This window comes from Parabacteroides leei (assembly GCF_023369805.1).
Classification (GTDB): Bacteria; Bacteroidota; Bacteroidia; order Bacteroidales; family Tannerellaceae; genus Parabacteroides; species Parabacteroides leei.
Map to the genome: position 1 here is coordinate 57,672 of NZ_JAMBQG010000001.1, position 115,343 is coordinate 173,014.

Below are 115,343 nucleotides of genomic sequence, written 5' to 3' on the forward strand. Positions count from 1 at the left end.
GGACCCTGTCGAATTGGACGAACTGGCAACCCGGCTATACACGGCACCTAAAACCTTGTCGCAGGAAGAGTTCCTACGGATCGCAGCGATATACCGTCCGGGAACGGAGCAATACCGGGAAGTCTACGAATTGATGGCCTACCGTTTTCCCGATTGCCGGGTGGCGCAACTGAATGCGATGGCGGCAGCGTTGTCGTTGGGAGATAAAGAGTCGGCGCGTATTTTCGGGCAGCGTTGCGCAGACGATTCCCGTTCGTATATCAATCAGGGTGTTTTGCTCCTGATGGACGGCGATGCGAACGGCGCGTGCGATTATTTCCGGAAAGCCATGTCCGAAACCCCACGTCGGGCGAGGAAGAATCTGGAGGTGGCGCAGGAACTGATGGAACGGCGTTGAGCACAGGTTTGTAATGAATAAAAGGTGTATATAAATAAGGTATATATAAATAAAAGGAATAGGCTATGAATAAGACAGAACTCTCTCGCGCCATACGGAAGGCAAGAGGTTGCACAATGGCGGAAGCAAAAGGGTTGCTCGATACGTTTATGGAGGTCTTTACGGAGCAACTGGCCAATGACAAGTCCATAAACCTGCAAGGTTTCGGTGTCATAAAACCCTGGCATCAGACTCCCCGTCGTGCCCGTAATCCTAATACCGGCAAAATGGTCATCATCCAGGCACGTATCAGCGTCAAATTCCGTCCCGGAAAGCTGTTGTTAGATGCACTCAATAAACGTGGCCGGATGATGTGAATTTAGAAATGAAATAAAAAGATTAATCATAAATTAAACTGATATGATGGGGGAAGAAGATCGTAATCCGGAAATCATCCGGAGAGTGGACGAGCAACTGAGTAACGTCCGGAAAGAGCAACGGGTCATGAGACTTTGGGGCGGTGTGATACTGGGTGCCAACCTGTTGCTGCTGGGCGGCTTCCTGTGGATGTTGAGCCAGGGGGCAAAACAGCCTGTACCGGTGGAAACCGGCTTCCAATTCCCCACACCCGCCACGCCTGCCGAAGAGGACAGCAGCATCTGGGTAGCCGATATCGTCCCGAACGACAGGGGCAACACGGATAACGTGAGCAACATAGATAACACTGATAACGTGGATGACACAGAAAACGTAGATGACGTAGATAACGCAGACCGCGTGGATGATATGGATATGCATGACGACACCGCTGCCAACAATATGGACGAGGCGGTTGAGACAAACGATAAAGATTACGCAGAGGACGCAGAGGACGCAGAGGACACAAAGAACGTGGACGATGCGGACAACACGGAGGAATCCCCGTTGCCGCCCGTCCCTGTCGTTGTCGCTGTTGCCCCGGCAACTACTCGTCGTCCGGTAACCGTCCGGCCACCCGCTGCAAGGACTGTCAGAAAAGTCGTGCAGCCCCGTCGTCAAAAGACAGTGGCATCCATTCCGGCCTATATCATTACACGACCGGGAATGACGCTGCGTTCGCTGGCACGTCTTTATTATGGTAGCCAGGTGTTCTGGGTCTATATCTACGACCGGAATACGAGGGTTCTGTCCTCGCTCGATACATCCTCCTTCGATGCTCTTCCTACGGGTATCCGACTGGAACTGCCCCGTTCCGCCGACTACGGGATGGATGCCACCGAGCCCATATCGTTGCAGCGGGCCTGCAACCGGGCGAAAAGCCTGGCGAAACAATGAAAAGAAACAACAATTAATCAAATAACATACGGACATGAAACTACGTACACGATTCTCCGGACTGCTGGTCATACTCTGCCTGTTGGCCGTAACTGCTACCGGACAGAGTTACACCATCCATTTTATCAAAGGAACGGAACGCATCAACCACCAACGGCTGCAAACGGCCAATAACCTGGAGGAACTGACCACGCTGTTGTCGGACTGCCGCCACCAACTGGCTACGGGAAAATATACCGTCTCGTTAACCGCGCTTCAAAGTGTCTCGAAACGCTACGATCCTGCTGCCCGCGAACTGGCGATAAGACAGGCTACCTTTCTGCAGGAGTATCTGACAGGGAGCTGCTGCCTGGACGACCCCGACTTGTTCGAGCTTGATGTCGATGCCCGTACCGACCTGGATAACCGTGTGATCGTAGAACTGAGGAAACACCCGGCTGTAACCGATCGGCAGCCGGTCGTTTCACCGCCTTCAAAAAAGGGTACGGAGTCACTCCCCGGACAGAAGGCCGCGTCAGAGCAAGCCGGAGCGAAAGAGGCAAAGATGGTGAAGAAGGTAAAGGTGACGAAGGATACAAAGGATCCAAAGGTAAAGGTGACGAAGGTTAAGGATACAAAGGCTGAACCCGTGACTAAGACTACGCCGAAATCTGCACAGAAGCTTGCACCGAAGTCTGTGTCTGCAAAGACGACCGCAACGACCGTTTCGGCTACCGCACCTGCCAACCGTTTCCTCCTGGGATCTGTCGGGCTGGGGGTAAAGACGAATGCGCTGCTGTTTGCCGGGCTGCTGCCGGACGGGTCGATGTATTCTCCGGTGGCGAATGTAGCGGGGGAGGTGTATTTTATGGATCGTTTCTCAGCGCAGGTGTTGTTTGCCTATGCGATGCCTTACAAGAAGGGCGATCCGTATAATCTGTTCAGCATGACGTGTCTGATGGTGGAACCACGCTGGTGGTTGTGGGGCAATAGTCGTTTCCGCGGGTTGTATGCCGGAGTCTACGGGCAGTACGGTACCTTCGATGTGAGTATAAAGGAGAAGCTGGAGGATAACAGTACCGGTTCGTTCTATGGCGGCGGAGTCTCTGTGGGCTGGCTTCAACCGGTCTGGCGGGGCTTCTATGTCGAGGCGGGAGTGCAGGTAGGCTATCGTATCGATATCGTCGATGTCTACGAATTCACCCCCGGTAGCCCCTACAAGAAACTGGCAACCTATCCCCTTAACAGCTTTACGCTGCAAGGAATGAATTTGTCGGTAGGGTATCGGTTTTAGGTAGTCTTTTCTTCTTTTGATATGGAGGAAATGGAAATATTAGTTATCTTTGTGATTGACAAAAATAATCACCATTATGACAAGTATCGAGTTAAGAACATCCATATTGACAGAAATAGCCTCTATCATGGATAACGAAGAACTGATGAGGCAAACACTTGCTTATTTACGTAAAATAAGGCAAAAGAATATAGATACACCTTGTCGCTTTACAGTGGAAGAACTGAAAGAAGAGATTGAATTGTCGGAAGACGATGATCGTCACAATCGGTATTACACAACAGAAGAGTTGCGCAAAAAGCATCCATTATGCAACAGATGAAACTAAGATGGATGAAACGTGCCGTCAAACATCTTGATACAATCTATGATTTCTTGGCTAAGAAAAACGAACAGGCTGCAATAAAAGTGTATAATGAATTTCTTGATACTGCAGATACTTTATTAACTTTTCCTTTAGCAGGAAAAGAAGAAGATGCATTAAAAGACAATCCGATGATTTATCGTTCTTTAGTAGCTTGTAAGCATTATAAATTAATATATCGTGTAGAAAAGAATATTATAAAGATCCTTGCAGTCTGGGATTGTCGGCAAAATCCAAAGAAACTAAAAAGAGTTATTTAAAGACTTTTATCTATAATTATTCCCGTCCTGCCCGCTCCATTCAAAGGAGTCGGCAGGACGTTTTCGTTTCCGTCATGTCCAAAAAGGTTGTAAAAAGTATAATAACAATGTTTTTTAATATGCTGGCAACCTATCCCCTTAACAGCTTTACGCTGCAAGGGATGAATCTGTCGGTAGGGTATCGGTTTTAGGTAGTTAAAGCAATGCTACCAGTTCTTCAAATTGTTCTTTATTGAGAGCTTTGCTTCTGACCTTGCTTCGGTAGGAATAAACCGTAGCCAGCGAATATCCCAGGAAATGGGCGATATTGCTGCTGTCGTTTATTCCGAGCCGGATGAGGGCGAAGATACGCAGTTCGGTCGACAGGATCTCACCGGATTTTGGATATAGTTTTCCCTCTTCCGTCATCAAACCGTTGAAAGATTCGGTGAAGCGGGGGAAGAGCCGCAGGAATGATTTGTCAAACTCGTTGTAGAAGTTTTTCCGCTCGTCGCGTATGAACTGTTCGGACTTGATCGTCTTGAACAAATCATCCAGCTTGGAGGCCATTGCCAGTTTGGCGAGCGAACGGCGATACGTATCCAGTTTATCCAGATAGATGACACATTGGTTCAGGTAGAGTGCGATGTATTCCTCTTTTATTTTGCTGGCCTGGCTCAGTTCCTTGTTGATTTCCTGCAACTGCTCGTTGGCGGCACTTACTTTCTTACGCATAAGCGATAGCTTTTTCATCTGGCGGTAGAGGTAGAAGATAGTGATCAACAAGAGGAATGCCATCAGGCTGATACTGATAAGCAGGGTACGGGTGATCTGTTTCTCTTTCTGTATTTTCAGTTTATATACTTTATCCACGATCGGGAAAAACTCGGTCACTTCCACCGAACGGAGACGGGCGTTGCAGGCAACTGCATCTTCCATTGAACAGCTCAGGTATTTGTATGCCCGTTCGATATCCCCTTTTTCAAACATCAGTAATGCCAGTTTTTGCAGGGATATGTATTCACGTTTGGCTGCTTTCAGGTCACCGATCGCTGTTTGTGCCAGGTAATAGATTTGTTTTTCCGTATCTCCTTTTTGGGCGTATGCCTGTGACAGGTTATATAATATGTATATGACGGATTCTGTACCTTGGGCCTTTTCCAGTTCTTCGTTCATCAGGCGGATGGCTTCGTCGGGATTGCCGTTTACGATCAGCCGGTCTGCCAGAACGATATTATGGTCGGTACCGTCCGGGGTGACCGCCAGGATCGAGTCGCGGTAAGCGTTTGTCTGGGCGATATATTTATGACGGTCGTTCGTACGGGTGTAGTCGGCTATCCAGCCATAAAAGGTACGACAGGTATAGTAATAATAAAGTAATGACCTTTCGCTTAAATCTTCTTTTTGTATTTGTTCCAGTTGTTCGGGAACTTCGTTATAAAGTCCCATGATGCCGAGAACCTCCGCCCGGGCTATCCGCAGGTCGTTCTTATAGGATGAATTACGGAGCGAGTCGATCAATGTCTCTCTTCTTTCCAGACAACGCAGAGCCGAGTCTGCCTGAAAATGCAGATAGATACCGAACAAAGTTCCGTAAAGTTCATATTTACTTTCCAGCGAAGAGGTCGTTTTCAACAGACTTTTAATGCTATCGGCTTCCTGCTTTCTCTGCTGCTGAAAGAAAGGTTTCTGCGCAATCGTGCGATCCAGTTCTTTTAATAGGGATAGATTCGTTTTGTCTTTTTCAGAAGCATAAGACAGCTGAAAGCAGAACAGAAATAGGAGAATGGCTGATATCGTTTTAGTCATAGGAGTGTTTTTCATTTCATTCGTGACAAAGATAATAAATTACCGTTTCATTCTCTTTTCAAGAATAATTATTGTTTGTCAAAGAAAACATAGTCACTATTTTCTTTCTAATGCGTTTTGATTTTTGTCTTGTCTGTTTGTGTTTATGTATCTGTAAATCAGTTGTAAGTGTCTTTTATGCGTTTTGATTTTTTTTCTAGTGAAAGTTTTCGGTTGACTAACCCTCTACATTTGCTTCCGTTAACAAACAAATCATCCATGAAACAAATTATTATTACGATTGTATTATGTCTGACCTTCAATCTGCCCGGAATATCGGCTTTGAATGTGCAGAAAACAGAACCGGCATTCTGGTGGTCCGGCATGCAGAATACCGAATTACAGATTTTATTATACGGTAACGATATCTCCACAGATAATGTCTCTCTGTCGGCATCGGATATCCGTATCAAAGAAATTGTCCGGTTGGAAAATCCCAATTACTTATTAGTATATCTGGATTTGACGGAGACGGCTCCGCAACAATTCGATATCATTCTGAAGAAGAACGGTGAACAGGCTGTTATCCCTTATCAGATCAAAGATCGTAAAGACAGCCCTGCCGGTGCAAAAGGATTTGATGCCTCCGATGTATTATATCTGATCATGCCCGACCGCTTCGCGAATGGCAATCCCGACAACGACCGTGTTGCGGGAATGTTGGAAAACAAGGTAGACCGTTCCGATTCTTTTGCCCGTCATGGCGGTGATATTCAAGGAATAGAAAATCATCTGGATTATTTTACCGATCTGGGTGTGACAGCTATCTGGTTGAACCCCATTCTTGAAAACAATATGCGCGAAGGTTCTTACCACGGCTATGCAATCACCGATTATTATTCCGTCGACCCGCGTCTGGGTAACAACCAGGATTTCTGCCGGATGGTAGAAACAGCTCATAATAAGGGTTTGAAGATTGTGATGGATATGATCTTCAATCATTGCGGTAGTGAACATTTCTTCTTTAAAGATAAACCGTCCGATAACTGGTTCAACTTCCAGAATAATTTTACACAGACCTCTTACCAGACCATGCCGCAGATGGATATACACCGTTCGGATTACGACAAGACGAAAAGTGTGGACGGCTGGTTCACTGAATCCATGCCTGACCTGAACCAACGGAATCGTCATGTGGCTACCTATCTGATACAGAATAGTATCTGGTGGATCGAATATGCCGGGATAGACGGTATTCGTCAAGACACACATCCGTATGCAGACTTTGAGATGATGGCACGCTGGTGCCGGGCAGTCAAAGCGGAATATCCTGATTTCAATATTGTCGGCGAAACCTGGCTCGGCAGCAATGTCGGTGTTTCTTTCTGGCAGGAAGATAGTAAGGTAGCTTATCCCCGTAATTCTTATTTGCCTACCGTGATGGATTTCCCGTTGACCGGTCTGATGTCATACGTGTTCGATGAAGAAACGAACGAATGGGACAGGGGACTGGCGAAGATTTACGATTATCTGTCACAGGATATTGTGTATGCCAATCCGATGAACCTTTTGGTATTCCTGGATAACCACGATACCTCACGTTTCTATAAAACGAAACCGTCTTCCGACCTGAACCGTTACAAACAGGCGCTGGCTTTCCTGTTGACTGTCCGTGGAATCCCCCAGATCTATTACGGAATGGAAATATTGATGGCCGGTGATAAAGCGAACGGCGACGGTGTTTTGCGTAACGACTTTCCCGGAGGATGGAAAGGAGATAAAATCAATGCATTCATTCCGACAGGACGCGATTCGTTACAGACGGAAGCCTTCACCTATATGCAGAAACTCCTTCGGTGGCGTGCCGGGAATGAGGTGGTCGCCAAAGGTTCCTATAAACATTTCATTCCGCGCAACGGCGTTTATGTCTACGAAAGACGATTGGGAAACCGTTCCATTGTCGTTCTCCTGAACGGTACGGATGAAAAGAAAATGCTAGACCTTGCTCCCTACCGGGAAGTGCTTCCTGCCTCTTCGGCTAATGAGTTGTTGAGTGGCAAGAGTATCCGGTTGGATTCTTCCCTGTCTCTTTCCGCAAGAGATGTTGTGATCCTTGAATTTTAATGTTAATATAAATCATATAACACCATGAAACGTAGTATTTTGTTTTTGGCCGCATTGTTCGGCTGCTGTGCGGTGTCATACGCCCAACAATTACTCTCACCGGATGGAAATCTGAAAATGACTTTCAAGCTGGATGAAAAGGGCGCACCGGTTTATGACCTGAGTTATAAACAGAAAGAAGTGATCAAACCCAGTAAATTAGGACTGGAGTTGAAGAAGGAAGATGCGGATGCCGCTGTCGACTTCGAGTTCAAACAACGCAAAGATGTCGCAGCGTTGGATAAAAAGACGAACCTGTATGACGGATTCAAAATAACGGATACCCGCACGGCTGCTTTCAATGAAACTTGGCAACCGGTATGGGGAGAAGAAAAAGAGATTCGTAATCAGTATAACGAACTGGCTGTTACGTTGGATCAACCGGCAAACGACCGTTCTATCGTTATCCGTTTCCGCCTGTTCAACGACGGGTTGGGGTTCCGTTATGAATTTCCGCAGCAGAAGGAGCTGAATTATTTCGTGATCAAGGAAGAAAAGTCGCAGTTTGCCATGGCAGGCGACCATAAAGCGTTCTGGCTGCCGGGCGATTACGACACACAGGAGTACAGCACGATGACTTCCCGCCTGAGCGAGATCCGCGGGTTAATGAAAGAAGCCGTTACGCCTAACTCTTCACAAACTCCTTTCTCCCAGACCGGCGTTCAGACACCGTTGATGATGAAGTCGGAGGATGGTTTGTATATCAACCTACATGAGGCTGCTTTAGTGGATTATTCCTGTATGCACCTCAATCTGGATGACAAGAATATGGTCTTCGAATCATGGCTTACTCCGGATGCCAAAGGGGATAAAGGGTATTTGCAAACCCCGTGCCAGTCTCCGTGGAGAACAGTTATCGTAAGTGACGATGCGCGTGACATCCTGGCTTCACGCATTACCCTGAATCTGAACGAACCTTGTAAACTGGAAGATGTTTCCTGGATCAAGCCGGTTAAATATATCGGTATCTGGTGGGATATGATCACCAATAAAGGAACATGGGCTTATACGGATGAGTTGAGCAGTGTCAAATTGGGCGAAACGGATTACACAAAGGTAAAACCGAACGGTCGTCATTCTGCCAATACTGCTAATGTGAAACGTTATATCGACTTTGCAGCTGCCAATGGTTTCGACGCCGTCCTGGTGGAAGGATGGAATGAAGGTTGGGAAGACTGGTTCGGAAAGAGCAAAGACTATGTATTCGACTTCGTAACTCCTTATCCTGATTTCGATGTACAGGAAATCCATCGTTATGCGGCAAGCAAAGGTATCAAGATGATGATGCACCATGAAACTTCAGCTTCCGTACGTAATTATGAACGTCATATGGACAAAGCCTATCAGTTCATGGTAGACAATGGATACAACAGTGTGAAAAGCGGTTATGTAGGTGATATTATCCCTCGCGGCGAACATCATTACGGACAGTGGATGTGTAACCATTATCTGTATGCCGTAAAGAAAGCTGCCGATTATAAGATTATGGTAAACGCCCATGAAGCGACTCGTCCGACCGGCCTGTGCCGTACGTACCCGAACCTGATCGGGAACGAATCGGCTCGTGGAACCGAATATGAATCGTTCGGAGGTAATAACGTCGACCATACCACGATCCTCCCATTCACCCGTCTGATCGGTGGACCGATGGATTATACGCCGGGTATTTTCGAAACGCATTGTAGTGCGATGAATCCGTCGAACACCTCACAGGTACGTTCTACGCTGGCACGCCAATTGGCTCTTTACGTAACGATGTACAGTCCGCTTCAGATGGCTGCCGACATTCCCGAACATTACGAACAATATGCCGATGCCTTTCAGTTTATCAAGGATGTTGCTCTCGATTGGGACAAATCCCTTTATCTGGAAGCTGAGCCGGGCGATTATATCACGATTGCACGCAAGGCAAAAGGTACAGGTGACTGGTTTGTCGGTTGTACGGCAGACGAGGACGGACATGATTCACGTCTCTCTTTCGACTTCCTCGAACCGGGTAAGAAATACATCGCAACAGTATATGCAGATGCAAAAGATGCCGACTGGAAAAATAATCCGCAGGCCTATACTATTAAGAAAGGACTGTTGACAAACAAGAGCAAATTGAATTTGAAGGCTGTCTGCGGTGGTGGCTACGCTATCAGTATCTTCGAGGTGAAAGACCTGAAAGATATAAAAGGGTTAAAAAATCTATAAGGTAAAAGGATTGTTAAGGTTATTAAGTAAACTTGTAAAGAACTTAAATTTAAGCACATGAAACGTTTAAGGTTTAAAGCTTTGTTGATACTCATCGCAGGCTTGTGTATGTCCATCTCTGTGTTTGCCCAGCAAATAACAGTGAATGGAGTTGTGAAAGATCCTACAGGAGAACCGGTTATCGGGGCGAATGTCATTATAAAAGGGACAACGAACGGTACTGTCACGGATGTAGACGGTAAGTTCGTGTTGTCTGCATCCAAAGGTCAAATACTTTCCGTATCGTTTATCGGATATCAGGCAGTGGAACTACCGGCTGCGGCTAATATGAATATTCTCTTGGAAGAGGATTCCCAAATGCTGGAAGACGTAGTTGTGATCGGTTACGGTACGGTGAAGAAGAATGATGCCACCGGATCTGTAACAGCTATCAAACCGGACGAGAAAAACCGGGGATTGCAGGTGAGCCCGCAAGATATGTTGATGGGTAAAGTGGCAGGTGTATCGGTTGCTTCTTCTACCGGACAGCCCGGTTCATCGTCGACGATCCGTATTCGTGGAGGTTCTTCCTTATCGGCTAAGAATGACCCGTTGGTGGTTATCGACGGGGTGATTATGAGTAATAGTGCTCCCGACGGATTAAGTAATCCGTTGAGTACGATCAACCCGAATGATATCGAGTCTTTCACCGTATTGAAAGATGCTTCGGCTACGGCGATCTATGGCTCCCGTGCATCGAATGGGGTTATCATCATCACGACAAAGAAAGGAAAGAGCGGCAGTGTGAAGATTAATTATAGCGGAAATGTATCAATCAGCACCAAACGTAATAAAATGGATGTGATGAGTGCCGACGAATTCCGCGATTATATTACTAATTCACCGAATACGACGGAAGGTATGCTGACTGCGTTGAATCTCCACCCGGGTGTCAGTACTGATTGGCAGGATGAAGTGTTGCGCACGGCTGTTTCAACCGATCATAATATCAGTGCCTATGGCTCTGTGAAGGAATTTATGCCCTATCGTGTCTCTTTCGGATATACCGACCAGAACGGTATTCTGAAAACGTCCAACTTCCAGCGTTATACGGGAAGTGTTTCGCTGACTCCGACTTTCTTCAATGACCATCTGCATGTAAATCTGAACGGTAAAGGTGTTTATATCAAGAACCGTTTTGCCGATACCGGCGCTTTGGGCAGTGCCGTTTCTTTCGACCCGACCAAGCCGGTATATAATAATAGTAAGTATGGTGGTTACTTCACCTGGACAGGTGATTATACGCCTGACGGAACTAGATCGACTTCTGCCGGCGTCAATCCGGTCTCTATGTTGGAAATGAAAGACGATCGTTCGACAGCCAAGTCGTTTATCGGTAATGCACAGTTCGATTACAAACTGCACTTCCTGCCCGAACTGCGTTTCAATATGAATATGGGTATCGATTATGCAACTGTGGATGGTACGAATTATGTCGATCCGAACGCTCCCGGTTCTTACCAGCCGGATGATGATGCAACCGGAAGTAACCGTATTTATGGTAGTTCGCATACCAACAAACTGTTTGACTTCTATGCGCAGTACGCGAAAGAGTTACCGACGCTTGCCAGCCGCTTCGATATCATGGCTGGATATTCTTACCAAAGTTATCAGACTAAAACGGATAATGTGACTTATTACCTGTCCCGCAAGCCTGAAACATTCGGACAGAACACAACGGTAAGTAACGAATTTAAGGAAACAGATACTAAATATGTACTTGCTTCTTTCTACGGACGTATGAACTATACGCTGATGGAGAAATATCTATTGACTTTCACTCTGCGTGATGATGCCTCTTCCCGTTTTGCCAAAGACAAACGCTGGGGGTTATTCCCTTCACTGGCTTTGGGCTGGAAGATTAATGAAGAAGGTTTTATGAAAGATTTCAGCAACTTGGACGAACTGAAACTGCGTTTAGGCTGGGGTGTCACCGGACAACAGGACATCAATCAGGGAGACTATCCGTATCTCTCTTTCTACAGGGATGGAAAAGGAGGAGCGATGTATCCGACGTATGATGCCGCAGGAAATGTTACCTGGGTAAATGTAATGGCTCCGACTGCTGCCAATCCGAATTTAAAATGGGAAACAACGACTACTTACAACGTCGGTTTTGACTATGGTTTCCTCAACGGCCGGATCACCGGTTCTGTCGATGGTTATTATCGGAAGACGAAAGACCTGATCAATGCGGAGGTAAATGTTCCGGCAGGAACGGACTTTGCTGAGTATGTGGTTTCAAATATCGGTTCACTGGAGAATAAGGGAGTTGAGTTCTCTATCAATACACGACCGATCGTAAGCCGTGATTTCAGCTGGGATCTGGGATTTAATGTAGCTTACAACAAAACGAAGATCACGGAACTGACCTATAATGACAATTCGGACTCTCCGGGTAAACGTTACGAGTCGACAGGTGGTGATGGAGGTTTACGCCTTAAAATTCATAGCGTCGGATATGCTCCGGGCTCATTTTATGTATTCCAGCAGGTATATGATGCCGATGGAAATCCGATCGAAGGAGAATACGTAGACCGTAACGGTGACGGTGTGATAACCGACAATGACCTGTATCACTATAAGAACCCGGTGGCAGATGTCCTGATGGGCTTCAATTCGAAATTTACTTACAAGAGTTGGGACTTCGGTTTCAACGGACGTATCAGCTTGGGTAATTACAACTTTAACGCAACGGCCGCCAATGCTGCATTGGGCGTCAACGAATTGTTCGGTAACAATGCGTTGAGCAACAAACCTGTATCAGCGTTGAAGACTGGTTTCCAGTCACGTCAGCGTCTGTCCGACTACTTTATACAGAATGCCTCATTTCTGAAGATCGACAATATTACGTTAGGATATAATGTCGACAAGTTTATCAAAAGTAGCTGGAATGCCCGCTTCTATGCAACCGTACAGAATCCGATCATCATCACCAAATATGACGGTTTGGATCCTGAAGTAAACGATGGTATGGATAACAATGTCTATCCGCGTCCGCTGACTGTATTATTCGGAGTTAACATTAATTTCTAAAACGTATCGATCATGAAACTGAAAAAATATATATCGTTAGGCATTGCTTCTTTATGTTGCGTCTGGGCTACTTCCTGCCTGGGAGACCTCGACCAGGAGCCTATCCTGGATAAATCCAGCAATTCTATTCACAACGAAGCCGATTGCCAGTCGTTTCTGGCAAAGATATATTCCGGCTTCGGATTGTCGGGCAACTCGTCTGACGCAAGTGTCGAACCTGATTTACAGGGGGGAGACCAGGGTTCGCTGGTATTTCTCCGCGGGCTGCTCTCCTTGCAGTTGTTCCCTTCCGATGAGGCTATCTGGAACTGGGCGGACGAAGGTATCGTTGAATTATGCCAGATCGACTGGGATTATACGTTGCCTTATGCTTATTCTTTCTACCAGCGTGCAATGCTGAATATCCGTTATTGTAAAGAGTTCCTGGATGTGTATTCCGAGGATAGCAATATCCCTGATATCCGGAAATACCGGGATCAGGTACGTGGCTTGCGTGCCATGAACTATTACTACCTGATCGACCTTTACCGTAATCCGGGGCTTGTATGGGACGATAGCCCGACGGACGATAAATCATGGAAACCGTCACAAATAGGGACACAGGCTCTCTTTGATAAAATCGTTGCCGAACTGGTCGATCTTTCCGAGAACGGTAATCTGGACGAAACACCTTCTATGGCAACATACGGTCGTGTGACCAAACCGGTCGTTAATACGCTCCTTGCCAAAATGTACCTGAATGCGGAAGTGTATGTCGGTACACCGATGTACGACAAAGCTGCCGTTTATGCTAAGAAGGTGATCGATGCCGGTTTCGGTCTGGAAGATAATTATGCCAACCTGTTCTGTGGAGAAAACCACCTGACCGGTATGCATAAGAACGAGATCATCTATGCAATACCTTTCGACAATGTAAACGCCAAGAGCTTCGGTAGTACGATCATGCTGACTGCTGCTGCTTATGGCGGCGATATGGATCAAACCTGGTTCGGAATGTCTTCTTCATGGACTTGCCTGAAGCCGACGAAGCAAATGATTGAATTTTTCAGTGAAAGCCCGGATGCCGGAACCGATAGTCACGGCAGTCTTGTAAAGAAAGATAAGCGATATGCTTTCTTCGATGGTGCCGGTACACGTACTCCGGAGTCGAAAATGCAAGACTGGAACACCGGTTACCTCTGCTATAAGTTCACCAATTTGGGCTGGGATGGAGCTGCTGTAACGCCGACACCCGATCCGAATACCGATTTCCCGCTGTTCCGTCTGGCAGATATCTATCTGATCTATGCAGAATGTGCAGTTCGCAATGCCTCCGGAACCAATAAGGCGCAAGCCGTTGAGTATGTGAATCTACTACGCGAACGTGCGAATGGCGATAAGAGTGCCAACATCACTTCTTCCGACCTCTCCCTGGATTTCATCCTCGACGAACGTGCTCGCGAATTATACTGGGAAGGCCAGCGTCGTTCCGACCTTGTCCGCTTCGGTAAATTCACCAAAGATTATGCCTGGGCCTATAAAGGCGGAACGCTGGAAGGCGTAGCAAACATCGATAGTCGTTTCAACATCTATCCGATCAGCGACCGCGACCTGACAGCCAATCCGAATCTGGTTCAGAACCCGGGTTACGAATCATTGAAGTAATAACATCTAAATCTGTAAACAAATGAAGAAACTTAATATATTTATTCTTTTCCTCTCCGGTTCATTATTATGGACCGGTTGCGGAGACGACAGAGATGATAATCCGGTATTCCAGGAACCGACAGAGTTTAACCTGAACACTCCGGCCCAGGCTTCCGATGTATATGACCTGAAGAATCTTTCTACGATCGAACTGACTTGTTCGCAGCCCAACTATGGTTATGTGGCTTCGACTGATTATAAGGTACAGCTCTCTTTGGAAAATACCTTCAAGGATGCCGACGAAGCAGCGGGAACAAAAGCCAATTATGCCACGCTGTCCTCCACTTACATCCTACCCGACCTGAAAGTGGATGCCATGGAGTTTGCTATGGCTTTATTGGACTTATGGAAAGTATCGAACGGGAGTACAGAGTTGCCGGAAACACCGATGCCGGTCTATATCCGTTTGAATGCCGCTTTGTCGAACAACGGAATGGGACAGATTACTTCCAATGTAATCGAACTGCCGAAGGTCTTGGGGTATAACGTAGAACCTCCCGTATCTTTACCTGCTCAAATGTTTCTGGTAGGTGACTTTGCATCCGGAAGTAGCTGGGGCAAATGGGTAGAAATGATTCCGGTAACGGATACTCCGGGCAAATTCTGGTCCGTACAGTATTTCGGAGGTAATAATGTGATGAAGTTCAATGCCCAACCCGCATGGGATGGTAACCAGGTAGCTTATTCGGAAGGTCTTGTCCCTGACACATCTGCCTCTTATGCCGGTGTATCCGGTGTGGATGATGGCAGTGGCGGACAGAATATCGGAGTGAAGAATGCCGGCTGGTATATCATGGTCGTTACTTCTGCCCTGGATGGAAAAGCTTTGAGTTATACCCTCGAATTCCTTTCTCCCGATATCTATCTGACCGGTGATCCTTCCGGCGGTTGGGATACATTTGATGAGGCACGTAAGTTTATCGTTCCGAATGGAGAAGGTGAGTTTGTTTCACCTGCTTTTGTGGCTTCCGGTGCCTTGCGTATGTGTATCAAGTTGCCGTCGACCGATTGGTGGCGCTCCGAGTTTACCATTCTGAACAATAAGATTGAATACCGGAAAAATGGAGGAGATCAGGAAGCTGTCAACGTCTCTGCCGGCCAGAAGGCTTATCTGAATTTCCTGGATGGCACAGGGCGTATCAAGTAGTTTTCCCGTAATTTATCCGTCAGATTTTAATTTCTGGCTTACGATTTTATTCTTCGATTAGTTATCATTTGTCTGTCGACAATTGTGAGCAAGCCTGTTGATGATTATGAACAGGCTTGCCGACAATTGTCGACAGACTTGTTTATAATTATCGGCAGCCAGGTTTGTCGGGTCTGTTTTTTGCTTTGTTCGTATGGTTTTTAAGAAATGGACGTAATATTTCTCTCTTATCTTCGATAATATTATATCTTTGTATTATAAAAACGTAATACTATGATAGTCAAAATGCTTTGCTTGCTGGCATTTCCTTTGATTTTAAACTCATGTCACGGTCAGCAAGCGACAAAAACAGAAAATACGGATATAACACCGCGAACGTTTGAAATGGTATCTGTCCCCAGTATGATAACAGATCCGGGAGAACGTGCCAAATATTTAGTCGAACATTATTGGGATAAGTTTGATTTTACGGATACAGCTTATGTACATCTGCCGGAGATAACGGAGCAGGCTGTTTCCAATTATATCGACCTGATGAAATATGTAACTCCGGAGGTTGCTTCATCTTCTATTAAAAGTATGATGCATAAAGCGGAAACTGATAGTACTGTCTTTGCTTATATGGCCGACCTGTATGAAAAATATCTGTACGATCCTAATTCCCCGATGCGTGATGAATCTTTATATATTAATGTATTGGAATCGATCCTGTCAGCTTCTGTTTTTGATGGCGCGAATAAGATCCGTCCTGCCCATTTACTGGACCTGGCCTTGAAGAACAGGGTAGGGGAACCGGCAACGGATTTCACTTATACACTTGCCGATGGGAAAACGGGTACATTATATAATGTAAAAGCCCCTTATCTTTTATTGTTTTTCTATAATCCGGATTGTCATGCCTGCAAAGAAATAACCGGACAGATACAGGACTCTCCATTGATAGAAAAGTTGCAAAAAGATAAGATATTGAAGATACTTGCAGTTTATCCCGACGAAGATCTGGAAGCCTGGAAAAAGCATATACCGGATGTTCCGGCAAGCTGGATAAACTCCTATGACGAATCAGTCTCTTTAAAGAACGATGAAATATATGATCTGAAGGCCATACCCACACTTTATTTATTGGATAAGGACAAGAAGGTCATTTTGAAAGATGTCACATTTAACCAGCTGGAAGAATTTTTACAAATACAAACTAACTAAGTATGTACATTAACAAATTGAGTATGAGAACAACGTTATTATCTTTAGCTTTTCTGGCGGGTGTCGGCTTAACAGCATCCGCACAGTTAAAAATCGGAGGGAAAACCATTAACACCAAGAAAGTTGTAAGTGCAGCAACCGACGTAGCTAAGGCGGTCACTTTGAGTGATGCGGATATTGTAACTATGAGTCGCGAGTATATCGAGTGGATGGATACCCACAATGAAGTGGCAGGTCCCGATACCGAAATGGGACAGCGTCTGGAGAACCTGACAAAAGATATAAAGGTGGATGGCCTGAACTTGAACTTTAAAGTATACAATGTAATTGACGTAAATGCGTTTGCTTGTGGCGACGGAAGTGTACGTGTTTGTGGCGGTTTGATGGAGATTATGGACGACAATGAAGTAATGGCTGTTATTGGCCATGAAATCGGTCATGTACTTCACTCTGATTCGAAAGATGCGATGAAGAATGCCTATTTGACTTCGGCAGCCAAGAATGCGGCAGGGGCAACCAGCGATGTTGTTGCTAAGCTGTCTGATTCTCAGTTAGGCGATCTGGCTACAGCCTTGGCCGGTGCCCAGTATTCGCAAAAGCAGGAGAATGAAGCAGATGATTATGGCTTTGAATTCAGTGTGGCAAATGGTCTCGATCCGTACAGCATGCATAATTCATTGAATAAATTGATGAACCTGAGTGAGGAAGCCCCCAAGTCATCTAAATTTCGCCAGATGTTTTCAAGTCATCCTGAGACAGCTAAACGTGTCCAACGGATGAAGGAGAAAGCTGAGGCATATGAGAAAAATAAGAATTAAGTGTTAGCATTCTTTAATAAGAGGGATGTTTTATTGAAATATTACTAAAATGATTGCTTTTATGCTGAAAAACTATGCTGAATAACATAAAGTGTTTATATTTGCACTGTGTTTTTCATGGTATTAGATTTAAGGTTAGCAATGAAGATTGGTTGTCGGGAGACAACCTTTTCTTTTTTATACACCTAACTAATCATTTTCAAACTTTCCCTCTTTTAATTCCGAAATAATATTACTTTTGTATAGTTACTATAAATTTATATGGTGTGGATACAAAAATAAAATTACGGGTTCAGGGGCTGACTAATAGTCAGATCCAGTCGGGTGCGTATGCATTGATACTGGCTGAGGAAGACGGGGCTCGTCGTATACCTATTATAGTAGGAACATCAGAGGCACAATCTATTGCTATTGCATTGGAACATATTACGCCTCCCAGACCTCTTACTCACGACTTGTTTGTAACTTTTGCGCAGGCTTTCGGCATTCAGTTACGTGAAGTTTTTATTTATAAGTTTGAAGACGGGGTATTCTATTCCGAATTATTATTCGATGACGGAATTACCCAGGTGCGTCTTGACTCGCGAACCTCGGATGCGATAGCTATCGCTTTACGTGTAAAATGCGATATTTATACAACCGACCAGATCGTTACCGAATGCGGTGTCGTTTTGGAAGAAGCATCTTCTATGCGTGATAAGGATGATGATGAATATTCTTTATTGGACAAGGAACCGGAAGATATCGAAGACGAGGAAGAGTTGAAGAAATGGCTTTCTCTTCTGGATGAAGAAGAGTTGACCGAACGGCTGGATGAAGCTGTCTCTGATGAGAATTATGAATATGCGAAGATGTATAAAGACGAGATCCGTCGGCGTGAGGAGGAGGACGAAACAGAATGATAGAACAACAGAGCGGGATTAGCCTTGAATCGCTTTTACGTGGAATATTGGGTGTTGTATCGGTTTTGGCTGTGGCTTATGCCTTGAGCTATGACCGGAAGCGGATCGACTGGAAGTTGATAGGTGGAGGTCTTTTTATGCAGCTTGTATTTGCTTTGGCTGTTCTTTATGTTCCTTTTGTCGGAACGGCACTCGAGTTGGTGGGCAAAGCTTTCATTAAACTGATGGACTTTACTCAGGCCGGAGTGGGTTTTCTTCTTGGTCCGTATGCAACGAAAAGCAAGGGGTTTATATTTCTGATCCATTCTCTGCCGGTCGTTATTTTCTTTTCGGCTTTAGTCTCTCTTTTTTATCATTGGGGAATTATCCAGCGTGTAGTAGGTGCTTTTTCCTGGCTATTACGAAAATTCATGAATATTTCAGGTGCTGAAGGATTGGTTACTTCCGGTAATATATTTATGGGTATGACCGAGTCACCGGTATTGATCAAGAATTATCTGCCGGCTATGAACCGTTCCGAAATATTCCTGGTAATGGTTTCGGGAATGGGTACTATTGCCGGAACAGTAATGGCCACTTATATAGGTATGCTTTCCGGTGGTGATCCGGTAGCGAGAGTTCTGTTTGCCAAGCACTTGATATCAGCATCTTTAATGGCTGCTCCCGGGTCGATCGTCCTGGCTAAAATGCTCTGTCCGCAAACAGAAGTTACAGTCGATCATGCTGCCTGCCTGGAAAAGAAAAGTGCTCATCCGACAGCCTTGGATGCATTAGCGGCCGGGACTTCGACGGGTATCCGTTTGATGGTAAATATTGCAGCTATGCTATTGGTGTTTATTGCATTGGTTGCTTTGGCAAACTATTTGTTGGAAGGATTGATCGGACGATATACCGGCTTGAACGACTGGATTGTTTCGGTAACAGACGGAAAAGCACACGGATTGACATTCCAGTTTATACTAGGTGTGATCCTTGCCCCGTTCATGTGGCTGATAGGGATTCCTTCTTCCGATATTATGTTGGTTGGTTCGTTACTGGGACAAAAGACGATACTGAATGAGTTTGTCGCTTATTTTCAGTTGCAGGAATGGAAAGATGCCGGTATGTTTATGTACCAGAAATCTATATTGATGTCTACTTATATTTTATGTGGTTTTGCTAATATCTCTTCCATCGGGATTTTATTGGGTGGAATGGGTGTGTTGGCCCCGGAGAAGAAAGAAATGATTACCCGTTTCGGATTTCCGGCCATGATAGCAGGAGCATTAGTTTCTGTTCTATCGGCAACCATCATTGGTATGATACTTGGATAATTGAATATTGATAATCGAAAATTAAATAATTGTGCAGATATTTTATACTCCGGATATAGCTGTAAATCCGGAATTACCGGAAGAGGAAGCAGGTCATTGCATCCGTGTACTTCGCTTGACTGAGGGCGATGAAATTTTACTGACTGATGGTAAAGGTTCTTTTTATAAAGCGGCTATCAGCCGTGCTCATCATAAACATTGTGAGGTGTCTATCCTGGAAAGCTGGGAACAGCCGGCTTTGTGGAACTTCCGTCTTCATATAGCAGTTGCTCCTACAAAGAATATGGATCGGATGGAGTGGTTTGCTGAAAAGGCAACAGAGATAGGTATTGATATCATAACTTGTCTGAACTGCCGTTTCTCGGAACGCCGGGAAATAAAACCGGCCCGCCTGGAAAAGATACTGGTCAGTGCGATGAAACAATCGCAGAAAGCGACCTTGCCTCAATTGGCCGGAATGACAGATTTCAAAGCATTTGTAAGCCAACCGTTTGATGGCCGTAAGTTTATTGCCCATTGTGAGGATGGGGATAAATCATTACTGAAACAGACGTATCATCCGGGCGAGAATGCTTTAGTAATGATTGGCCCTGAAGGGGATTTCAGTCCTGACGAAATAGAACTGGCCTTACAGCAGGGATTTGAACCTATCTCATTAGGTGAGAGCCGACTGCGTACGGAAACGGCTGCACTGGTCGCTTGTCATACGATACATGTACTGAATCAGTGAGTTTTAAAAGATTTCTATCAAAGTGATAACCACTAATAAAACGAATATGACAGAAAAAGAAAAATGCCATCTGGGTCTATTGTATGATGCTAATTATGATAGAGAATTGCTACTGGATCGTGAGAAGGCAAAAGAATTACTTTATGATTATAATCGTTTGCGCCCTTCCCAACAGAAAGAAAAAACACAGTTATTGAAGTCTTTTTTGGGTAAGACCGGCGAAAATCTGATTATCGAACCTCCTTTTGCCTGCGATTATGGATATAATATAGAGATAGGAGAGAATTTTTATGCCAATGTAAACCTGGTAATACTGGATGGTGCCAAGGTTAGTATCGGTGCAAATGCATTTATTGCGCCTAATGTCGGTATCTACACAGCCGGTCATCCTTTGGATGCCGAACAGCGAAATCGAGGATTGGAATATGCCCGCCCTGTAACTATCGGCAATAATGTATGGATAGGTGCAGGCGTATGTATTCTTCCGGGTGTAACCATTGGCGACAATACAGTGATCGGTGCCGGCAGTGTAGTTACAAAAGATATACCATCGAATGTATTGGCAGTAGGTAATCCTTGTCGGGTAATAAAAGAAATAAAGTAATTATTGAATATCTGCTAATATTCGTTTGACTGTATCAAATAGAGGAGGCAGGTTGTTTTTGATTGTTTCGAAAACAACATCAGCATCACTCCGGGGGCGTAAAGTAAACTGTGTCATGCGCTTTTTTTCTTTCAAGCTCATCGGTCGGGGATCGGCCAGCGCCAAGGGGGTGCACCAGCACTCCCGACGAGCGTAAAATTACAACAACTTAAATCTATCTCCAAACTTTATCGCCAGTTGTTGGGCAATGGTGCCCCAATTAGCCAGTGGCATAGTCCATTTCTTGCGTATGTTACGATAAGCGAGGTAGACAAGCTTCTCAAGGGCGGTGTCATTAGGGAACACGCCCTTGTTTTTTGTAACTTTCCGTATTTGCCGGTGGTAGCCTTCAACGGTATTCGTCGTATAAATCATACGACGTATATCGGATGTGAACTGGAAGTATTCAGTGAGCTTTTCCCAGTTGTCCTGCCACGACTTGATGACGATAGGATATTTCTCTCCCCATTTCTGATCTAAATCAAGAAGCTCCGTTTCAGCGGCATCCTTGCTGACTGCACTGTAAACCCGTTTCAGATCTTTAAGAAACTCCTTCTGGTGTTTACTGCCGACGTATTTGATGGAGTTACGTATCTGATGGACGATACAAAGTTGCACTATGGTATCAGGGAATACGCTTTGGATGGCATCCGGGAAGCCCCTCAGACCATCGACACAAGCTATGAGAATGTCGTGTACACCGCGGTTCTGTAAATCGGTCAGCACATTCAACCAGAAGTTTGCCCCCTCATTCTTAGAGATGTACATCCCAAGCAAATCCTTACGACCGTCCTTATCTATAGCCAATACGTTGTAGATTGCACGGGTAACGGCACAGCCTCTCTCATCCATGACTTTATAATGAATGGCATCCATCCAGACTATCGGATAAATATAGTCCAGGCTACGCGAACGCCACGCTTTTATTTCCGGAAGTACCCGGTCAGTGATGGAACTGATTGTTTCGGCAGACACACGGTTACCAAGATTCTCTTCCATCCAATCGCTTATTTCACGTGTACTATTACCAAGGGCATAAAGGCCGATTATGCGGTCAGCAACACCTTCCGCAAGAATGGTCTCCCGCTTCTTTATAAACTGAGGATCGAAGGTGGAATTACGATCACGGGGGGTAGAAACGGTCACCTCACCCATAGAAGTTTGCACCTGCTTCTGCATCTTGCCATTACGACGGTTGCCACTCATGCGTTCATCCTCACAAAGATGGGCATCCATCTCACCTTCTAAAGCTGCATTTAAAATGCACTCCAATAACGGGGCAAAAGCTCCGTCCTTACCCAACAATGGCTTGCCAGCCTTGAGCTGCTCGATTGCCTTGTTCTTGATACTTTCAAAATCAAATTCTTCACTCATAAAAAAACTGTGTTAGCAAAGTTAATACTTTATTTGGTTGCTTTGCTGACACAGTTTAAATTACAGCCTCTCCACTCCGTCATAATGGTGAGATATGTAATCTCTCATTCGGATTACTCTTTTCCAGGGAATTTCTGGATATTGAGCCAATAGTTTTCCTTTTGATCTTTCATCGATGGTTTTGATGTTTTCACCAATAGTTTGTATAAGCATGCATGCTGCATCCAGCTTCTCCATTCCGTTCTCTGTCAAAAGATAATCTTGAACAGAATGGATTGATTGATTTCTTTGCTCAATAGTTTGTATTGTTTGTAGTACTCTTCGAAGCAAAAGAACGATCTCTTCTTTATACAAGTATACCATCTTTTTGAATGTTTTTGTAAAGTAGAGAATTTAGGTTATCACGTAATCTTAATAAATCGATTTTATATCCGGTCCGTTCTTCCAGGTCGTCATGAATGTCTCCCAAGATATAGGGGTTGGGAATTTGTATATCAATAAAAACATCCAAATCACTGGTCGGAGTCTGTTCTCCACGTGCTACGGAACCAAAAATTCCTAACTTCTTTATTCCATATTTGGCAGAAGCCTCTTGCTTATATGCATGAAGGATTTCTATAATTTCCTGAAGACTTTTCATAATCCAATTATTATCAGTGATCTATTTGTTTACAAATATAATGTTTTGATTTTAATACAAGTAAATATAATCATAAATATTATGAAGAAAAGGGGGAGCCGGAAAACTTTGTGTTGGTTAGTTTGGTTAACAAGGGTTAATGCGTGTGAAAAAAGAGGGCTAATTATGAAAAAAAGATTATCTTAACCATCAATTATCGTAGAATCATGGTGAGTTATGATTATCCTAATTATCTGAGATGGAATGATAAAAGCTGAGAAAGTACTTCAACAAAAAATATCCCATACCATTCAACCGCAGCGTAAGAATGGCGGTTTGGCAAAGATGATTGACAATCGTCCTATGATTCATACTCTCGATGCAATCCGACCGCTACTTCAGCGAGCTGCCATCGTTCAGTCAGAAACCCAGACATTCGATGCCACCGGAAAGCATATATCACGAGGTCAGACAAACCCGCCAAAAGTGGTAAATACACTCAATACCTATCATGAAGTGATTAAAGATATGTCTGATACTCCTTACCAGAATGCACATATGATGGCCGCCACTTTTGGTGGAGCAAATGCTGCAGATAATATAGCCGCATGGAATGAGACTATGGAAGACCATTGGGGAGAGAAGGAAAATGAAATTAGAAATGGTGATTTGACCACCCTTCCGGAAGCCAATGAAACAGGAACAGTCACCACCAACGTGAATATGCCGGAGACTTGGTCTGCCCAAACTCTCGGTGAGGAGATTTATGATACTGCCGCATCGGAAATCCATAAGCTAACCAATTGGACTCCTGTGCCAATGGGTGGAGGAAAAGTCGCTCCGGCTTTATTACCAACAGATATTATAGCCAAAGATGCAGATTTTAAGACACGTGTAGCTACACGTGTGAACAATGATATAGGTAATGCCATCACAAAGATGCCGGATCAGGCTACGATTTCATATAATTCTACCCATAGGACTACTCCACGGAGTTTAACGACTACTTTCGCTAATCAAGATGAAATAGCTCATCCATTGGTCTCTACTGATGCAGTTAAATGCGCCAAGTTTGTTTCAGGTTTAAAAGTTCTGGGAAGTGTGAAGGCACATAATTTGAATATCCCATAGTTCCCAACCTGTTTTTTAGTAAATTACCTCCCCTTTTGTAGCAAGGGTGATTTCGTTAAAAAGGGAGCTTTGAGACAGCTCTGGTAAATATGAAAGCTAATTTCAAAGTTAAACAACGACCTAAATTATGTAATTCTTGCATTATACGTGTCATCCGATGATTGTAGAAAAGCAGGAAAGGGACTCATTATACTTGTTAAATCTATGTTTATTGGGCTATTTATAAACCGCTACAAGTGGAAGATAGCAACTTGTTATGTTACCAAATGAATGAGAAAAAAGCAGCATAGGCAAAAGAAAATATAGCAGAACTGTAAAACATAAAAAAGGTTGTGCCAGCATTTTGACACAACCTCTTCTTTGAATATATGATAACTTATTCCCATTCAATAGTAGCATTGGGTTTCGGAGACATATCGTAGCAAACGCGGTTTACGTTTTTGACTTCTTTCAGGATACGATCTGTGATCTTCATGAGGATAGGCCAGTCTACCGGTTCGATTGTAGCAGTCATGGCATCTACTGTGTTGACGGCACGGATGATAACAGGCCAGTCGAAAGAGCGGGCATTGTCCCTTACACCGACTGATTTGAAATCAGGTACAACAGTAAAATATTGCCATACTTTCTTATCCAGTCCGGCTTTCTGGAATTCTTCGCGTAGAATAGCATCAGCTTCACGAACAGCTTCCAGTCTGTCGCGGGTGATAGCACCCAGACAACGTACACCCAGGCCAGGACCAGGGAACGGTTGACGGAAAACCATCTCATAAGGTAAACCGAGCTCCAAGCCACAAGCACGAACTTCGTCCTTGAATAATTGGCGCAAAGGCTCTACCAGTTCGAATTGTAAATCTTCAGGCAGACCACCTACATTGTGGTGAGACTTTACCATCTTGGCAGTCTTTGTTCCGCTTTCTACGATATCCGGATAAATAGTACCTTGAGCCAGGTAATCTATACCGTCCAGCTTGCGGGCCTCTTCTTCGAATACGCGAATGAATTCACCACCGATGATTTTACGTTTTTCTTCGGGATCGGCAACACCAGCCAATTTATCCAGGAAACGATCGGTTACATCTTTATAGATCAGGTTGGCTTTAAGCTGGTTTTTGAATACTTCGACCACATCTTCCGACTCACCTTTGCGCATCAGACCATGGTTTACATGAACGCAAACCAATTTGTCGCCAATCGCTTTCAAAAGTAATGCAGCAACAACCGAACTGTCGACGCCTCCCGATAGAGCCAGTAAGACTTTCTTGTCTCCAACCTGACGTCTGATAAGTTCGATCTGGTCGTTGACGAAGTTTGTCATGTTCCAGTTTGTTTCTGCTTTGCAGGTATCGAAAACGAATGATTTGACAGCATCTTTAATAGCTTCAACGTCATTGGTGAATTCAGCGAGTTTTACTTCACATTGCGCTTTATCATGACCGGCAGCCATAACAGGAAAACCTGCAGTATAGATGGCCGGATCGACGTCGATTGCAACACCATCGATAACATTGTTCGGTCCACCGTTAATAATAATACCTTTTACATTAGGCAACGCTTTTAATTCCGCAACGGTAATGTCGTGTGGATAAATTTCACTGTATACACCCAATGCACGGATTACTCTAGCCAATACCGTATTTTCATGACTTCCCAGGTCTAAAATAACGATCATATCCTGTTTCATCGTATTCCTCCTAAAATTATTAAGTTAATTAGATTATCCTTCTTGTATTCTTATTCCCACTCGATTGTTGCAGGCGGTTTGGAACTGATATCGTACACGACGCGGTTCACCCCTTTTACCTTATTGATGATCTCGTTGGATACTTTTGCCAGGAATTCGTAAGGCAGCTGTGCCCAGTCGGCAGTCATTGCATCGGTCGAAGTTACGGCACGTAAGGCAACCGTGTTTTCGTAGGTACGTTCATCACCCATTACACCGACAGACTGGATCGGAAGCAGGATCACTCCGGCTTGCCAGATTTTGTCATACAATCCCCATTCGCGCATCAGCGACATATAGATCTCGTCGGCATCCTGCAGGATACGAACTTTTTCCGGTGTAATATCGCCTAAAATGCGGATACCCAAACCCGGACCCGGGAACGGATGACGTTTGATCAGATGCGGCTGCATTCCCATTTCCATACCGACGCGGCGAACCTCGTCTTTGAAAAGAAGGCGAAGCGGTTCAACCAGCTTCAGCTTCATGGTATCGGGAAGACCTCCTACGTTATGGTGACTTTTAATTACTGTACCGGTGATAGACAGAGACTCGATCACATCCGGATAGATAGTTCCTTGTCCCAGCCATTTGATATCTTTCAGTTTGTGCGCTTCCTGGTCGAATACATCGATAAAGCCTTTACCGATAATCTTGCGTTTCTGTTCCGGATCGGAAACACCGGCCAGTTCACTGTAGAATTTATCTTTTGCATTTACCCCGATCACATTCAGTCCCAGATGTTCGTAATCTTTCATTACGTTTTCGAATTCATTCTTACGAAGCAATCCGTGGTCTACAAAGATACAGGTAAGGTTTTTACCGATAGCTTTGTTTAGAAGAACAGCTGTAACAGAAGAATCGACACCTCCCGATAACGCCAGGATCACTTTGTCGTCACCCAGTTGCTCTTTTAGTTCGGCTACAGTCGATTCGATAAATGAAGCAGGGGTCCAGTCTTTGGCACATCCGCAAATATTCAGGAAGTTATCGAGTAATTTTGTTCCGTCGGTGGAGTGGAATACTTCCGGGTGGAACTGTACACCCCAGGTTTGTTCGCCTTCAACATGATATGCAGCCGCCTTTACATCATCTGTGCTGGCGATTACTTTAAAGTTGTCAGGAAGCAGGGTTATTGTATCGCCATGCGACATCCAAATCTGAGAACCTGTGTTGATCCCTTTCAATAGTGGATCTTCGTTGTTAACGTACGACAGGTTGGCACGTCCATATTCCCGTGAGTTTGCAGATTCGACATTACCACCAGATGTGTAAGCCAGATACTGTGCCCCGTAGCAAATGCCGAGTACCGGATATTTTCCGCGAATTTCGCTTAGATCAGCTTTAAAAGCATCGGTGTCGTAAACAGAATACGGGCTACCGGAAAGAATCACTCCTTTTACGTCGGTTGCGTCATGCGGAAATTTGTTGTAGGGGATAATCTCGCAATACATGTTCAACTCTCTGACCCTGCGGCCAATCAATTGAGTTGTTTGCGAGCCGAAATCAAGAATAATAAGTTTCTCGTGCATGCAGTGTTATTATTTAATTGAGTGGGGCAAAGGTAGTAATTTTATTTCTAAAATATTGTAACGCGTCTCCCATATCTGACTATGCAAATGTTGAATGATATCCCTCTTTCTTAAAAAGTGTATAAATAGGCAGTATGTGTTTTAATACATCCGATTAAACATTACCTTTGTACGTTCATTTTATCAGGAACCGTATGGATACAGAAAAGAAAGAAACAAAGGAAATAAATAAGCTCTCATTATTAATCATGGCGATCATCGTGTTATTACTGATTATCGGTGGTGCCGGGTATTATATTTATCAGCAGAAACAGCAGATGACCGACTTGGTCCAGGCTTATGATTTGGATAAACAGACATTGGAAGACGAGTTTAATGAGTTGTCTATGCAATATGAGGGATATCAGTTCAATGTCGGTAATGATTCTTTAATGAATCTTTTGTCTACGGAACAGGCAAAAGTGCAGCGCCTGATGGAAGAGCTTCGTACAGTGAAGGCGACTAATACCAAAGAAATAGCCCGCTTGAAGAAAGAGTTGGAAACGCTTCGTAAGATTATGCGTAATTATGTTGTTCAGATCGACTCTTTGAATAGAGCGAACGAGCAATTGCAGGTAGAGAAAAAAGAAGCAGTTCAGAAATATCAGCGTGCCACTTCGCAGGCTGCGACATTGAAGAAAGAAAAAGAAAAGTTGTCCGAACGTGTTACACTGGCAAGCCGCCTGGATGCAACGGGTATCACAGTCACTCCGGTCAATTCCCGTGGAAAGCTGGCGAAGAAAATCAAAAAGATGGAACGTTTCGTAGTCGATTTCCGTATTGCAAAAAATATAACTGCTCCGGTTGGAGAAAAAACTGTATATGTACGTATTCTGAAACCTGACGACGATGTGCTTGTAAAGAGCCGTGCAGATGTTTTCCCCTTCGAAGGAAAAGATATTAATTATTCTATGAAGAAACTGATCGAGTACGATGGAGAAGAATATCCGGTTACGATGTATTGGGATATCGAAGAATTCCTTTCTCCGGGTTCCTATCGTGTAGATATTTTTATCGATGGAAATATGATCGGAAAGAGAAACTTCGTTCTGGAAGATTAATAATGGAGACAGATAACCATTTTGCAAAACTTTTAGCGGATCTCCCGGAATCCCTGGCACGCGATGACGTTTTTGTAAATGAATTGAAGAATATCTCACAGGTGGTATCTGTCGATAAGGGAGATTATCTGCTCCGTACAGGTGAACTATGCCAGGATGCCTATTTTATCAATAAAGGCTTATTCATTAATTTATATGTAAGTGAAAAGGGAGATGAATGTGTAACAGGTTTCTCCTCTGATTATTTATATCCTTTTCTGTCTGCCATCGGATATTTTACGCAGGCACCATCCGAATTCGAAATCAAAGCGTTGGAGTCGGGCGAACTGCTCCGTTTTTCGCGTGTACATATAGAAGAACTATCTTTGCGTTATCCGTTATTTGCATCCTATTATCAGAATGCGATGCTTACTATCATATCAAAACTTTATTCTATGTTTGCTATCCGGCAGTCGTGTACCGCCGAAGAATTTATCAAATATCTTTATAATCATTACATGTGGATCATGCAGCGTGTTCCCGATAAATATATTGCTCAATATATGGGAATCAGCAATGCGTGGTATTGTAAGCTGAAAAAGCGCATCTTTAATTGAATTAATTCAATTTTATATTTAAAGTAAACCAGTACTTTTGCATCGATAAATCGTACATTTGTCTGAGAACGGTGAATGTATATCTGTTTATGTGTAAACAATCGGTGATAACCTGTTGTTTTTTATTTAGGAATAAGGGTGATAAATTGTTTTATAATATAAAATCTCCGGATGAAAAAACAATAAAAAGATGAAACGGATTATCGTATTAGTAGGGTTATTGGTCTGGTCTGGTTATGCAAGTTCCCAACAGACGTTGACATTGGAAGAATGCCGGAATCTGGCTATCCAGAATAATAAGGAGTTACAGATCTCCGGGCAAAAAGTGAAAGCCGCCGACGAAGAGCGGAAGGCCGCTTTTACCAAATACTTTCCACAGCTCTCAGCCATGGGGGGATATATGTGGAATCAGAAAGATATCAATTTGTTGGATATGGATGCTTTGAGTGCTAAGCTCGGTTCGGCTTTGGGACCGATCGCTCAACTGCCTGTGTTCGGACAATTAATGGGAGGTATCGATGAGATGCAGCATTTGGATGTTCAGAACATCTGGGTAGGCGGTGTTTCATTGGTTCAACCTGTTTTTATGGGAGGAAAGATCGTCTCTTACAATCAAATTACCAAATATGCCCGTGAGTTGGCAGAATCTATGAATGACCTGCAGTTGCAGGAAGTCATTTATAAGACCGACGAGACTTACTGGCAGGTCATTTCGCTTGTCAACAAGAAAAAGTTGGCTGACGCTTATGTCAATCTATTACGGAAAATGGATAGTGATGTGACGGCCATGATTACGGAAGGTGTAGCTACACAAGCCGATGGTTTGTCGGTTAAGGTGAAACTGAATGAAGCAGAAATGGCGCAGACTAAAGTCGATAACGGATTGGCTCTTTCACGTATGCTTCTTGCCCAGATATGCGGACTTCCCCTGGATGATCCGATGGCTTTGGCCGATGAGAAAATTGAGGATTTTCCCGTAAAATCAAATGAGGTTTCGGCCAATGTCAATGAAGCGTTCGCTAATCGTGATGAATTGAGAAGTCTGGAACTGGCTGCCAGGATTTACCAGAAAAAAGAACGCATCGTGTTGGCTGATATGTTGCCCAATGTAGCCCTGTCTGCCAATTACCTGGTGACTAATCCAAATGCATTCAATGGTTTTAAAAACGAGTTTGCCGGAATGTTCAATGTAGGAGTGATGGTCAAAGTCCCGTTGTCCGGCTGGTGGGAAGGTACTCATAAGAGGAATGCCGCCCGTGCGGAAACACGTATCCAAAAACTTCAGTTGATGGAAGCACGTGAGAAAGTGGAGTTACAAGTGAACCAGTCTGTGTATAAGGTGAATGAAGCGAACAAGAAGTACATCGCCTCATCCCGTAATATGGAAAATGCAGAAGAAAATCTTCGTCATGCCAACCTGGGCTTTGAAGAAGGCGTAATTCCCGCATTGAACCTGATGGAAGCACAAACTGCCTGGGTATCCGCGCGTTCCTGCCTGATAGATGCTCAGATAGAAATGAAACTAACGGAAGTTTACCTGACCAAGGCGATGGGTAAGCTGTCTGTCAATGAACAGAAGTAATAACAATAAAAATATACAGAGATGAACGAGAATAAAAAGTTTTCGATCAGCAACATGATGTTGGCATTTATCACGGTATTAGTCGTGATCGGATTAGTCGCACTGACCGGTTTCTTTTTGCTGACTCCTCCCGATGATATTATAATGGGGCAAGCCGAAGCAAACCAGGTTCGAATTTCAGGAAAAGTACCCGGACGTGTAGAATCTTATCGATTCGATGAAGGTGATCGGGTAAAAGCCGGTGATACATTGGTCTATTTGAGTACTCCGGAAGTTTTAGCTAAGTTGCAACAGGCGGAAGCTGCCCAGAAGGCTGCTGAAGCACAAAGTGCCAAGGCGATTAAAGGAGCTCGTGTACAGGAAATAGCCGGAGCTTATGAAATGTGGCAGAAGGCACAGGCCGGCCTTGAAATAGCAAAGAAATCGTATACCCGGGTTCAGAACTTATATGAAAAAGGGGTAATGTCTGCCCAGAAAAGAGATGAGGCCGAAGCTAATTATAAAGCGATGGTTGCTACTGAGAAAGCTGCGAAGTCGCAATACGATATGGCGATGGATGGTGCCCGCTCGGAAGATAAAGCGGCTGCAGCAGCATTGGTGCAACAGGCAGGTGGTGCTGTTGCCGAAGTTGAATCGTATTTGAAAGAGTCGGCTTTGGTCTCACCGATCGATGGAGAAGTCTCCGAACGTTTTCCGCAGGTAGGAGAGCTGGTAGGGACCGGAGCTCCGATTATGAATATCACTGATTTGAATGATATGTGGGTTACTTTCAGTGTTCGCGAAGATTTACTGAAAGATATCAAGATCGGTTCCGAATTGAATGCTTTTATTCCTGCACTCGACAATAAGCCGGTTAAGCTGAAAGTCTATTATTTGAAGGATATGGGATCGTATGCAGCCTGGAAAGCAACTAAAACGACCGGTCAGTTTGATTCGAAAACGTTCGAAGTACGTGCCCGTCCGCAGGAAAAGATTGCTGACCTGCGTCCTGGAATGTCCGTTGTAATGAAGAAAAAAGGAAACGAAATATTATGACATTGAAGCAGGGTTTACATAGTATCTGGAAGGTTGCGAAGCGGGAGGTACAGCGGTTGACATCTAAACCGGTCTACTTCTTCTGCATGCTGATCGCTCCGGCTCTCTGTGTCATCTTCTTCCTGTCGTTGATGAAAGACGGACTGCCGACCAACCTGCCCATTGCAGTGGTCGATATGGACGGTTCTGCCACTTCCCGCAATCTGATCCGCCAGCTCGATGCTTTTGCACAGACGGAAGTTGTCTATAAGACCGCTTCTTTTGACGAGGCACGCCGGGAAATGCAAAAGGGAAATGTATATGGGATTTTCTATATACCCAAAGACTTTTCTGTTGAGGCAACAACGGGTAAACAGCCTACGCTTTCATTCTATACGAATGCAACCTATCTGATTGCCGCATCATTGCTTTTCAGGGATATGAAGACGATGTCCGTACTGGCCGGTGCATCGGTCGGATTGCAGACCGGACTGGCTAAAGGGTTTACCACCGACCAGATCATGGCACAGTTGCAGCCGATCGTAATCGACTCGCATGTCATCGGTAATCCCTGGCTGAACTATTCGGTTTATCTGAATAATACGGTTTTGCCCGGTGTATTGCAGCTGATGATCTTTCTGGTTACCGTTTTCAGTATTGGAACGGAGATCAAGTATTCAACTTCACGGCAATGGTTGCAGACCGGAGGAAACTCTTTGACTGTAAGTTTGCTAGGTAAGTTGCTGCCGCAGACGGTGATATTTATCGTGGTGGCCATGATGTGTTGTGCCGCTTTGTATGGTTTTAGCTCCTTCCCGCTAAACAGCGGCTGGATGCCTATGATATCGGCAATAATTCTGTTGGTATTGGCTTCACAGGCTGTCGGTGTGTTTATGATTGGGGTTTTGCCTACTTTGCGTCTGGGCTTGAGTTTTGCCAGTTTGTTCGGTATGATTGCGTTTTCTATTGTCGGTTTTTCTTTTCCTGTCCTGGGGATGGACCCGACTTTGCAGGCGCTGAGTAATCTGTTTCCGCTTCGTCACTATTTCCTGATCTATGTCGACCAGGCGTTGAACGGAAGGGATTTATTCTATACATGGACTGAATATGTCTGGTTGGCAGGTTTCCTGATCTTACCTTTCCTGATCGGAAGGAATCTGAAGAAGGCTTTGTTGTATTTTAAGTATATTCCGTAAATCAGAAAGTAATGAAAAGAGAACATCGTTTACGATATATAATAAGGGAGGGAATACAAGATACCTTTTTTATCTGGAAAGACGAACTGAAGAATGTATTCAAAGACTCGGGCGTTATGATCTTCTTCTTCCTGGTTCCGTTTATCTATCCTCTTCTATATGCTTTCATATATAATAACGAGGTAGTGCACGAAGCCAAAATGGTGGTAGTCGACCAGTCTGATACCTATCTGAGCCGTGAGTATATCAGGAAGGTTGATGCTACTGCCGATGTAAAGGTGGTTGCGGTCTGTACGGATATGGAAGAGGCGAAGCGAATGATGGATGAAAAGAAAGCCTATGGCATTCTGTATTTTCCCAGTGAGTTCAGTAAAGACATCCATAGAGGAAAGCAGGCTACTGTTTCATTGTATTGCGATATGAGCGCATTGTTATTTTATAAGGCGTTCCTGTTGGCTACAACAGAAGTTTCGCTTGAGATCGGAAAGGAGATACGTACGCAAAACCATCCTTCTTCGACAGAAGAGCAGGAGAAAATAACGGTTAATCCAATTCCTTATGAATCGGTTGCCATCTTTAACTCACAGAACGGTTTTGCCAGTTTTCTGGTACCGGCCATTCTGATATTGGTTATCCAGCAGACGCTGATCCTGGGTATCGGTATGCTGGGAGGGACAGCCCGCGAGAAGAACCGCTTCCATAGCCTTGTTCCGGTCTGTCGTCATTTTAACGGGACATTGCGTATCGTATTGGGTAAGTCGTTGACTTATATATTGCTATACATTATCGTTTGTATATGGGCGTTGGCGGTAGTACCGAAACTGTTCTCGTTGCCCCAGGTCGGGGAACCGTGGACGGTGATGTTGTTTGTTTTACCCTATTTATTCGCTTGTATATTCCTGTCGATGACTTTATCCGGGTTTATGACGAGCCGCGAATCTCCCATGCTCGTGTTTGTCTTTACTTCGGTAATTCTGTTGTTTATCTCCGGCGTATCCTGGCCGAAGGAAGCAATTCCGCCATTCTGGAAAGTGGTCGGTTATCTTTTCCCGTCTACACCGGGAATACAAGGGTTTATCCGGATCAATACGTCGGGAGCGACGTTGAGCGAAGTAGCCCATGAATACCGGACTCTTTGGATACAGGCCGGATTTTATTTCATAACTTCCTGTATGATTTACAGATATCAGATCATACGTAGTCGTAAATTGATAATAAAACAATACCGATATATGAAGATGCAACGGATGTTGCACCAGAAGGGGTAGTTTATTGACTACCCCCTTTTCTTTTTGCTGATTTTAACGAAATAATGTTAGAATCCTTCAAATATAGTCTTACTTTTGTACAAATTCTCAATCAAACTTAATTAATTTAGTACTATGCAAAACAGACGTGACTTTTTAAAGCGAGCCTCTATGATGCTTGCAGGAGGTATAGTTGCACCTCAGTTATTATCGGCTGGAAATGGGGCGGTTTCCGGATCGTCCAAACGTATCGGTTTACAGTTGTATTCTTTGAGAGACCTTGTAAAAGATGAAGGAATTCAGGCAGTATTGGAAGCAGCTTCTAAAATGGGATATACAAATCTGGAAACAGCGGGTTACGATAATGGTAAGATCTACGGTATGGCTCCTGCTGAATTCAAGAAAAGGTGTAATGACCTCGGTATGAAATGTACGAGTGCCCACCTGGGACAAGAGTTCACTAAAGAGAAAGAAGCAGAGGTGATGAGTTGGTGGGATCAGGCTATTGCCGCTCACAACGAGTTGGGTGTTAAATACATGGTTCAACCTTGGATGCCTGTAAACGATAAAACGACTCTTGACGACCTGAAGATGTATTGCGACTATTTCAATACGGTAGGTTATAAGACTGCTGCTGCCAGTATCGCATTCGGTTATCATAATCATGCTTTCGAATTCCGTAAGATAGGAGATCAGTTGATCTATGATTTTCTATTGGATAACGTAAGTCCTAACCATGTATTCTTCCAGATGGACGTTTACTGGGTGAAAGAAGGTGGTGCCGATCCTGTGGCTTATCTGAAAGCACGTCCGAGACAGTTCAAGACTATCCATATTAAAGATGACATGGAAATCGGAGCAAGCGGAAAGATCGACTTCAAACCGATCTTCGATCAGATGAATGCCAATCGGGTAAAAGACTGGTATGTTGAAGTGGAAGAATACACAAACAACGATCCGGTTGAAAGTTGCCAGCAAAGTTTCGACTTCCTGAACAAAGCGGATTATGTGAAATAAATGTATTGAATAGATAGTTATTCGTTATAAAGGCGATGCTTGTCGGATTGCAAACCGATAAACATCGCCTTTTCTTTTGATTAAAAGGTCAGATAGCCTTTATACACGCAATAATATTATTCCAGTCGTTAGCCAGGCTCGTCATATCCGGATATAATAAATCGGCGCCTGCATCCAGCAGTACTTTGTCGGGGAGGGGACCGGTGTTGACTGCAATGGTGAAGATACCGGCGGCAGTTCCTGCTTCGACACCCATAGGAGCATTCTCTACTACGAATGCTTCATTTGCTTTTACTCCGGCTTTTTCCAGTCCCATCAGGTAAGGTTCGGGATGAGGCTTACCGTACTTTACATCGAAAGCTGTAACCATTTTTTCGCGGGTAAAACAACCGGGATAAGTATGTTCCAGTTTATTGATCAGGCTGTGTTGCCCGGAACCGGTGACGACCAGTGTCTGTAATCCATGACTTTTAGCCTGCTTTAGTACTTCTCCGGCACCGGTCATTGCTTTACCGTCGTTGTATTTGTTGAAGAGCATTGCTTTTTCGTCATATATTTCCTGTTTCTCTTTATCTGTTGCGTCACGCTGAAATGTACGCTGGTATAACTCATTGATGGTACTTTCTCCGGTACGGCCTTCAAACATATAGAAATCTTCTTTTACGGCCTGAAGTTGATGGTTCATTGCTGTTTCGTACCAGGCTCGGGCGTGGAAGCGCATTGAATCGTAGAGTACACCATCCATATCGAAAAGTACAGCTTTGGGGGAAAGATTATTCTGCTTATGTTTTAGCAGATAACGGTTGATAGCTTCTTGTATCATTATGTTCATATTCTTAATAATCTTTACAAAGTTACGAAAATTCTTATACTTATTTCCTATCTTTGATGTGAACAACCTGTAAAGCCTATCGGGCTCGAGTTAGGAGGGCAGATTGCAGGTTTTGTAGAGGTCGGTTCCGGTCATATGGGAACGATAGAAAAGCGGGTGAATCCGGAATTAACCAGGTTCACCCGCTTTCTTTTATAATAGTTGAATATCCGATTTATAGTTTTGCACGGATAGCTTCACTTTCTTTTTCATATCCGGGCTTGTTCAACAGCGCGAACATGTTCTTCTTGTAAGCTTCAACACCCGGTTGGTCGAACGGATTAACGCCCAGCATATAACCGCTGATACCACAAGCTTTTTCAAAGAAGTAGAACAATTGACCGATGTAATAAGCATTTACTGCCGGCATCGTGATCTTGATGTTAGGAACGCCACCGTCAACATGTGCCAGCTGAGTACCCAGTTCTGCCATCTTATTTACTTCGTCCACGCGTTTGCCTGCCAGGAAATTCAATCCGTCCAGATTTGCTTCGTCTGTCGGAACGATCACTTTGTGTTCAGGCTCTTCTACGGATATTACTGTTTCGAAGATAATGCGTTCACCTTCCTGTATCCATTGACCCATAGAGTGCAGGTCGGTTGTCAGGTCGACAGAAGCCGGGAAAATACCTTTTCCGTCTTTGCCTTCGCTTTCACCGTATAACTGTTTCCACCATTCGCCGATGTAATGAAGTTTCGGGTGAAAGTTAGCAAGGATTTCAATCTTCTTACCACTCTTATATAATTCGTTGCGAGTTGCAGCGTAGATAGCCGACAGATTTTCTTTGAAAGGAACTTCGATACCTGTTGCTTTTTCCAGGGAAACAGCTCCGGCAACCAGATCGCGAATGCTAATACCTGCTACAGCGATAGGCAATAAACCAACCGGAGTCAGTACGGAGAAACGTCCGCCCACATTGTCAGGGATGATAAATGTCTTGTAACCTTCCTGGTCAGCCAGTGTACGAAGGGCACCTCTCTTGGCATCGGTGATAGCAACGATACGGTGTTTAGCCTCTTCTTTGCCAACAGCATCTTCCAATTGTTTTTTCAACATACGGAATGCAAGGGCAGGTTCCGTAGTCGTACCTGATTTAGATATATTGATCAGACCGAATTGTTTACCTTTCAGTACTTCACACAGTTCATACAGATAGTCTTCACCGATATTTTGTCCGGCATATAAAACAACCGGGTTCTTACGGTCGGACTGTAGCCAGTCAAAGCTGTTGTTCAGGGCTTCAACTACCGCTTTTGTTCCCAGGTAACTTCCTCCGATACCGATAGCTACGACAACTTCGCATTTGGAACGGAGCACATTAGCAGTATTTTCGATGTCAGTTAACTCTGCGTCTGTGATAGAAGAGGGAAGATGGAGCCAACCCAGAAAGTCGTTACCTGCTCCGTTTCCGTTATGTAAAGTGGCAATACATTCGTTTGCCTTGGCTTCCTGTGCGTACACCTGTTCCTTTGTAACAGCGCCCAGTGCCTTGTCGATGTTAAGACTGATGTTTTTCATACCTATTTAAATGTTTCTGTCAACTGCCGTATAACGGTAGTCGGCGATTTCTTTTCATATAATATATCGTATAAGGCATCCAGGATCGGCATGTTTACCTTATATTTCTCATTTATTTCATGAATACATTTTGTCCCGTAGTATCCTTCGGCTATCATTTCCATTTCAAGTTGGGCTATCTTGACAGAGTAGCCTTTCCCGATCATAGTTCCGAAAGTACGGTTACGGCTGAAACGTGAATAAGCTGTCACCAGCAAGTCTCCGAGATAAACAGAGTCGGTTACATCCCGTTCCAGGCTATGTACCGAATTCAGGAAATTCCGCATCTCTTCGATTGCATTACAGATGAAGACTGCCAAAAAGTTATCTCCGTATTTCATACCGTGGCAGATACCGGCAACGATAGCATATACATTTTTGAGGACGGATGCATATTCTATACCTCTAACATCTTTGCAACAGTAGTTGTTCAGATATGGATTTTGAAACACCGGAGCTACAGCCCGTGCATTTTCTATCTTGGAACAAGCCAGCGTGATATAGGAGAGGCGTTCGAGAGCAATTTCTTCTGCATGGCACGGACCACCGATCACTGCAATATTTTCTTGCGGAACATTATAATATTCCGTAAAGTAATCTGCGATCAGCATGTTTTCATCCGGAACAATACCTTTGATGGCTGAAATGATAAACTTATCGGTCAAAGGAGTAGTCACCTTCATCAAATGTTGTTTCAGGAACGGAGAAGGTGTTGCGAAAATCAAGGTGTCGGAATCCTCGATTGCGGTGTTGATGTCTGTATAAAAATTAATTTTGTCCGTATCGAACTTGACGGCAGAGAGATAACTGGGGTTATGCCCTGTTTTTATAAAATCATCCACCTGGTCCTGACGGCGCATGTACCAGTTAATGCTATCCTGTGTAGAAAGTACAATCTTGGCTAAGGCAGTAGCCCAGCTACCGCCTCCCATTATTGCAATTTTTCCGGGTAAATTCATGGTATATATTATTTAGCCGCATTTGCAATCCACGCTTCAACCTCTTCGGCCGCAGGGTTTTGCAGTTCCAACTTATACTTCTTGTTCATTTCGCAAAGCTCCTGACGTAACTTGTTAGGATTTAACTCTTTCAGAGTATCAACGGTTATATATCCGGCTTTTTGTAAAGCAGGAACCCAAGCCTCGTCGATACCTAATGCAGCATATTTATCAGCGGTGTCTTTCTTTACTGTTTTTTCCGGACGCATCTGCGGGAAGAATAATACTTCCTGAATAGTTGTCTGGCCTGTCATCAACATCACCAAACGGTCGATACCGATACCGATACCGGATGTCGGAGGCATACCGAATTGCAGTGCACGCAGGAAGTCCTGGTCGATGAACATCGCTTCGTCGTCCCCCTTTTCACTCAGTTTCAACTGATCTTTGAAACGTTCTTCTTGGTCGATCGGGTCGTTCAACTCGCTATAAGCGTTTGCCAGCTCTTTACCGTTCACCATCAATTCAAAACGTTCGGTCAGTCCCGGTTTGCTACGGTGCATTTTGGTCAACGGGCTCATTTCAACCGGATAGTCGATAATGAATGTCGGCTGGATGAATGTGCCTTCGCAGAATTCTCCGAAGATTTCATCGATCAGCTTACCTTTACCCATCGTATCGTCGATCTCCATCTTCAATTCTTTACAGATTGAACGGATTTCATCTTCACTCTTGCCTTCCAGGTCGTAACCGGTCTTTTCCTTGATGGCTTCCAGAATGGGCAGACGGCGGAAAGGAGCCTTGAAGCTGATGGTTTTGCCATCGACTACGGTTTCGCATGTACCGTTGACAGCCATACAAATCTTTTCCAGCAGTTGTTCCGTGAAACTCATCATCCAGTTGTAATCCTTATACTGCACATACAGTTCCACGCAGGTAAATTCAGGGTTGTGTGTCCGGTCCATACCTTCGTTACGGAAGTTTTTGCCGATTTCGTAAACCCCTTCGAAACCGCCTACGATCAGTCTTTTCAGATACAGTTCGGTAGCGATACGCAGATAGAGGTCGATATCTAATGAGTTATGATGCGTGATAAACGGACGTGCACTGGCACCTCCGGCGATAGACTGAAGGATCGGAGTTTCTACTTCCGTATATCCGGCTTCGTCGAGCACGGCGCGCATTGTTTTGATCACTTTTGCACGTTTCATGAAAATATCCTTTACGCCATCGTTTACGATCAGGTCGACATAACGCTGACGGTAACGCAGTTCGGGATCGTTGAAGCCGTCATAAGCTACACCGTCTTTGTATTTAACGACCGGCAGCGGTCTGAGTGATTTGGACAATACCGTTATCTCTTGTGCATGTACGGAGATTTCACCCATCTGTGTGCGGAATACAAAACCTTTGATACCGACAATGTCTCCGATATCGAGCAACTTTTTGAAAACGACATTATATAAATCTTTGTTTTCGTCCGGACAAATATCATCACGGGAGATATACACCTGTATTCTGCCTTCAGAATCCTGCAGTTCCATGAAAGAAGCCTTACCCATGATACGGCGGCTCATGATACGTCCGGCAATACTTACAGGACGGGGTTCGGCATCGTCTTTAAAGGATGCCTTTATTTCATTGGAAAATGCATTTGTTACGTACTCGGCAGCGGGATAAGGTTCTATCCCCATTTGGCGCAATTGCTCCATGCTATTGCGTCTTATGATTTCCTGTTCACTCAGTTCTAATAGATTCATTACGCTATTATTTTGTATAATACGGCGCAAAAATACAAAACTTTTCTCACTTATCGGTCAAAAGTGCGTGGTAGTTTGATCATTATGTATAATTATCCTCTTGAATTGCGGCAGGAAGAGTCTTTAATATTCGTTCTTTTTCTTTCAATTGTTTGCTACTATTTATTTATGATGTATCTTTGCAGAAAACCTTTGATAAATATGGTGTATCTAGTGTTGTTGGATGGTAAAGGAGAAAGAATATTCATTCATATTCTTTTATTTTTGTTCATATCATGCGCCGTTTCTTCGGCAAGTTTAAAGGATAAAGATTATATTCTTGTGTTGAATTCATATACTGAAGCATCACCTTGGTCGCGTAATATTATTACATCGATTTATGATCATTTGGTAAATGGCAGTGACGAAGTTGCTGTATATACAGAACACTTGAATATGTTGTCGCTCGATACGGAAGATGACTTGAAAACGTTTAAAAACGAGCTGTTTAAGAAATATGAACAGCCTCCTCTTGCAATTGTTATTATGGGAAATAGTGCATATGCTTTGTTGAAAGAGGAGTTGGACAAACAATGGGGGAACGAAATACAGACATTGCTTTTTGTAGAAAAAGATTATATAGGACCGGCAGATTGTTATCTGTCCAAGAAAGTAGTTTTGCCGACTGAACAATTGCCTATATCCCAGGTACTGAAGGAAAATAAAAAACTGACAGTTATCTACATTCCCGACAAAATACGTAAGACTATCGCGTTGATGAAACAGCTGATACCGGATATGAACCGTTTGCTGTTTCTTTCCGATAAACGGTATGTCAGCTATCAGAATCGGTTGGAGGTTGAGGAAATAATTAAAAAAGATTATCCGCATGTACAATTGGAGTTGCTGACGGCTGGTGAGATAGATACGGATAGCTTGATAAATGCGATGCAGCTGGCTGATAAGAGAACAGGTATTTTGTTCTTTTCCTGGTACAGGGTTAAGGAGCAATATGGGAATATCGTGGTAAGTACCGAAACTTATCGGATGTTGGGTGCATACACCTCTTTGCCGGTCTTTGTTCTTAATGACATTGATCTGAAATCGAGCGGTATGCTTGGAGGATACCTTTATCCGAGTTCGAGTATAAAGAGTATTGTCCAATATGCGGTAGCTAAAATATTGGAAGGAAATCCCCCTCATAGGATACTGGAACCTGATGGCCCATATCCGGTTATGAACTATTCCGTTTTTGAGAAGGTGGGGTTACCTTTTACGGCTGTACCGGCTGATACCGTTTTTTATATGAAACCGCTTGGTTTTTGGGAGCAGTATAAAATACATTTGATTTGCGCCTTGTTCTTTGTTGTTATTATTGTTTTTGTATTAATAGTCAGCTATCTGAATAAGAAGCACCAGTTTCAGAAAAAGGAATTGGGTTTGATGAAGAGTTATAGCCGGTTGGTCAATAATATGCCCATCTCTTATATGAAACAAAGGATTTTGTTTAACGAAGCGGGCATGCCGATCGACTATATAACGCTGGATGTGAATATGGCTTTTGAAAAACAGTTTGTAGCGAGGCATCAGGTTGTCGGTGTAAAGGGGAGTGAGATACGGAATGATCAAATGATGGAATACCTGAGTGTATGTAAACTTGTTCTCGGGGAGAACAAGATAGTCGATTCGCAGTATTATTCCCGGCATACGGATCGTTATTACAGTATGATCATAGTTTCTTCGTCCGAAAAAGATTGCATAGACTTGTTTCTTATTGATACGACCGACCTGTTGAAAACCCAACAGTTGCTTCGTACCTCTAATTATAAGCTGTCGATGTCGTTGGATGTGGCCAATCTGGTTCCCTGGAAATGGAATTTGAAGGAGAGGATTATCTATTGCGACGTGAATCATCCCGAAGAGGTGAAAAGTCCCGATTCAAGTGCTGAGTATTCTTTGGCTGTGCCGCAAGGGTTTTATTTTGACCGGATCTACAAGGAAGACCGTGGGCGGATCAGAAAAGCCTACCAGGATTTGATCGATGGTAAAGTCGAGCGGATAAAAGAAGAATACCGGGTATATCAACCACAGAGCAGTAGTCATTCATTTGACTGGTTGGAGGCGTATGCGACAGTGAGTGAGAGAGATGAAAACGGTTGTCCGGTGTCGTTGATAGGTTCGTCTCTAAAAATAACGGACCGTAAAAATATCGAACAAGAGTTGGTGTCTGCCCGGAATAAGGCGGAAGAATCCAACCAGTTGAAGTCGGCGTTTCTGGCAAATATGAGCCATGAGATACGGACTCCTCTTAATGCGATTGTTGGTTTTTCCAATATATTGGCTTCGACGGATGAAGTAGAGGAGAAAGAGGAATATATCAATATTATTGAAAGTAACAATGTGCTTCTTTTGCAGTTGATCAGCGATATCCTGGATTTGTCGAAGATCGAATCCAATACGTTGGATTTCGTAAATGTGGAGGTTGACATAAATGCTTTGCTCCATGAGTTGCAACAATCCATGCAACTGAGAGCTTCTGATAAAGTACAGGTCGTATTTGAGAAGACAGTCTCCGAATGTTATGTCCTGACACCTAAAAGCCGCCTGATGCAAGTGATTACTAATTTAATGACAAATGCAATCAAATTCACGAAAGAAGGATTTATCCGGTTCGGATATTCGATCGATGCGAATAAACAGCTTCGTTTTTACGTTTCCGATACTGGTAGCGGCATTCCGGAAGAGCAACAGAAAAAAGTATTCGAACGTTTTGTTAAGCTCAACAATTTTGTGCCGGGATCAGGTTTAGGACTTTCTATTTGCCAGATGATCGTTCATTATATGGGTGGAAAGATCTGGCTTGAGTCGGAAGTTGGAAAGGGTACCACTTTTTGGTTTACTTTCCCTTATACTCCGGTTGTAAAGAAAACTGTTTCCGTTCCGGTTTATGAGAGGAAAGAAGTGGAAAGCGATAAGATAGTGATCCTTATCGCTGAGGATAATGAGGGAAATTTCAAACTCTTTGATTCTATATTGAAACATGAGTATAATCTTTTGCATGCCTGGAACGGAAAAGAGGCGGTTGAACTTTACCGGAAACATCAGCCCCATCTCATCTTGATGGATATAAATATGCCGGAGATGAATGGATATGAAGCAACCGGCGAGATCCGTAAGTTGTCAAAAGATGTGCCGATTATTGCAGTTACGGCATACGCCTTTGCTTCCGACGAACAAAAGATTATGGATAGTGGTTTTGACGGTTATACCGCAAAACCGTTAAATGCGAAAGTGCTGAAAAAACAGATAGGAGATGTTTTGAAGATGAGGTTGTTAGTTTTGTAATATTTCGCGGATAGCTTCCGGCAGGAAAAAACGTATATCTTTGCCTGCCCGGAGCGATTGGCGGATAAAGGTGGAAGAAATCTCGATTTGCGGAGCCTCTACATAACGTATATGCGGCATACTGTTATCCAGCTTCACTTCATATCCTCTGCGAGGGTAGATCAGAATCGGATAATTGGCAATGATCGTTTCGGATTCTTTCCAACGGTTGATCAAAGTCCAGTTGTCCGCCCCCATAATAAAATGAAACTCCCGTTCGGGGTACAACCGTTCGAGGGCACGAAGCGTATCGATTGTATATGTAGGTTGAGGAAGTGAGAATTCGATGTCACTGACATGGAATTTCGGATAACCTGCGATGGAAGCCTCCACCAGTTTGTAGCGAAACCGGTCGTCCATTAATTCATCTTTGGCTTTCAGAGGGTTATGGGGGGTGATAACGAACCATACCTCATCCAATCCCGCAAATTCACACAGCCAGTTGGCCAGTGCCAAATGGCCGATGTGAACCGGATTGAACGAACCGGAAAAGATTCCGGTTTTCTGTTTCCTGTTATCTTTTACCGTTGTTTTTTCCACTTTATAAAGTTGAATGCCTGTACGCCGAATACAAGTCCGGTTGCGAATGCAATAAGATATTCTTTATAAATGAGACCGGCAATGCAGGTTCCCAATGCCACGATTCCGGTCAGTGCGAAAATATATCCCCATTTACGAGATAGTTGCCCCTTGTTATTCATTTTTTGACAGAAAATCTTTTATTACTTTCAATGCTTCGGCCTGTGCTGTCGCAAGGTCGTCGTTTATAATGCAGACATCGAAATGAGGAATGAACCCCAATTCAAATTCCGCTTTTGCGATACGGCTTTCGATCACTTCGGGAGCATCCGTTCCGCGACCTTCCAGGCGTTCACGCAGGTGATCGATACTGGGGGGCTGAATGAAAACCGACAAAGCACGGTCGCCATAGAACTTCTTGATATTGCAGCCGCCTACTACATCGACGTCGAATATCACGTTATTACCTTCGTTCAGGATGCGTTCCACCTCGCTTTTCAGAGTCCCATAATATTTATCGGTGTAGACTTCCTCATATTCCAGGAATTCATCGGCTGCGATGCGTGCCCGGAATTCGTCGGGAGTCAGGAAGTAATATTCCACACCGTTCTTTTCTGTCCCACGCGGCGCACGGCTTGTTGCCGAAATGGAAAAATGCAGGTTCAGGTTCTGTTTCAGCAGATAGTTGATAATGGTTGATTTACCTGAGCCTGACGGAGCAGAGAATATAATGAGTTTACCAGCCATATTATAAAACGTTTAGTACCTGTTCTTTGATCTGTTCCAATTCGTCTTTCATCTGAACGACGATCTTCTGCATTTCAGCATGGTTGCTTTTCGAACCGAGGGTATTGATTTCGCGTCCTATTTCCTGTGCGATGAAACCCAGTTTTTTGCCTTGTCCATGTCCGTCCTTTATTGTACTGATGAAATATTTCAGGTGGTTGTCGAGGCGGTTCTTTTCTTCGTTGACATCCAGTTTCTCGATGTAATAGATCATTTCCTGCTCGAAGCGGTTCTTATCGTAATCCTGGTTTGCCACCTTTTCAAGGTTGTCCATGATACGCGTTTTGATCTTTTCGATGCGTTCGCCTTCGTATTCTTCTACTTCGGTGAGCAGGCGGGCAATGTTGCCGATTTTTTCTTCAAACAGTTTCTGAAGCATGGCACCTTCCTGGATACGGAAGTCGCAAAGATGCTTGATGGCCCCTTTTACAGCAGTGAAAACAACTTCCCATTCGCTTTCGTCTACCTCTACAATTTCCGACTTGATAACATCCGGCATTTTCAGTAATGTCTGGAACCAGTCTGTAGGAAGTGCGATATTCAGTTTGTCAGCGATGTCTTTGATCTGGCTGTAATAACTTTCAAAAGCAGTGAGATTAATCTGTGTAGGAGTATCTTTTCCTATATATTCAATGTAAATGCTGAAATCGACCTTGCCCCGTTCGAGCGACTGAAGCAGCTGGCTACGGATTTGCATTTCTTTATCTTTGTAGATAGACGGAATGCGGGTTGATAAATCCAGTTGCTTGCTGTTGAGCGCTTTTATTTCTACGGTTACCTTTTTTGAAGGAAGTTCGGCTGTAACCTTACCGAATCCAGTCATTGATTGTATCATTGTTCTAAAAATTTGTGCAAAGATAGCTTATTCAGTTGATAGTTGACAGTTGACCGTTGACATTTATTCGTCGCGATAGAGAAAAAGTTTGTTTTTTTCGCTTTGTTACAGAGACGATTTTGTACTTTTGCGGCCAATTAATTCGGTTGATAACTGATAGAGTAGTTTTGAAAAATATCTGTCACTTGTCAACCGTCAACTGTCAATTATTATGTCTTGCATTTTAAATATTGAAACATCGACCTCTGTCTGCTCCGTTGCTCTGTCGGCCGGCGGTGAGGTGCTTTTTGAGAAAAGTTCGTTTGAAGGTCCTTCACATGCTGCCTTGCTGGGCGTTTATGCGGAAGAAGCCATTGCGGCAGTGAAAGCGAAAGGCTTGAAGCTGGAGGCTGTAGCTGTCAGCAGCGGTCCCGGTTCATATACCGGATTGCGTATCGGCGTATCGGTTGCCAAAGGATTATGTTTCGGATACGGCATTCCATTGATCGGCGTTCATACATTGGAAATACTGGCTGTTGCAGCTTTGAAACAGCAGCCTGCCGACAAGGATACTTTGTATTGTGCGATGCTGGATGCCCGCCGTATGGAAGTATACGCAGCTATTTACGATGCGGATTTGAAAGAAGTTCGCGGAACTTCGGCTGATATAGTAGACGCCGATACCTATGCTTCTTATCTGGAAAAAGGCAAAGTTTGCTTCTTCGGCAATGGTGCTGCCAAATGCCGTGAAGTGATCGCTTCCCCGAATGCCATCTTCCTGGATGATATTCATCCGTTGGCGGTTAATATGATTCCCCTGGCAGAAAAGGCATTCGCAGCCGGTCAGTTTGAAGATGTAGCTTACTTCGAACCGTTCTACCTGAAAGAGTTCCAGGCTACGATCGCTAAGAATAAAGTGCTGGGGTAGGTTATACCTCTTCGCACTTTACCATATCCCATCCCCGGAACTGCAATAGCAGCCGGTGTAGGGTTGTCCCTTCAGCCAATTCTTGTACTTTTTTGTCTTTACTATATTGGTATAATAGACTACGTCCTTCTTTTGCCTGTGCTTCAAGCTCCTTATCTGTTGCATTACGGGTTGCATATTTTAGTTCGAGGATGTAGCTGTGTTTTATATCGGGATAACGCTGTCTGTTTGGCAAAAGGAAAAAGTCACAATATCCGTAATTCATTTCCAGTGTCTTGAAGTCGGCATCATAGAAAGGGGCATATTCGTGTGCAAACTGATTAATGATAATACTGCAATACTCATTAAAGCTTGACATCATATCGCTTCCCGGTAATGAACATCCTGCTTTCGAGAAGTCGAAGTAAAGGACCTGATAGCGGTTACGTTGATCGGTCGGATGTTTTCCGATCCACAGATCTCCGAAATATTTGTCAAAATTCTTCTGTTGCAAAATGTCATAGTAGGTACGCATCATACTTAAGAACAGGCTTTTCCCGAAACGCCTCGGACGAATGAGGAAAAGATAGCTGGGCATCTTTTCAATAAGCGGCAAATACTCCGTCTTATCCACGAAATAAAAATTATCGTTCCTCATCCGGTTGAAATCGGATATTCCGTATGGTATACCTTTTACTTGATTCATAATGGCAACTTTTTAATAATGAATACAAAGTTAATTTATTCCGGTAAATAAAGCAATGATCGTGAAGATTCCACTATCATATTCCTATCATCTTATCTAAAGTAATTTTTGAAAATAACTATCATACTATCATTGTTTTGTTTAATATGTTGTTTATTAGTCTTTTATATTATGATGGTTGCTGTTTTAAACTATCATTCAACTATCATCAACCATCATTCATGATAAGTGTGTTGTAATGCTGAAATCTATAAATAGACAGGTCGGAAATATATCGTATAAAATGAAATAAACTATTGAAAAACATTGCTTATGTGCTGTCTTTTTATTATATTTGTAAGGAGGAAAAGGTGTTGACATCCGGGTCTGAATACCCCTGAGACCCGGGTGTGAGCATCGTTCAGATCCGGGTGTAAAATGGGGTGAAATGCCCATTTTGGTGAAGTTTTCTAGTATTATTATTAAAATAAAGTACTGACCTATGGCACATTTCTATGTAGTTCGCACTAAATCGGATAAGACAGGTCCGATAGAAAAGAAACTGTTTTATGGAGTACCCGTTACGACGGGGCGGATCACCACCGAGGAGTTGGCGGAAGAGATCGCTGATCGCTGCTCATTGACGCGCGGAGATGTGCTTGCCACAGTCTGCGAGATGAGCGACATTATTCTTGAACGTTTGAAAGAAGGCTATTCCGTCGAACTGAAGGATATGGGTGACCTGTATCTCTCGGCTGCGAGTAAAGGGTATGAAAAAGAGAAGGATTGCACGCCGCATCGGGTAAAAGCGAAACGCGTTTGTTTCAGGATGGGCGCGCGATTACGTAAAGAAATGCAGTTTTTTAAATTTGAAAGATACCCGTTCGAATGAAAGTAAGCCAATATCGTTATAAGAAAGACCGGCTTATGTTACAGATACGTAGCCTGGAACCAGTGGTGGAGATGTTACGCTCGGATAAAATGGGAGTACAGGTGTCTAATGTCCGTACCAGTTTACGCTTTTCATTGCCGGGGCGTACGAACGAGTGGATACGGAAATTGCCTGTGATCGTGTGGGGGGCAACATTTCTGCGAAAAGACGGGAAGGTACAGATGAAAAACTATACCGGGTATGTCGTTTTGGAAGTGAACGGTTTATCCGGCCCGGAAGAAGCCGCATCGATACGTGAGGAGGCGGCTGCCATGCCTCAGACCATGCTGGCTTTCATTGGATTGAGCGGCAAGTCCGTGAAGATTGTCGTGCCTTTTACGCTGCCCGATGGCAAACTGCCGCGTAGCCGGGAGAAAGCCGTTCTTTTTCATGCGGCGGCCTATCAGCTGGCAGTCAAGCATTTTCAGCCTCAGTTGAGCAGCATGGTCACGTTGAAAGAACCGTCGCCGGAACGGGGAACGCGTGTCAGCTATGATGCCGGACTGTATTATAATCCGACGGCTGTATCGATCCGGATGGAACAACCGTTACGGATGCCGGAGGAAAGCGAACTCCGTATCGTTCAGGAGGTTCCGCTTGATCCGATCGAACGCCTGTTGCCGGGTGTGAAACGTAACACTCAGATTGCAACCCTATTCAGTATCGTGCTGTTGGAGGCGGTCCGTAAGTTTGCCGGAAAGGAGAGTGACGATCTGCATGCATTGTTTACGGAGATGGCACACAATAGTTGCCGCCTTGGGATTCCCGAGGAAGAGGCGGTAGGGTGGATCTTACGGTATGAGGCTTTGAAGCCTCATGAATTGCTGGTGCGGCAGGTATTCCGGGGAGTTTATTTATTGAAGAAAGCGATCGGAGGTAAATTGCCTTTGCCGGAATGTCTTTCGATGGTGATGCAACTGGATGAATTCATGGCAAGACGTTATTTCTTCCGGATGAACGAGATGAGCGGGGAGGTGGAATATCTCGACCGTTCGGTCATACAGTTCGCGTACCGGCCTTATACCCAGAAAGTGCGTAACAGTATTTGCCTGGAGGCTCAGAAAGAGGGGTTGAATGTGTGGGATAAAGATATCGACCGGTATGTATATTCGGATCAGATACCATTGTTTCATCCGATCGATGCTTTTCTGGCGAATCTTCCGGTATGGGATGGCAAATCGCATATTCGCGAGATGGCTGCGCGGGTTCCTAACAATAACCCGTTATGGAGTGATTGCTTTTATCGTTGGTTTTTGAGTATGGTAGCTCATTGGATGCAGCTGGATAAAGAACACGGAAACAGTACGACACCATTGCTGGTAGGTGACCAGGGATGCGGCAAATCGACCTATTGCCTGAACTTGCTGCCTCCGTCGCTTCGTCCTTTTTATACCGATAGCATCGATTTCGGTAATAAGAAGGAGGCAGAGCTGGCTTTGCATCGCTATGCTTTGATCAATATCGACGAGTTCGATTCGGTAAAGGCTTCGCATCAAAGTTTTCTGAAGCATGTTTTGCAAAAGGCCGTGGTCAATGCCCGCTTACCTTATCAGAGTACGACGCGCAGCCTGCGACGTTATGCAACCTTTATCGCTACCAGCAATAATTTCGATCTGCTGACCGATCCGACCGGAAGCCGTCGTTTTATCTGTGTGGAGGTGGAAGGTCTGATAGATTATCTCCAGCCGGTCGATTACGAGCAGCTGTATGCCGAAGCAAAAGAGATGTTGCGCCGTGGCGAACGGTATTGGTTTACGCATGAGGAGGAGACGGCAATCGTTGAGAACAACTGGCGTTTCCAGCAAATTCCTGCGGAAGAGCAATTGTTCCTGCGTTATTTCTGTATTTCAGAGGATACGGAAGGGATAGAGCCTTTGCTGGCATCGGAGATATTGGATATAATTGCAGAGAAACAACCCGGTTTTGTTATTACGAAGAAGATGATACTCAACTTTGGTAAACTTTTGAAGCGAAATAATGTACCTAATAAGCGGATGACGCGAGGGACTTGTTATTATGTTGAATTGATAAGAGATTGATTATTAGTGTTATGGGCGAATTGTGAATGATGGTATGATAGGTGCTATGATAGTTGAAAAATAGAACTATCATAGTGCTAATAGCTTTGTAGTAAGTAGTTTGTGTTAGAGAATGAGAGTATGATAGTTAGATATGAGATATTTTACTATTTACCTAACAAAGGGGGTTTTAACCCCCTTTGTTATTATTGAAGATGATACTATCAATAGTGATGTGCATCAAGTTTTAGTTCATTCGGTGCCAGCGTCTTTCCATTTTCAGATGACAATAATTTCCAAAATACAGTTTTCTCGCTTTCGTTGTAGACCAGTGAACCTTTGTGTATTCCACCATCTTTAGTCGAATAGGTGATCATGACCGTGTTTCCTTCCAGCACAGCAGACTCCAGTTTCCCGTTTTCTCCCTTATTATCTTTCATGGAAATGGAAGCTACTTCTCCTTTTTTTATTTCTCCGTCTTTGACTTTCAGACTGACAGCAAAGGTTTTGCCTGTAGAAGGATCTGGTTCTTTGGCGTACCATGTTCCGTTAAAAGCTGACTTTTGTGCAGAGGCGAAGAACGTGACTAAAAGAAATAAAACAATCAGGGTTTGTTTCATCTTCCGGTTATGTTAGAATTTTAAACTGACACCCAGACTCGCATAAGCAATTCCGTATCCAACTTCGGCAAATGCTCCGAAATTGTCTGTAAAAAAGTAGCGGGCACCCACTTGGATGGCAAAACCTATTCCACTTCCGTCTGCACTACCGATTGCACTTTCATCATATCCTTCAGCAATCGCTTTTGCTTTTACAATTTCATAACCCAGCATTAACCCAGCGTAAGTATCCAGTTTGTCGACAAACTGATAATGTAGGTTTCCTCTTACACCGATCATAATATCATTATATTTCCAACCAACTTTTACCTTTTGAAAAGTTTGTTCGTCTTTATCCGAGTAATATCCCAGATAACCGCCAAGTCCGATGGAACCGTTTCCGTCAAACAGATTATCGACAATGCCACGTTCGTATGATACGGCAACCGGGATACCGCTACCGACTCCTACACTGGCACTTACCATATTATCTCCTTTTTTGAAAACGTCTTGCGCCTGAATAGTTAAGGCTGACATGATAAATGCGAAAAATAATAATACTTTTTTCATACAAGTTTGTTTTTTAAGTGTTTATAATTGAAAGTTATATTTTCCACAAAGGTAAATAGTTGTTTATTTGTAAATCTTGACTTAGATTAAGAAAATCAAAGTAAGAAAGGTCTGTTGACGGGTTTATTGTAATGGAACAATCTGTGGTATTTCATTTTTGTAATCAGGCATACATTGCCCGATATCGGCTTTGCGGTAACTGGGATCACATAGCAGATAGCGTTTTTTGTTAAATTGTATATAAGTACCGGGGATATTCCCGTTTAAGGCAACTCCTGCAACAACATGGTTGCTATATTTTAATAAAATAGTATCGAGTTTCAGTGTCTTGCGAACTATATAGGCAAATAAAACCGCCCGGTCTTCACAATCGGAGAAGGGATAGAAGAATGTTTCTTCGGGAAAGAACGTTTTCTCGTATCCGAATTGTTCTTCGTCTGTCTTATAAGTGAAAGTTGATTGGCAGAAATGGAGCAGATCATTTAATGTCTCCGGTACGTTTTCAAGATCATTGAATTGGTTCAGAAAGGAGAAAAGACTATCCTCGAATATAGGGTCAGCCACGGCATTTGTATAAATGGTTAAATCGGTAGAAGGGATATTTTGAAAGAAGCGGGTACGCTCTCTATTTATTGTTATGTTAAAGCTGGTATCCTGATAAGTATGGAAAATGTCGAATGAATCATTTCCCAGATCCATATTCTCTTTGATTTCCAATGAAAGGACTTTTTCGGTTTTGTTTTTAAATAGAGGAAGTGTCCTGACGATCGTAGAAGATTGGAGTGCCTTATCGGTAAACAAGAAATACTTTTTTTTATCTTCGTACAGAAAAGGTTGATTATAAACGATTTCCCGAAAAGGAACAAGTAGTACTATAGTCTGGTCGATGATGCCGAGACGTACGTTATACCCATAACTGAATAATATGAAATGCCTGAACAGAGTACATACATTTTCGTCAGAAAGTTGAGGCAGGTGGTTGCAGACTTCTTTGACAAGTAAAAATAATCCCCAGTCGTTGAGTTTATGCTTTATTTTGAATGAGAAGATATCAGCTATTAGCTGATCGGTTTCTTTGCATCCGAAACTTTTCCACAAATGTCCGATCTTATCTTTCCCGGTTCCATTAAGTACGGATGGGGGTGGGGTATGAGTTAGAGGAAAAGTGGTACCATAAAAAGGTATGATTGCCTGGTATGTCTGTTTTTCCTGTTGTTGTGAGTTGATTTCTATTGGAGGAATAAATGTGTTATCCGGCGTATCACCTATTTTGTATGAAGTTATTTCATCGGAGTAAATAGATTGGTTCGGTAATGCATCGGGTATTGTATCCGGCTTAGATTGGTTGAATCGGTTCAGTCCTTTGTAAAGCTGGAAATCAATCCATGTTTGTTGAAGATATTTTGCGTATTCCTGTTCTCTTTGTCTTCGGAAGTCTTTGTATTCCTGACGTAGTTGTTCCAATAACTCTCTGTCGGATTCGGATTGCTGTGCATGGATATAACTCGTACATAATATGAAACAGAGCAGTAGTCGTATTGGTCTCATGGCAATAGAAAGAATAAAAAGGTGTGTTACCTTCGCTATTGCAGGTAGCACACCTTCAGTTGATTATCTGTTTGTTTTTACTGCGTTTTTTCAGAAGTATAAATAGTTTCTACTTCGGCAGCTGTCAGTGGCCGGTCGTAGAGACGTACATTATCTATTTTCATATTCATGGCGTCTGTAGCCTGACCGTCAAGTGTACCGCCTATCTGTATTTTAGTGCTGGAATCATCATTACCGACGTTATATTTGGCGGTTAGGTTGTCCGCCAGGTTTCCGTCTATGTACAATAGTTTTTCCACTTTGTTATCCTTGTTGGCAGAAGCAGTGAAGACAATAGAATGCCATTTCCCGTTTTGTAATTGTTTCACCGGATAAGTAAATGGATCAGGTTCTATAGATCCCATGAGTGGCATACTGAAACCTTCGTGAGAAAATCCGAATTTGTTATCTTCCACGTAAATTCGCGGATAGCATTCTCCGATCCAACTTTTACTGACACCTCCGATGATGTATCCAAGTGATCCGAAATCTTTGATCCAAAAAGAGATAGAGTAACTGTACTTACCCTTTAGCGGATTGTATGGTATATTTACTAGTTGTTCCTTGGCTGCATTGAGGAAAAGGGCTTTTCCTTTTCCGGATGGTGAGTCGGTTGTAAACTCTGGTTCGTTCAGGGCTACCCCATTCATTTTGTTTCCACTGATATCGCTTGCATCACTGTTGTCGAAAGTGTAATAGGCCAGCAGGCCGGCTGTGATATTGATATCTTCGCCGGGAGTTTCCGGATCATCCGGATCGGGAGTCGTACTTTTACTTTCGGCAAGTACATTTATTTCTGCCGTTCCGGAATTGGAGGTAATGATGATTGTCGTTGCATTAGTTTTTCCGGCTTCCAGTTTGCTACGATCTATTGTGATGCTGACCGGACTTTTTTTGTCAGCGGCAGTAGTGCCGGATATAGGGTCTATATCTTTAATCCAACTGCAATCTTTTTTTATGTTCCACTGAATTTCTGTTTTTCCGGTGTTTACTACTTCGAAAGCAAGAATGGTATTGTCTTTTCCGAAATTGAGTTCTGTCTTACTGGTTGCCAGATTGCCGGTGCCAGGTTTTAATAAGATATCGCATTGTGCCGTTTGTCCTGCGATGATGGAAACTCCGGCCGTATTGGTTTGATAACCGTCTTTAGAAACCTGTAAGGTGTACTGTCCGGCTTCCAGGTCGTTGTATTCAAAACGTCCGTCACTGCCGGTTGCAGTTTTTTTACCTCCCGGATTTAGGGTGACGCTGGCTGTGCGGATTGGTTCACCGGTAGTTTCATCCGAAACGTATCCATGTACATTACCGTTTACTTCCGCTTCGTCTTCCGTACAGGAAGAGAGCACTCCGCAAAAAAGAATCGCAGAGCAAGTCAAAATCAAATACTTAAGTCTGTTCATGTTTATAGTTGTTTATTATGTGAATTAAAAATGATAGGATAAACCGACACCATTACAATCGGGAGAGGCTACCGGATAATAGGTTATTTTGTTTTTCCGGATAATTGTTCGTTTAGCTCCGTTTGCTACCAGAGCGTCGACCAGGTTATAGACATATAGAGCAGCGGCTCCTCCTATACAGATATTCCGGAATGTAGTGCAGTTATTGGCTTTGGTAGAGTAGTTACGAATATGATCGGCATTCTGCGTTTGCCGTATTTTCTTCCTGTAATTGCTTCTCATGCTTTCGAAAGAGATAATACCTCCGGCAAGAGCTACTTCTCCTCCCATGATACATAATCCTTTGGCTGTACTGCCTTTGTATAATTGTCCCCAGCCGGGTATGATCGAACGTGCAACGGCACTGATCCCGTATTTGCGCGTGAAGCGTATCTGGTCGAATACGGCCCGTTTGTTGCTTTCCTTCGCGATCATATATAAGGTATGTAAACTATATTTACAGGAACCGTCCGGATAGCAGATGTATTCCCAGTATTCGTCTACTTTGTTGTAAATGATTTTTTGAGGCTGGCTTTTTATATCATAATTATATTCGAAGTAAGACTGGATATCTTCTTTGTCGTTTACCATATCTGATGTGGTACGTATCCGTATTTCGCCGGAAATATCCATCTCCTTTTTAATATATTCGGACAAGTCTGTCAAGCTGTTATTGCGTGCCTGTTCCAGCGTCGATGATTGATTGACGATGGTGCGATAATAAAAAGTATTGTTTCCGGGGATAGGAGGATTGTCCATCCACGATGGACGGATCTTTTCGGAGTGCCCGGTTGTTTTTTGTGCCTGTATGTTGGTGAATATGGTTAACATGCAGATTAATAAGACTATTCGATAAGTAAAGTTATTCATGCTGTGAGCGTATTAGTTGAGTGCAAATATATTTCTGTTGTTTCAAATAAATCTTAATATAGATTAAGACTCTTATCTTATTATTTTCGCTTCTGTATTTTTTAATGCCGGCATAGCCATCCCTATTCCTGCATTAATATAGCTCGGATCACAGATCATATATCGTTTGCCATCTATCTCCAAATGATCCCCGGGTATATTTTCATCGAAGCAAACAGCTGTAGCTATATGTTGAGGGTAGTCCAGTAGAACTACGTTCAGATTTAAAAGTGTACGTATTAAGAAAGCATATAGTACGGCACGGTCTTCACAGTCGCAGGCCGGATAGTAGAAACATTCATCGATAAAGAATGGTTTTTCGAAACCGAATTGTTGCTGATCTGTTTGGTATTTGAATGCCGTTTGTACGAAATACAATAGAATACCGGCTGCTTCTTTTGTTGTTTTCCCGTGAATAGCTTTCTTTAAGGATGGAAGAACCGAAAGGCTTACTTCCTGACTGGCCGGTGCTTTCAGGTAAACACTAAAATCACATTGGGGATATTCTTTATATAAATCGATCAGAGATTTATTTGTATTTGCATTTATAGCGATCTGCCGGTTTGAATAAACCCGGGAGTAAAGAGTCTCTGCCGACATTGTTTGTCCGGGTAATATATACATACTAACTTTTCGATTGGATAGGTCGAAATCTTTTTGGAAAGTGTAAACCGGTTGACGATTATATGTTTCGTAGCCAAATATAAAATATTTCTCATTGTCAATGTTCAGGTACATTTTATTATAGAGCATACAATCGGTGGGAATAAGTAACACCAGCTGATCGCCACTGCGTCCGCATCTGACTTTATATTCCGATTGGCATAAAAGAAACATTTGTATGATAATTTTTGAATTGTTGTCGGATTCTCGACATAACTTGTCGGCTAACTGGCGAATGAACAGGACATAGGCCCAATCGCACCAATGGTTCTCTTTCTTCATTTGAAGAGAATGGCGTATAAAAGGTTCATACGAGGTTTGACTGAGTGACTCCCAGGCGTAAGCAATCTCTTTTTCCGATATGCCGGATAGGATGAACGGCTCTTTCAACCATTCGTCTTTCTCTTGTGCGGAACTGGGATTATTAACTGGTCTGTCGACAACTTTCGGAATATCGACCGGTTTATATCCCGGGTGCTTCTGTGTGAGTAGAGGTTCTTTAGGGCTTGGCTTGGCAGGTCGTTCTACCGGATTTTCCTGATGATAACCAGTCCAGTCTTTCTGTAGAAATTTAGAAAAAGCTTCATTCTCTTTTCTTCTGAAGTCTGTGTATTCTTGTTGCTGTTTCTGTGCAAAGTGTATATACTCCTCTTGAAGGGATTGTCCCTGGAGAAGAGAAGTTGTCAACAAACATAAGAAGTATAAAAGAGGATGAAGCCGTTTCATTATTTGTGAATTGTAAGATGGGGGGGCGTAAAGTAAACTGTGTCATGCGCTTTTTTTCTTTCAAGCTCATCGGTCGGGGATCGGCCAGCGCCAAGGGGGTGCACCAGCACTCCCGACGAGCGTAAAATTACAACAACTTAAATCTATCTCCAAACTTTATCGCCAGTTGTTGGGCAATGGTGCCCCAATTAGCCAGTGGCATAGTCCATTTCTTGCGTATGTTACGATAAGCGAGGTAGACAAGCTTCTCAAGGGCGGTGTCATTAGGGAACACGCCCTTGTTTTTTGTAACTTTCCGTATTTGCCGGTGGTAGCCTTCAACGGTATTCGTCGTATAAATCATACGACGTATATCGGATGTGAACTGGAAGTATTCAGTGAGCTTTTCCCAGTTGTCCTGCCACGACTTGATGACGATAGGATATTTCTCTCCCCATTTCTGATCTAAATCAAGAAGCTCCGTTTCAGCGGCATCCTTGCTGACTGCACTGTAAACCCGTTTCAGATCTTTAAGAAACTCCTTCTGGTGTTTACTGCCGACGTATTTGATGGAGTTACGTATCTGATGGACGATACAAAGTTGCACTATGGTATCAGGGAATACGCTTTGGATGGCATCCGGGAAGCCCCTCAGACCATCGACACAAGCTATGAGAATGTCGTGTACACCGCGGTTCTGTAAATCGGTCAGCACATTCAACCAGAAGTTTGCCCCCTCATTCTTAGAGATGTACATCCCAAGCAAATCCTTACGACCGTCCTTATCTATAGCCAATACGTTGTAGATTGCACGGGTAACGGCACAGCCTCTCTCATCCATGACTTTATAATGAATGGCATCCATCCAGACTATCGGATAAATATAGTCCAGGCTACGCGAACGCCACGCTTTTATTTCCGGAAGTACCCGGTCAGTGATGGAACTGATTGTTTCGGCAGACACACGGTTACCAAGATTCTCTTCCATCCAATCGCTTATTTCACGTGTACTATTACCAAGGGCATAAAGGCCGATTATGCGGTCAGCAACACCTTCCGCAAGAATGGTCTCCCGCTTCTTTATAAACTGAGGATCGAAGGTGGAATTACGATCACGGGGGGTAGAAACGGTCACCTCACCCATAGAAGTTTGCACCTGCTTCTGCATCTTGCCATTACGACGGTTGCCACTCATGCGTTCATCCTCACAAAGATGGGCATCCATCTCACCTTCTAAAGCTGCATTTAAAATGCACTCCAATAACGGGGCAAAAGCTCCGTCCTTACCCAACAATGGCTTGCCAGCCTTGAGCTGCTCGATTGCCTTGTTCTTGATACTTTCAAAATCAAATTCTTCACTCATAAAAAAACTGTGTTAGCAAAGTTAATACTTTATTTGGTTGCTTTGCTGACACAGTTTAAATTACAGCCTCTAAGATGGTTATTCTGTTTTGCCCATTTCTTCTTCAAAAAGTTTTTTAAACTTCTCGTATTCAAAATCAGTTCTTAGCGTTTTGTCTTCCTGTATGTTTTTCACAATATCCTTTAATAACTCCTTGTTGGCAAATTCAACGGCAACGTACACCTTATAATTCCCATCCGGGCTTTTCATGGTTTGTTCGCATATAGTGCGTACTCCGTTTAACTTCCTGTTGACAACTGTGCGTGCCATTTCTTGAAAACGCCTTTTACTTTCATCATTTTCTCCATTCTGATAGGATGAAATATAATCTTCTGTTAATATTTTGACCTTTGCTTCAATAGCTGTCGCTATTTCCGACCGTGCGGAAGATAAAGCCTTTTTCTTGGCTATGTTCATATCTGTCGATAATCCCATCGCGCTGGCACGCACATATTCATTGCTTGTGGAGTAGTCAGGACCTGAACAAGGAACAATGACTACTGTATCACCTTGTGGAATCTGTTTGGAACTACCGCAAGCGGTAAAAGCAATTAAGGAAATAGAGGTTGCTGCCAGCAAATAATAGATGTTCTTCATATTGTTCTGTATTTATAATTAGTATGATTGTTTATTATACTTGTCGTGCTTTGCTGTTTTGTGGCAAATGTATAGTTCTTATTTGTGATAAATCTTGATGTAGATTAAGAAATTCTGGCTGTCTGTGTTGTTATATTTGTCATGAAATACAGGCGTTGAAGCTATTCATTAGCAAATTAAAACAGAGAGTTATGACAGGCAAGATGGAAAATCTCATATCGGAGATAATCAGAAAAGAATGTGAGCGTTATAGGCTTGTTGAATGGGGATTACTTTCATCAGTAGAAGAGGAAACTGATATTTTGTGCTCGTTACTATCCCTACCAGCGGATGAAACATGGGAAGATCGGGAGAGGTTCAAACAGTGGAGAAAGGAACTTCTGACTCTTTTTTATTCAAGGATGGATTATGCGGGTTTTCTTCAGAAACAAAAAGATATGGAACCGTTTCAACGTTTTCTGTTTTTTATGAGAAAGCGGATGGTTGATCGTTTATGGCAGAATAATACATTGCCCACTATTGACGCAGACCTGGTAATACCTCCTTATACTTTGGCATATAAATTCTCAAAAATGGTTGCACAGGATGAGAATATCCTTTTGTTTCGTGAGTTTAATACCATTAAGTCTCCTTTAGACTTGGAATCTCGGTGCGAAATGGCTTGTGGCAGGCGTTATCCTTTGGGGTTGAATAATTTATTTCATTATCTAAAGAAAGAAGATAAAGAATTTTGGTCTGTTATTTATTTGTTGGTGAAAAAAATGGCGGAATATGTCACTTCCAACTATCTTTTCTCCAAACTATATAAAGAGGAGACAATAGCGGATATATGGAGTGACGTATCACTGCTATTACATGATAAGACAGTAGCCGGTTTGCTTCCGGTATTTGAAACAGGGGCTCATTTCAGGCATTATATTGGTCGTATTTGTATGAATAAGTGTTATGAGGCGGAGCGTAGGAATGCTGTGAGAAAAGAGTTCGTATCGTTGGATGATCCGGTCGTTATATCTGATGTAATCTCTCAATCGATTGATACTAACAGCTGTTTAGAGAGGGTAGTGGACATGGGGAATCCTCTTCTGGACGTTGATATGCAAAACGAATATGAGGTAAAATGTGCTTTTATGGTTGTCTTGTGGGATAGGAGTGAACCTTGGTATAGCAAACTGGTCTCCGGACTGGAGAATAAAGTGGAAGTTCTGCGATTATATTATATCGGAGGTCAGTCGTATCGGGAGATAGCGATAATGCAGCTACCGGGGGGATCAGACAATGATATCCGAAAATTAGAAAATAAATTGCGTCAGGATGTATCGCGGGTACGTAAAATATTGAAAGAGCGTTTTATGGAAATGCTTTTGAAAGGAGGAAAGGAGGATTGATATGGCTGCATGTAAAGAGTATAAAGAGAAGGAGCTATTGGCTTATTTACAGAATAAGATGAACCGGAGTGAAACGGAAGATTTGCAGTTTCATTTGATTCGTTGTAAGGTTTGTCGGGATACTTTGAGGCGAATGAGATTAATGGTTGAGGAAGAAACTTTTGTTAGAGTTAGGTTTGAATGGTATAAACAGTATAAATGGTATGCTGCGGCGATAGGATTGCTTATAGTTGGTTCGGTCGGAGGTTATCTGTTTTTCAGTATCTCTGAAGGAACGGATCATCATTTGGATATGGATAAAGTGCCAACATATCACTCGGCGGATTCGGTTGAAATAAGTTTGGATAGTCTACTTCAAAAGGATAGCATACTGGTTTTGGATAGTTTTAATACAAATTCTTCTACCCACTGATAACTTTGACCTCACGGGTCTGATCTTATTTTAGATTAAGAAATATTTGTTGACGGTTCTCTAACTTTGTATATAAACAATACCCTGGTTTTTATCAGTTCTAGGCTAATAAAAGGATCTGAGGTGTTTTTGTTAATCTAAACTGTCACAAATTATGGCTTTGTGTCAATTAGAAATAGAAAGTATTATCTAAAGAATTGATGATGATCGAACAAAAGCCAATAAAGAGGAATATGGAAGACTTATACGATGAGACCTATAATTTGATGTGTCGTTATTTGAGAGAATATTATCCGGTATCTGATGAATTGTGTGATGACTTGTTTGAGAAGTGTCTTTTGGTCAGCTTTAAGAAAGGAGAGCTTTTTGTCAGTGAAGACCGAGTATGTCATAATGTATATATTATTATGAGAGGATTTTGTTCCTGCTTTTATGTGAAAGACGGTAAGGAATATATACTTTATTTTTTCAAGGAGGGCGATTTTGGAATGCTGTTTCATACTTTTCTTTCACGCCAGAAAGCATTTCTGAACTTAAAAGCGACAGAAGATACACTTGCCATTTGTGTTAGTCGGGATAATTTTGATTATTTCTGGCATAAATATCATGATTTTGTATTGCTATTTTATAAAGTGCTTGAAAGTTATGTGATAGGATTGGAAGAAAAGCATTATCTGATGCGTAGTAATTGTGCTGAAGATCGTGTGAAACATTACAGCGAAACGCATGAAATCCAGTATTTGATGAGACATGTACCTCAATATTGTATCGCTTCTTATTTGAATATGACCCCTGAAACTTTTGCCAAGATTCTGGCTCGTCGGAATAAAAATATATAAATAACATAAACAGTTTTTTTGTTCAAACAGGCGTTTCTCTTTTGATTATATTCTTTTTCATGTATCTTTGTCTTGAATGCAGTGTTTGAAGCAAAGAGTTGTAAGACCTGCAGTATATGAATCAATGAGAAGCGTTTAAAAAATATTATCCTTAATCTGGAAATCTCGACAATTTCTTAGCGATAATAGGGATAGTAGGCAGCAAACGCTCACGTTTCTTTTCTTGTTAATAACATACATTGTTTTGTATGATCAGGATAAAGGGCGTGGGCTGTTGTTTATACTTATTATCGTGGGCAGTCGAGAGCCTCCAGATTGAGTGTAGATTACAGTTCCTGCGCCTTCTTTATTTTAATACATCCATTCCGGGAACTGATGGATATTTGAAATGCCAAGCTTATGTATGATTATTTGAAACAGTATTATCCGGTTTCTGACGATTTTTGTGAGGTATTGTCTACCTTATGTGAGCAAAAAGTGTTTTCAAAAAAGGAGTTGTTAGTTTCTTCGGGATCTGGATGTAACAATTTGTATTTTATATCGGAAGGTTTTTGTGTCTGTTATTTTGAAAAGGATGGAAGAGAGTTTGTTGTCCGTTTCTTTAAAGAAGGGGATGTTTGTACGCCTTTACATAGTTTTTTAGGTCATAAAAAATCATTTTTTTGCGTAAGGGCCAATGAAAGAACTACTGCTCTTTGTATCAGCCGGAAGAATTTTGACTATTTGTGGCAGCATTTTGATGATTTTATCTGTTTGATTTATGCTGTTTTAGAAAAGCATGCTGTAGAGTTTGAGGAACAGTTTTATTGGATGCGAAATCTGTCGTCGGTAGAGCGTATTCGGCATTGTATAGAAACGCATGAGATCCAGATACTTCTTCAAAGAGTTCCCCAATATCTGGTCGCTTCTTATTTGCAGATGACGGCTGAGCATTATGCTAAATTGCAGAGTCGACTCAATAAAGAATAGCTTTTAATAATGTACTTTACCTGATGTTTATTCAGAATCGATTGTCTTCTTTAAACTAAATTACGACTTATACTGTTTTAAGCTCAAGTATATAAAATAACAGGATAAGGTATGAAAAAGAAAAATCTATGGTTGATCATCGGGGTGATAATTGCAATTGTTCTCCTGATGGTGTGGTTATTCGTCGGGACGACATTGGAAGAAGTGACAAATCCGGAAACTAATCCGATGGAGATTGAACAGAATGTTTGAATATCCGCTCTAAAATAGAAGAGATAAAAAAAGCTGTATCAACTAAATGATACAGCCTTTTCTTATTATTTAGCTTGCTATTATCCTAAGAATCCTAACAGGATACCGGCTGCTACCGCAGAACCGATTACACCTGCTACGTTCGGACCCATAGCGTGCATCAACAGATAGTTGCTTGGGTCATATTCCAAACCAACGACCTGAGAGATACGTGCCGAGTCGGGCACGGCAGATACACCGGCATTACCGATAAGCGGGTTGATCTTGTTACCTTCTTTCAGGAACAGGTTGAAGAACTTAACGAACAGTATTCCGGCACAGGTTGCGATTACGAAAGATAATGCACCCAGACCGAAAATCTTAATAGAGTTCAGCGTCAGGAACTGTGTAGCCTGTGTAGAAGCACCTACGGTAATACCCAACAGGATCGTGATTGTATCGATCAGCGGACCGCGGGCTGTTTCAGCCAAACGACGTGTTACACCACTTTCTTTCAACAGATTTCCGAAGAATAACATACCTAACAAGGGTAGACCTGAAGGTACAAGGAAACAAGTCAATAACAGACCTACAATCGGGAAGATGATCTTTTCTGTGGAAGAAACGGCTCTCGGCGGTTTCATACGGATCAAACGTTCCTTCTGCGTAGTAAGCAGTCTCATAAACGGTGGCTGGATAATAGGTACCAACGCCATATAGGAGTAGGCCGACACCGCAATGGCCCCCATCAGGTTCGGAGCCAGTTTGGAAGACAGGAAGATAGCCGTAGGACCGTCGGCACCACCGATAATACCGATAGCACCGGCCTGGTTCGGTTCGAATCCCATCTGAAGAGCGATGATATAAGCACCGAAGATACCGAACTGGGCAGCAGCACCGATCAACATCAACTTTGGATTGGATATCAAAGCTGAGAAGTCGGTCATGGCCCCGATACCGAGGAAGATCAATGGCGGATACCATCCGGAGGTTACACCCTGATAGAGGATGTTCAGTACAGATCCCTGTTCGTAAATACCTACCTGAAGTCCTGCATCTTTGAAAGGAATGTTACCGATCAGGATACCGAATCCGATAGGGATCAGAAGCATAGGTTCAAACTCGTATTTAATTGCAAGGAATATAAAGAGCAAACCAACCAGTAGCATAACGAGATGCCCTGGAGTTGCGTTATATACTCCTGTGTAGGTGAGGAACAACTGTAGGTTATCACCCAGGAATGACATAAAACTCTCTTGCATACTCTTATCCGATTACAACGAGATCGGCACCTTCCAGTACAGAATCTCCTTTATGTACTTTAATTTCAATAATCTTACCGTCGCGGTCTGCGTTGATGTTGTTTTCCATCTTCATAGCCTCGAGAATAAGTAGAACCTGTCCTCTCTTAACAGTATCACCTACATTACATTTCAGTTGCAGTATCACGCCGGGAAGCGGAGATTTGATGGCACCCTGTGTGGTAGATGCAGCCGGGCGGGTAATAACCGATTCGCCACTGGGTGTGGTCGGAGCCTGTGCCGGACGTTTCAGAGTTACCATTTGTTTTTTTGCCGGTTTTTCCATCTTTACCTGATAGGGAGTACCGTTTACTTCTACTTCAGCGATATCGTCGACCACTGAATTGATGTGTACTTTATATACGTTGCCGTTGATGGTATATTTAAAACTTTTCATTCTTGTTTGTTTTTAGAGATAATTACTTTCTGGGTACATCACGTAAACTATAGATTTTCGAGCTCCACGGAGAATAAGTACGTGCAACTTTACGAATGGTAAGGACAGTGTTCTCAACATCGTGGTTGTCGTCGCTCATTTCATACAAAGCAGTGGATATTGCAGCAAAAACTTCTCCCGATACCTCATCCGGAGTGCTGGCTGAAACCGGAGCTCCGGCTTTCTGAGCATTACGCTTGCTGGCTGCAATAGCTGCTTTACCTACCTGTTTAAAGATAAGGAAGAGGAGGAGTAATCCCATGAACACAACAGCCATAGCTGTAATGGTCATACCAATACCCAGAGAATCGTTCGTTTTGAAGTTTTCAATCTTTTCGTTAGAGTCTAACGTCAGGTTGTTTGTGCTGGGAGTAACTTTAGGAAGTATACCCCATTCTTCTCCTCCGTCGATTATTCTACCGTAGCTAATGTCACTTTTCTGTGCAGCCGGAATAGTAATTTCATCGATCAGTGTTTTACCGTCAGCATCGTATAGACCGATATAATTCTCTTTGGACGGATCTAATGTGAAGTTGACATGGAAAGTACCACGGCTCGGTTCTCCGTCAGCCCAGAATAATGTATGCTGGCGGGGCGGTATTTGAGTAAGTACATCACCCTTTGGAATTGGATATTTCTTCGGATTGTTTTTGTCATCTGTCAAAAAACATCCTGCGATATTGACCGTTCCGGCAGAAGTATTGAATAACTCTATCCAGGGGTGGCGTTTGCCATAGTCGTCAACGAAATTGTCGTCGTTGATGACCAGCACTTCATTTATTCGCATGGAGGTTGCACGCTGTGCCTGTGCTCCGAATGAAACGAGCAACACGAACAGTAGCAATACTCCAAATCTTTTGTTAATCATATTCATTTCCTGTTTTAAGAATTATAGAGGCAGATTGTCATGTTTCTTAGCAGGATTGCTTAACTTTTTAGTCTGCAATTGTTGTAATGCGCGAATGATGCGGAAGCGTGTGTTACGCGGTTCGATCACATCGTCGATATAACCATATTGAGCAGCATTGTACGGGTTTGCGAATGCTTTTTTGTATTCCGCTTCTTTCTCTGCTGTTGCTTTTGCAGGATCTTCGGATGCGGCCACTTCTTTTGCGAAGATAACTTCTACTGCACCGCTCGGGCCCATTACTGCGATTTCTGCAGTCGGCCATGCGTAGTTCATATCGCCACGCAGGTGTTTAGAACTCATCACGCAGTAAGCTCCACCATAAGATTTACGCAGGGTAACTGTAATTTTAGGTACAGTTGCTTCACCGTAAGCATAAAGCAATTTAGCTCCGTGAAGGATTACACCATTGTATTCCTGTCCTGTTCCCGGAAGGAATCCCGGAACGTCAACCAATGTTACCAAAGGAATGTTGAATGCGTCGCAGAAACGAACGAAACGACCGGCTTTACGTGAAGCATTGCTGTCGAGACATCCGGCCATAACTTTTGGCTGGTTGGCTACGATACCAACTGTCTGTCCGTTGAAACGGGCGAAACCAACGATAATATTTTTGGCGTAATCAGCATGTACTTCAAGGAATTCGCCGTTGTCGATAATTGTTCCGATCACTTCATACATATCGTATGACTGGTTGGTATTATCCGGAATGATATCATTTAATACATCATCCAAACGATCGATAGGATCGCTGCATTCGATCAGCGGTGTTTCTTCCAGGTTATTCTGCGGAAGGAAGCTGATCAATTTGCGGATCAGTTGCAAGCCGTCTTCTTCTGTGTCGACAGCGAAATGGGCAACACCCGATTTGGTTGTGTGTACGCTTGCACCACCCAGTTGTTCCTGGGTTACGTCTTCTCCGGTAACAGTTTTTACAACTTTCGGACCTGTCAGGAACATATAGCTTGTTCCGCGTGTCATGATGTTGAAGTCTGTCAGTGCAGGAGAATAAACGGCACCGCCGGCACATGGGCCAAAGATACCGGAAATCTGTGGAACAACACCTGATGCCAGAATGTTACGCTGGAAAATCTCGGCATAACCGGCCAAAGCGTTCACACCTTCCTGGATACGTGCTCCACCCGAATCGTTCAGACCGATGACAGGGGCACCCATCTTCATGGCCTGATCCATTACTTTACAGATCTTCATAGCTAATGACTCTGACAAAGCACCGCCGAATACTGTGAAATCTTGTGCATAGACGTAAACAAGGCGGCCGTCGATCGTACCATAACCTGTTACAACGCCATCACCCAGGAATTTTGTTTTTTCGATACCGAAGTTGGTACAACGGTGTTGAACGAACATATCGAACTCTTCGAAACTACCTTCGTCAAGTAACATGGCGATACGTTCGCGTGCTGTGTACTTGCCTTTTTTGTGCTGAGACTCGATTCTTTTTTCTCCACCACCGAGACGTGCTTGTTCGCGAAGAGCGATAAGCTCTTTTACTTTTTCAAGTTGGTTACTCATTGTATTTCTGATTTGTTGTTAGAAATGAAGTGTTTTTATTATTTTTTGCCTGGCATGCAAAGTTCTGTCAGAACGCTGCAGGTAGATTTCGGGTGAAGGAAAGCAATGTCCAAGCCTTCAGCACCACCACGGGGAGCTTTGTCGATCAGCTTAACACCTTTTTCTTCTGCTTCATTTAAAGCTGCCTGTACATCGGGTACGGCAAATGCGATATGATGAATGCCCTCGCCTTTCTTTTCTATGAATTTAGCGATAGTGCTGTCTTCGCTGGTCGGTTCCAGTAATTCAATCTTTGTCTGGCCTACTTTGAAGAAAGCTGTTTTTACTTTTTGGTCTGCAACTTCTTCGATGTTGTAGCATTTCATGCCTAAAATTTCTTCGTAATACGGCAGACAAGCTTCGATGCTTTTCACTGCAATACCCAGATGCTCAATATGTGTAATTTCCATGTCAATAATAATTTAAAAATTTATAATGCTTTTTGTTTTGCAGGCAAAGGTACATTCTTTTTCGAAGAATCAAGAAAAATTTCATCAATTATTAAAGCTAATAATGTGTCATTTTGCCAATAATTAAAAGAGCCAATGAAAGGAGGTATCTTTTATTGGCTCTTTACTCTGTTATATGATTAGTATATTCTTAGAAATCAACTATCAGACGGGCATTAAGCTGTCGGCCTGTCAGGTAGTTCGGTACGGCAAACTGCTGGTTGTCGATGTTGGTAATCCAGTAGTATGAACTTACATTTTTTATATCAAACAAGTTGAATATATCGACTCCGACCCAGATATTCTTCAAGTGGCGGAAAAAGCCCCGATCCATGATTGCGTCCGACTCCCCGGCAAGCTGGTAGGAGAATCCCAGGTCGACACGTTTGTATGCCGGAGTACGGAATACACTTTTTACATCCTCGTATTTCGTCCGGGGGGCAATGAAGGGCAGACCACCGGAAAGAACACCTTTCAGATTCAGCTTTACACGTTTGTATCCCGGGAAATAATCCTGGAAGAAAAGTGAGACATTGTATCCCTGGCTGTTAGGCATCGGAACGGTAACCTGGTCGCGTATCGTTTGTTCGGCCTTCATTAGCGAGAAACTGATCCATGAGTCGGTGCCGGGTACGAATTCGCCGAAGAATTTGACATCGATACCCATTGCATGTCCTTTGGCGCAGTTCTCTCCGTAATAACGGATCTTGACGTTGTCGACAGTATAAGGGATGAGGTCGTCCAGTTTTTTGTAATATAGGTCGGCACTTACCTTAAAGTTCCGGTCTGCCGCACGGAATGTATAATCTCCTCCCACAATGAAATGGATGGAACGTTGCGATTTGATATCTTTATTCAGTGCAATAATATCGTTCCCCGATTCATCCCGTACAGTCGTACGTAGTTCCTTATAAAACGGTGATTGATAGTAAATACCGCTTGCAGCCCGGAATGTGAGGTTCTGGTCGAAGTTCGGAATGAATCCGAGAGATACACGCGGGCTGATGATAAACTCTTTGTTATAACTCCAATAGCTTCCGCGAAGGCCGCCTACCAGTGTAAACATCCCTTGTTTTGTACGGAACTTAAAAGCATCCTGCACATAAGCGGATAGCCGTGTGCTGGACAGGTCATTATTGGAATAAAGGTTGGAGATAACGTTTACGCCTGTTCCCGTTTGTGGGAGCGAATAGCCTGCCGAGTCGCGTTTTTCCCATTCGCTGATACGGTCGTTGATTTTTTCCATCTGTACGGTTGCTCCCCATTTGATCGTATTGTTTTTGATGCGTGCGCTACCGTAATGTCCGGCATTCATAATGGTTGAGTTTAGTCGGTTGCGTGCATGTTCATGATAACGGGCAACGGAGAGAGGGACTTGTTCTTGCTCATTTTCTTCCGCAGCATCTCCCAGCCAGTATTCGCCGGTGATGTCGTATGTTTCTATTTCCTTGCTGGTGAAGGCGGAAGCCTGGATACCCAGTTCGGTATTTTCGTTTGGATTGTGTTTTAATGTCAATGCCCCGAATAAGGTCTGGAACTTATCACTTTCGCGACTGTTAGGGAAAGCTACTTCGAATCTTTTAGCATTTTCGACCGTGCCGAAAGTTGTTTCGCGTTTATGCGGTGTGTATTTGAATGTGTTTGAAGCCAGGTTTCCCAGGAAATTAACTTCCCATTTGGGAGCCAGTTGATAGGTCATGTATGACTGGAGATCGACGAAGTCCGGCTGATATTCAGCGTCTGTGTCCATCGTTTTAAGCAATGAACGGCCTGTTTTGTAACGAACACCTGTAACCTGTGTGAATTTGCCGATCGAACTACCCACGTAGGCATTTGCTCCCAGCAGGCTGGCAGATGCCGAACCTTCGAATATTTTTGGTTTTTTATATTTGATATCGAGTACCGAGCTCATTTTATCTCCATAGCGGGCTTCAAATCCCCCGGCAGCAAAATTGACCGACTCGGTCATGTCGGGGTTGATAAAACTCAATCCTTCCTGTTGCCCGGAACGTATCAGCAAGGGTCGGAATACCTCCAGTCCGTTCACATAAACGATATTTTCATCGTAACTACCACCACGAACCGAATATTGTGAACTCAATTCATTGCTGGATGAAACACCCGCGAAAGTCACTACCAGGCTTTCGATACTGCCACCGGCCGGATCGGGTAGGAGCTTAACCCGATTAGCGTCGAGTGTTTCAAGGGTTGTCGTCTGTTTACGGATGGCAGTTGCAACCACTTCTCCCAGGTCAATACTGGTATAGTTCATTTGTACATTCAGGCGCATGTCTTGTTGTACGCTTGGTAGAATACGTTCGGCTTTATTATATCCCAGACACGAGAAAATGACGGAAACGGAGTCTCCGGGAGACGTTGTGAGCGAATAATATCCCTTTTCGTTGGTCATCGCTCCGTTCAGGGTGTTTTTTATCTGTACAAGAACCAATTCAAGCGGACTGCCATCGGCGTCACGAACATATCCTGTGATTTTAACATGCTTTTGTCCAAAAGCACTGATAGAAAATAATATAAATAGCAGTGCAGCTATCGCACGAATCTTCATAATTAATAATGTTATAGCTTTACTAACGCGAAAAATAAAGGAAGCGTATATTCAGCATGTAAAAAATCTTTATCTTTGCCCTATGGGGAATGCGTTCCCAACATAAAGAATTTAATTAACAGCTACAAAAATAAGATAAAAATGGACAGCTTTGCAACTCTTATCAAGAATAGAAGAAGTACACGTAAGTTTACCGACCGGTTGCTTTCGCCCGAACAAGTGGAGATGATACTGAAAGCTGCATTGATGGCTCCGGCATCCAAACGTAAAAATCCCTGGCAGTTCGTGGTTGTGGAAGACAAGGAAATGTTAAAAAAACTGGCTGCCTGTAAACCGGCGGGTTCGTCTTTCCTTGAAGGTTGTGCCCTGGCTGTTGTGGTGATGGCAAATGTGATGGAAAGTGATGTCTGGGTGGAAGATGCCTCGATTGCTTCCATTTACATGCAACTTCAGGCGGAAGATCTGGGGCTGGGAAGTTGTTGGTGTCAGATTCGTAACCGGCAGACGGAAGACGATACGGATGCGAATGTGTATGTCCGTAATCTTTTGGATGTCCCTTATCAGCTCGAAGTGTTATCGATTATCGGTTTCGGATATAAAGATCAGGAACGTAAACCATTTGACGAAGCACATTTGCAATGGGAAAAAATACATCTCGGTACCTATAAGATGCCGGAAGAAAATAGTGAAGTATGAAAATAGTATTCATAGGTGCCGGTAATCTGGCGACTCGCCTGTCGTTAGCTATGCAGCGGGTCGGTATGCAGATCGGGCAGGTATATAGCCGTACTCAGGAGAATGCCCGGCAGTTGGCTGTTAAGTTGGGGTGTCCCTGGACTACAGATCTTTCTGCTTTGCAGCCGGATGCGGATATGTATGTTTTTTCACTGAAAGATACGGTTCTGGCTGAAGCGATCGCAAAGGTAAAGCCGAACAACGGTTTGTGGATACATACTGCCGGAAGTATGCCGATGAATATTTTTGAGGGACACGCCGCACGTTATGGCGTACTCTATCCTTTACAGACATTCAGTAAGGGACGGGAGGTGAGCTTCGATGTGATCCCGCTTTTTCTGGAAGCCAATACCCAAAAGGATGCCGACTATCTGAAGAATATAGCCAGTGCGCTTTCGGAAAATGTCCGTTTTATGTCATCGGAAAAACGGCGTAGCTTACACCTGGCTGCTGTCTTTGCCTGCAACTTTACCAATCATATTTATGCATTGTCCTATAAATTGCTTGAAGAAGAAGGTATCTCTGCCGATGTACTTTTGCCGCTGATAGATGAAACGGCAGCAAAGATACATCTCATGTCGCCGGCTACCGCTCAGACCGGTCCGGCAATCCGTTACGACGAGAATGTGATAAATAAACATCTGGCTATGCTGAACGATCCCGATATGAAATCGATCTACCAGCTTTTGAGCCAGAGTATACATAAGGAGGCCCAAAATGAGTAGTATCAATTATGACCTGACAAAAATAAAAGCATTTGTGTTTGATGTAGACGGTGTCTTGTCGTGTGATGTGGTTTCACTTCATCCAAACGGCGATCCGATGCGCACGGTTAATATTAAAGACGGATATGCCTTGCAGTTGGCGGTGAAGAAAGGTTATCATGTCGGTATCATTACCGGAGGGTATACGGAGGCTGTGCAGATTCGATTTTCCCGGTTGGGCATCGAACATATATATATGCGTAGCGCCGTAAAGATACACGACTTCAAAGATTTTCTTCAAAAGACCGGATTGAAGCCGGAAGAGGTAATGTATGCCGGTGATGATATTCCCGATTATGAAGTCATGCAGCAGGTAGGTTTACCTGTCGCTCCTGCCGATGCTGCTCCGGAAATCAAACAGATTGCAAAATACATCTCTTTGCGCAAAGGGGGCGAGGGTATTGCCCGCGATGTAATTGAACAGACAATGAAAGCACAAGGCCATTGGATGAGCGACGAAGCCTTCGGATGGTAATAACAAGAAAAACAATATGCTAGCAAACTTACAGAAATATCGAATTGTGCTGGGCTCTAACTCTCCCCGCCGAAAAGAACTGCTTGCCGGACTCGATCTCGAATTTGACGTGGAAGTGATTCCTGGCATCGACGAATCGTATCCTGATACACTACCCTTTGAAGACATACCTTTATATATAGCACGTAAAAAAGCGGAAGCATATCTTGAAAAAATGTCTGACAACGAACTGCTTATCACAGCCGATACGATTGTTGCTACTTATGATCGCGTGTTGGGAAAACCTGCCGATCGTGATGAAGCTATCGAAATACTTGGTTATCTGTCAGGTCATGTACATGAAGTTGTGACTGGAGTTTGCCTGAGCACCAAAAAGAAAACAGTCTCTTTTTCCGTTGCTTCAGCGGTCTGTTTTGCTAAATTGGAAGAAGAGGATATTATATATTATGTAGACAAATACCGTCCTTTCGACAAGGCCGGCAGTTATGGCATACAAGAATGGATCGGTTATATAGGTGTAGAGGCTATTAATGGGTCATTTTATAATGTAATGGGGTTGCCGGTACAGCGGTTATATCAGGAATTGAAGAAATTTTGATTAAAAAATACCAGTAATCCTTGCATAATATATTCGGAAACAGTAATTTTGCGGTCTGAAATTCTGCAGAGGGTAAACAAGTGATACTTAATATGTATCCACCCCCGGGACATAACCTGTTTAAATATAAAAAGACAGATGTACGTAATCGTAGAAATTAACGGACAGCAGTTCAAAGCTGAAGAAGGAAAGAAATTATTCGTTCATCACATTCAGAACGCAGAAAGCGGAGCTGTTGTTGAGTTTGACAAAGTATTGTTGGTTGACAACAATGGAGAAGTTAAAGTAGGTGTTCCTACCGTAGAAGGCGCAAAGGTAGTATGTGAAGTACTGTCTCCGCTGGTAAAAGGTGATAAAGTGCTGATCTTCCACAAGAAGAGAAGAAAAGGTTATCGTAAACTGAACGGTCACCGTCAGCAGTTCACTGAAGTGAGTATTAAAGAAATTGTTGCTTAACGTTTAAAGGAGAAAAGAAGAAATGGCACATAAGAAAGGTGTGGGTAGTTCTAAGAACGGCCGTGAATCACAAAGCAAGAGATTAGGTGTTAAGCTTTTTGGTGGTGAAGTTGCTAAAGCTGGTAACATTATTATCCGTCAGAGAGGTACAGTTCATCATCCGGGTGAAAACGTTGGTATCGGTAAAGATCATACGTTGTACGCTTTGAAAGATGGTGTTGTTACTTTCCGTAGAGGTAAAGAAAACAGATCTTTCGTTTCTATCCAGGAAATCGTAGCAGAAGCATAATTCGCTTTACTCGAAAGAATAAGAAAAGCGGAATGTCCGAAAGGAGGTTCCGCTTTTTTGTGTTTGGTATCATCGGGATGAGGCTAATGTTTGTTTTGGGAGCTGAATAAAACGGTGAAAGCACTTCCAGCACCTTCCTGGCTTTGCACATGCAGCTTTCCGTTGTGGAGTTTGACGATTTCCCGCGAAATACTCAGTCCGATACCGTTACCGTTCTTTTTAGAACTGAAGAACGGGATAAATATCTTGTCACGTATCGCATCGGATATACCGCATCCATTGTCGGCAACGGTGATGTAAGGATGTCCTTCGTTATCACAGCCGGAAAAAAGATGGATTTCCGGACTCTCCTTTTCTTTTACGGCATAAGTCGCATTGGTGACAAAATTAATTATCACCTGTTCGATCAGATCCCTGTCCATATAGGCTGTCACGTCCGCATTATCTGTTTTAAGAGTGAATCCGATCCCTTTCTGCTGCAAAGACGGGTTCATCAGGGAATGAATAGCGTTTAACAGTTCATAGAGGTTGTAGAATTTCATGTCAGGCACTATTTTCTGGCTTAAACTACGATATGTTTCGGCAAATCGTAACAATCCGTCACTCCGCCGGTGAATGGTGTCCAACGCAAATTCCATATCTTCCACATCCGGTTCCGACAGCGGGGAAGAAGTTTCTTTCAGTGCATGTATCTTCCTTCTGAGCGTATCCGAAAGAGAGGAGACGGGTACGATAGAATTCATTATCTCGTGGGTCATCACATTAAGCAACCCTTTCCAGGCGCCCGATTCGACCTCTTCCATTGTGGCGCTTACGTTGTGGAAAGCTATCAGCTTATAGGTTTTTCCTCCTGTTTGAAAGACGGAAGCATTGGTCATTGTTTTGATGGTTTGTTTCCGGGCATGGATAGTCATCAGGGTACTTTCATTTACCGGAATATCGAGTAATTCATTGAACAGGTCTTCGTTCTGTTTTTTCAGCCAGTTGATATTCTTGATATGAGGAATGTTGAGCATCGTTGTAAAAGCGTCGTTCATCCATAACGTTTCATAGGTTTCTATATCGTAGGCGAGAATGCCGGTGTCGACCAGTTCCAACATTTCTTTCAGATAATGTTGCTGGGCTTCTTTTTCACGTGCCAGGTTCAGGAAAGCATCCGTGATGGTTTGGAAGCGCGGATATTTTTTTGAAAAGTCTTTGTAAAGAATCGACTCGGCAAATTCGTCGATTTCCCGGTTTGTTTTTCTCCGTACATATATTATATATATAAGGAGCAGGACGATTAGGATGGATAACAGGATGGTCATAGTCCGTATTTTTCTAACCGGCGGTATAAAGCTCCCCGGGTCAGTCCCAGTTCTTTGGCCGCTTGTGATATGTTTCCGTTATGTTTTTGGATCACCTGCTCGATAGCGGCTTTTTCCAGATCTTCCAGGTTGTGGGTAGGTATCGTCTGGTTGTTTTCTTCCGGTTGTTCCATAGGCGAGAAGGTGATATCCTCGGCTTTCAGCACATTGCTGTCTGACATGATAACACCTCTTTCTATGGTATATTGCAATTCGCGTACGTTTCCCGGGTAATGATACAGCATCAGTTTCTTTTTGGCTGAGTCGGATAAACGGAACTTTTGCTTGAAATACTTTTTCTCATACATCTCCAGGAAATGTTCTGCCAACAAGATAATATCTTCACCCCGTTTACGGAGAGGGGGTACCGTTATTTCTACCGTATTGATCCGGTAAATCAAGTCCTTACGAAAACGTGTCTCATTAGCCAGTTCCCGTAGCGGTAGATTGGTGGCGGATAACAAACGGATATCCACCGGTGTCGGTGAATTGGCACCCAGACGTGTTACCTCCCGGTTTTGTAATACGGTCAGCAGTTTAGCCTGTTGTTGTAAAGTGATATTACCTATTTCATCCAGAAAGAGTGTACCCTTGTCGGCTGCCTCGATCAATCCGGTTCGGTCTTCGCGTGCATCTGTAAAGGCTCCTTTTTTATGTCCGAAAAGCTCACTTTCGAAAAGAGTTTCTGTCAGGGAACCTACATCCACTTTTATATACGGGTAGTTCCGGCGCAGGGATAACTGATAGATATAACGGGCTACCAGATCCTTACCCGTCCCGTTTTCTCCCAGTATTAGTATATTGGCATCGGTAGGTGCTATCTTTTGTAATTTATGAAACAATAGCTGCATACTTTCCGAAGCTCCTACAATCTTTGCATCTGTTTTCCTTTCATTTATCTTTTCTTTGACATCGGAAGATGTTTGCTTGTGAAGCGTTTCCGTCAGGATATTTATCAGGTTTTCATTATGCCAGGGCTTGACGATAAAGTCGGCTGCCCCTTCTTTCAGGCTTTTGATTGCCAGATCGATATCTGCATAGGCGGTGATCATGATGACGGATTGGGCAGGTTTCCATTTCTTTATTTCCTTCAACCAGAAAATACCTTCATTGCCCGTATTGATGGAACTTCTGAAATTCATATCCAACATAACAATGTCGATATCGTTGGTCATGATCAACTTATGGATATTTTCAGGATTTGTTTCAGTCAATATCGTTTTTACTTCCATCTTCAGCAAGAAACGTACTGCGGTCAGAACGTCTTTATCATCATCAACAATCAGTATATTTGCCTGGTGTAAGTTCATAATAACTCTTTTTAGTAGATTGCAAATATATCAAGAATGAGGTGAATCCCAAAGTTGTTTCTGTTTTTTGTCCACAGGCATACAGAAGGTGTCCGTTAATGGACACTTTGGAAATTGTAGTATTTGATTAATAGGTTAATAGATAGAGTGTTAATGTTTTGGTACGCTACTTGTTCCTGATTATGTGTAATATGCTGAATAACTTATAAGACTATGATTAGAATAAATGATTTGAGAAAAGTATACCGGACGGATGAAGTAGAGACAATTGCGCTGGACAATATGTCGTTCCATGTAAAGGAACATGAATTTGTTGCTATCATGGGGCCTTCGGGATGTGGTAAATCCACTTTATTGAATATCCTGGGATTGCTCGACGATCCGACTTCGGGTTCTTATCTTCTTAATGGTGTCGAAGTGACCGGCCTGAATGAAAATAAACGATGTGACTTGCGGAGGGAGAATATAGGGTTTGTTTTCCAGAGTTTCAACCTGATCGAAGAACTTACCGTATTTGAGAATATTGAATTACCCCTGGAGAATTGCGGAATGAAGGCTTCTTTGCGGAAAATGAAAGTGGAGAAGGCTTTAAAAAGCGTTCTGCTTAATCACCGCCGTAACTATTTCCCGTCACAACTTTCCGGTGGACAGCAGCAACGGGTGGCAATTGCCCGCGCCATAGTCAATGACCCGAAACTGATCCTGGCAGATGAGCCGACCGGCAATCTGGATAGCCAGAATGGTCTGGAAATCATGGACCTATTGACATCTCTCAACGATGCGGGTACTACCGTCGTTATGGTGACGCACAGCGAACATGATGCCCGTTACAGTCATCGTGTCGTTCACATGTTGGATGGAAAACCGGTTACGGAAAACTTCCTGAAAGAATTGGCTTACACTACAAACTAAAAAAGTAATACTAATGAATATAAGAAGATCTATCCGGATCATTTTCCGGAGCAAAACATATAGTTTTTTGAATATCATCGGGCTGGCAATCGGAATTACTTCGGCAGCGCTTATCTTCCTTTGGGTCGAGAGTAAGGTGAATTTTAATAAGGCAATATCCAATTCACCGAATATATATGTCAGTGCATTCAACTATTTCTCCGCTTCAAATGAATGTGATACTTATTTCGAATCGAATAATTCGTTGAAAAAAGCATTGGATGATGAGTTTCCCGAAGTGAAAAGCAGTGCAAGATATAATAATGAAACATTGGTTTTCATACCTGAAAATACAACCAGTTCTTTTGAAGAAAAAGGAGCTTATGCCGACTCCACTCTCTTTAATATGATCGGTATGGAATTCTTGTATGGTGATGCTTCCTATGTTTTCGAACCGCAATATTCGATCATTCTCAGTCGTTCGATGGCTCGGAAGATTTATGGGAAGGATAATCCGATAGGTAAGGGCTTGATCAATGAAGGTACTATCTATCAGGTGACGGGAGTATTTGAAGATATGCCGGATAATACCTCCTTTCAGTTTCAGTGGGTGATTCCTTTTCGTGTTTCGGAGCAGGCTCAGAGAAAATATTTTGATATAGATGGTTGGGGGTATTCCTGGTTGCAAACCTATGTCGAACTACAACCCAATGTCGACCTGTACCGATTGAATGAAAAACTAAAAGGGTTGGCTTACCAAAAAGAGGGTGAGGATTATAATTCTTTACAAATATTCCTTTATCCTCTCAACAGAAAGTTATTGTACGGGCAGTTTGAGAATGGGGTGGAAACAGGTGGAGGATATATTAAAACAGTTTATCTTTTTTTCCTGATCGGTATACTTATTCTGGTTATCGCGTGTATTAATTTTATGAATTTATCGACTGCACGTTCACAGAAACGAGCATTGGAAGTCGGGGTCAGAAAAACATTCGGAACCAAGCGGAAATACCTAATCTGGCAATTTCTGATGGAGTCGGGAATAATCATTACAATTGCTCTTTTGTTATCGATCGGGTTAATCTGGTTGAGTTTGCCTTTTTTTAACGAATTTATAGAAGCTCAGCTGACCTTTAACCTTTTCAATCCGGTAATTCTGACAGGACTGGTTACAATAGGTTTGTTTTGTACTTTCCTGGCTGGTGGATATCCGGCTTTATATCTGTCTTCTTTCAATCCGCTGATCACTTTGAAAATGCAGAAAGTTAGTAAAACAGGAGGAGCAGCATGGATCCGCCAGGGGCTGGTTATTTTTCAGTTTACGATGGCATTTATCTTGATTAGTATCACCTTTGTTATCTATCTTCAGATACAGTTGGCACAAAAACGTAATTTGGGAATAGAGAAAGAAAATCTGATACATTTCCCTGTCACCGAAGAATTATGTAATTCATCTTCTGCTGTGCAAAATGAATTAAAGAATACAGGTATGGTAGAAAACTGTGGATTCTCAAGTAGTCCGCTTTTGAAGTCCTATCTGGGAACAAATCCCTGGTATTGGAATGGGAAAGACCCGAACGATGATACATCTGTTTTTTTCAATTTTGTGTCGGATGGCTTGATTGATGCTGCCGGGATCAAACTGATTGATGGAACCGATATTGATCCTGCCAAAAGAAATGAGAAAGGCAGCAGAGGCGTTCTTATTAACGAGACCCTTGCAAAAAGAATGGGAAAAGAAGGACGTATAGGAGGTAAACTCGGCCAGTCACCGGATAATAAATGGGAGATAGTCGGCATAATGAAAGATTTTGTATTCGAGGATCTTTATGCGCTTCATCCTGGGTCGGTGTTATTTTGCTATGGTCCCAAAAGGACTGAATATTTGTTTGTCCGTCTGAAACCGGATGTAGATACATTTGAGGCTATAGGCCGGATACAAAAAGTATTACGTTCCTTTACGCCGTATCACGCATTCGAGCCGACTCTTATGACTGATCGCTTCGAGCAAATGTTCGGAGATGAGCGTCTGATAGAAAAGTTATCGGCTTTATTTGCGGTCCTGGCTATTTTCATTTCTTGCTTAGGATTATTTGGGTTAAGTGCTTTCTCTGCCGAGCAACGAACGAAAGAGATTGGTGTCCGAAAAGTATTGGGAGCTAAAATAACAGATATACTCTTCCTGTTGGGGAAAGCGTATATGGTACTTTTACTGATTGCTTTTATAATAGGTATCCCGGTCTCATTTTATGCCTCCAGTTATTATCTGAAAGATTATGCCTATCGTATCGAGCTCGGTTGGGATATTTTTGCCGGAGTAGCTTTGCTGATCACCCTGATAGCCCTTCTGACGGTAAGTTTCCAGTCGCTGAAAGCTGCTATTGCCAATCCGGTAAAGTCGATAAAGACGGAGTAAGGCTGACTTTTTGAAAATTAAAGCAAGGTATTACCCCTGTTGATGACATCTGATAAAGAATATTTATAATCTGTATCCAGTAGATTATGATATTCTTTACAGAAGTTGTCGTATATGTTTTTAGCCAGCCCTCGCTTGCCTGAGTTGCAAAGAATAGAACACTTGGTATATAGTGCATCTTCATTGATATAATCATGCAGGAAAAGCGTATCGGCAATCTGCAATTTAAATTTATTGTCGAAATCGTACGTTTTATCATTCAGCAGACGGGTCAGGATATCGATGGTCTGACTAGAGAAGTTGCTCTTAAAGTTATCCACCCAATCGGTTTCTAGGTTTGGAAGCAGCGTGCCGCGTAATAATAACTCCAGCAGTTTATTTAAGTTTTTCTGGCTTAACGATTGCTCGTTCATGATTTCATTCAAATAACGCATGGCTTCTGCATAATCGCAAACTGTATCTTTACTGAAACGGATTGTCCAGAAACTGTTTTTACTGATAATTTCGATACCGCCTACTTTATCGACCAGAACACGTAGTTTACTTAAATATACATTTCGGTTGTTCTTTGCCGATTCTTCTATTTTATCACTCCACAAATATTGGATCAGCTTAGAGCCGGAGATTCCGTTTTCCTGCTTGACGGTGAAAAGGATCAACAAAACAAACAACTGTTTTAACATAGGAGTGAACTGATCGGTAATATCTTCTCCGTTCTTATCCTTTACACAGAATCTACCTAAGAAGCGAATACTTTGTTTGGAAAAGTCGTAATAAGGTTGCTGAGGTTCTGTTTGTGGTATGACAAGCCCTTCCTGTTGGTCCGACATCTCTGTTATAACCGATTCGACCGGCATTACTGTCCCAGATACTTTTTCCGGCTCTGTCTGCTGTTTCCTTTTCTGTCTGGATAAGAAAAATACTCCCGTACTTAATATAACAAGGCCGATCATGTATCCGATATAAGCCGGAAGTTGTGATTTTCCCTCTTTTTTTCCCTGATACAAACTATTGACCGAAAGGGGAGGGAAAGAGATAGAATAGATGGATACTGACGATGTTTTGTCTGCTTTGGTCTTATTAATCAAAGCAAATAGTTTATTATTCTTGGGGGAATAAAATAAATTAGTATAGACATAGTGAGATTCCATGTTTTCTCCGAGCGGCAGGGTTATTTCTTCCAACTCTTTATTTTTAGGATCGATCTTCAGTAAAGCTCCTTTTTCTTTGACAGCGAAGACATAGAAACAATCATTGTCTTTGTCATAAAACAAGTTCTCGCCAGGTAGAAAATCAACTTTGACATTCTGGGCTTCCCATATCTTCTGTACTTTTAATGTGCCGAGATCTACGGCGTATAGATCATAATAATAGTGAGGGTATAATTCCTGACGTCCGGATTTACAACCTCTGCCGCCAAAGATATAGAGTGTGTTCCCGACGATCACGGATGCCGGAGAATATCGGGGATCGATATCTGAAAGTGTGATCGTATTTTCAATTGTATTATTGTAGGGCTTTAATTTAATCAGTTCGTTTGTGTATTTATAAAAACCATATCCGCCGAAAGAGATGATCGAAGAATCTTCAGGTGAATAACAGGCTGTATTGTTCCAATACCGGTGTTCCATTGTCGGTTTGTCACTGTGATCCCATCGATTGGTTTCGAAAGAAAAGGTGGAATGCGTCTTTTCATCGATGTTGTATGATAATAATAAATGTCTTTTCTCATCGTATAATAGTTGGTTGGGTGCATTGGCGGCAACACTTCCCCCTTCCACTTTGATGATGCTGAGAGTTTTCTTTTCTGTGTTGAAAACCTGAATCTCCTTGGAATCCGGAACTATATAGAATTCACTTGTTTGAGGATTGAAAGCAAACAATGTATTTTCTGGAATATTGCCAGAGTATAGTTTTTCCCAGTTTACATGATTATCGATCAACCATTTCGGGTTGATAACCTGTGCCGGAATATGATTGACAGAGTCGTAGCAAATAGTACGTGCATGTTGTTTCAGTTTCCAATAGCGGATTAGTTCTTTATCCCGTACAATTTTTATATCTCTAAGATTAACGGACGCGACTTCGGATATTTCGAAGTCTTTGAATGTGGATATACCGAAGCTAATTCTCGCAGATTTTGCTTTTGACAAGGCGTCGGGTGTGGATATCTCTGTTGTTCCATATAACATTCTGACATTTCCGGTTTCTGTATTTAAGGAAATCTCGACGGGAATCCACGTATTGCATTTGGTAGTCAGCGGCAGTTGATGGGTCGATTCATTTATGACCAGCATGGGGTAACGTTCATTATTGTCGCCTGGTGTAAAAATTAAGTCGATATTTTCGTTATTATCAGTGAGGATACGGAAAACCAATCCGAAAATGTTGTCTTCACGAATATACATATTGAATGAAAGATTCGTTTCTTTTCCCAGTTTGATCGATTCTCCGTCTTCCAGTATCAGACTGGAAAAATCGACTCTCTCTGATGGATATGCCTGGATAAACAATCCATAATCAACCGCATTGGCATGTGATAATTCCGTAATGAGTAATAGACATATAATTAACAGTGCTTTCATTTCAGTTATTCGGTATTATCTAGTGTGTAGCAAATATACATGTTTTTTGATAATTCCCTAACACTTTTTTGTCATAATGATATTAAAGAGGCCGGCTGTCTCAGCCGGCCATTCTGTTAATAATCTGTTTTTAGTTACGTTTCGGCATACCGAAACTCAATGGTTTTTCTTTGCGAAGCATTTTTCCTGCTTCTCCGCTTAACCAGAGATAATGGTCGGAAGGCATACCGTCCATGTCGATAAATTGGATAGATTTTCCAACCGGAGGATTATCGGAACATTTGAATATCGCAGTTCCTTCGTTCACTTCATCGAACATGGCTACATAGAGCATTGTTACTCCGGCATTGATGGCAGTGGAGATTTGTTGCCAGAAGAAACGGCCTCCCTGTCGTGGGATGGAACCGGAGGGTTTTATGTCATCCGGAAATTCGAAACGGCTTAGATTATGCCAGCTGAATCCGGGGTAAACACAAGGAACATAGTCTATGCCATTTTCTTTACACCATTCCATATCGGCAAGAATAACATCACGGTAACGGTCCATGTCATTATGAAGAAGCGGTGTGAAACGTTGTACCATCCATGGTAAAACAATGTCAGCCTGTTTGATCAGTGTATGCAGGTACGGATCATGTATACAGTCGGCATTCAGGTCACGCCAGAATGTCGGAACTCCCAGCATAACGCTGCAACCTCCATATTCAGGATCGTTTTTGAGGAAATCGATAAAACGTTCTAATCCGATATTACGGATATCGTAAGGGCGGTCGGGGAAGCCAACACCCCAGATTGTAACCAGTGGTTTGCCGTTGAAAAATATGTAGGTCTGTGTTCCGGACTGATTGGTAACTTTTAATGAATCTACCAGGTATTTCCAGTCTTCAATCAGTGACGAGCAATCTTGTCCCGATGCTTTTAAACCGGACAGGTCATACATGACACCGATTGCCCGTTCATATTTGGAAGCTGCTTCCATGGCATTTTTTAGTACTATATTACGTTCAGCCCCCGGTTGTGCGGCACTGAAGAAACGTTGCATAAAAACACCGTCCAGTCCGTATTCCTGCATCCATTTGAAATGCAGATCAACCGTACTTTTATCTTTTGAACTAAAAAAACGGGCAGCTGTCCCATCCTTTAGTTTTAATCCTGTCGGGTAGGTTTTTTCATACTCGGAGACATCCGGCCACATATCTATACGGGTATGTTCTTCATCCGGATACATCATGCTTTTGTCCGGTTGGCGGAACCAACCTTGATAACCGGCCATTACAAGTCCCTTGTAAGACGGGTACTTGGTTGTTTTGGAATGTTTGTTTCCCGCGGCATATCCGGCACTGCCGAATATTAGAAAAGCGAGGAGTAAGTAAATGCTTTTTTTCATGATCTGAATATTTTAAATGATTGAACAATATATTGCAATTCGGGTTCTTAGTCGGGCTTAATCTTCCTTTCTCTTTTATTTTCCGACTGTGGCTGATCTTTTTTCGCCAGAAGGAAATTCCCCATAACCAAATAATCCATATTTGAATACATGAAGTCTTCAAATGCTTCTTGCGGACTGCAGACGATCGGTTCTCCCCGGACATTAAAGGATGTATTGACCAGGACTCCTATTCCGGTTTCTTCCTTGAAGTCTTCCAATAGTTGATAAAGCCGGGGATTAGATACTTTGTTGACCGTTTGTAACCGTGCTGAATAATCCATATGTGTGATGGCAGGCAGAATGGAACGTGGTTGATAAAGCCGCTTGTACAAATCATCATCCTGGCTAAAAGTTACAGGAAACTGATGTTGCTTTTTTATTTGTGTGACAGAAAGCATATAGGGAGATGGTTTTGCCCGATCGAAGAAGAGCAGAGCATCTTCTTCGATTACACAAGGTGCGAAAGGACGGAATCCTTCTCTAAACTTGATCTTCAGATTTAAAGTCTTTTGTATATCCGGGTTCCTGGGATCACCCAGGATACTCCGGTTGCCTAACGCACGCGGGCCGAATTCCATCCGCCCTTGAAACCATCCGATAATGGCTCCTTCAGCCAATAACAGACTGGCAGTCTTAGTCAACTGTTGAAAATCATTATAATAAGTGGCGTGGGCAGCCTGTTTACTCAGAAAACATCCTATCTCATGGTCAGAGTAAGATGGTCCTAAATAGGCATTTTTCATCATATCTTTTCCTTCGGATAGATACCGAGGATGTTCCAGATAAATGTGATATCCTGCCAGAGCCGCTCCTAAGGCTCCTCCGGCATCTCCAGATGCAGGCTGAATCCATAGGTTTTGAAAAAGCCCCGTTGATTCCAGTTTTCTGTTGGCTACACAGTTGAGTGCAACGCCGCCAGCCATGACCAGATTTTGACAGCCAGTGATTTGCCGGGCTGTTTGTGCCAGGCGAATTAGAATTGTTTCAGTAATTTGTTGAATCGCAAAAGCTAGGTTCATATGTTCTTTTTTTATTTCCGATTCGGGCTCTCGCCGCGGAAAACCAAAAAGTTTTTCCCATTTGCGGGCTTGTATCATCGTTAAACCGGTTGCAAAATTAAAATAATCCATATTGAGGAGTATTGAACCATCTTCACGGATGTCAACTAGCTGGTCAATGATTTTATTTTTGTAAGTCTCCGTTTCTTCGTTTTCTTCTCCGTAAGGTGCCAGTCCCATCAATTTGTACTCTCCGCTATTCACTCTGAATCCGAGAAAATAAGTAAAAGCCGAATATAACAGGCCGACAGAATGAGGAAAGTGCAACTCTTTCAATATACGGATACCGTCGGAATTACCAATGCCGATTGTTGTCGTAGCCCATTCTCCGATGCCGTCGACAGTTAAAATGGCAGCATCTTTAAATGGAGAAGGATAAAAAGCACTGGAAGCATGAGATAAATGATGCTCGGAGAAAAGGAGTGGAGCTTTTGTAACTCCGAAAAACGATAGTTCTTTACGGATCATACTGCGCATAAACAGTTTTTCTTTTATCCATACAGGAATGGCTTTAATAAAACTGCGCAGACCTTTTGGTGCGAAAGCATGATATGTTTCCAGCAAGCGTTCAAATTTTAGAAAAGGCTTGTCATAAAAGACGATCGCATCCAGTTCTTCGAATGTAATGCCGGATTCTTCCAATGTATAGCGAATGGCTTCTGTCGGAGACTTCTTATCTTGTTTAATTCGGGAAAACCGTTCTTCTTGAGCAGCAGCAACGATCTTCCCGTCCACGATTAATGCGGCTGCACTGTCATGGAAATATGCCGATATACCTAAGACTGCTGTTTTTTTCATAAAAGCAGAAGTTAGAAGATTGTATAGATAAAAGGAGCAAGTGCAGAGCCACTTGTTAAGACGATCAATAGAGACAGAAGTAATAAGACCAGAATGAGTGGGATCATCCAGTATTTCTTCCTTGTTTTCAGGAAATGAAATAATTCTTTTATGAATTCCATGAGCCGATATCCTTTTCTTTAAATGGTTTTAGAATGCATTTATTAAATCACTTTTCTCAAAAAGATGATCTCTCTCCGTGAGAACCGATTGCTTATCTCTTTTAAAAGCATGGAGTTGCAGACTATCCTTTTTATTCAGTCTCCTGATGTAAGCAACCGGGGTTACTATACAGAAGAAAATGATGCTGAGTAATAAAATCGAGATGAAACCTCCTAGTGCTTCTGAAAGTTTGAACCAAATTCTGGCAACCGGAGTGAAAATATCCGGTTTTAATAAAGCAATCAGGCATAATACGATAGCAGCGACTAAAAAAAGTGTTTCATTTGTGAAATAGGCCGACAGGCAACAAACCAGAACCAGGACAAGACCGAATTCTGTATTCTGCTGTCTGCTTATAGGGTATGTAATTCGTTTATTCATTTATATTCTTTTTTTATTGATATAATTCAGAGCCTGTTGATAATGGACCTTTTGATGTTCCAGAGCCAGCATACAGGCTTTTCTCATATAGAATGCCGCTTTTTCTATCCGGTCGATTCTCGCATTATCGATAGCTGCTTTTTCATAAAAAGCAGGATCCTCAGCATATTCCAGAACAGAACTTTCGGCAATGGAAAGAGCTTTGTCTACTTGATTCAGCCTGTTGTAATAAATATATAGCTGGTTATGTGCGTTCAGCCATCCGATTTCTTTGCGGAATAGCCTGGCAGCCATAATTTCTTCCGGATTATTTTCCGGGATGGTAAGAGTTTTATACCGTTTGTCATTGAAAGGCCAGTGTCCTTTCAGGTTTTGGATACGAAGATTTCCCGCTAAAGAATCGATGACTGAAACAGGCATTTCTTCAGCCAGTTGTTTTTCGGTCAACTCGCTTTTTGTTACGGGTAGCAGTTTGCTGCTTTGTAATGCATTATAAAAAGCATTTGACATTAAATAATAGCCGGTAAGGTTCGGGTGTACATGGTCTGTAAATAGATTATCTCCCGGGAGATTGCCTTCGGAATGATTACGGAACTCGCTCCTGGTATCTGCCAGAAAAATATCCGGATAAATCCGGCAGAGACTGTCAATGATGTTGTTCAATGCTTCCGGAGCTCTGAACCGTAATTTGTCATGTTCCTTGGCCTGAATGAAGTAGGTTTCGGCTAACGGATAATCCTGCTTTGACAGGGCTAGTGTGGCTGATTCATAATAATCGGTTGAATCATTGATAAAGGGTGGCAAGTCTTTTATATTACTTACCAGATTGCTAATAAACACAGGTATATGTTGGTCTTGCAGAATACGGAATGTTGCATCCATATTCACTCTGAATTGATGAATACCTTGGTAATAAAGATCAGATTGAAAGGGTATATCTTGTTTGTCTGCCATCATTTCCATGCGGGTGACATCCTGTTTCATACCTTTTGTATTCAATCCGTATGTTTTGTAGTAAAGATTGGTTAAAAGTTGAACTGTGCGTAGCTGGCGTAATGAAATTATGAAATGGACCAGTTCCGGATTACTTCCGATGTACTGGGAGGAACCGATGCCCAAAGCACCATAATATTCGTTTTGTCCGCAATAGATGCAGACGGCATCCGGTTGGAATTTTGCTAGTTCTTTAGCAAATCCACGTACAGTATAGGAATTGACTGCTGTTAATGAGAGATTGATGATTTCAAATTGTTTGTCCGGGTAAGAATGCATAAGCCGGTATAATAACCAGCGGTGGAAAGAACCGTTGTGAAAATAAGGATATCCGATTGTTGTGGATTCTCCGAGAACAAAAATCCTGAATGTATGATTCTCTTTTTTCTTTTTGAAAAGTTCCTGGTTCCCAACAGCTGCAAAATCAGGGGTAGGGAAATATTTCCGGGAAGCATGCGGATTGAACATCAGGAATCTTTTATCTCCGGGAAATTCGGTAAAAAGGCTTAGATCATAGCCGTAGTTACAAAGACGAAGCGTAAATTCCAGTATGCCAATCAACAGAAAAGGCAATAAAACCGCAATCATTTTGAATAACTGGGTTACTTTAGGAGTAATATGTTTTTCAGACTCTTTCAAAGAAATATGATTTAAGGATAAAAATGTCTCATAATAACCGTGGCAGTTTCTTGTTATAATAACCATCACGGTTATTATGAGACGACTTTATATAGTTAGAAAATCAATAGAGTATTAATATCCTGTGTTCTGTGACCACGCCGGATTTCTGACCATTTCCTTGAATGGTATCGGGGCCAGATAACGGGTTGACGGATCCGCTTTATAAGTCGGGTTCAGCTCATTCTCATTTTCTGTGGCTCTAGCTGCCATTACTTGCGGTAATAGTTGCAGGCGGACGATATCGAACCAGCGGGTTCCGAATTCACCGGCACATTCATAAGCTCTTTCGTAAACGACTGAGTCGCGGAATGCTGTTTGTGAAAGTCCGGAAGTCAGACTCGGAAGTCCGGCACGTGTTCTGACCTCGTTGATTGCACTGTAACTTTCAGTTGTAGGTCCCCCGTTTGCCATACAGGATGCTTCTGCATAATTCAGTAACACCATGGCATAGCGAATAATATCCAGCGCTTTGTTTGTACTCGGATTCATAGAGATCAATTCTGTTTCTGTTTCGGTTACACCGTCCCCGCCCAGACCTGCACGGAATTTTTTATAATATGGGTGTTGTACACGTGTCTTTGGAGAATCCCAGGGTACGAGATCGAATGTCTTCGTTTCCTTATTTAACAGTTTGAATGTTGTATAAAATGTCTCGTCCGTCCGTTTACATTTTGGTGCATTCTTATAAAAATTGATTTCAGAGTAGTAATCATCCCAACCGGTTTGTCCGTTCAATGCTTCTTCTTCCAGAGGCACGCAGGAAGAACCGAAACTTCTTTGGGGCAGCCCATTGTCGACATTGTATTCGAGGGCGAAGACAACTTCTGAATGATTATTTGTCTGGAATACTTCCAGATAATCTGAAAGTAAGGAATAGGCATTGGAATTCATTACCTCTTTAGCCATACTGGCTGATTCGGCATATTTGGACTCGTCTTTTAAAGGCCATCCTGCCATTGTCAGATATACATCCGCCAATAATGCTTTGGATGATAGCTGGTTGGGTTTTCCCGGAATACTTGTTTCCGGTAATTTACTGATAGCCTCTTTCAGGTCTGTAATAATTTGTTCGTAAATAGTCGTTACAGGTTCTCTGGCAGGTCTTTCATTCACATCGATCGGTGCCGTTATCAGAGGCAGATCCCCGAATGTACGGACTAAATAGTAGTAACATAATCCGCGTATGAAGAGTGCTTCTCCTGCCGATTCATTTTTTGCAGTTTCTGTAGAGTTTTCTACTTTTTCGTAATTTGCAAGGATATTATTTGCCTGGTAGATCGCTTTCCAGGGACCTTCCCATTGTGCTACCAGGCTTGAGTTATTGGCACTTCCCTGCAAACGGTCGAATTCGCGCATGTCTTCTTTATTCAGTCCCGGGTCGGTTGTTAAATCGTCAGCACCGAAATATGAAGTCATACGACTGGTAAATCCCCATGATCCGTCTACGGCCAAAACGCGGAACATAGAAGCTACGGCGCCGTCCAGGTCAGACTGGCTTTTAAAGTAAGTATCGGGAGTCAGGTCCGCTCTCGGATCTTCGTTCAGGTCCTGACATCCGGCCAGCGATACCACAGATAATAACGAGAATGCTAAATATTTAAATTTCATGATATTTCTTTTTTGAATTACTAAACTAAACTTGTTTCTGTCTTATTTCAGAATTAGAAGCCGACACGGATACCAAATGTATATGATCTCGGATTCGGAATAACACCCATTTCAAGACCTTGGGTAAGTGCGTTTGTTCCGTTATTTACTTCAGGGTCATATCCTGGATAGCTTGTGATGGTAAACAGGTTCTGTGCACTGACATACAGTTCCAGATTGTCTACGAAGAGTTTTTTAGTAATAGATTGCGGAACTGTGTAATTCAAGGCGATATTCTTCAGTTTGACGAAGCTGCCATTGTATACATAGCGGCTGCTGTTGATGAAGTTCTTGCTCGTATTACTGAAATGAGGATTGTCAGTCTCATGTTCCGGGGTCCACATGTTCAGTGCTTCCATGGTAGTCGGTGATTTTGCCTGTCCCTGACCGCCCCAGATGTAAGCCATGGATTGAGAATAAATATCTTGTCCGATAGATCCGTAAAACATCAGATTCAATGTAAAGTTCTTATATTTTAAGTCATTGCTGAAACCAAAGGTGAAATCAGGAGTTGCATTACCTATACGCTGCATGTCGTCTGATGTATAAGCATGGTCACCGTTGACATCTTCATAACGTGCATCACCGGGTTTCATACCAAACTTAGCTGCTTCTTCAGCTTCACTACTTTTCCAGGTACCCAGGAATTTGTAGCCATAGAATTCTCCTAGCGGACGTCCTACTTTCAGATAAGAGATTCCGGATTGTGCAGAACCGATGTTATTGACTTGTACATTATCCAGACCTTCCAGATCGACCACTTTGTTGCGGTTCAAAGAGAATGTTAAATTGGTACTCCAGGTGAAATCCTTGTTACTGAGAGGGATACCACCGATATTCAGTTCTATACCCTTGTTATTTAATTTGCCCATGTTACGGTCATAGCTTTCGCCTCCCATATAATAAGGAGAATCATATTGGTACAGCAGATCGGTAATGTCTTTATTATACAAGTCCATTGTAAAAGTCAAACGTCCGTTGAAGAATGAAGCATCGATACCGATGTCGGTTTGTTTGGTTTTTTCCCATTTCAGACTGGAGGAGGTCGGAGCCCCTAACGGAGTGGTTACACTTGACGTAACGCCATCGAAGAAATAAGGTTTATCCACCTTGATTCTTGGAATTGTAGCAAAAGCTCCGACTGCCTGGTTCCCTGTAAGACCGTAGCTGGCGCGGATCTTTAAACCTGAAATGACCGGAGAATCTTCAAGGAACTTTTCCTTTGCAATGTTCCAACCTAAAGCGACAGAGGGAAAATTACTGTATTTGTCTGTCAAGCGGGAAGATCCGTCAATACGCCAGCTGGCTGTAACCATATATTTCTCTTTGAAAGAATAATAAACGCGTGCCATATAAGATTGTAGGGCATCGGCCGTATATCCGGAAGTCGTCTGCTGGCTGGCTCCTAATCCAAGGTTATAATATCCCAAAGATTCGGTAGACAGATTTCTGGCTTCCCCCTGATGCCAGATCTCTTCGTATTGAGACTGTTCATATAATAAAGTGGCAGTCAATGAATGGTCGTCGAAAGTCCGTTGGTAAGTAAAATAATTACTATTTTGCCAGGAAATGATCTTTTGCGATTTAACGGTGGCACGCGCTCCGTTTACCATACCTTCATCTGTATTGGAGTCACGCAAAGACTGTTTAGTCGTGTTATTGCGCGTGTACGAATTTGTGGTCGTAAATGTCAGACCATTTATCGGAAGGTGAACCGTCAACTGTCCCATACCGGTTACCAGGGTCGCTGTATAATCTTCCAGCTGGGATTCTGCCTGGGCAACAGGGTTGAAACCGTTTGAACCATACGTCGAGTTCTTGATATAAGCTCCGGTTTCCGGGTCACGGACAAGTGATGTCGGATCCCAGATATTTGCTTGTGCGAACGGGTCTGTCAAGTCTCCCTGATAATCCGTGTTGCGGCTTTGAGGTTGCAGATAGGAGAGGTTCACTTTTACATCTAACCATTTGTAAGGCTTCAAATCTAAGTTTGCACGCAAGTTCGCTTTCTTGTAATACTGGTTGATGATCAGACCGGGTTGATTTACATAGTTAAAAGACAAACGGTAACGGGCTGCCTCGGAACCGCCGGACATGTTTAAGTCATAATTCTGGGTCCACGGCTTTTGTTCGATCTCTTTATGCCAGTCTGTGCCTCCCCATTGTTTGAACTCCTGTAACTGGGTCTCGTTAAAGGCGGCAGAACCTCCGGTCGAGATATTTGTTTCATTAACCACTCTGGCAAAATCATAGGCATCCATCAGATCCAGGTGTTTGGCGATGCTCGACTGGCTCCACCAGGCATTGAAATTAATTTTAGTTTTGCCTGCTTCACCTGATTTAGTAGTGATCAGCACGACACCATTCGAACCGCGTGATCCATAAATAGCTGTGGCCGATGCATCTTTCAAAATTTCCATTGATTTGATATCATTGGGATTTAAAGAAGCAATGTCGCCCCCCACTTGTCCGTCGATCACATATAATGGCTCTGTTCCTCCTTTGATAGAGTTTGCACCACGGATCTTAACGTTTAATCCTTTGCCGGGCATACCGCTGCTACTGACAACCTGTACACCGGGTGCCGTACCTTGCATCGCTTGTTCGATACGGGTGATCGGACGTTTTACGAATTCATCTGATTTCAATGAGCTGCTGGCACCGGTCACATCAGATTTACGTGCAACACCGTAACCGATCGCAACGACTTCATTCAAACCGATTGCTTCTTCACTCATTGTAATATTAATTTGTGATTGGTTGGAAACAGGAACTTCCTGTGTCTGCATACCGATAAAAGAAAATACTAAAGTGCTTCCTGACGGAACGTTTTCGATCGTGTATTTACCGTCCATATCAGATGTTGTACCAATGGTAGTTCCTTTCACAATAATACTAGCGCCAGGAATCGGATCACCATTTATGTCATAGACAATACCTGTGATTTTCTTTTCCTGCATAATTTCATTCTGAATCTTCGGACCGACTGCCGGATTAACGTCAGCAGCATATAAGACCGGAGACAGAGACAGTGCTAATGCCAAGGCACCAGCTCTTTGAAAAAATAATCGTTCTTTGTGATAATCTTTTTTCATATTAATTTTTATTTGCGTTAACGGAAGTAAAGTAAGCGGGCGGCTATTAATAAACTTATTAATTCCTGCTTAACAGTGCTATAAAAATGAATTAATATTCGATTAATATAGTTTATGCGGATTTTAATTCCATATTAAGGTCGTTTTCGCGGTTCTGTTAATGGTGGAACAGTAGTTTTGCAGCGTACTCAATCTTAATATCATGAATATAGAAATAAAAAAACTAAAATGGTGTGTGATGCTGGGCTTGTTTTCTTGTTTATCAGGCCATGCACAACAAAGTCAGGTTGCATCGGTCGCGGCATCGTCCAACGCTGGAAGTGTGAGTCGTGTGTTCGATGGTGATTTGCAGACATCCTGGATGCTTTCTCCGGCAGATTTGTCGGCAGGGCAGTGGCTGATGTTTTCTTTACAACGACCAGGGGATGTGAAAGAACTGACAATACATGCAGACGGGGTTACCAAAGATGAATTACGCAATATGCTGGATCTGTTTATTACGTATGATCCGATGAACCTGGGTGAACCGATTAAATATTCAGTGAAAGGGAATAAGAACAAATTTGTACTGATGTTCTCACCAAAATATGGTGCACATATAAAAATGGACTGGAAAGGATCATCAGAAACAGCACTTTCATTGCAGGAGGTAGGGGTTGCCTTTGCCAAAAGTCAAGAGAAAAGCGATGGCATTTCAATAGATAAAGTATATATGGACCCGGATCTCCCGGTAGAAGACCGTGTGGAGAATTTATTGTCACAGATGACAACCGAAGAGAAAATGGAGTTGATACGTGAAGGCTGGGGGATTCCCGGAGTACCCCGTTTGGGAATTCCGGCTATTATGAAAGTGGAGGCTGTCCATGGTTTTTCTTACGGCAGTGGAGCTACTATTTTCCCGCAGGCAATCGGGATGGGTGCAAGCTGGGATAAGCAACTGGTCGAAAAGGTGGCAGGAGTCATCGGAGATGAGACAGTCAGTGCCCATGCAAAACAAGCTTGGTCTCCGGTATTGGATGTGGCACAGGATGCCCGTTGGGGACGTTGTGAAGAGACATTCGGTGAAGATCCAGTGTTAGTCTCCGAAATAGGAGGTGCCTGGATCAGAGGGTACCAGTCCAAAGGGCTTTGGACGACTCCGAAACACTTTGCCGGTCACGGTGCACCGCTTGGAGGACGTGATTCTCACGATATCGGATTGTCTGAACGGGAATGGCGGGAAATACACCTGGTTCCTTTCCGGCATGTGATCCGTAATTACGATTGCCAGTCCGTAATGATGGCTTATTCCGATTACCAGGGAGTTCCGGTAGCAAAGAGCAAGGAATTGTTAAAAGGTATCCTGCGTGATGAATGGGGATTCGACGGCTTTATTGTGAGCGATTGCGGGGCTATTTCCAATATGACGTCCAAAAAGCATTATACGGCAAAAGATAAGATAGAGGCTGCCAATGAAGCACTGGCTGCCGGAATCGCGACCAATTGCGGCGATACATATAATGACAAAACAGTCATAGAAGCAGCAAAGAACGGACAGATCGATATGGATAATCTGGACTTTGTATGCCGTACAATGCTTCGCACGATGTTCCGTAACGGTCTGTTTGAATACAATCCGTCTCAATTGTTGGATTGGGATAAAATTTATCCCGGATGGAACACACCGGAACATAAAGAAATCGCCCGCCAGGCAGCCCGTGAATCGATGGTTTTACTGAAGAATGAATCCGGAACATTGCCATTGTCTAAATCTGTTCACCGTATAGCTGTTATTGGTCCGGGGGCAGATGATTTACAGCCGGGTGATTATACACCGAAATTGCAGCCCGGACAATTAAAATCCGTTCTGACTGGAATAAAGGCTGCCGTAGGCAAGCAGACGCAGGTAATTTATGAGAAAGGGTGTGAATTTTTCCATAAGACAAATACGGATATTGAAAAGGCGGTCCGTGCTGCAAATGAATCGGATGTAGCCGTTTTAGTGCTAGGGGACTGTTCCACAAGCGAAGCCCTGTCAGGAATCCAGCAGACCAGTGGGGAGAACCGCGATTATGCCAGTTTGGTTTTGCCGGGCGATCAGCAGAAATTGCTGGAAGCCGTTTGTGCGACAGGAAAACCTGTTGTTTTGATTCTTCAGGTAGGGCGACCGTACAATCTGACTTATGCAGCGGAGCATTGTGATGCGATCCTGGTAAACTGGTTCCCGGGACAGGAAGGCGGACCGGCAACGGCAGATGTCTTGTTTGGTGATTATAACCCTGCCGGGCGTTTACCGATGACATTTCCACGGGATGCTGCTCAGTTGCCGTTGTATTATAATTTCAAAACATCCGGTCGGGTATATGATTATGTGGATATAGAATTCCAGCCCCTCTATCATTTCGGCTTTGGATTGAGTTATACGACTTTTAGCTATTCGGATTTGAAAACCCGTGTCGAACCGGACGGAAATGTGAATGTACAGGCTACAGTGACGAATACCGGAAAAGTAGCGGGCGACGAAGTCGCTCAATTATATGTGACCGATATGTACGGCAGTGTAAAGACACGTGTGATGGAATTAAAAGATTTTACCCGCCTGCACCTGTTACCGGGTGAATCGAAAGTAGTATCTTTCAGCTTGACTCCATATGAATTATCGCTCTTGAATGATCAGATGGACCGTGTGGTCGAAAAAGGAGAATTTAAGATCATGGTAGGAGGGAAAAGTCCGGATTATGTGGCTGCCGATAAAATAAAAGACAGTGTCGGGTTCAACAACGATAAAGAAGGTGTGAATACGACGATTGAATATCCTTACGCATTCGGGGCTGATTTCGATATTCGTGTAGCAGGAGTAGAGGATAATCTGATGCAGAAAAAGAAATATGCATTGGTTACCGTAAAAAATAAGGGAAACTTGATGGATACGGGTAAAGTGATGATGTATATCGATGGTATCCGGCAAGGGGATGTCCGGCATTATGAACTAGCTCCGGGCGAAGAAAAGCAAATCTGTTTTGAATTGTCTACTCCTGAATACCAGGAATTGCTTTTTACAACTAAATATAAAAGTGCTCGACTTATAACGAATAAATAATTATAGCATGAAAAAACTGACAAATATTTTAGTGGGGGCAACATTCTGCTGGTGCATGGCTGCCGGTAGTTTATATGCCCGGCAGGCGGAAAAAATGCCTGTGGATTATGTGAACCCTTATATGGGGAATATCAGCCATTTGCTGGTTCCGACCTATCCGACGATTCATTTACCCAACAGTATGCTGAGGGTTTATCCTGAACGTGGCGATTATACGGGGGATGTGTTGCACGGATTACCTTTGATTGTAACCAGCCACCGTGGAAGTTCGGCTTTTAATTTAAGTCCTTACCAGGGTGATTTGGAAGGAGTCCGACCGGTTGTATCTTTCAGTTACGACCAGGAGAAGTTGAAACCTTATTATTATGAGGTTATACTTGACGACCAACAGACGTATGTGAAATATGCTCCTTCGCATCAGTCGGCTGTTTATCAGATTGATTTTACGCAAAGTGATCAGCCGGTTTATTTGATGTTGAATTCAAAAAATGGAAAGATCCGGGTAACCGGAAATAGCGTGAGCGGCTACCAGCAGTTGGAAAATAACACACGGGTCTATATTTATCTGGAGTCGGAAACCCAACCGGGAAAAGTAGGAATATTGAATGGATCAGCCATAGATTGGGACAGCCGGGAGTTTGAGGGTAAAAATGCCTGTGCAGTTTTGAATTATGGCAATCAACCGCAAACTTTGCAGCTTCGTTATGGCATTTCGTTTATTAGCGAAGAGCAAGCCAAAGAAAATCTGCGTCGTGAGCTAAAGGAATATGATGTTATGAAACTCGCTTCCCAGGGACGTGATATCTGGAACAATGCTTTAGGTAAAATTAAAGTAGAAGGAGGTGACGATACAAATAAAACGGTTTTCTATACTTCTTTATACCGTGTGAGCGAACGTCCGGTTTGTATCAGTGAAGGGAATCGTTATTTTAGTGCTTTTGACGGAAAAGTACATGAGGATAATGGAAAACCTTTCTATACGGATGACTGGATCTGGGATACATATCGTGCTGCCCACCCGCTTCGCGTTATGATCGATGCCGAACGTGAAACAGATGTAATCAATTCTTATTTGACTATGGCTGAACAGATGGGGGATGACTGGATGCCGACATTTCCGGAAATAACCGGCGATTCCCGCCGGATGAACTCTAATCATGCCGTGGCTACTGTAGCAGACGGATATATAAAAGGTTTGCGTGGCTTTGATTTGCAAAAGGCCTATCGTGTATGTAAGAAAGGAATTGAAGAAAAGACACTGATACCCTGGTCCGGAGCTCCGGCAGGTTGGTTGGATGATTTTTATAAGAAGAACGGCTATATTCCGGCGTTGGCTCCGGGTGAAGAAGAAACGGTACCGAATGTTAGTGATTTTGAGAAGCGGCAACCGATTGCCGTGACATTGGGTACTTCGTACGACCAATGGTGCCTTTCACGGATAGCAGGTGCCTTGGGAAATAAAGAAGACCAGGAACATTATATGAAATGTGCCTATAATTACCGGAATGTATATAATCCGGAAACCGGTTTTTTTCATCCGAAAGATAAAGACGGAAAGTTTATCGAACCTTTGGATTACAGTTTTGACGGAGGGCCGGGGGCACGTTTGTATTACGGAGAAAATAATGGATGGGTTTATCGTTGGGATGTCCCCCATAACGTGGCAGACCTGATTGAGCTGATGGGGGGACGGGAGCAATTTATCTGGAATCTGGATGCCATGTTTGTGCAACCTTTGGGACGTGGCAAACCGGAATTTTACGCTATGATGCCGGACCATACAGGGAATGTCGGACAGTTTTCCATGGCAAACGAGCCTTGCCTGCATATCCCTTACCTATATAATTATGCCGGTCAGCCCTGGAAGACGCAGAAACGGATCCGTACATTATTGAAACAATGGTTCCGTAATGATTTGATGGGCGTACCCGGAGATGAAGACGGAGGCGGTATGTCTGCTTTTGTAGTCTTCTCTTCGATGGGATTTTATCCGGTGACTCCGGGTATTCCTGCTTACAACATCGGAAGTCCGATATTTACTCATGTTACCATGAATCTTAGCAATGGTAAGATATTTGAGATAGAAGCACACGGATGTTCGGAAGAAAATAAATATATCCAGAGCGCAACATTGAATGGGAAGGAATGGAATAAACCCTGGTTTACACATGTCGAGATAGCCAATGGCGGTAAATTGGTACTGATCATGGGGAATACAGCAAATAAAACCTGGGGTGCCGATGCGGACTGTGTACCTCCCTCTGTAGAGAATTTGTCCGGAATATAAATTAAAAAGAAGATACTTACATGAATACATATAAAACAATAGTAAGCTGTGTGTTGGCCGTTATGATATCTGCCTCTGCTTTTGCGCAGGAAAAGATGTTGTTCAGAGATGAAAAAGCTCCGATAGAGGATCGTGTCAATGACTTGTTGTCCCGATTGACTGTTGAAGAAAAGGTTGGTTTGCTGATAGCAACTTCGCCGGATATACCTCGTCTGGATATTCCCCATTATTATCATGGAAACGAAGCGCTGCATGGTGTCGTACGCCCCGGACGGTTTACGGTATTTCCCCAGGCTATAGGGTTGGCTGCTATGTGGAATTCGGATTTACAATATAAGATAGCCACGGCTATTTCGGATGAAGCCCGTGCCCGTTGGAATGAGTTGGACGGGGGAAAGAAGCAGACGATGCTTTTCAGCGATCTGTTGACATTCTGGTCCCCGACAGTGAATATGGCTCGTGATCCGCGTTGGGGGCGTACACCGGAAACATACGGTGAAGATCCTTGTCTGTCGGGAGTATTGGGGGCTCAGTTTGTCCGTGGGCTTCAGGGAGATGATCCGCGTTATCTGAAAGTGGTTTCTACCCCGAAACATTTCGCTGCCAATAATGAGGAGCACAACCGTTTCGAATGTAATCCCCGGATTTCAGAAAAACAGCTGCGTGATTATTACCTTCCGGCATTTGAGTCTTGTGTACGGGAAGGGAAGGCTGCTTCTATCATGGCAGCTTACAATGCGATCAATGATGTTCCTTGTACCGTCAATCCGTGGCTGTTAAATAAGGTATTGCGTGAGGACTGGGGATTTAACGGATATGTCGTATCCGACTGCGGTGGTCCGTCATTGGTGGTAAGCGGTCATCATTATGTAAAAACGAAAGAAGCCTCTGCCACTCTTTCTATCAAAGCAGGTCTGGATCTGGAGTGTGGTGATGATGTATACAAGCAACCTCTGTTGAACGCGTATAAACTGGGTATGGTCAGCATGGAAGATCTTGATCGGGCGGCCTTCCGGGTATTGCGTGCACGCATGCAGTTAGGTTTGTTTGACGATCCGGAATCGAATCCTTATAATAAGCTGGTTCCGTCTGTTGTCGGTTCGGACGAACATCGGGAGCTGGCGTTGGAAGCTGCTCGCCAGAGTATTGTCTTGTTGAAGAATAAAAACAACATGTTGCCGTTGAATCCGAAAAAGTTGAAATCAATTGCTGTCGTAGGTATCAATGCCGGAAGTTGTGAATTTGGAGATTATAGCGGAGCACCAGCCAACGAGCCGATCTCTGTATTGGAGGGTATCCGCCGCCGTGTGGGCAAGGAGGTAAAGGTTGTTTATGCTCCCTGGAAATCAGCAAAAGACGGTTTGGAGTTGGTCCAGGGCGATAATTTCCCCGGAGGGTTAAAAGTGGAATATTATAACGACACAGAGTTGAAAGGCGAACCGGTTGTTCGTGAAGAGCAATGGATCAATTTTGAGCCGGCCAATCAGGCACCGGATCCATTTTTACCGAAATCACCATTGTCCATTCGCTGGACCGGTAAATTACGTCCGACTGTATCCGGTCGTTATGCGTTGACTTTTACGTCCGACGACGGTTGCCGGTTGATGCTGGACGGTAAAAAAATTTTGGATGCCTGGGAAGGTCATGCTGTGCGTACAGATACGGTAATGGTCGATTTAAAAGCTGACAGGACATATGAACTATGTGCCGAGTATTATGATAATCGTGACTATGCGATTGCCCGTCTGCAATGGCGTGTGCCGGAAATTAACAAAAAAGATCGGATCGACCTGTATGGCGAAGCTGGCAAAGCCGTTCGCGAATCGGATATGGCAATAGCCGTCTTAGGTATCAACAAATCTATCGAAAGGGAAGGACAGGATCGGTATGATATCCAATTACCTGCAGACCAACGTGAATTTATCCAGGAGATATACAAACTGAACCCGAACACGGTGGTTGTGCTTGTGGCCGGAAGTTCATTGGCTATTAACTGGATTGACGAACATATCCCTGCAATAGTAAATGCCTGGTATCCGGGAGAGCAGGGAGGAACAGCTGTAGCCGAAGTGTTGTTTGGCGATTATAATCCGGCAGGCCGTTTACCTCTTACTTATTATAAGAGTTTGGATGAACTACCTCCGTTCGATGATTATGACATTACGAAAGGGCGTACTTATCAATATTTTCAGGGAGATTGCCTGTATCCGTTCGGTTATGGTTTGAGCTATACGACATATGCATACAGTAACCTGAATGTGGAAGACAAGGGGGACGAGTTGGCTGTTTCGTTCCGGGTAAAGAATGCCGGGAAAATGGCTGGTGACGAAGTGTCTCAGTTATATGTGAAAACTCCGGAGGCTAATGGTCCGCTTAAACAACTGAAAGGTTTCGCCCGTACGCATTTTGAGAAAGGAGAGGCAAAGACTGTGACTATCACAGTCAGGAAAGAGTCATTACGTCATTGGGATGCCGGACAGGAAAAATTTGTCGTTCCCGAAGGTACATACCGGTTTATGGTAGGAGCTTCTTCTGCTGATATTCGTCTGAAACAAGATTTTATATTCTAATGAAATATTTATAAGAAATTTATATGAAACACACATGGATTGCAATGGCTGCCCTGTCTGTCGCTTTATTGAGCAGTTGTAGCCTGAAAAAAGAAAAACAGGAAATTGTATTAGGTCCGAATCCGTTCATAACGGAATTGTATACGGCAGATCCTTCTGCTCATGTATGGGAAGACGGTCGTCTATATGTATACGCATCTCATGATATCGATCCTCCGCGTGGTTGCGATCTGATGGACCGTTATCATGTGTTTTCTACAGATGATATGCAGCATTGGACCGATCATGGTGAAATTTTGAATTCCGGTCAGGTTCCCTGGGGACGTAAAGAAGGTGGTTTTATGTGGGCTCCCGATTGTGCTTACAAGAACGGGATTTATTACTTCTATTTCCCGCATCCCAGTGATACGGACTGGAACAATAGCTGGAAGGTAGGAGTCGCTACCAGTAAATATCCGGCAAAAGATTTTGAGGTGCAGGGATATATTGAAGGATTGGGAGATGCTTTTGCCATGATCGATCCTTGTGTGTTCGTCGATGACGACGGACAGGCTTATTTCTATTATGGAGGTGGCGGACGCTGTATCGGTGCCCGTTTGAAAGAGAGTATGACCGAGCTGGCTGAAGAACCGGTGAAAATGGAAGGACTGTACGATTTTCATGAAGCAGCTTGGGTACATAAGAAAGATGGCATCTATTATCTTTCTTATTCCGATAATGAAGAGGCTGGCAACCGCCTGGTCTATGCAACCAGCGATCACCCGCTGGGACCATGGAATTATCAGGGTGTTTATATGGATACATCGGGTTCAGGTACTATTCATGGCTCTATTGTCGAATATAAAGGAGAATGGTTTGCTTTTTATCACAATTGTGTTCTTTCGGGACAAGGAAATTTACGCTCTATTTGTGTAGATAAACTATATTATAACCCGGATGGAACAATCCGGAAAGTAATACAGACGAAAGGAAATCCTATTCAGAAATAATCAAGATACGGAATGAAAAACTTATTGATAACATTGGCTATCTCTGTGGTTGCCTTATTTAGTAGTTGCGTACAAAAAAGAGCTCAGGGAGCAGATACGGGTAATATAGGTCCGAATCCTTTTATTACTCATATGTATACGGCGGATCCTTCTGCTCATGTATGGGAAGACGGGCGTTTATATGTATATGCTTCTCATGACATAGATCCGCCCCGTGGATGCGATCTGATGGACCGCTATCATGTGTTTTCAACGGATGACATGAAACATTGGACGGATCATGGTGAAATATTGAATTCCAGCCAGGTTCCCTGGGGACGTAAGGAAGGTGGTTTCATGTGGGCTCCCGATTGTGCGTATAAGAATGGGACTTACTATTTCTATTTTCCGCATCCCAGTGAAACGGAATGGAACGCCAGTTGGAAGATAGGGGTGGCAACCAGCAAAAAGCCGGCCAGTGATTTTACGGTACAGGGCTATATTGAAGGAATGGACCCTCTGATCGATCCCTGTGTCTTTGTGGATGATGACGGGCAAGCTTATATTTACAATGGTGGCGGCGGTATTTGCAAAGGTGGCAGGCTGAAAGAGAATATGATGGAATTGGATGGTCCGATGCAGGAAATGCTGGGATTGGATGATTTCCATGAAGCGACCTGGGTACATAAGCGGAATGGTATTTATTATCTGTCCTACTCTGATAATCATGATGACGGGACGACCCATAACCGTATGCGTTATGCGATCAGTAATAGTCCGCTCGGTCCCTGGAAACATCAGGGTATCTATATGGATCCGACTGACAGTTATACAAACCATGGTTCTATTGTTGAATATAAAGGACAATGGTATGCTTTTTATCATAACAGTGCCCTGTCGAATCATGACTGGCTACGTTCTATTTGTGTCGATAAATTGTATTATAATCAGGATGGAACCATCCAAAAAGTTTTCCAGACTGGAGGTGATGATACACAAGATCGGAATAAATAGATTTTTGTCCGTTATTTAATCCTTTTGTTACTTTGTTTATTAACCCCTTATTTCTCGGCTTTGTATGTAGGTCGGGGAGTAAGGGGTTAATAATTGTATTTCCGGTGTTTGGAGTTGAAGATAGTTTTTGCCTATGTTATCGTATTTTGAAAACAGACAGGGGAAAAGCCGAGCATAACGCTCATTTACGGTCGTTTCAGTTTTTTATGGACTTGTCTTTAGGTGACCTTGCGATAAGGATTTGGAGTGGTCTGTATTCTATCGATATGGTTTCTACTCCGAAAGGAAAAAAGTTTCGGTTTATCAACAATCCTTTTTATTATATAGGTAGTTTGCCAGGGTCTTGTTCACTTTTGCTGAATAAACTAAGACCGCCTGTTATAAAATAGGTATAAAAAAGCACAGCTAAAAAAGAAATGTCTATATTGTAAGTGCAAACTAATAAATAAAGACAAACTAATCAAGCTGTGCGAACCGACAATATACAAGAAAATCCAGAAACAAGCAAACAAAACACAAGTTTATCAAAAGAATCCCTCCTTTCAGTAGAAGAAACGGTAAGTTTAGCCAGTATTTTTTTCCATGATATACCCTGTTGGCAATTGAAAAAAACATCAATAAATACCTCTTCCATAATCATGTCTGTACACAGTACTCAGGATAGCTCCCGATGCCCTTTGTGCAGTGTTTCCTCTAACAAAAAGCAGAGTTGTTACTGCCGAAAACCTCAGGAGCAACCTTTGGGTGACTACAATTGTCGTATCCACTTGACTGTTCATCGTTTCTTCTGCCGAAACCCGGAATGTCGTCGTGAAATATTCTGTGAACGTTTTGAAAATCATCTTCAAACCTATCAGCGTTGTGTAGATAAAGTGAATGAACAAATCTTATTTACCGGTTTGGAAACCGGGGGAAGTAAAGGAGCTCGCTTATTAAACAAGTCTCATATACAAATGAAGCGTAACAGTATAATACGCAGTATATTAACATTGTCATTACCAGGGCGAGATACTGTGGAAAATATAGGTGTTGATGATTGGGCCAAACGTAAAGGTCATCAGTATGGTTCAATCATAATAGATAACGACACTCACAAACCTCTGGATTTACTCCCTCATAGAGAATCCGGTTGTGTGGGAGAAGCATTAAAAGACTATACGAGTTTGAAAACAATATCCTCGGATCGTGCCGATTGTTTTTCTAAAGCTATTCATGAGTCCTGTCCTGAGGTAAAAGAGATAGCAGAGCGATGGCATTTATCCCACAACTTATCAGAAGCAGTACAACAAGCCTTTCGACGTTATTATAAGGAGATCAAGGGTCAATTAAGGACATGCAAAGTGGAAAAAAGGCGGAAGCACACATTTTACTTCCAGCCAAAATAACTAAAGGTGAACGAAATTTTCTGCGAATAAAAGAGTTACAGCAGGAAGGACATACCAAGAGAGAGAGTACGCCAAACGAGAATAGCATATGACACGATCAATAAATATTGGGAACAAATCCAATACAAATTTCCACAACGCAAAAAGTACTCTGGCATCGAAGAATATGATACTTATTTAAGGACGCGTTTTTATGATGAACACATTCAGAGTTCGGTTACTCTCTTTAAAGAAATAAAAGAAAGGGGATACACTGGAGGTCGTGAAGCTGTAAATCTCTACATTCGTTCCTGGCGACCAGCCACAGAACCGGTAGTCAAGATACCCAAATGGAAGTCGTTATACTATTTATGTAAAAAGGAAGAATCTAAATGTAATGAACAAGAGCGACTATGGCGCAAGGTGGTATATGAATGCAATGAACTAAATGAATTATTATCCGTTCAGGAAGAGTTCAATAAAGCACTTAAGTCCAGGGATGTACTACTCTTAGAAGAAAGGATAAACAAAAAAACTGACATTACTGAATTGAAACAGTTCATTAATGGGCTCAGACAAGACTATAATGCCGTAGTTAATGCTTTCTGTGAAAAATGGCATAACGGCATAACCGAAGGGGTTGTAAACAAATTGAAAATGATCAAAAGAATCTGTTATGGACGGTGCGGCATTGAACTGCTCAAAAGAATGATCATTTTCTGTTAATTCAGCAAAAGTGAACAAGACCCGTAAGGAATACCGGAGAAATATTATCATTTTTGATGAGGTTAATTTCTGGGACGATTTCAGTATAGAAGCATTGAATTCTTATGGACAGTCCCTCTATGAAAAATGGCTGATAACTATCATCTATTCGTATATCGAACCTTGAAAATCCTTTTATGCCCAGTGCTTTTGCTATTAAGGTAGTATCTTTACGTATATTTTCACAAACCTGGCTGTTGATGTTACTGAAATCATAATACTTTTCTCTGCAATCAGTATTCCGCAAATAGGAAAGGTCGGCTTCACGCATGATTTGATTACCTGCTCTATGCTGTTGTGCCGTATAAATACCAAGTATTTGGGGAACTATCACTTCACTCTCAAGATCCATAAAAACAGGAATGGTAATTTCATACCCTGCAATAAATTCTGCACAATGACAGGCTGATTGTATTTATGTGATAGACTTTTCACCAGAAAATTAAAGTTTTCAGAGAAAACATCAACAGAAGCGTTAGTTAGAGAAACTTTATTGTTTTCATTAATAAGTTTAGCGATAACTTTTATTCCCTCTGGAGGAAGAGTGGTTATCCAACCATATTGGGGACAATAACACCAGAAATCGGGAACAGAGATTCCTATATTACGCAAAATAGATGAATAATGAAATTTATTACATAGTAACCTCATTCTATAAGCATCATTGTCCAAACATTTTATTTCGTTAAGCCCACAAAATGCAGGTATGAGACTACGCTTGCTATTGGGGGGTCATCGTAGTCCGATTGTATACAACAGCTTTAGAAGAATCTATTTTACCAGAAAGAAAAGCCTCAATAAATTCATTTTCCTGTTGATAATACTGATAGACAAGATTGTATTTCTTACAAATACCTAAAAGACAATCGATTGTCTTTGTTATCATTATTTCTCCTTTTGTAAGCGGATCGTTAGTTCCTACAATGATAATATGAAAATCCTTTTTATTTGAATGAAAATAATCCAGTCTTTTTTTATATAAGAAATAAATGCCTGTGAGTGATCCATAATATTAAGTTATCAATTATTCAATATCATAGCTTGTATTTGAGTTTTACATCATAAATATGTTCCTTCGGGGTCTAATTTAAAACAGGAAGGATATGGATACCAGTAATTTAAGCAAGCCAGAGGAAAAGGTGAGTGTGTATGAAGTGATAGGGAAATTTCTTTTTCATTGTCAGTTTGAAAAGAATCTGAGTTCAAAAACATTAAAAGCTTATGGAACTGACCTAAGGCAATTTGCTCTATACATAAAAGATACGGAAGATGAGCTTGATTTCAAATGTATGTCTAAAGATACTTTGAAAAATTACTTACAGGAAATTTATCATCTAAAACTTAAAACAGTAAAACGAAAGGTCGCTTCTCTGAAAGCGATGCTTAATTTTCTTTAATATGAAGATGATGATTACATCAATCCCTTTCGTAAAATAAAAGTTCGCTTAAAAGAACCAAGTTTGTTACCGTCTGTGATGAGTCTTGATGAGGTGAAAAAAATATTGACCGTTATGTATAAGGGACTGATTAATAATCAACACACAAATAATTACATGTATAAGGCACAAACTCGTAATATTGCGATTGTAGAGGTTTTATTTTCAATCGGAATGAGGGTTTCCGAGGTTTGTAATCTTAATTATGAAGACATAAATCTTAGAAATGGGGTAATAAGAGTCTTTGGAAAAGGAAGCAAAGAGCGTATCATACAGATTTGTCAGTCTGAAACGCTTTCGATAATCAGAACCTACTATCAAAGCTATAAACAAGAGATCGGGTATAGTTTACCCATCTTTATTAATAGGCTAGGGCAACGTGTATCTACACAATCAGTCAGGCTTATGATAAAGTCTTATGTGAAAAAAGCCGGATTATCAAAACGAATCACCCCTCATCTTGCCAGGCATACATTTGCCACGTTGCTTTTGGAAGAAGATGTAGCCATAGAGTATATTCAGGATATGCTTGGGCACAGCTCTATTGCTATAACGCAGATATATACGCATGTGAATATCAGCAAACAAAAGAAAATCTTAACGACAAAGCATCCGAGAAGAAAATTGCAGTTGGCAGCGAATGGTTGATTACTGTTCTTAGATAAATTTTGTCATTTTGTTTATTTATCCCTTATTTCCCTGCTTTGTATGAGAGTTGAGGAGTTGGGGGATAAATTATGTCTTTTGCATTGGGAGTTAAGATTTGACGGAAAGGTTATATATGGAGAATATTGTGGTTGTTTTGTAAAGGGAGAAAAGAGTCATTGAAATGATTTTTGTGAGAATGATAGATAAGGTCAGTGAATGTTTGTAATATGTTATTGGATAAATAGCGATATAAGAGGATGTTTTAGCGTTTTTAAAATATCTTTTTATCGTTTTGGATGCCCGTTTTTATAGTTTTACCTCTGCTTCTCAATATGTTAAAAAAATGATTGCAATGACTTGCAGATTTTATTGTGATAGGTGCCGGGAGTCATTGCAATGGTTTACTCGAATTATTGTGATGATTTAAAAAATGATTGTGATGAATTTTCGGAGGAGATGAAATCTGGCCGAAAAAAGACCATATATCTTTCTGAAACGCCTTGCCGGAGATAAATGGCTGTTATCTGAAATTGTAAAATTTGGACTTTATGAAAGCTAAGCATTGTTTATTCTTGTCATTTTGATAAATGTCGAACCTATGCTGTTTGCATTGGATTACCCATGCGAGTAACTTTTATTCCTTCGCAATTGTTATATCTTTGTTTTTCTTTAAAAAAAATGAAATGATATGAAAAACAAGGTGTTTTGTTATGAGATGAAGCGACAGGAGCAGGAGAAACGTTTTGCGGGTAATGAAAGCACGGCCGACCTGTACCGGGCTGTGCGGAACCAATTTAAAAGCTTCAATGGCGGTCGGGAACCCTCTTTGAAAGGAATTACCCCTGCTGTGGTTCATGGTTTTCAGGATTGGCTACATAGGAAGGGGCTGCGGGTGAATAGCGTGAACAGCTATCTCAGTAACTTTCGTGCGATGTATAACCGTGCCTGTTTGGGTTGGAAAGGGAGGCCGGAGGAGTCGCCGTTTGCAGGTATCTGTTTAAAGCGGGAGGATACGAAAAAGCGGGCCGTACCGGTCAATGTTGTCAAAAATATCGCTTCGCTGGATTTGAAGGATGAGCCGGAGAAACAGTTGGCTGCCGATATGGCGTTGTTTTCTTTTATGGCCTGCGGTATGCCTTTTGTGGATATCGTACTTAAAGTCGGTAGCTGATCGTATCGCATGTGAGTGCCTACGATTGTGAGGAAGCAGAGGTTCTCAATGAAGCTTCATTGCGTGGCGGTCTGAAAAACCGTTTGGATATTCTCGCTGACTGCATCGCTTTCTATATCGACCGTAGTGGAAACTATCGCGACCGGGTGTCTGGCTATGTCCGTGGTAATTTGCTTCGACTTTTCCGAAAAAATTAAAACCTTGAGTGAAAAAATCAGTAAAGAAAAGACTACTCCTGAAGACATATTGATATTATCCGGCAAAACAAAAATTAAGTATGACTACAACGGCTGATGCTGAATGGTTTATAAAAGTTAAATAAAATGTAAAACAGATCGTGGTAAAGAGTCGTTAAAAGTGGTGTTTAAAGTGTTTTAAGATTGTAATATATTAAATTATAGTGTTTTATTAGAAGTGGTTATTGTGCTTTTAATATATCTGGTTGCCCATACCTTTGTATCGTTTCCCGGAGACAACTGCATAATCATTTAATGAACGGGATTAGGCAGAAGTAAGTACATCCATTCGATCCGACTCAAAAATCAGTAGCCATCAGTTTAGTTCCGACTCTTTGCAGAAAGAACATGCCGCCAGTATCTCCCCTAGCAAATGGCTTTTCATGTTTCTGATAGGGGGACTTTTGTTTCAGATTATAACTCTAAGAAAAAAATAGTATTATAGAGTTTTTAGGATTATAACCTTAAGAACTTACGAAAAGCATGTTATATTTGTAGTTGTATCCACAAATAAATAATCATGACTCGTAAAAATTTCATCCTGTCTTTTCTTTGGATATTTTTGTTTACACTGGTTCTGACGTCCTGCGGCAGTAAAAAGCGTGTAGCACTTCCTGCTGACTTCAAAGGGCCGAAAGAATTGTCGCGTTTATATGGTGTTCGTATTACTCCCGATGATAATATCTTTCTTTATAATGAAGGGGCGAAATGGCTCGGTACGCCTCACCGGATGGGAGGAAGCACGAAGCGGGGAGTGGATTGCTCCGGGTTTGTGGCTATTGTTTTCCGTGAGGTTTATAGAAAACAATTGGCTCGTTCGTCGGCTGATATGCTGAAATATAATTGTAAGAAGGTGAGTCGCTCTAAGTTACAAGAGGGGGATCTGGTGTTTTTCAGGACAGGCAGCGGGAAGAAAAAAGTGCCAAACCATGTCGGTATCTATCTGAAAAACGGGAAGTTCATACATACCAGTACCTCGAAGGGAGTGATGGTCAGTAGTCTAAGTGAACCTTATTATACGCGGACCTGGATAACAGGCGGACGGGTGAAGTAAAATATTTTGTAAACATCTGAATGGAAGTTGCTTTTTTATGTATTAGGTTTACACTATCTTTGCACTTCAAAATAAATAAACATAGATCAAGTATGTTGACGCTTAAAATGATTACGGAAGAAACAGACCGCGTAATTCGTGGTCTGGAGAAGAAACACTTTAAGGATGCTAAGGAAGCTATCGCTAAAGTGATTGAGCTAAACGATAAAAGACGTAGTACGCAGAATCAATTAGATAATAACTTGGCAGAGGTAAACTCGCTGTCGAAAGCTATCGGTGGCCTGATGAAAGAGGGCAAAAAGGATGAAGCTGAGGCTATTAAAAAGCGTGTTGCCGAAATCAAGGAAGTCAGCAAGGGTATCCAGGCTGAAATGGATCAGGCGTCGGAAGAAATGCAGAACCTGCTTTATACCATTCCGAATGTTCCTTATGAAGAAGTACCCGAAGGTGTCGCTGCCGAAGATAATGTGGTAGAGAAAATGGGCGGTATGGAAACGGAATTGCCGAAAGATGCACTGCCTCACTGGGAATTGACAAAGAAATATGACCTGATAGACTTTGACTTGGGTGTGAAGATTACAGGTGCCGGTTTTCCGGTTTACAAAGGACAGGGAGCACAATTGCAGCGTGCCCTGATAAACTTCTTCCTGGATGAAGCCCGCAAGTCCGGTTATATGGAAATTATGCCGCCGACAGTGGTAAATGCCGCTTCCGGTTTTGGTACAGGCCAGCTTCCTGACAAGGAAGGACAGATGTATCATTGCGAAGTGGATGATCTTTATCTGATACCGACAGCCGAAGTTCCGGTAACAAATATCTATCGCGATGTTATTTTGGATGATAAGCAGTTGCCGATCAAGAACTGTGCCTATACACAATGTTTTCGTCGTGAAGCTGGTTCTTATGGAAAGGATGTACGCGGTCTGAACCGTCTGCACGAGTTTTCCAAGGTGGAACTGGTTCGTATTGACAAGCCGGAACATTCAAAACAGTCACACCAGGAGATGTTAGATCATGTGGAAGGCCTGCTTCAGAAGTTGGAACTTCCGTATCGTATTCTTCGTCTGTGCGGTGGGGACATGAGCTTTACGGCGGCTCTTTGCTTTGACTTCGAAGTTTATTCAGAAGCTCAGAAGCGTTGGTTGGAAGTAAGTTCTGTATCTAACTTCGACACTTATCAGGCAAACCGCTTGAAATGTCGTTATCGTGATGAGAATAAAAAGACTCAGCTGTGTCACACTTTGAACGGTAGTGCTTTGGCCTTACCGCGTATCGTGGCAGCTTTGCTTGAAAACAACCAGACTCCTGAAGGTATCCGCATTCCGAAAGCGTTGATCCCTTATACCGGTTTTGATATGATCAAATAATATTCGTAGATTAGCTGCGGAGGAAATAACAGGAAACGGGACGGAGAGTAATAGGTTTACTTCCGTCCCGTTTTGCTTTAAATCTAAGAAATAGACAATGAAGAAGATTAAACAAATTATTTTACTCGGTATGGCTGTATGGATGATGTGTAGCTGCCAGAGTAAGAAGTTGGAACTGTCTGCAGAAGCAGTTGCTGTTCCGTTAGGTGGTAATACGTATGTGACTGCCGGAAAAGAGGGTGCGAAGGTTTCTACCGAAGGCATCAAGTCGTGGACAGGTTCTGATGCTGTTCTTTCGTCATGGTTTAAGGTAAGCCAAGCCGGAGAATTGAAGTTGTTCCTAAAGGCTACTGCTACGGGTGGTCCGTCGGTTGTGAAAGTTACTTTCGGTGGGAAAAGTTTTACGGTAAAGATCACAGAAGCGGAAGAAACGATCATTCCGGTGGGTAGCGTATTGCTTGCGGAGCCGGGTTATGTTCGTGTAGATTTACAAGGGGAGAAGAAGGAAGGTGCTCAGTTTGCCGGTATTTCCGAACTGTTGATAGACGGGTCGGCTGCTCAGGAACCTCTTTCTTTTATCCGGGACTTTAAACCTTATTGGGGAATGCGCGGGCCTTCGGTACATATGAAATACACATTGCCGGAAGAATCGGTTGAATATTTTTACAACGAAATAACCGTTCCCGAGGGGGAAGATAAGATCGGCAGTTATTTCATGACTAATGGTTTTGGTGAAGGATATTGTGGTATCCAGGCGAATAGCGATAAGGAACGACGTATTTTGTTTTCTGTCTGGAGTCCGTTCGAAACGGATGATCCGAAAGCTATCCCGGAAGATCACCGTATCAAGTTACTGGCTCAGGGGAAAGATGTACATATCGGAGAGTTCGGCAATGAAGGCTCCGGTGGTCAAAGTTATTTGATTTACCCCTGGAAAGCCGGACAAACTTATCGTGTGATTACACGTGTCCATCCGGACGGAAAAGGGAATACCGCTTATTATGCCTGGTTTTTTGCTCCCGAGGAGAATCAGTGGCGATTGATAGCTGGTTTCCTTCGCCCACAAACAAATGCCTGGTATACCGGAGCGCATTCTTTCCTTGAAAACTTTATTCCGGGGCAAGGCTATCTTGAACGTAGCGTACGTTTTGGCAATCAGTGGGCTCGAACGGCAAAAGGTGAATGGAAGGAACTTACGGAAGGAATGTTTACTTATGATGCAACCGCCCGGGCCGGTGTTCGTCAGGACTATGCCGGTGGTGTGGCTGACAATATGTTTTTCCTTCGTAACGGCGGTTTCTTTAATGATAATACGGAATTTAAATCAGTTTTTACGCGCCAGCCGAATGGAGTGGCTCCTGAAGTCGACGTAACGACGTTGCCTTTAAAATAAAAGCATACGACCTCTTTAAAAAAAGGATGTACCCTCTTTTCGAAAAGGGTGCATCCTTTTTTGTAGCTAACCTCGCTTAGATGAATAGGTTTACATTGGCATCTTCTGCGCGTTCCAGGTAAGTGGCAACACCGCCCAGTGTAACATTATCCATCAGTTCTTCTTCTTTGACGCCCATCACATCCATACTCATGGTGCAGGCAATCATTTCGACACCGTTTTCGGCGGCCTGTGCGATCAGGCTTTCCAGGCTGTCGATATGTTTTTTCTTCATGATCAGACGCATCATCCAACTTCCGGTGCCTCCCATGTTCATCTTCGACAGCTTCAGTTTACCGCTGTGAGAAGGAAGCATCCAACCGAACATTTTTCCGAAGAGATCTTTCGATACGGCCGGTTTCTGTCTTTTCTTGATTACATTCAATCCCCAGAAGGTAAAGAACATGGTCACTTTCTTACCGGTAGAGGCCGCTCCGTTGGCGATGACGAAGGAAGCCAGAGCTTTATCCAGGTTGTCGCTGAATACGATCAGTGTTTTATTGTCGGACCCGTTTACCATTTTGCAGGAACTTTTGGATTCTGCTTTTTCGATTGTGGCGTGAATGATACCTGATTTATTCTCGACACTCACCAATTGTGCCCCTGTCATGTTACACCAGGCTCCTACGTCTTTGCCGAAACCCTGGTCGGTAGCTGTGATCAGCAAACGATCGCCTGTATTTATTTCGGCATAATGCTTTTTTAATTGCATGACCGGGCCGGGGCATTGCAGGCCGCAGGCATCGATCTGTACGGTCTTCTGTAAAGCAGGGCGAGCGGCGGTTACGGCAGACGGTTCTTCCGGTTTTGTTGTTTGTTGATTACTTTCGGTCTGTTTTAAAACTGGTTTAGCGGTCGCGATGCTCCATGTTTTATAACCACCGGACAGGTTCTTTACATCTTTATAGCCATGCTGAACCAGAATGCGGTAAGCCAGGTATCCGCGCAGACCAACGGCACAGGTCACCACGATCGGTTTATCTTTAGGCAATTCCGACAAGCGGTTGCGGAGTTCGTCGACCGGAATATTAATAGCTCCCGGAATAGTTCCCAAAGAATATTCGTCGGCCGTGCGTACGTCTACCAGGATAGTGCCGCTACCCAGTTGGCTTATTTTACGCCAATCTATAACCTCCACCTTTTTAGTAAGAATGTTTTCTGCCACATATCCGGCCATATTTACCGGATCTTTAGCTGATGAATAGGGGGGAGCATAGGCCTGCTCAAGTTCGGTCAGGTCGTAGACTGTCCCTTTGCGCTGTATAACCTGTTCGAGTATTTCGATCCGTTTGTCCACTCCATCGAATCCGACAACCTGTGCGCCCAGCAGCTGTCCGTTGTCAGGCGAGAATAATATTTTGATAGACATCGGGACTGCTCCCGGATAATAACCGGCATGTGATGCCGAATGTGTATACGACGACTGATAGGGGATACCTTCGCGTTTTAACAACTTGGCATTAGCTCCGGCAGCAGCAACTGTCAGGTCGAATACCTTTGCAATAGAGGTGCCGATAGTCCCCCTGTATGTTTCGCGGTTACCGAACACGATATTGTCGGCAACGATGCGTCCCTGTTTGTTGGCCGGCCCGGCAAGTGGGATTAGGGCCGGTTTGCCTGTTACCGGATTGAGTACTTCAACGGCGTCTCCCAGTGCATAAATGGCAGGATCCGAAGTCTGCATATATTCATTTACAGCGATGCCTCCCAGTGTACCGATGGACAGGCCGGCTTCTTTAGCCAGTTTAGTTTCAGGGCGTACCCCGATACTCAATATAACCAGGTCGGTAGAAATTTGTTTACCGCTGCGCAGATGTACGACGATACCTTCGGCCGTTTCCTCAAAACGTAAAACGCCATCTTCCAGACGCAGGTCCACCTGTTTTTCGATCAGTTGTTGATGTACGATAGCTGCCATCGAGTAGTCGAGCGGAGCCATTACTTGGTTGGCCATTTCAACCACAGCGATATGAACTCCCAGGTCGTGTAGATTTTCTGCCATTTCAAGTCCGATGAATCCACCGCCTACGACAACTGCATGACGAGGTTTGTTCAAATCGATATATTTTTTGATCGTATCCGTATCAGGTACGTTGCGTAAGGTGAATATTTTTTTACTGTCGATACCCTCGATGCCGGGGCGAAGCGGTTCTGCTCCGGGAGAAAGTACCAGCTTGTCATAACTTTCGGTGTACGTTTGTCCTGTTCTGATGTTTTTCACTTCGACGGTTTTCTCCTTCGGATGGATGGCTGTAACCTCCTGTTCGGTTCGGATGTCGATGTTGAAACGGGCTGTGAAGCCTTCGACTGTCTGTACGAATAGTTTATCGCGTTCTGAAATTGTTCCGCCTATATAATAAGGGAGACCGCAGTTGGCGTATGATACATATTTTCCACGTTCAAACAGGATAATGTTTGCATTCTCGTCCATTCTTCTCAGGCGTGCTGCTGTAGTTGCTCCTCCGGCAACTCCTCCGATTACTAAATATTTCATCTTGTTATTATTATAATTGTTATTATACATATTTGCTAATGGAAAATAAATGAGTAAAAAAAGGGAGTTACCCTTTTTCCATACATTGTTGTAGTTTTCCGAACAGACCGTCAAAACGTAATTCGGCATTCATCATCTGCTGTACTTTCTCTTTCCCTTTTGGAGTAAGCGAGAAGAACATCTGCCGTTTATCTTCTTTACTGATACTACGGCGGATAAAGCCTTTATTTTCTACCGACGTGATTACTTTTGATACGCGTGAGTTGGATAAACCGATATAGTCACAAATTGTTCCAGCCGACTTGGCTTCGTTGTCTTTCAGGCAACATAACAGCATGGCTTCGTTGATCGTGATCTCATGTACCTCTGAAAATGCCTTTTCAAACTGGTATAATGTTTTATATATATCCTTTATAACACAAATTGCTTCCATATTGCTTTATTTAATGATGGTACAAATATAAATAATATTTCTGGTGTAAATAGTGTTTAGTGGAAAATAATATATGAGTTGCTAAAAAAAGAGATAAGGAATAAACCTTATCTCTTTTTTTGCTTGATTATTTGTGTCAGTCTCTGTTCGAGAAATACTTCATGAATTGTGAGCGTTCGTACATTGCAGGGTTTGGAATATTCGCATAGTTCAACTTTCCCTGGAATTGAGACAAATTCTGGTAATGTGCTTGGTGCATCCATTCTTCGACACAGGTCAGGACCTGTGAGATAATCTCACCTCCGTGTGTGTATACGGCACTACACATTTGTACAGCAGAAGCACCTGCCAGCAGGCATTTGATAACGTCTTCCCAATCATGTATTCCGGTAGAAGATGCAATACTAATACCGGGTACTTTACCTGAAACGATTGCTGTCCAACGAATTGTATCACTTAAGTCGGAGTGGTTACTGAATACGTTACCTGACACTATCTGCATGCTGTTGATATCGATATCCGGTTGATAGAAGCGGTTAAACATCACCACGCCATCTGCACCATTAACCTTCAATGTGTTGACCAGTGCCGGAATATTTCCGACATTCTTTCCGATCTTCATAATAACAGGTATTGAAACCGTTTCTTTTACTTTCCGGATAATGTTGACGTAAAGATCCCGTATTTCATCCGGGTTGTATTCAAGGCTTGTTTCCAGAAAAAATACATTTAGTTCCAGAGCATCTGCACCGGCCAGTTCTATCTGACGGGCAAAGTCTATCCATACATCCGACTTATAACAGTTAATACTGGCGATGATGGGGA

Annotated in this window: 99 protein-coding genes (2 of these 99 cut by a window edge); 56 read left to right on the forward strand and 43 right to left on the reverse strand. The window is 42.9% G+C overall.

Annotated features, from left to right (window positions below; genetic code table 11):
- The 6 genes from M1P97_RS00240 to M1P97_RS00265 form a co-directional block, all read left to right on the forward strand.
- Positions 1 to 397, forward strand: partial view of an OmpA family protein gene (locus M1P97_RS00240; RefSeq protein ID WP_249388075.1) — the end only. 788 nt of this gene lie to the left of the window's left edge; only the last 397 of its 1,185 coding nucleotides appear in the window; its start codon lies off the left edge, out of view; its stop codon occupies positions 395 to 397.
- 65 nt (positions 398 to 462) lie between these two features.
- Positions 463 to 753: an HU family DNA-binding protein gene (locus M1P97_RS00245; RefSeq protein ID WP_249388076.1), complete on the forward strand. Its 291-nt coding sequence runs from the start codon at positions 463 to 465 to the stop codon at positions 751 to 753.
- 43 nt (positions 754 to 796) lie between these two features.
- Positions 797 to 1,690: a hypothetical protein gene (locus M1P97_RS00250; RefSeq protein ID WP_249388077.1), complete on the forward strand. Its 894-nt coding sequence runs from the start codon at positions 797 to 799 to the stop codon at positions 1,688 to 1,690.
- Positions 1,691 to 1,724: 34 nt separating this feature from the next.
- Positions 1,725 to 2,963 (forward strand): DUF3575 domain-containing protein, encoded by a 1,239-nt coding sequence (locus M1P97_RS00255; RefSeq protein WP_249388078.1) that lies wholly within the window; start codon positions 1,725 to 1,727, stop codon positions 2,961 to 2,963.
- Positions 2,964 to 3,039: 76 nt separating this feature from the next.
- On the forward strand, positions 3,040 to 3,285 hold the full coding sequence (locus tag M1P97_RS00260) for a hypothetical protein (protein ID WP_249388079.1): 246 nt from the start codon (positions 3,040 to 3,042) through the stop codon (positions 3,283 to 3,285).
- Positions 3,273 to 3,587, forward strand: a complete 315-nt coding sequence (locus M1P97_RS00265) for a type II toxin-antitoxin system RelE/ParE family toxin (protein ID WP_249388080.1) — start codon at positions 3,273 to 3,275, stop codon at positions 3,585 to 3,587. The genes M1P97_RS00260 and M1P97_RS00265 overlap by 13 nt, the downstream gene beginning before the upstream one ends.
- 195 nt (positions 3,588 to 3,782) lie before the next feature.
- Here M1P97_RS00265 and M1P97_RS00270 read toward each other — a convergent pair whose 3' ends face one another.
- Positions 3,783 to 5,375 (reverse strand): DUF6377 domain-containing protein, encoded by a 1,593-nt coding sequence (locus tag M1P97_RS00270; RefSeq protein ID WP_249388081.1) that lies wholly within the window; start codon positions 5,373 to 5,375, stop codon positions 3,783 to 3,785.
- Between the two features lie 258 nt (positions 5,376 to 5,633).
- On the opposite strand from M1P97_RS00270, the gene M1P97_RS00275 reads away from it, so the two are divergent.
- The 11 genes from M1P97_RS00275 to M1P97_RS00325 all read left to right on the forward strand — a co-directional run bounded on the left by M1P97_RS00275 (position 5,634) and on the right by M1P97_RS00325 (position 21,191).
- The gene (locus M1P97_RS00275; protein ID WP_249388082.1) at positions 5,634 to 7,478 is read left to right on the forward strand and encodes a glycoside hydrolase family 13 protein; all 1,845 of its coding nucleotides are present in this window, start codon (positions 5,634 to 5,636) and stop codon (positions 7,476 to 7,478) included.
- A 24-nt stretch (positions 7,479 to 7,502) separates the two neighbouring features.
- Positions 7,503 to 9,713, forward strand: a complete 2,211-nt coding sequence (locus M1P97_RS00280; protein WP_249388083.1) for a glycoside hydrolase family 97 protein — start codon at positions 7,503 to 7,505, stop codon at positions 9,711 to 9,713.
- A 57-nt stretch (positions 9,714 to 9,770) separates the two neighbouring features.
- A complete protein-coding gene (locus M1P97_RS00285; protein WP_249388084.1) occupies positions 9,771 to 12,788 on the forward strand; it encodes a SusC/RagA family TonB-linked outer membrane protein in 3,018 nt (1,005 codons plus the stop codon).
- A gap of 12 nt (positions 12,789 to 12,800) precedes the next feature.
- Positions 12,801 to 14,432: a RagB/SusD family nutrient uptake outer membrane protein gene (locus M1P97_RS00290; protein ID WP_249388085.1), complete on the forward strand. Its 1,632-nt coding sequence runs from the start codon at positions 12,801 to 12,803 to the stop codon at positions 14,430 to 14,432.
- Positions 14,433 to 14,454: 22 nt separating this feature from the next.
- A complete protein-coding gene (locus tag M1P97_RS00295; protein ID WP_249388086.1) occupies positions 14,455 to 15,621 on the forward strand; it encodes a SusF/SusE family outer membrane protein in 1,167 nt (388 codons plus the stop codon).
- A 273-nt stretch (positions 15,622 to 15,894) separates the two neighbouring features.
- Positions 15,895 to 16,824 carry a DUF5106 domain-containing protein gene (locus M1P97_RS00300; RefSeq protein WP_249388087.1) on the forward strand — a complete coding sequence of 310 codons (930 nt, stop codon included), beginning with the start codon at positions 15,895 to 15,897 and terminating at the stop codon, positions 16,822 to 16,824.
- Positions 16,825 to 16,847: 23 nt separating this feature from the next.
- Positions 16,848 to 17,642 carry a M48 family metallopeptidase gene (locus M1P97_RS00305; protein ID WP_195373131.1) on the forward strand — a complete coding sequence of 265 codons (795 nt, stop codon included), beginning with the start codon at positions 16,848 to 16,850 and terminating at the stop codon, positions 17,640 to 17,642.
- Positions 17,643 to 17,908: 266 nt separating this feature from the next.
- Positions 17,909 to 18,544, forward strand: a complete 636-nt coding sequence (locus tag M1P97_RS00310; RefSeq protein ID WP_195373130.1) for a bifunctional nuclease family protein — start codon at positions 17,909 to 17,911, stop codon at positions 18,542 to 18,544.
- Complete coding sequence (locus M1P97_RS00315) at positions 18,541 to 19,857, forward strand: NupC/NupG family nucleoside CNT transporter (protein ID WP_249388088.1); 1,317 nt, start codon at positions 18,541 to 18,543, stop codon at positions 19,855 to 19,857. The genes M1P97_RS00310 and M1P97_RS00315 overlap by 4 nt, the downstream gene beginning before the upstream one ends.
- A 31-nt stretch (positions 19,858 to 19,888) precedes the next feature.
- Complete coding sequence (locus tag M1P97_RS00320) at positions 19,889 to 20,587, forward strand: 16S rRNA (uracil(1498)-N(3))-methyltransferase (RefSeq protein ID WP_195373128.1); 699 nt, start codon at positions 19,889 to 19,891, stop codon at positions 20,585 to 20,587.
- A gap of 46 nt (positions 20,588 to 20,633) precedes the next feature.
- Positions 20,634 to 21,191: a sugar O-acetyltransferase gene (locus M1P97_RS00325; protein WP_195373127.1), complete on the forward strand. Its 558-nt coding sequence runs from the start codon at positions 20,634 to 20,636 to the stop codon at positions 21,189 to 21,191.
- Positions 21,192 to 21,389: 198 nt separating this feature from the next.
- Here M1P97_RS00325 and M1P97_RS00330 read toward each other — a convergent pair whose 3' ends face one another.
- The 3 genes from M1P97_RS00330 to M1P97_RS00340 form a co-directional block, all read right to left on the reverse strand.
- A complete protein-coding gene (locus tag M1P97_RS00330; protein WP_249388089.1) occupies positions 21,390 to 22,604 on the reverse strand; it encodes an IS256 family transposase in 1,215 nt (404 codons plus the stop codon).
- 60 nt (positions 22,605 to 22,664) lie between these two features.
- Entirely contained in the window at positions 22,665 to 22,841 is a 177-nt protein-coding gene (locus M1P97_RS00335) for a HepT-like ribonuclease domain-containing protein (RefSeq protein ID WP_249388090.1), read from the reverse strand.
- Between the two features lie 109 nt (positions 22,842 to 22,950).
- Positions 22,951 to 23,244 (reverse strand): nucleotidyltransferase family protein, encoded by a 294-nt coding sequence (locus tag M1P97_RS00340; protein ID WP_195373125.1) that lies wholly within the window; start codon positions 23,242 to 23,244, stop codon positions 22,951 to 22,953.
- Between the two features lie 243 nt (positions 23,245 to 23,487).
- On the opposite strand from M1P97_RS00340, the gene M1P97_RS00345 reads away from it, so the two are divergent.
- The gene (locus M1P97_RS00345; protein WP_195373124.1) at positions 23,488 to 24,354 is read left to right on the forward strand and encodes a hypothetical protein; all 867 of its coding nucleotides are present in this window, start codon (positions 23,488 to 23,490) and stop codon (positions 24,352 to 24,354) included.
- A 376-nt stretch (positions 24,355 to 24,730) separates the two neighbouring features.
- On the opposite strand, the gene guaA (M1P97_RS00350) is transcribed toward M1P97_RS00345, so the two are convergent.
- Positions 24,731 to 26,038, reverse strand: a complete 1,308-nt coding sequence (gene guaA, locus M1P97_RS00350) for a glutamine-hydrolyzing GMP synthase (protein ID WP_249388091.1) — start codon at positions 26,036 to 26,038, stop codon at positions 24,731 to 24,733.
- A 50-nt stretch (positions 26,039 to 26,088) separates the two neighbouring features.
- The gene (gene guaA / locus M1P97_RS00355) at positions 26,089 to 27,609 is read right to left on the reverse strand and encodes a glutamine-hydrolyzing GMP synthase (RefSeq protein WP_129732560.1); all 1,521 of its coding nucleotides are present in this window, start codon (positions 27,607 to 27,609) and stop codon (positions 26,089 to 26,091) included.
- 194 nt (positions 27,610 to 27,803) lie between these two features.
- On the opposite strand from guaA (M1P97_RS00355), the gene M1P97_RS00360 reads away from it, so the two are divergent.
- From M1P97_RS00360 to M1P97_RS00390, 7 genes are all read left to right on the forward strand, one after another.
- Positions 27,804 to 28,709: a hypothetical protein gene (locus tag M1P97_RS00360; protein WP_195373121.1), complete on the forward strand. Its 906-nt coding sequence runs from the start codon at positions 27,804 to 27,806 to the stop codon at positions 28,707 to 28,709.
- Between the two features lie 2 nt (positions 28,710 to 28,711).
- Complete coding sequence (locus M1P97_RS00365; protein ID WP_195373120.1) at positions 28,712 to 29,305, forward strand: Crp/Fnr family transcriptional regulator; 594 nt, start codon at positions 28,712 to 28,714, stop codon at positions 29,303 to 29,305.
- A 190-nt stretch (positions 29,306 to 29,495) separates the two neighbouring features.
- Positions 29,496 to 30,887, forward strand: coding sequence for a TolC family protein (locus M1P97_RS00370; RefSeq protein ID WP_249388092.1), 1,392 nt, complete (start codon positions 29,496 to 29,498; stop codon positions 30,885 to 30,887).
- Positions 30,888 to 30,908: 21 nt separating this feature from the next.
- Positions 30,909 to 31,922 carry an HlyD family secretion protein gene (locus tag M1P97_RS00375; protein ID WP_195373118.1) on the forward strand — a complete coding sequence of 338 codons (1,014 nt, stop codon included), beginning with the start codon at positions 30,909 to 30,911 and terminating at the stop codon, positions 31,920 to 31,922.
- Positions 31,919 to 33,097 carry an ABC transporter permease gene (locus M1P97_RS00380; protein WP_249388093.1) on the forward strand — a complete coding sequence of 393 codons (1,179 nt, stop codon included), beginning with the start codon at positions 31,919 to 31,921 and terminating at the stop codon, positions 33,095 to 33,097. Before M1P97_RS00375 ends, M1P97_RS00380 begins: the two co-directional genes overlap by 4 nt.
- Positions 33,098 to 33,108: 11 nt before the next feature.
- On the forward strand, positions 33,109 to 34,365 hold the full coding sequence (locus M1P97_RS00385; RefSeq protein WP_249388094.1) for an ABC transporter permease: 1,257 nt from the start codon (positions 33,109 to 33,111) through the stop codon (positions 34,363 to 34,365).
- A gap of 114 nt (positions 34,366 to 34,479) precedes the next feature.
- Positions 34,480 to 35,361, forward strand: coding sequence for a sugar phosphate isomerase/epimerase family protein (locus M1P97_RS00390; RefSeq protein WP_195373115.1), 882 nt, complete (start codon positions 34,480 to 34,482; stop codon positions 35,359 to 35,361).
- Between the two features lie 88 nt (positions 35,362 to 35,449).
- On the opposite strand, the gene M1P97_RS00395 is transcribed toward M1P97_RS00390, so the two are convergent.
- The 4 genes from M1P97_RS00395 to lysS form a co-directional block, all read right to left on the reverse strand.
- Positions 35,450 to 36,184, reverse strand: a complete 735-nt coding sequence (locus M1P97_RS00395) for an HAD-IA family hydrolase (protein WP_249388417.1) — start codon at positions 36,182 to 36,184, stop codon at positions 35,450 to 35,452.
- Between the two features lie 223 nt (positions 36,185 to 36,407).
- Positions 36,408 to 37,751, reverse strand: coding sequence for a glucose-6-phosphate isomerase (locus M1P97_RS00400; RefSeq protein WP_195373114.1), 1,344 nt, complete (start codon positions 37,749 to 37,751; stop codon positions 36,408 to 36,410).
- Positions 37,752 to 37,753: 2 nt separating this feature from the next.
- Complete coding sequence (locus M1P97_RS00405; RefSeq protein ID WP_195373113.1) at positions 37,754 to 38,749, reverse strand: NAD(P)H-dependent glycerol-3-phosphate dehydrogenase; 996 nt, start codon at positions 38,747 to 38,749, stop codon at positions 37,754 to 37,756.
- A gap of 8 nt (positions 38,750 to 38,757) precedes the next feature.
- Positions 38,758 to 40,488 (reverse strand): lysine--tRNA ligase, encoded by a 1,731-nt coding sequence (gene lysS, locus M1P97_RS00410; RefSeq protein WP_195373112.1) that lies wholly within the window; start codon positions 40,486 to 40,488, stop codon positions 38,758 to 38,760.
- A 321-nt stretch (positions 40,489 to 40,809) separates the two neighbouring features.
- Between lysS and M1P97_RS00415 the strand changes: the two genes are divergently transcribed.
- Entirely contained in the window at positions 40,810 to 43,812 is a 3,003-nt protein-coding gene (locus tag M1P97_RS00415; RefSeq protein WP_249388096.1) for an ATP-binding protein, read from the forward strand.
- On the opposite strand, the gene nadD is transcribed toward M1P97_RS00415, so the two are convergent.
- Genes nadD through M1P97_RS00435 form a run of 4 tightly spaced genes read right to left on the reverse strand, consistent with a single transcriptional unit; the run spans position 43,801 to position 45,991 of the window.
- Positions 43,801 to 44,391, reverse strand: a complete 591-nt coding sequence (gene nadD / locus M1P97_RS00420; RefSeq protein ID WP_249388097.1) for a nicotinate-nucleotide adenylyltransferase — start codon at positions 44,389 to 44,391, stop codon at positions 43,801 to 43,803. The two genes, M1P97_RS00415 and nadD, sit on opposite strands and share 12 nt — an antisense overlap.
- Positions 44,373 to 44,552 (reverse strand): hypothetical protein, encoded by a 180-nt coding sequence (locus M1P97_RS00425; RefSeq protein WP_195373109.1) that lies wholly within the window; start codon positions 44,550 to 44,552, stop codon positions 44,373 to 44,375. The genes nadD and M1P97_RS00425 overlap by 19 nt, the downstream gene beginning before the upstream one ends.
- On the reverse strand, positions 44,545 to 45,117 hold the full coding sequence (gmk, locus tag M1P97_RS00430) for a guanylate kinase (protein ID WP_249388098.1): 573 nt from the start codon (positions 45,115 to 45,117) through the stop codon (positions 44,545 to 44,547). Before gmk ends, M1P97_RS00425 begins: the two co-directional genes overlap by 8 nt.
- A gap of 1 nt (position 45,118) precedes the next feature.
- Positions 45,119 to 45,991: a YicC/YloC family endoribonuclease gene (locus M1P97_RS00435; protein ID WP_249388099.1), complete on the reverse strand. Its 873-nt coding sequence runs from the start codon at positions 45,989 to 45,991 to the stop codon at positions 45,119 to 45,121.
- A 211-nt stretch (positions 45,992 to 46,202) separates the two neighbouring features.
- On the opposite strand from M1P97_RS00435, the gene tsaB reads away from it, so the two are divergent.
- Positions 46,203 to 46,898 (forward strand): tRNA (adenosine(37)-N6)-threonylcarbamoyltransferase complex dimerization subunit type 1 TsaB, encoded by a 696-nt coding sequence (gene tsaB, locus M1P97_RS00440; protein WP_249388100.1) that lies wholly within the window; start codon positions 46,203 to 46,205, stop codon positions 46,896 to 46,898.
- 1 nt (position 46,899) lies between these two features.
- On the opposite strand, the gene M1P97_RS00445 is transcribed toward tsaB, so the two are convergent.
- Positions 46,900 to 47,583, reverse strand: a complete 684-nt coding sequence (locus M1P97_RS00445; protein WP_249388101.1) for an AAA family ATPase — start codon at positions 47,581 to 47,583, stop codon at positions 46,900 to 46,902.
- A gap of 481 nt (positions 47,584 to 48,064) precedes the next feature.
- Between M1P97_RS00445 and M1P97_RS00450 the strand changes: the two genes are divergently transcribed.
- Together M1P97_RS00450 and M1P97_RS00455 are read left to right on the forward strand one after the other, a co-directional pair.
- Positions 48,065 to 48,454: an HU family DNA-binding protein gene (locus M1P97_RS00450; RefSeq protein WP_195373104.1), complete on the forward strand. Its 390-nt coding sequence runs from the start codon at positions 48,065 to 48,067 to the stop codon at positions 48,452 to 48,454.
- Positions 48,451 to 50,532, forward strand: coding sequence for a BT4734/BF3469 family protein (locus tag M1P97_RS00455; protein ID WP_249388102.1), 2,082 nt, complete (start codon positions 48,451 to 48,453; stop codon positions 50,530 to 50,532). The genes M1P97_RS00450 and M1P97_RS00455 overlap by 4 nt, the downstream gene beginning before the upstream one ends.
- 203 nt (positions 50,533 to 50,735) lie before the next feature.
- Here the strand turns inward: M1P97_RS00455 and M1P97_RS00460 are convergent, their stop codons facing one another.
- The 8 genes from M1P97_RS00460 to M1P97_RS00495 form a co-directional block, all read right to left on the reverse strand.
- Entirely contained in the window at positions 50,736 to 51,131 is a 396-nt protein-coding gene (locus tag M1P97_RS00460) for a hypothetical protein (protein WP_195373102.1), read from the reverse strand.
- Between the two features lie 12 nt (positions 51,132 to 51,143).
- Complete coding sequence (locus M1P97_RS00465; protein WP_195373101.1) at positions 51,144 to 51,680, reverse strand: outer membrane protein; 537 nt, start codon at positions 51,678 to 51,680, stop codon at positions 51,144 to 51,146.
- 123 nt (positions 51,681 to 51,803) lie between these two features.
- The gene (locus tag M1P97_RS00470) at positions 51,804 to 53,228 is read right to left on the reverse strand and encodes a hypothetical protein (RefSeq protein ID WP_195373100.1); all 1,425 of its coding nucleotides are present in this window, start codon (positions 53,226 to 53,228) and stop codon (positions 51,804 to 51,806) included.
- Positions 53,229 to 53,305: 77 nt separating this feature from the next.
- A complete protein-coding gene (locus M1P97_RS00475; RefSeq protein ID WP_195373099.1) occupies positions 53,306 to 54,667 on the reverse strand; it encodes a carboxypeptidase regulatory-like domain-containing protein in 1,362 nt (453 codons plus the stop codon).
- Between the two features lie 24 nt (positions 54,668 to 54,691).
- The gene (locus tag M1P97_RS00480; RefSeq protein ID WP_195373098.1) at positions 54,692 to 55,576 is read right to left on the reverse strand and encodes a DUF5683 domain-containing protein; all 885 of its coding nucleotides are present in this window, start codon (positions 55,574 to 55,576) and stop codon (positions 54,692 to 54,694) included.
- A 72-nt stretch (positions 55,577 to 55,648) separates the two neighbouring features.
- A complete protein-coding gene (locus M1P97_RS00485) occupies positions 55,649 to 57,004 on the reverse strand; it encodes a hypothetical protein (protein WP_249388103.1) in 1,356 nt (451 codons plus the stop codon).
- 127 nt (positions 57,005 to 57,131) lie between these two features.
- A complete protein-coding gene (locus tag M1P97_RS00490) occupies positions 57,132 to 58,346 on the reverse strand; it encodes an IS256 family transposase (RefSeq protein ID WP_249388089.1) in 1,215 nt (404 codons plus the stop codon).
- Positions 58,347 to 58,424: 78 nt separating this feature from the next.
- Positions 58,425 to 58,982: a hypothetical protein gene (locus M1P97_RS00495; RefSeq protein ID WP_249388104.1), complete on the reverse strand. Its 558-nt coding sequence runs from the start codon at positions 58,980 to 58,982 to the stop codon at positions 58,425 to 58,427.
- Positions 58,983 to 59,173: 191 nt separating this feature from the next.
- Here M1P97_RS00495 and M1P97_RS00500 point away from each other — a divergent pair, with 191 nt between their 5' ends.
- From M1P97_RS00500 to M1P97_RS00520, 5 genes are all read left to right on the forward strand, one after another.
- Positions 59,174 to 60,367: an RNA polymerase sigma factor gene (locus M1P97_RS00500; RefSeq protein ID WP_249388105.1), complete on the forward strand. Its 1,194-nt coding sequence runs from the start codon at positions 59,174 to 59,176 to the stop codon at positions 60,365 to 60,367.
- 1 nt (position 60,368) lies between these two features.
- Positions 60,369 to 60,779: a hypothetical protein gene (locus tag M1P97_RS00505; protein ID WP_195373094.1), complete on the forward strand. Its 411-nt coding sequence runs from the start codon at positions 60,369 to 60,371 to the stop codon at positions 60,777 to 60,779.
- A gap of 233 nt (positions 60,780 to 61,012) precedes the next feature.
- Positions 61,013 to 61,618, forward strand: a complete 606-nt coding sequence (locus M1P97_RS00510; protein ID WP_195373093.1) for a Crp/Fnr family transcriptional regulator — start codon at positions 61,013 to 61,015, stop codon at positions 61,616 to 61,618.
- 399 nt (positions 61,619 to 62,017) lie between these two features.
- Positions 62,018 to 62,587: a Crp/Fnr family transcriptional regulator gene (locus M1P97_RS00515; RefSeq protein ID WP_195373092.1), complete on the forward strand. Its 570-nt coding sequence runs from the start codon at positions 62,018 to 62,020 to the stop codon at positions 62,585 to 62,587.
- A gap of 111 nt (positions 62,588 to 62,698) precedes the next feature.
- Entirely contained in the window at positions 62,699 to 62,839 is a 141-nt protein-coding gene (locus M1P97_RS00520) for a hypothetical protein (protein ID WP_195373091.1), read from the forward strand.
- An 80-nt stretch (positions 62,840 to 62,919) separates the two neighbouring features.
- On the opposite strand, the gene M1P97_RS00525 is transcribed toward M1P97_RS00520, so the two are convergent.
- From M1P97_RS00525 to M1P97_RS00550, 6 genes are all read right to left on the reverse strand, one after another.
- A complete protein-coding gene (locus M1P97_RS00525) occupies positions 62,920 to 64,080 on the reverse strand; it encodes a sodium ion-translocating decarboxylase subunit beta (protein WP_195373090.1) in 1,161 nt (386 codons plus the stop codon).
- A gap of 4 nt (positions 64,081 to 64,084) precedes the next feature.
- Positions 64,085 to 64,516 (reverse strand): biotin/lipoyl-containing protein, encoded by a 432-nt coding sequence (locus M1P97_RS00530; protein WP_028727607.1) that lies wholly within the window; start codon positions 64,514 to 64,516, stop codon positions 64,085 to 64,087.
- Positions 64,517 to 64,538: 22 nt separating this feature from the next.
- Complete coding sequence (locus M1P97_RS00535) at positions 64,539 to 65,423, reverse strand: OadG family transporter subunit (protein WP_195373089.1); 885 nt, start codon at positions 65,421 to 65,423, stop codon at positions 64,539 to 64,541.
- A gap of 21 nt (positions 65,424 to 65,444) precedes the next feature.
- Complete coding sequence (locus M1P97_RS00540) at positions 65,445 to 66,998, reverse strand: acyl-CoA carboxylase subunit beta (RefSeq protein ID WP_195373088.1); 1,554 nt, start codon at positions 66,996 to 66,998, stop codon at positions 65,445 to 65,447.
- Positions 66,999 to 67,036: 38 nt separating this feature from the next.
- Positions 67,037 to 67,447 (reverse strand): methylmalonyl-CoA epimerase, encoded by a 411-nt coding sequence (gene mce / locus M1P97_RS00545; protein ID WP_195373087.1) that lies wholly within the window; start codon positions 67,445 to 67,447, stop codon positions 67,037 to 67,039.
- Between the two features lie 190 nt (positions 67,448 to 67,637).
- On the reverse strand, positions 67,638 to 70,052 hold the full coding sequence (locus M1P97_RS00550; RefSeq protein ID WP_249388106.1) for a TonB-dependent receptor: 2,415 nt from the start codon (positions 70,050 to 70,052) through the stop codon (positions 67,638 to 67,640).
- 141 nt (positions 70,053 to 70,193) lie between these two features.
- Between M1P97_RS00550 and M1P97_RS00555 the strand changes: the two genes are divergently transcribed.
- The 6 genes from M1P97_RS00555 to rpmA all read left to right on the forward strand — a co-directional run bounded on the left by M1P97_RS00555 (position 70,194) and on the right by rpmA (position 73,369).
- Complete coding sequence (locus M1P97_RS00555) at positions 70,194 to 70,748, forward strand: nitroreductase family protein (protein WP_249388107.1); 555 nt, start codon at positions 70,194 to 70,196, stop codon at positions 70,746 to 70,748.
- The gene (locus M1P97_RS00560; protein WP_249388108.1) at positions 70,745 to 71,512 is read left to right on the forward strand and encodes a Rossmann-like and DUF2520 domain-containing protein; all 768 of its coding nucleotides are present in this window, start codon (positions 70,745 to 70,747) and stop codon (positions 71,510 to 71,512) included. Before M1P97_RS00555 ends, M1P97_RS00560 begins: the two co-directional genes overlap by 4 nt.
- Entirely contained in the window at positions 71,505 to 72,026 is a 522-nt protein-coding gene (locus tag M1P97_RS00565; RefSeq protein ID WP_249388109.1) for a KdsC family phosphatase, read from the forward strand. The genes M1P97_RS00560 and M1P97_RS00565 overlap by 8 nt, the downstream gene beginning before the upstream one ends.
- Positions 72,027 to 72,042: 16 nt before the next feature.
- Positions 72,043 to 72,624: a Maf-like protein gene (locus tag M1P97_RS00570; RefSeq protein ID WP_195373082.1), complete on the forward strand. Its 582-nt coding sequence runs from the start codon at positions 72,043 to 72,045 to the stop codon at positions 72,622 to 72,624.
- A 138-nt stretch (positions 72,625 to 72,762) separates the two neighbouring features.
- Complete coding sequence (rplU, locus tag M1P97_RS00575; RefSeq protein WP_007657805.1) at positions 72,763 to 73,080, forward strand: 50S ribosomal protein L21; 318 nt, start codon at positions 72,763 to 72,765, stop codon at positions 73,078 to 73,080.
- Between the two features lie 22 nt (positions 73,081 to 73,102).
- Entirely contained in the window at positions 73,103 to 73,369 is a 267-nt protein-coding gene (gene rpmA / locus M1P97_RS00580; RefSeq protein WP_195373081.1) for a 50S ribosomal protein L27, read from the forward strand.
- Between the two features lie 83 nt (positions 73,370 to 73,452).
- Here the strand turns inward: rpmA and M1P97_RS00585 are convergent, their stop codons facing one another.
- Positions 73,453 to 74,676 (reverse strand): sensor histidine kinase, encoded by a 1,224-nt coding sequence (locus M1P97_RS00585; RefSeq protein ID WP_195373080.1) that lies wholly within the window; start codon positions 74,674 to 74,676, stop codon positions 73,453 to 73,455.
- On the reverse strand, positions 74,673 to 76,025 hold the full coding sequence (locus M1P97_RS00590) for a sigma-54-dependent transcriptional regulator (RefSeq protein ID WP_249388110.1): 1,353 nt from the start codon (positions 76,023 to 76,025) through the stop codon (positions 74,673 to 74,675). Before M1P97_RS00590 ends, M1P97_RS00585 begins: the two co-directional genes overlap by 4 nt.
- A gap of 213 nt (positions 76,026 to 76,238) precedes the next feature.
- Here M1P97_RS00590 and M1P97_RS00595 point away from each other — a divergent pair, with 213 nt between their 5' ends.
- Both M1P97_RS00595 and M1P97_RS00600 read left to right on the forward strand, forming a co-directional pair.
- Positions 76,239 to 76,937, forward strand: a complete 699-nt coding sequence (locus M1P97_RS00595) for an ABC transporter ATP-binding protein (RefSeq protein ID WP_249388111.1) — start codon at positions 76,239 to 76,241, stop codon at positions 76,935 to 76,937.
- Positions 76,938 to 76,950: 13 nt separating this feature from the next.
- On the forward strand, positions 76,951 to 79,332 hold the full coding sequence (locus tag M1P97_RS00600) for an ABC transporter permease (protein ID WP_195373077.1): 2,382 nt from the start codon (positions 76,951 to 76,953) through the stop codon (positions 79,330 to 79,332).
- Positions 79,333 to 79,349: 17 nt separating this feature from the next.
- Here M1P97_RS00600 and M1P97_RS00605 read toward each other — a convergent pair whose 3' ends face one another.
- The 8 genes from M1P97_RS00605 to M1P97_RS00635 all read right to left on the reverse strand — a co-directional run bounded on the left by M1P97_RS00605 (position 79,350) and on the right by M1P97_RS00635 (position 92,200).
- Positions 79,350 to 81,917 carry a hypothetical protein gene (locus tag M1P97_RS00605; protein ID WP_195373076.1) on the reverse strand — a complete coding sequence of 856 codons (2,568 nt, stop codon included), beginning with the start codon at positions 81,915 to 81,917 and terminating at the stop codon, positions 79,350 to 79,352.
- A 130-nt stretch (positions 81,918 to 82,047) separates the two neighbouring features.
- Positions 82,048 to 83,304: a glycoside hydrolase family 71/99-like protein gene (locus M1P97_RS00610; RefSeq protein WP_195373075.1), complete on the reverse strand. Its 1,257-nt coding sequence runs from the start codon at positions 83,302 to 83,304 to the stop codon at positions 82,048 to 82,050.
- Positions 83,305 to 83,351: 47 nt separating this feature from the next.
- On the reverse strand, positions 83,352 to 85,202 hold the full coding sequence (locus M1P97_RS00615) for a carbamoyltransferase family protein (RefSeq protein ID WP_249388112.1): 1,851 nt from the start codon (positions 85,200 to 85,202) through the stop codon (positions 83,352 to 83,354).
- Positions 85,203 to 85,213: 11 nt separating this feature from the next.
- Positions 85,214 to 85,363, reverse strand: coding sequence for a DUF5989 family protein (locus M1P97_RS26410; RefSeq protein WP_195373073.1), 150 nt, complete (start codon positions 85,361 to 85,363; stop codon positions 85,214 to 85,216).
- A gap of 28 nt (positions 85,364 to 85,391) precedes the next feature.
- Positions 85,392 to 85,784 (reverse strand): SxtJ family membrane protein, encoded by a 393-nt coding sequence (locus M1P97_RS00620; protein WP_195373072.1) that lies wholly within the window; start codon positions 85,782 to 85,784, stop codon positions 85,392 to 85,394.
- A complete protein-coding gene (locus M1P97_RS00625) occupies positions 85,785 to 87,416 on the reverse strand; it encodes an SGNH/GDSL hydrolase family protein (RefSeq protein ID WP_249388113.1) in 1,632 nt (543 codons plus the stop codon). It abuts the gene before it with no gap.
- 114 nt (positions 87,417 to 87,530) lie between these two features.
- A complete protein-coding gene (locus tag M1P97_RS00630) occupies positions 87,531 to 89,066 on the reverse strand; it encodes a RagB/SusD family nutrient uptake outer membrane protein (protein WP_195373070.1) in 1,536 nt (511 codons plus the stop codon).
- A gap of 53 nt (positions 89,067 to 89,119) precedes the next feature.
- Positions 89,120 to 92,200, reverse strand: coding sequence for a SusC/RagA family TonB-linked outer membrane protein (locus M1P97_RS00635; protein WP_195373069.1), 3,081 nt, complete (start codon positions 92,198 to 92,200; stop codon positions 89,120 to 89,122).
- 202 nt (positions 92,201 to 92,402) lie between these two features.
- Here M1P97_RS00635 and M1P97_RS00640 point away from each other — a divergent pair, with 202 nt between their 5' ends.
- From M1P97_RS00640 to M1P97_RS26415, 7 genes are all read left to right on the forward strand, one after another.
- Entirely contained in the window at positions 92,403 to 95,279 is a 2,877-nt protein-coding gene (locus M1P97_RS00640) for a glycoside hydrolase family 3 C-terminal domain-containing protein (protein WP_249388114.1), read from the forward strand.
- Between the two features lie 55 nt (positions 95,280 to 95,334).
- The gene (locus M1P97_RS00645) at positions 95,335 to 97,566 is read left to right on the forward strand and encodes a GH92 family glycosyl hydrolase (protein WP_249388418.1); all 2,232 of its coding nucleotides are present in this window, start codon (positions 95,335 to 95,337) and stop codon (positions 97,564 to 97,566) included.
- A gap of 20 nt (positions 97,567 to 97,586) precedes the next feature.
- Positions 97,587 to 100,136, forward strand: a complete 2,550-nt coding sequence (locus M1P97_RS00650) for a beta-glucosidase (protein ID WP_195373066.1) — start codon at positions 97,587 to 97,589, stop codon at positions 100,134 to 100,136.
- A 23-nt stretch (positions 100,137 to 100,159) separates the two neighbouring features.
- Positions 100,160 to 101,125, forward strand: coding sequence for a family 43 glycosylhydrolase (locus tag M1P97_RS00655; protein ID WP_195373065.1), 966 nt, complete (start codon positions 100,160 to 100,162; stop codon positions 101,123 to 101,125).
- Between the two features lie 12 nt (positions 101,126 to 101,137).
- Positions 101,138 to 102,118 (forward strand): family 43 glycosylhydrolase, encoded by a 981-nt coding sequence (locus M1P97_RS00660; RefSeq protein WP_195373064.1) that lies wholly within the window; start codon positions 101,138 to 101,140, stop codon positions 102,116 to 102,118.
- A gap of 467 nt (positions 102,119 to 102,585) precedes the next feature.
- Positions 102,586 to 103,503 (forward strand): transposase, encoded by a 918-nt coding sequence (locus tag M1P97_RS26330; RefSeq protein ID WP_195373063.1) that lies wholly within the window; start codon positions 102,586 to 102,588, stop codon positions 103,501 to 103,503.
- Between the two features lie 321 nt (positions 103,504 to 103,824).
- A complete protein-coding gene (locus M1P97_RS26415; protein ID WP_365357957.1) occupies positions 103,825 to 104,208 on the forward strand; it encodes a transposase in 384 nt (127 codons plus the stop codon).
- 1 nt (position 104,209) lies between these two features.
- On the opposite strand, the gene M1P97_RS00670 is transcribed toward M1P97_RS26415, so the two are convergent.
- Entirely contained in the window at positions 104,210 to 104,599 is a 390-nt protein-coding gene (locus tag M1P97_RS00670) for a hypothetical protein (protein WP_195373062.1), read from the reverse strand.
- A gap of 751 nt (positions 104,600 to 105,350) precedes the next feature.
- Here M1P97_RS00670 and M1P97_RS00675 point away from each other — a divergent pair.
- The 7 genes from M1P97_RS00675 (at position 105,351) to M1P97_RS00705 (ending at position 111,552) form a co-directional block, all read left to right on the forward strand.
- Positions 105,351 to 105,644, forward strand: a complete 294-nt coding sequence (locus M1P97_RS00675; RefSeq protein ID WP_195373061.1) for a site-specific integrase — start codon at positions 105,351 to 105,353, stop codon at positions 105,642 to 105,644.
- Positions 105,645 to 105,758: 114 nt separating this feature from the next.
- Positions 105,759 to 106,331 (forward strand): tyrosine-type recombinase/integrase, encoded by a 573-nt coding sequence (locus M1P97_RS00680; RefSeq protein WP_249388115.1) that lies wholly within the window; start codon positions 105,759 to 105,761, stop codon positions 106,329 to 106,331.
- 688 nt (positions 106,332 to 107,019) lie between these two features.
- On the forward strand, positions 107,020 to 107,502 hold the full coding sequence (locus M1P97_RS00685; protein ID WP_195373046.1) for a phage integrase SAM-like domain-containing protein: 483 nt from the start codon (positions 107,020 to 107,022) through the stop codon (positions 107,500 to 107,502).
- 11 nt (positions 107,503 to 107,513) lie between these two features.
- Positions 107,514 to 107,699, forward strand: a complete 186-nt coding sequence (locus M1P97_RS00690) for a hypothetical protein (protein ID WP_249388116.1) — start codon at positions 107,514 to 107,516, stop codon at positions 107,697 to 107,699.
- Between the two features lie 559 nt (positions 107,700 to 108,258).
- The gene (locus tag M1P97_RS00695; protein ID WP_195373044.1) at positions 108,259 to 108,792 is read left to right on the forward strand and encodes a C40 family peptidase; all 534 of its coding nucleotides are present in this window, start codon (positions 108,259 to 108,261) and stop codon (positions 108,790 to 108,792) included.
- A 92-nt stretch (positions 108,793 to 108,884) separates the two neighbouring features.
- The gene (gene serS, locus M1P97_RS00700; RefSeq protein ID WP_195373043.1) at positions 108,885 to 110,159 is read left to right on the forward strand and encodes a serine--tRNA ligase; all 1,275 of its coding nucleotides are present in this window, start codon (positions 108,885 to 108,887) and stop codon (positions 110,157 to 110,159) included.
- A gap of 97 nt (positions 110,160 to 110,256) precedes the next feature.
- The gene (locus M1P97_RS00705; protein WP_249388117.1) at positions 110,257 to 111,552 is read left to right on the forward strand and encodes a DUF3472 domain-containing protein; all 1,296 of its coding nucleotides are present in this window, start codon (positions 110,257 to 110,259) and stop codon (positions 111,550 to 111,552) included.
- Between the two features lie 76 nt (positions 111,553 to 111,628).
- On the opposite strand, the gene M1P97_RS00710 is transcribed toward M1P97_RS00705, so the two are convergent.
- The 3 genes from M1P97_RS00710 to M1P97_RS00720 all read right to left on the reverse strand — a co-directional run.
- A complete protein-coding gene (locus M1P97_RS00710; RefSeq protein ID WP_249388118.1) occupies positions 111,629 to 114,085 on the reverse strand; it encodes a CoA-disulfide reductase in 2,457 nt (818 codons plus the stop codon).
- Between the two features lie 67 nt (positions 114,086 to 114,152).
- Complete coding sequence (locus tag M1P97_RS00715; RefSeq protein ID WP_028727575.1) at positions 114,153 to 114,518, reverse strand: MarR family winged helix-turn-helix transcriptional regulator; 366 nt, start codon at positions 114,516 to 114,518, stop codon at positions 114,153 to 114,155.
- A gap of 136 nt (positions 114,519 to 114,654) precedes the next feature.
- Positions 114,655 to 115,343 carry the 3' portion of a dihydroorotate dehydrogenase-like protein gene (locus M1P97_RS00720; protein ID WP_195373040.1) on the reverse strand. Its footprint extends 289 nt past the window's final position, so 689 of the gene's 978 nt are visible here — the last part of the coding sequence; the start codon falls outside the window, past its right edge; it ends in the stop codon at positions 114,655 to 114,657.

What these genes read in the sequence shown, in the direction of transcription:
- M1P97_RS00245 (WP_249388076.1), top strand. Translation starts at nt 463, where the DNA reads ATGAATAAGACAGAACTCTCTCGCGCCATACGGAAGGCAAGAGGTTGC.
- M1P97_RS00250 (WP_249388077.1), top strand. Translation starts at nt 797, where the DNA reads ATGATGGGGGAAGAAGATCGTAATCCGGAAATCATCCGGAGAGTGGAC.
- M1P97_RS00255 (WP_249388078.1), top strand. Translation starts at nt 1,725, where the DNA reads ATGAAACTACGTACACGATTCTCCGGACTGCTGGTCATACTCTGCCTG.
- M1P97_RS00260 (WP_249388079.1), top strand. Translation starts at nt 3,040, where the DNA reads ATGACAAGTATCGAGTTAAGAACATCCATATTGACAGAAATAGCCTCT.
- M1P97_RS00265 (WP_249388080.1), top strand. Translation starts at nt 3,273, where the DNA reads ATGCAACAGATGAAACTAAGATGGATGAAACGTGCCGTCAAACATCTT.
- M1P97_RS00270 (WP_249388081.1), bottom strand. Translation starts at nt 5,375, where the DNA reads ATGACTAAAACGATATCAGCCATTCTCCTATTTCTGTTCTGCTTTCAG.
- M1P97_RS00275 (WP_249388082.1), top strand. Translation starts at nt 5,634, where the DNA reads ATGAAACAAATTATTATTACGATTGTATTATGTCTGACCTTCAATCTG.
- M1P97_RS00280 (WP_249388083.1), top strand. Translation starts at nt 7,503, where the DNA reads ATGAAACGTAGTATTTTGTTTTTGGCCGCATTGTTCGGCTGCTGTGCG.
- M1P97_RS00285 (WP_249388084.1), top strand. Translation starts at nt 9,771, where the DNA reads ATGAAACGTTTAAGGTTTAAAGCTTTGTTGATACTCATCGCAGGCTTG.
- M1P97_RS00290 (WP_249388085.1), top strand. Translation starts at nt 12,801, where the DNA reads ATGAAACTGAAAAAATATATATCGTTAGGCATTGCTTCTTTATGTTGC.
- M1P97_RS00295 (WP_249388086.1), top strand. Translation starts at nt 14,455, where the DNA reads ATGAAGAAACTTAATATATTTATTCTTTTCCTCTCCGGTTCATTATTA.
- M1P97_RS00300 (WP_249388087.1), top strand. Translation starts at nt 15,895, where the DNA reads ATGATAGTCAAAATGCTTTGCTTGCTGGCATTTCCTTTGATTTTAAAC.
- M1P97_RS00305 (WP_195373131.1), top strand. Translation starts at nt 16,848, where the DNA reads ATGAGAACAACGTTATTATCTTTAGCTTTTCTGGCGGGTGTCGGCTTA.
- M1P97_RS00315 (WP_249388088.1), top strand. Translation starts at nt 18,541, where the DNA reads ATGATAGAACAACAGAGCGGGATTAGCCTTGAATCGCTTTTACGTGGA.
- M1P97_RS00325 (WP_195373127.1), top strand. Translation starts at nt 20,634, where the DNA reads ATGACAGAAAAAGAAAAATGCCATCTGGGTCTATTGTATGATGCTAAT.
- M1P97_RS00330 (WP_249388089.1), bottom strand. Translation starts at nt 22,604, where the DNA reads ATGAGTGAAGAATTTGATTTTGAAAGTATCAAGAACAAGGCAATCGAG.
- M1P97_RS00335 (WP_249388090.1), bottom strand. Translation starts at nt 22,841, where the DNA reads ATGGAGAAGCTGGATGCAGCATGCATGCTTATACAAACTATTGGTGAA.
- M1P97_RS00340 (WP_195373125.1), bottom strand. Translation starts at nt 23,244, where the DNA reads ATGAAAAGTCTTCAGGAAATTATAGAAATCCTTCATGCATATAAGCAA.
- M1P97_RS00345 (WP_195373124.1), top strand. Translation starts at nt 23,488, where the DNA reads ATGATAAAAGCTGAGAAAGTACTTCAACAAAAAATATCCCATACCATT.
- guaA (WP_249388091.1), bottom strand. Translation starts at nt 26,038, where the DNA reads ATGAAACAGGATATGATCGTTATTTTAGACCTGGGAAGTCATGAAAAT.
- guaA (WP_129732560.1), bottom strand. Translation starts at nt 27,609, where the DNA reads ATGCACGAGAAACTTATTATTCTTGATTTCGGCTCGCAAACAACTCAA.
- M1P97_RS00360 (WP_195373121.1), top strand. Translation starts at nt 27,804, where the DNA reads ATGGATACAGAAAAGAAAGAAACAAAGGAAATAAATAAGCTCTCATTA.
- M1P97_RS00365 (WP_195373120.1), top strand. Translation starts at nt 28,712, where the DNA reads ATGGAGACAGATAACCATTTTGCAAAACTTTTAGCGGATCTCCCGGAA.
- M1P97_RS00370 (WP_249388092.1), top strand. Translation starts at nt 29,496, where the DNA reads ATGAAACGGATTATCGTATTAGTAGGGTTATTGGTCTGGTCTGGTTAT.
- M1P97_RS00375 (WP_195373118.1), top strand. Translation starts at nt 30,909, where the DNA reads ATGAACGAGAATAAAAAGTTTTCGATCAGCAACATGATGTTGGCATTT.
- M1P97_RS00380 (WP_249388093.1), top strand. Translation starts at nt 31,919, where the DNA reads ATGACATTGAAGCAGGGTTTACATAGTATCTGGAAGGTTGCGAAGCGG.
- M1P97_RS00385 (WP_249388094.1), top strand. Translation starts at nt 33,109, where the DNA reads ATGAAAAGAGAACATCGTTTACGATATATAATAAGGGAGGGAATACAA.
- M1P97_RS00390 (WP_195373115.1), top strand. Translation starts at nt 34,480, where the DNA reads ATGCAAAACAGACGTGACTTTTTAAAGCGAGCCTCTATGATGCTTGCA.
- M1P97_RS00395 (WP_249388417.1), bottom strand. Translation starts at nt 36,184, where the DNA reads ATGATACAAGAAGCTATCAACCGTTATCTGCTAAAACATAAGCAGAAT.
- M1P97_RS00400 (WP_195373114.1), bottom strand. Translation starts at nt 37,751, where the DNA reads ATGAAAAACATCAGTCTTAACATCGACAAGGCACTGGGCGCTGTTACA.
- M1P97_RS00405 (WP_195373113.1), bottom strand. Translation starts at nt 38,749, where the DNA reads ATGAATTTACCCGGAAAAATTGCAATAATGGGAGGCGGTAGCTGGGCT.
- lysS (WP_195373112.1), bottom strand. Translation starts at nt 40,488, where the DNA reads ATGAATCTATTAGAACTGAGTGAACAGGAAATCATAAGACGCAATAGC.
- M1P97_RS00425 (WP_195373109.1), bottom strand. Translation starts at nt 44,552, where the DNA reads ATGAATAACAAGGGGCAACTATCTCGTAAATGGGGATATATTTTCGCA.
- gmk (WP_249388098.1), bottom strand. Translation starts at nt 45,117, where the DNA reads ATGGCTGGTAAACTCATTATATTCTCTGCTCCGTCAGGCTCAGGTAAA.
- M1P97_RS00435 (WP_249388099.1), bottom strand. Translation starts at nt 45,991, where the DNA reads ATGATACAATCAATGACTGGATTCGGTAAGGTTACAGCCGAACTTCCT.
- tsaB (WP_249388100.1), top strand. Translation starts at nt 46,203, where the DNA reads ATGTCTTGCATTTTAAATATTGAAACATCGACCTCTGTCTGCTCCGTT.
- M1P97_RS00445 (WP_249388101.1), bottom strand. Translation starts at nt 47,583, where the DNA reads ATGAATCAAGTAAAAGGTATACCATACGGAATATCCGATTTCAACCGG.
- M1P97_RS00450 (WP_195373104.1), top strand. Translation starts at nt 48,065, where the DNA reads ATGGCACATTTCTATGTAGTTCGCACTAAATCGGATAAGACAGGTCCG.
- M1P97_RS00455 (WP_249388102.1), top strand. Translation starts at nt 48,451, where the DNA reads ATGAAAGTAAGCCAATATCGTTATAAGAAAGACCGGCTTATGTTACAG.
- M1P97_RS00460 (WP_195373102.1), bottom strand. Translation starts at nt 51,131, where the DNA reads ATGAAACAAACCCTGATTGTTTTATTTCTTTTAGTCACGTTCTTCGCC.
- M1P97_RS00465 (WP_195373101.1), bottom strand. Translation starts at nt 51,680, where the DNA reads ATGAAAAAAGTATTATTATTTTTCGCATTTATCATGTCAGCCTTAACT.
- M1P97_RS00470 (WP_195373100.1), bottom strand. Translation starts at nt 53,228, where the DNA reads ATGAGACCAATACGACTACTGCTCTGTTTCATATTATGTACGAGTTAT.
- M1P97_RS00475 (WP_195373099.1), bottom strand. Translation starts at nt 54,667, where the DNA reads ATGAACAGACTTAAGTATTTGATTTTGACTTGCTCTGCGATTCTTTTT.
- M1P97_RS00480 (WP_195373098.1), bottom strand. Translation starts at nt 55,576, where the DNA reads ATGAATAACTTTACTTATCGAATAGTCTTATTAATCTGCATGTTAACC.
- M1P97_RS00485 (WP_249388103.1), bottom strand. Translation starts at nt 57,004, where the DNA reads ATGAAACGGCTTCATCCTCTTTTATACTTCTTATGTTTGTTGACAACT.
- M1P97_RS00490 (WP_249388089.1), bottom strand. Translation starts at nt 58,346, where the DNA reads ATGAGTGAAGAATTTGATTTTGAAAGTATCAAGAACAAGGCAATCGAG.
- M1P97_RS00495 (WP_249388104.1), bottom strand. Translation starts at nt 58,982, where the DNA reads ATGAAGAACATCTATTATTTGCTGGCAGCAACCTCTATTTCCTTAATT.
- M1P97_RS00500 (WP_249388105.1), top strand. Translation starts at nt 59,174, where the DNA reads ATGACAGGCAAGATGGAAAATCTCATATCGGAGATAATCAGAAAAGAA.
- M1P97_RS00505 (WP_195373094.1), top strand. Translation starts at nt 60,369, where the DNA reads ATGGCTGCATGTAAAGAGTATAAAGAGAAGGAGCTATTGGCTTATTTA.
- M1P97_RS00510 (WP_195373093.1), top strand. Translation starts at nt 61,013, where the DNA reads ATGGAAGACTTATACGATGAGACCTATAATTTGATGTGTCGTTATTTG.
- M1P97_RS00515 (WP_195373092.1), top strand. Translation starts at nt 62,018, where the DNA reads ATGTATGATTATTTGAAACAGTATTATCCGGTTTCTGACGATTTTTGT.
- M1P97_RS00520 (WP_195373091.1), top strand. Translation starts at nt 62,699, where the DNA reads ATGAAAAAGAAAAATCTATGGTTGATCATCGGGGTGATAATTGCAATT.
- M1P97_RS00525 (WP_195373090.1), bottom strand. Translation starts at nt 64,080, where the DNA reads ATGCAAGAGAGTTTTATGTCATTCCTGGGTGATAACCTACAGTTGTTC.
- M1P97_RS00530 (WP_028727607.1), bottom strand. Translation starts at nt 64,516, where the DNA reads ATGAAAAGTTTTAAATATACCATCAACGGCAACGTATATAAAGTACAC.
- M1P97_RS00535 (WP_195373089.1), bottom strand. Translation starts at nt 65,423, where the DNA reads ATGATTAACAAAAGATTTGGAGTATTGCTACTGTTCGTGTTGCTCGTT.
- M1P97_RS00540 (WP_195373088.1), bottom strand. Translation starts at nt 66,998, where the DNA reads ATGAGTAACCAACTTGAAAAAGTAAAAGAGCTTATCGCTCTTCGCGAA.
- mce (WP_195373087.1), bottom strand. Translation starts at nt 67,447, where the DNA reads ATGGAAATTACACATATTGAGCATCTGGGTATTGCAGTGAAAAGCATC.
- M1P97_RS00550 (WP_249388106.1), bottom strand. Translation starts at nt 70,052, where the DNA reads ATGAAGATTCGTGCGATAGCTGCACTGCTATTTATATTATTTTCTATC.
- M1P97_RS00555 (WP_249388107.1), top strand. Translation starts at nt 70,194, where the DNA reads ATGGACAGCTTTGCAACTCTTATCAAGAATAGAAGAAGTACACGTAAG.
- M1P97_RS00560 (WP_249388108.1), top strand. Translation starts at nt 70,745, where the DNA reads ATGAAAATAGTATTCATAGGTGCCGGTAATCTGGCGACTCGCCTGTCG.
- M1P97_RS00565 (WP_249388109.1), top strand. Translation starts at nt 71,505, where the DNA reads ATGAGTAGTATCAATTATGACCTGACAAAAATAAAAGCATTTGTGTTT.
- M1P97_RS00570 (WP_195373082.1), top strand. Translation starts at nt 72,043, where the DNA reads ATGCTAGCAAACTTACAGAAATATCGAATTGTGCTGGGCTCTAACTCT.
- rplU (WP_007657805.1), top strand. Translation starts at nt 72,763, where the DNA reads ATGTACGTAATCGTAGAAATTAACGGACAGCAGTTCAAAGCTGAAGAA.
- rpmA (WP_195373081.1), top strand. Translation starts at nt 73,103, where the DNA reads ATGGCACATAAGAAAGGTGTGGGTAGTTCTAAGAACGGCCGTGAATCA.
- M1P97_RS00585 (WP_195373080.1), bottom strand. Translation starts at nt 74,676, where the DNA reads ATGACCATCCTGTTATCCATCCTAATCGTCCTGCTCCTTATATATATA.
- M1P97_RS00590 (WP_249388110.1), bottom strand. Translation starts at nt 76,025, where the DNA reads ATGAACTTACACCAGGCAAATATACTGATTGTTGATGATGATAAAGAC.
- M1P97_RS00595 (WP_249388111.1), top strand. Translation starts at nt 76,239, where the DNA reads ATGATTAGAATAAATGATTTGAGAAAAGTATACCGGACGGATGAAGTA.
- M1P97_RS00600 (WP_195373077.1), top strand. Translation starts at nt 76,951, where the DNA reads ATGAATATAAGAAGATCTATCCGGATCATTTTCCGGAGCAAAACATAT.
- M1P97_RS00605 (WP_195373076.1), bottom strand. Translation starts at nt 81,917, where the DNA reads ATGAAAGCACTGTTAATTATATGTCTATTACTCATTACGGAATTATCA.
- M1P97_RS00610 (WP_195373075.1), bottom strand. Translation starts at nt 83,304, where the DNA reads ATGAAAAAAAGCATTTACTTACTCCTCGCTTTTCTAATATTCGGCAGT.
- M1P97_RS00615 (WP_249388112.1), bottom strand. Translation starts at nt 85,202, where the DNA reads ATGAAAAAAACAGCAGTCTTAGGTATATCGGCATATTTCCATGACAGT.
- M1P97_RS26410 (WP_195373073.1), bottom strand. Translation starts at nt 85,363, where the DNA reads ATGGAATTCATAAAAGAATTATTTCATTTCCTGAAAACAAGGAAGAAA.
- M1P97_RS00620 (WP_195373072.1), bottom strand. Translation starts at nt 85,784, where the DNA reads ATGAATAAACGAATTACATACCCTATAAGCAGACAGCAGAATACAGAA.
- M1P97_RS00630 (WP_195373070.1), bottom strand. Translation starts at nt 89,066, where the DNA reads ATGAAATTTAAATATTTAGCATTCTCGTTATTATCTGTGGTATCGCTG.
- M1P97_RS00635 (WP_195373069.1), bottom strand. Translation starts at nt 92,200, where the DNA reads ATGAAAAAAGATTATCACAAAGAACGATTATTTTTTCAAAGAGCTGGT.
- M1P97_RS00640 (WP_249388114.1), top strand. Translation starts at nt 92,403, where the DNA reads ATGAATATAGAAATAAAAAAACTAAAATGGTGTGTGATGCTGGGCTTG.
- M1P97_RS00645 (WP_249388418.1), top strand. Translation starts at nt 95,335, where the DNA reads ATGGCTGCCGGTAGTTTATATGCCCGGCAGGCGGAAAAAATGCCTGTG.
- M1P97_RS00650 (WP_195373066.1), top strand. Translation starts at nt 97,587, where the DNA reads ATGAATACATATAAAACAATAGTAAGCTGTGTGTTGGCCGTTATGATA.
- M1P97_RS00655 (WP_195373065.1), top strand. Translation starts at nt 100,160, where the DNA reads ATGAAACACACATGGATTGCAATGGCTGCCCTGTCTGTCGCTTTATTG.
- M1P97_RS00660 (WP_195373064.1), top strand. Translation starts at nt 101,138, where the DNA reads ATGAAAAACTTATTGATAACATTGGCTATCTCTGTGGTTGCCTTATTT.
- M1P97_RS00670 (WP_195373062.1), bottom strand. Translation starts at nt 104,599, where the DNA reads ATGGATCTTGAGAGTGAAGTGATAGTTCCCCAAATACTTGGTATTTAT.
- M1P97_RS00675 (WP_195373061.1), top strand. Translation starts at nt 105,351, where the DNA reads ATGGATACCAGTAATTTAAGCAAGCCAGAGGAAAAGGTGAGTGTGTAT.
- M1P97_RS00680 (WP_249388115.1), top strand. Translation starts at nt 105,759, where the DNA reads ATGTATAAGGGACTGATTAATAATCAACACACAAATAATTACATGTAT.
- M1P97_RS00685 (WP_195373046.1), top strand. Translation starts at nt 107,020, where the DNA reads ATGAAAAACAAGGTGTTTTGTTATGAGATGAAGCGACAGGAGCAGGAG.
- M1P97_RS00695 (WP_195373044.1), top strand. Translation starts at nt 108,259, where the DNA reads ATGACTCGTAAAAATTTCATCCTGTCTTTTCTTTGGATATTTTTGTTT.
- serS (WP_195373043.1), top strand. Translation starts at nt 108,885, where the DNA reads ATGTTGACGCTTAAAATGATTACGGAAGAAACAGACCGCGTAATTCGT.
- M1P97_RS00705 (WP_249388117.1), top strand. Translation starts at nt 110,257, where the DNA reads ATGAAGAAGATTAAACAAATTATTTTACTCGGTATGGCTGTATGGATG.
- M1P97_RS00710 (WP_249388118.1), bottom strand. Translation starts at nt 114,085, where the DNA reads ATGAAATATTTAGTAATCGGAGGAGTTGCCGGAGGAGCAACTACAGCA.
- M1P97_RS00715 (WP_028727575.1), bottom strand. Translation starts at nt 114,518, where the DNA reads ATGGAAGCAATTTGTGTTATAAAGGATATATATAAAACATTATACCAG.